A 115,343-nucleotide genomic window follows, 5' to 3' on the forward strand; every position below is an offset into this window, starting at 1 on the left:
CGCCGATGTCGATGCCATCGCTGTTGGAACCTTGGAATCGATAGATTTTGCAATCCTCGATCACGCCGTTGATCACTCCGTCGAAGTCAATGGCATCGGTATCCGGCGCGTTGTTTCCAAGCAGGGTGCAGCGCTGGATGAGGGCAGCTCCTTTCTTCACGTGGATGCCATCCCCTGTGTAGTCGGAGTGCAAAACGCTGTCGCGCAACGTGCATGAGCCGCCAAACATGTAGAAGGTGAGATCGCAATCGTCGATGTCGATGAAGTCCGCGACCACCGTGGCATTGTGGCCGGTGATGGCGTGGTCATAGAGCACGGGCTCGTAGCCTTTGGTCGCGCCACGGACGATGAGATGGGCGAGATTTGATGGGCCGCTGCCATCTTCGAAACTGATACCACCCCAGCGCCCGCCATTGCGGCCGGTGATGCTGACCGGTTGGCCGGCGGTGCCATTGATGTTCATCACGCCCTGCACTCGGATATTGCGCAGCGGGGGCATGTGAATCACGACACCTGCGGGAATAGTTAGGGTGATTCCGGCCGGGACGATCAGATCGCCGGAAAGGGTATAAACCGTGCCGGTGGTGAGAGTGGTATTGGATGCCAGTGTGCCGCCGATCACGGTTTCGCCGGATGCCGCGAAATTCGCGGTGACGGTCTGCGCTCCTGTGATGGTTAGGGAAATGCTTTCGCCGCCCGTGGCTCCGGTCCAACCGGTGAAAACATAACCCGGTGCAGGCACCGCCTGGAGAGTGAATGCGATGTTAGGAAACATCTTGAATGTGGATGGATCGACGGGCACGCCTTGGACAAACACCTGGCCTTGGGCGGCGTTGTTCACTCCGAGGGTGAAATTCACCGCTGTGCCGACACCGAGCTGGGTGGTGACTTCCGCGTTGAAATTCGCGCTGCGCTGGGTGGCGTAGTCCTTGATCTGTTGGATGTTGGTCGCACGGATGGCGACCGTGGTTCCATTGGGCGACCAGCGGGTGACGTGGCGCGGGACCTCGGCGGTGACCTCGGTGTCCATCTGGGTGATGACGGACTGCACTCGGGATGTCGTGAAGGTTCCGGCCATGTGGGCGGCGTAGCGCTGGGCGAGGCGCTGTTTGAAACCGTTGTTGAGTTTCAACCGTTTCAGAACGTCCTCATTCGTGAGCATGTCCGACAGCGTTCCGGTGAGCGTGGAAGTGGAAAACGTGCGGTCCATGTCGGTGAGGAACCATTTCCATTTCGCGCCCGCCTTCTTCTCCTTCCAGAACTCGCGGTTGTGCAGCCAGCTCGTATTGTTGCCGTAGGACTCGGAAATCACGAAGTCCATGAAGCTGTCGATGTCGATTTTCGATTCAGCATATGCCCAATTGGTCGGGTTCGTTAGATCGGCGGTGTTGAGGAACGCCATCAACTCCAGCCAATCGGCGGAGCTGCCTTTTTCCACACCGAGCGAGACGGACGCGGAATCCACGTGGCCGTATAACAGGTGATCGATCTTGTCCGCGGCGATGTGGTATTTCTGACCGAACCATGTTTCATCCCAGCGCTGGCGGATGTCGTGAAGGCCGTAGTAAGCGCCGTTGATGAAGACCACGCTTGGCCGATAGTCCGCCGTGTCCACCGCCAGATGTCCGACGGCGAGTTTGGGGAACATGCAATCGCGGAGCATGTCCTTGTTCCAGTTGTCGCCGCCGTCGCGCAGGGTGAAGGCGTTGTGGATCGGAATCTGGCTGCCGGGGAAAATGTCGTATTTGATTTCATCGTCGCCATATTTTCCGCGGACGGAAATGTTCAGCGCCTTTTGCGGATGGACCCAGTTGTTTTCCCCGCCGATGCGGATGCCGCAGTTCGCGCGGAATCCGGCGGCTCCTCCCGATGGGAAGAACTCGACCTGGCCCGGAGCGTCCTTGCCTTTGTAAACATCATGCAGTCCGTAGTCCGTGGATGTTGGTTCGTGCAGGTTCGTGTAGATGCCAATCGTGTTGCCGAAGAGGGTTTCCGGATCGGCGACAACCGAGACGTAGGGGACGCTGCCCTGGGTTTCCCCGATGATGTAGGTGGCCGTCGCGATGGCACCCGGAGCCTTGCCCGTTTCGAAACAACGCGCCCGCAGCGCCGTGGTCGTGGCGATGCTGATAGGTCCGGTGTAGAGCGTGGAAGTGCTGCGCGGATTGCTGCCATCCAGCGTGTAGCGGATCGGTCCGGCGGGGCTGCTCAGGCTCACGTTTTGCGCGGACGGATAGAGTCCCGCGGGGAGGGAAAACGACACGGCATTTCCCGTCACCCGCACATCGTTGACGGCGGCGGTGGTGTTGGCCGCGCCCGGGGTGGCTTCGGCGAATTGTTTCCAGGTCGCCGGCGTGGTGTTGTCGCGGCCGTAGGAAACATCGTCCACCTGCTGGGTGTAGGTGATGCTGTCCACCGCCGTGGCACCGGTGTGGGAGGATCCGGTCAAGCCGAGATCGAAACTGACATCGGAGCTGTTAGCGGCGGATTGGTGGACTTCCACGGCGAGCACGTTGTTCCCGGTGACCAAACCGGAGGCGGGGATATGATAGGTGAAGAACGTGCTTTCGTCGGTGCCGCCCACGGCGAGGGTGGCGAGGGTTTTGTAATCGACGTCTCCATCAGGCATATTACGCCGGACGACTTCCGCGCCGTTCAGATAGATGACGCAGCCGTCGTCCACCAGCAGTTTCAGGGTAAGGCCATGATAGACTGCCGGGTTCGCGACATTGAAGGTGTGGCGGAAATAGGTGGTGATGTATTTGTTCGCCGCGTCGGCTCCGTAGGAAACGGTCGTCGCCGGAGCGTCGCCGTAGCCAAGCTCCGAGGGACCGGATGCCCAGCCGGCATCGTCGAAGATCCGTGCGCGCCACTGGGTGCTCTGGTCGCTGCCGTTGTCCTTGTATTTCCAAGTCGCCACGGTGGCCGGAGAAACCGGGGCAGGGGTCGAGGCGTTCACCAGATCCACGGTGGTGATGCCCGTCGCCTGGGTCAGCGTGAGTGTCTCGCCCAGCGAGGAGAGGTTGAAATTCGTGTGGTATTTTTCCGTGGTGAAATTTCTCCATGGCCAGTAGCCGCGCGGAAATGTCTGGCCCGGCGCGGCATCGTGCCCGTCCGCCATGAAAAGCTGGAACCCGCCGGCCGCGATCGATGCGGTGGACGGCACCGGCCATTTGAAAGGGTCGGCCGGATCGTCACTCAGGAAATAGCCATTCAAGCTGGCGGTGGAAACACCGGTATTTTTCAGTTCGATCCAGTCCGGGTAGTCTTCGAAATCCGTGATGTCCGGGTAGGCCCGGGTGTTCGAGGCCATGATTTCATGGATCTGAACTTGGGCTGGAGAAATGCCGGTCAATAGCCCGCAAAGGAACAGAACATGATGAATTTTCATGGGTTATGAACACGCCAACCCCACACGGCCCGCCTGTCAACCCTCAATGCGTAACCACGCCGTTACCTCCATTTCAGTGCACGGCTTTTTCCGTCATCCTTCGCCCCGTTTAACGCGCTGGACTGTCACTGAATCACTTTCCGATCAGGTGTGCTCCTAGGGATGGCCGGGAGGCGAAGATCTGCGGTTTGATGCCGGTGGCCTTCTCATATTCGCTCGCGAGGGTGTTCGCGATTTCCGAAGCCTTGCGGGATTCGCAGAGGGTGACGGTCGAACCGCCGAAACCACCGCCGGTCATGCGGGCTCCGATGACGCCGCCGTTGCGGCCGATCTTGCGGGCGATCTCGACCATGATGTCGAGCTCTTTGCAGGAGACTTCGAAATCGTCGCGCAATGAGTCGTGGCTGGCGGCCATCAGCGGACCGAGCGTTTCGAAATCATTTCTGGCGAGTGCGGAGGCGGCGGCGATGGTGCGGGAAATTTCCCCAACGACATGGCGCGAGCGGCGGTTGATAGGATCTCCCAGCTTCTCCCAGTGGGTCTGCACGTCGGAGGCGTTGACGTCGCGCCACGATGCTTTGCCGAGGATGGCAAGACCGTCTTCGGTGTGTTTGCGACGTGCGGCGTAGCCTCCGTCGGAAAGCTCGTGGTGAACCATCGTGTTCGAGATGAGAACAGTTAGATCGGGGTTTTCAAACGGCACGAGTTCGGGCTCGCCGGATTGGCAATCGATGAGCACGAGGCGGTTCGGTTTTCCAAACGCGGAAGCAAACTGGTCCATGATGCCGCACGGGACATGGGCGAAATCGTGTTCGGCTTTCTGGCAGAGCAGCGCTTTTTCCCGTGTGTCGAGCACGGTGTCTAACAATCCTTCGAGAAATGTAGCGGTCGCGCACTCGAGCGCGGCGGAGGAGGAAAGGCCGGCACCACCTGGGACGGAGGAGAGGATGTAAGCATCGAAGCCGGGGATGTGGTGGCCGCGGTCCTGGAACCCGCGGATGACGCCGCGGAGGTAGTTCGCCCATTTTGGCTCGCCGACTTCCTGGGTTTTCGTGAGGTCGAGAATGGCGATTTCCTCGCTGATGGCCGAGGTGATCCGGGCTTCGGTGGTGCCGTTGGCACAGCCGGCGATGACGATGTAGCGGTCAATCGCGAAGGGCATGACGAAGCCGTCGCAGTAGTCGATGTGTTCGCCGATGAGATTCACGCGGCCCGGAGCGGCGGCGGTGATGGTGGCCTTGGATTTGAGGCGGGTGGCGAGACCGACTGCCGCATCTGAGACAAGGTCGGTAAGGTCGGGATTGATCTGAAGCATGGGAGTGAAGCGGTTAGCTGGGTTCAACGCTAGGGGAGTGGTCAAGGCGGCGGCGATAACTTTCGACGGCCTGGGTCCAGACGTTGTGCATTCCTTCCGCCGGGCGCAGCCAGACGGCGCGGTGCATCATGAGCATCGCGGGCGCGAGGTAAAGAAGTTCGGAAAGTTCGTTTTTGGAAAGTGCGGCCGGGCCCTCGCTCAGGCAGCGCTCGGCGAGGATTTCCTCCGCGGCCGTCAGGTCGGAGTGTTCTAAAAGTGAAACGTGGACACCGTTGACGTAAGGATCGACCACTGCACCGACCATGCCCCGGCGGCCTGGTTGCGAGGCGTCGAGAGCGGGATCGACCGCCGCCCGTGCTTCGTCGGCGAGCTTGATGACGGCGGGTGGTTCGAGTTCTTCGGGAGTGGCCAGAATGTTGCGTTTCGCAAGGGCGCGCCCATAACGGGAGCGGCTGGTCCACACCGAGACCGGAGCCGCCAGCAGCAGCCCGAGAAGGATGGGAACCATCCACGCGGCGAAGGAGAAATTGATGGGAATGTGATGGTTCAGGTAATGGGGGCGGTAGCCGATCCATAGGGCGACTCCTGTCCAGACGATGCCAAGGACTGTTTGAAACGCATGAAAGCGGAACGCATCCCCCCACGAAGTGCCATCGGTTTCGCGGTTCTGATTTCCCCAGCCGACCGCACGGCCGAGGATGATGCTTAGGACCATCATCGTGTGAGCGGCCATGATGCAGGGAGCCAATAGCATGGAAACGATCGTTTCAAAGAGTGCGCCGATGAGGATCGGAATGCCACCGCCGAAGGATTTCCGGATGCTTGGGGTCAGGATACCGCCGATGACGGCGAGGATTTTCGGCAGGAACAACAGAGCGAAAATGGCCCCGGTGAGAATGATACTTTGTTCGACGCCATTGATGTGGAACCAGCGCGCGGCGTAGTTTTCAAACGGCAGCAGGCTCAGATCGCTGGCCGAGCGTTCGTAGGCCACCCAAGTGCCGAGGGCGAGAAACAGGAACCAGATCGGGCTGCCCAAGTAGGCCATGATCCCCATGAAAAGATGCATCCGGACGGAAAACGGCAGCTTGCGGGCGAAAATCAGCCACATGTGCTGGAGGTTCCCCTGGCACCAGCGGCGGTCGCGGATCAGGTGGTCCACCAAAGTCGGCGGGGCTTCCTCGTAGGTGCCCTCGATGTCCCAAGCGAGCCAGACTTCCCACCCTTGGCTGACCATTAGAGCGGCTTCGACGAAATCGTGACTCAGGATTCGTCCTCCGAACGGCTCGCGTCCAGGCAGCGCGGGCAGCTCGCAAAATTCCGAGAACGGCTTGATGCGGATCAGCGCGTTGTGGCCCCAGTAGCTGCCGCCCATGAGCTGCCAGTAGTTGAGTCCGCGGATGAAGAGCGGCCCGTAGAGCCGCATCGCGAACTGTTGGAGCCGGGTGAAAACGGAGACGCCACGGATCAGTTTCGGCGGTGTCTGGAGAATTCCCAACCGCGGGTAAGCTTCCATCACGCGGGTCATTTTCACGATGTCCGCGCCGTCCATCAGGCTGTCCGCGTCGAGCACCAGCATCGCTTCGTAATTGCCCCCCCAGGTGCGGACAAAGTCGCCGATGTTCCCGGCCTTGCGGTTCTCGTTGGTCTTGCGGCGGCGGTAGTAGATCCGGCCGAAACCGTCGAGACTGCGGCACAGATTCGTCCATGACGTTTCCTCCATCACCCACAGGTCGAGATCGCGGGTGTCGCTGAGAATGAAGAAATCGAACGAGTCGAGATTGCCGGTCGCTTCGATGGATCGATAGATCGCCTCGATCCGCGCGCAGGTTTTCACGCTGTCCTCATTGTAGACCGGCATGACCACCGCGTGGCGATGAGCCAGCGGACCGGTCTTGCCATCCGCGAGCTCGGTGATTCTAACCGAGCGTTTGCGGCCCAGCACCATATCGAAGGCGCCGAACACCGCATGGAACGAACCAAGGACCAGCAGGCCGTTCAGGATGGCGAAGATCGCGATCAGCGGGTAGTGGGCCTTTTGAAAGCCCATCAGCCAGAAAATATCCGTCAGCCACAGGATGGCCGCGATGTTCACAATCAGCACGCAGCCGAAAAACAAGGTGCGGCGCGCTACCGTGCGGAAGCGGCCGAAAAACGGCGGGACACTCTGGCGGGCGGTTAGGTCGGGATTTTCCATCAGTGCAAAAGGAAATACCATAGGGCGACGGCAATGAGACCGACCACCACGAAGATGAACATGAGCCGTGTGATTGGTTTGCGATCCATGGTTTCCCACCACTGCGCGGCACCGCTGCCGATGGCATTGAATTCAAGCGGCTTGGGAACCATCGTCAGTTCCGCGAACTGCGGACCGGCGGCGAGGTAGGATTTTTTCATGGCGTCCACGAATTCAGGAGGCCACGGTGCGGGTGTTAGGAAAGTGCCCTGCCATTTTCCCGGCATCCCGGCCAACAGTAGCGCGAGGCGGCCCCGTGCGGCGAGGCGGCGGTTTTCCAACGGTACGTCGAGGACGTCCTGCGTCCATTCGGCGACTTCCGACAGCGCTTCCTCCATCGCTAACAATCGAGCGGGTTTCTCCGGTTCGAGTTTCTGGCGGGCGGACGCACGCCACAGGATTCCGCGGACGAGTTCGGCGACAAGCAGGCGGTTCCTCAGGCGCAGGGCTTGAAGGTAGGCCTCTACGGCCGCATAAGCTTCCTCCCACTCATTGAGCTCGTCCTCGCTGAGCGGACGGAATGATTCTAGGGAGTGAGACGTTGGACCCATGTTTCTGTGAGGAAATTATCTCCGCGTTTGATGCAGCAACGGAGTTCGACGGGTCCCACATCGGACAGCTTGGCACCCTCGGCGGCGGGAGCGATTTGGAACGCGACACGCCAGCGGGCTTCCGGCATCGATTGCACGGTGATGCCTTGAATTTTGACTTTCTCCGATCCCGGACCAACTGCCTGCACTTGCGGTGTGAGGGGTAGATCGCTTTGTTGGTTGAGGGCGTTTCCAACAAACTCGATGGCGATGGTCCGTTGTTCGGTCTGCCAGTCGTGAATCCCGGTGCGGGTAGCCACGACATGCCCGTCAGCTTGTGAGGGATCTTCGTCCATCGTCCAATGCTGGCGATACTTGAACTCGATCCGATCCCCTGGTTGCGGCATGGCCGCAGGCTCCCACATGGCCACGACGTTGTCGGTCAGTTCGTTTGTGGACGGATTTTCCATCAGCATGACCCGGCCGGCCTTCCAGTCGGAAGTGGGTTCGATCCACAGCGACGGACGGAGGTGATAGGCGGCTTCTCCATCTTCATACGCTGCGAAACGGCGGTCGCGTTGGAGCAGGCCGAAGCCATCGCATTTTTCCATGTCGAAGAAACTGAATTCCTGCTTGCCGGAATCATTGGAAATCGGCCGCCACAAGCGTTCTCCGGTCGCCATCCGGATCGCGAGTCCATCGGAATCATGCACTTCCGGACGGAAGTCATCGAAGCGCCGCCGCGAGTTTTCGCCGAACCAGAACATGCTCGACATCGGAGCGATGCCGAGACGTTTCACCGCCCGGCGGGCGAACAACACGGCATCCACGTCGATGATCGTCATGTCGCCCGGCGTGATGGTGAATTCGAAAGCACCCGAGTAAGAAGGGCCATCAAGCAATGCATAGATCCGTGCCTGAGTGGCGTCGGGGTCCGGTTTGCGCAGCCAGAATTCGCGGAAATTGGGAAATTCCTCGGGGACTCCTTCCGCGCCGGTGTCCACCGCGATCCCGCGTGACGAAATGCCGTAGCGTTGGTTTTTTCCGAGCGCGCGCCAGTAGCTCGCGCCTTGGAAGACGGCGAGCTCGTCGAAATAATCCGGCTTGTTCAGAGGATAGTGGAGCCGGAATCCCGCGAAACCTCCGTCTGCCGGAAGCTCGCCGTGTTTTTTGATCAGCGGACCGTAGTTGAAAAATGCTTCTGCCAAGCGGATCTGCTGCTCGTGGGTTTTCGTGAACTCATTGAGAACCACCGGCTCGCGGAACAAATAACCGGGGTGGAAAAACATCGCGCGGAAGGGCAATTTGTCCGCCGCCCACAATGCCTGGCTAGGGTTGAAGCGGATGTCGCGGTACTGATCATAGGTCAGAGTGTTCATCCATTCCGGCAGCGCGTCCCGGTTGGGGGCGACGTAGGGTTTGTTCGCAAGATCCCTGGCCCGGCTTTGAATGCCCTCGAATCCGACTTCCTCCCGCTGCCAAACGACTTGGGCTAAAGCGGACGAAGTCAGAACTCCCAATGTGAACAGCAGTGTGAAATTCCTTGGCACAGCAAGCGTCATAGAGCCGATACTCCCCTCCAGTCAAGAATGGCGATCTGGAAATCTTTCATAAAAATAGACTTATGTGGCTGACCGGACAGCGAGATAGGTCAGAATTCCGTCAAAATCGACCCGGTCAGGATCGGAAACCACCCTCCGCGGGTCGAAATCCAGGAAAAACCGTTCCACCCGGAATCCACATTGCGCCAGCAGAGAAATCATCTCCTGATGCTCAATCCAGCGGATGCTCTGCTTCGACGTGTGGGTCTGCGGCGGATCGCCGGTGAGAGTGTATCGATGTTCACGCTCCACCACCTGCTTTTCCTGATCCAGTGTGTGGCGGGTTTCCAGTAAACCTTCGCGGCCATCCGGGAGAGTCACCCGGTGATCTTCATACCATTCGTTTTCCGGCAAATCGCCGAGCAATTCGGCATACGGCATGAAAACTGTGAGATAAAGCCCGCCGCTGTTTTCCAGCAACCCATGCCAATGCCGCAGCGTTTTTTCCGGATCGTCCGACAGTTGCAGCGTGAACGCCGGAGCCAGCAGTGAGTAAAATTTCCGCCCGTCGTCCCATGCCGACATGTCGCCTTCGTGCACCGTTGGCTCGATGCCCATCTGCCGCGCACTGACCTTTCCGAGTTCGATCATGTCGGCAGAGAGCTCCAATCCCTCCACGGCGAACCCCATCTCGATCAGCGGAAACATCAGACGCCCCGAGCCGGATCCGATTTCCAGCGCCGTTCCTGGAAACTTCTTCAGAAAATCCGCCATCAGACGAACTTCCGAGCCGTCGTCCTCCGCCTCCCAAAAGGCGTCATGCAGTTCCGCTTCGAGCGAGTGATAGGGTTGCGACATGCGGCGAGCATGGGGGATGCCCGTCGGATTGCAAACCGTTGAGCAGGTGTCCCCATGGACTGCGGTGGGAGCTCACTTCTCCCGCTTCAGCACTGTCTCATGTTCCGGCATTTCCTTGCCGTCCATGATCGCCTTGCAGCTGGTGGTGATGGTGTCCGGATCATCGAAGCGGACGGTCATCCCGTGCATGTGCGATTCCGTCTTCGGGTCGATCGTGCAGCACTCCGCGTCGAAATCGAACGTGATCGACTTTGCATCGGACGACTTCACGTTCATCGCTGGCCGGTTGCCCATCATGCAATAGTGCGTCAGTGCCAGTTTGCCATCCTTGTTGTCATAATACATCGTCACCATTTCGTTAGGCGTGCCTTCCATGCAGCGCTCTTCGATCACGCTTCCCGCAGCGATCAGGCGGTAGCGCATGGTCATCTCCACGGGGCCGTCCCCCATGTCGGTCTTGCCCTTCCAAGTGCCGACCAGCGCCTTCATCTTCTCGAATTCCGGCGACGCGGGCTTGGTGGTCTTAACGGGTTCGGCCGCATTCGCGAAAACGGAAGCGGCGAAAATCAAGGCAGCGGAAATCATGTGTGTTTTCATCATTGTGTGGGTTGAGGTTTGTCCGAATCACATCGGTTCACCCTTACAACGAACGGGGAGGCTCGTCTAGGACATGAATGGATGAAGGATCGACTTTTTTACGATGGCTCAATTCCCATCCTGCCGTTACCCGCGCGATCTGCCCGCGAACGGCAGCGTCAGCAGGGAATAGAATGTCGTCGCGAGTCCCAACATGGAAACAAGATACCATGGCCACGGCCCCAGATGGTCGATCAGGCTCGGGTTGGTTGGCGGGTGCGAGGCGAAGGCGAAATTGCTGCCGAGCAGTCGATTCGCTGTCATCGCGAAAATCAGATAGAGGATCGACCAGCCCATCACTTCCAGCGGGCTCTTCCACAACGGCAGCTTTGGCCGCCATCCGTCCACGATCGGCAGATACAACGCAGCAATCACCACCGCGAAATGGTGCACGAAGAACATCATAAAAGGCGCGGCAGGAAATCCGACCGTGATCGCGGGAGTGATAAGCCCCTGGATCGTTGCGGCCAGTCCCCAGTAGTAAGTCAGCGCGCACAGCAATGGGCGTTTCGTGATCAGCGCGAGGCCCGCGGTGATCGCCGCGACGTCGCACAGGTGGAAGGGCAACAGGTTGTCCCAGGCTTTTTCCACATCCATCGACAGCCAGGCTCCAAGGCTTAGCGGATAGACGCAAAGATTAATGAGCGCGAGCACCGCCGTCGCCCGCCTGCGGCTTCCACCGCCACGCTTGCCCGCGAACAAGAAGATAGCAGCCACCGCCGCTCCGACTCCGAGTGCGAGCAAATGCTCTTGAGTGAATGGATGAAAAGGTCGGGGCATAACAAATCGGTTCTTCCTTCGCGTCCCTCAGCGGCCTTTGCGACTTTGCGGTAAACTCTTCCCTTCGCCGATCTCCGCCATCGAGGGCTCTTTGCCGTCGAAAACCTCCCGCGCGATCGCCTGCACTTCCGCGTCGGTCACCGCCATCACGCTCGCCCGCCACTCGGCAGGCGAGGGGACACGGCCGAAGTCCAGCACGCCTTCTCCCGCCCACGCGGCATGCGAGCCGGTGGATTCGAAGGACAGCTTGCTCTGCGCGATGGTCAGCCGCTTCGCACGGTCCAACTCGCCGGGCTTCGGGCCGTTGGCCACCAAGTCGCCGATCTCCCGATAGATGCAGGCCAGCGCTTCGTCGCGCGATTCCGGATCCAGTCCGGCGCTGACTTCAAAGGCGCCGGTCTCGTCGAAGAATGTCACGTCGCTGCTGATCTGATAGCAGAGTCCGCGTTCCTCGCGCAGTTCGAGAAACAACCGTGAGCTCGCCGTCTCGCCTAACATCATGCTCAGCATCCGCAGCGCGTGACGTGATTCCGCATGCCGCCCGGGCGTGTGCCAGGCTAGAGCGAGCTGGAGTTGGTCGGTTTCGCGTTCGTCGATCACGATTCGCTGCGCCGCCGTAGTCCGGTCGAATTCCAATGCCCGCTCTCCCGCATGGAAATTTCCGGGCAAATGTGGTGAAATCATTTCCATGATCTGTTCCACCGTGAAAGGCCCCGCTGCCGCGATCACCACGTCACTGCGGAAATGATGGCGGTTTCTGAACTCCATCAGCGTCTCTCTGTCAATTTTCGCAATTGTTTCCAACGAGCCGGAAATCGAATTTCCAAGCGGATGCCCGTCCCAAAGCGCGGACGAAATCAGATCGCCGATGTGATCCGCCGGTGACTCCTTATACATCGTGATTTCCTCGCCGATGACCTCGCGCTCCAGACCGATCTCGCTCGCGGGAAATGTAGCATGCCACACCATGTCGGATAGAACGTCCGCCAGTACCGGCATCAGATCCGCCTCGCCGCGTCCTTCGTAAACTGTCTGGTCTTCCGAGGTGCAGGCATTGATTTGTCCGCCCGCGTTTTCGATTTCAAAACTCAGATCGCGCGCGCTCCTACGCTCCGTGCCCTTGAACACCATGTGCTCGACGAAGTGCGCCAGCCCGGCCGGCAAATTCAACTCATCGCGGCTGCCCGCCGGAATATAGATCGACAGCGCCGCGCACTCGGAATCCTCCAATGTGGCGACCGCCAACCGCGGGCCGTTAGGGATTTGCCGCCATTCATAAATTGCCTTGCTCATGATAAAATTGCCTCCGCCAGCGCCAGATCCGCCGGGGTCGTGATTTTTAAATTCGGTCGCGTGGATTCCACGAGTTTCACCCGCACCCCGGCCGCCTCCATCACCGATACCTCGTCGGTCACCGTCAGTCCTCTGGCGACGATGTCGTTGTAGGAATCCACCAACAGTGGAATTTCAAAAACCTGCGGCGTCTCCATGAACCAAAGCTGTTCCCGGGAAACTCCTTCGGTGCTGAAATCCAGTGAATCCGCACGCTTCAGGGTTTCCGTCACCCGCCGTGCCAGAGCTGCCGCGCGGTTTTGCTCCGCAGCCGCCACGCAGCGGTCGATATCCTCCGGCGATACCAACGGCCGCGCGCCGTCGTGAACCGCCACCAGGCTCGATCCCAGAGAAAGAGCCGCCAATCCCGCCATCACCGAATCCTGCCGGTTTGCGCCGCCGTCCACGCGTCTCACTGGCTTCGGGAAATTTCCACCCAGCAGCTCCCAACGTTCTTCCGGGCAAACGACCACCACTTCCGCGATCGATTTCGCTGCGAAAAATGCCTCCAACGTCCGGCGCAAAACCGGGATGCCCGCCAGCTCCGCGGCCAGTTTGTCGAACCCCATCCGCCGGCTGGACCCCGCCGCTACCAGGATCGCGGAGCAAGTTCGGGTCGGTCGTTCGGCGGGCATGTGTGGAGTATTAGCAGCGGCCTTCCCGCGGCGCAAAGAGACAAATTCACGACCGGGAAAGGCGATTTTCTTCAAAGCCGGAGGCTCACTGCCACCGGATGTCGGGGGCGGTTACTTCTTCGAGACGTCTTTCACGATTTCAGCACAGATTGCCTGAATTTGTTTTTCGGTCATTGCCGAGAAAATGCCCTGCCACGCGGTTGACGACGTGTTGTAGTTTTTGGTTCCCAGTCCCTTGCCGGTACCAAGATCCACGAAGCGCACGTCCGCATCCATGTAGGCGTTCCCGGTCATGATTCCCAGTCCGTAGCGCGCTCCGGGAGAAATGTAGCGGTAGTCCTTCACCTCGACGATGACGGCTGTTGCCTTCTCGGAACCTGACTTCGGTTCGGACTCCTGATAGGAGAATGACATGCCCGCCGCTTGGGTGGCGCTTGCCATGCTGGTCCGCCATTCCGCTCGCAGCAGTTCCCAGTCAGCCGATTTCGCGGCCACCTCGCTGCCCTTGACGGCCATGACGATTTTTTTGCCACCCGTTCCACCGGGCTGCATTTTCAGGTCTGCGGAAGATGGGGACCGGACGGTGGCTGCGCAGCTTGCCAGCACGGCGGTCGAGGCGATGGCGGCGAGACGGATTGAGCGGATGGGTGATGTCATGTTTTTACGGTTGATGGGGTGAAAACGCGGTGTGTGTTGTTGGAATCAGTTTCCTACAAGGTCCAGCGCTTCGTTGGCAATGTACCAATTCGGCATTTCTGATATGAATTGCTGCCCGGACTCTATCCTGCGGACAGGACGTCCGATTTGCCGCGCGAGAATTGTGGTAACGAATTCCCCGCATTGCTTCTGGCAATGGTATGGACACAATCCCCGGCAACGACCCGATGGAAAACCCGCCCCAGCCCCCGCTCGCCGGGCTCGATCCCGCGGACCTGCTCAAACAGGGCGCGGCCGAGGACACATTTGTCGATGGTGCCCCGTTTTCCTTCAACCCGCCGACCATCGAGGAACTCGCCAAACTCTTCCCGCAGTTTGAAATCCTCGAACTCATCGGCAAAGGCGGCATGGGCGCTGTTTACAAAGTCCGCCAGAAGGAACTCGACCGCATCGTCGCCCTGAAAATCCTGCCGCCCGCCATCGGCGAAACTCCCGGATTCGCCGCCCGCTTCGCCCGCGAGGCCAAGGCACTGGCGAAATTGAATCACCCGGGAATCGTCACCATCCACGAATTCGGTTCTTCCTCTCAACTCTCAACCCCCAACTCTCAACCCCTCTTCTACTTCCTGATGGAATACGTCGATGGTGTGAACCTCGCCCAGCTCATGCGCACCGGCCGGATCTCGCCGCGCGAGGCGCTGGCCATCGTTCCGCAGATTTGCGACGCGCTGCAGTTCGCCCACGACCAAGGCATCGTCCACCGCGACATCAAGCCGGAGAACATCCTGCTCGACCGGCTCGGCCGCGTGAAAGTCGCCGATTTCGGCATTGCGAAATTTGTAGCGGCGGTCTGTGACCGTCGGACGGATGATGAAGTGCGACCGTCCCAGACTGATGCCACATTGGCCGGAAAAATCATGGGCACGCCCCAATACATGGCCCCCGAACAGATCGACCATCCGTCGGACGTCGATCACCGTGCCGACATCTACGCCCTGGGTGTCGTTTTCTATCAAATGCTAACCGGCGAGCTGCCGGGCAAGGATCTCCAAGCACCGTCGAAGAAAGTCCACATCGATGTCCGCCTTGATGAGATGGTTCTTCGTGCCTTGGAGAAAGAGCCCGAGTTGCGCTATCAGACTGCGAAAGACATGAAGACGCGGGTGGAGGCGGTCACGCAAAACATCGTCGCGCCGGAATACACACCGTCACGTGCACGTTCCAATAAGATCAAATGGATGGTTGCGGCATGTTTCGTGACAGGAGTGTTGTGGTTGGCACTGCGACAGTCGGGACGCGTTTATCCAGCGTCCTCTCTGAATTCTGCCTACAAGGCCCCGGTCATGGGCCGTATCAAATTCAAATTCACTCATCCCGAATCACCAGGAGGCAAGGGAGTAAGTTACGACGTGAAGAAGTGGGGGGATACTCAATGGACCCCGAATTCCGGCACGGGGATCACGTTGACAGGAGGACAATCGCTGTGGTTCAAAACCCGGGTGGACGCCACGCGTTCGGATGCTCCGGTCGCAATGGTTACAACGTCTTCGGATCATTCCCGCTGGGAAACCAAGGAGTTGAAAATCGACGGAAAGGATCCGCTGTCTCAACTGTTCTTTTCCAACGGCCTTCGCGTCGAAATCCAGTGGTCTCCTGCCGTCTCTCCCGTTGGCCCTCCGGAATCGCCCGATCCGATTCAACAGCAGGTCATGCAACGAGCATCGAGGTTGGCGGATGAAATGCATCCGGTCAGCCACCCCGAGAATGATGCCAAAACATTGGCAGAGCCGCCGAAGCTTCAATTCATCGGATGGCAGTCTCCGCGGAAGGAGGTTTGGCATCCTGACGGTTCGCCGGTGACGGATCCGGAGGAACTGGCGTGGCTGAGGGAGATCGGGCCTAACTATGCTTATGATCGAAGCAAGGGCGAGGCAATCAGGGGGATGACATTTTGGTTTTCACATCCGCTGTTGGAAAAGTCGAACACCACCGAGCTTCAATTTCTCGATGAACAAGGACGTGTAATCCCGGAAATAGACGGCATGGACGGGAAACGCAGTGAAACCCGTGGGAAAGGCGGTCAGCTCGGATGGTCCGTCATGACCCTGGCTGTGGATACGACCAGGCCACTCATTATTCGGCTCAATTACACCCTCGGCCCTTTGGAGAAAATCAAGGAGCAAATCGTGGAGCCGAATAACCGGGGTTCGAGCTTTGGGTATGGAAACACCAGCATCACTGCGATGGGACAAAATGCGGGTGGGCAGTCGTTTTTAATGCTGGCGGTGGAAGAGGCTGAACAAAGCGTCCGTCGGTTCGGGGTGATCGCAGTCACTAAGAATGGCCGGGAGATCGTGGGAGACTGGTTTCGCACAGGCGGATCCGGAAGTCCCATGGTGGAAACATTTGATTTTAATGTGCCGATCGCTGACGTGGCGAAATTCCGCATCGGCACGCGCCCGCTGAGGACGGTGGATTGGAAGGATTTGCCGGTGGGGCCTCCTGGACCTCAAAAGGCAGTGATCGGGATCTTCTCGGATGGCGAGATCAGTTTGGATGGTAAAGCGGTTTCACTGGCAGCTCTCAATGAGGAACTCAACCGGGTGCACCGCGGACACCCCGACCTGTCGGTGGTGATCCGGAGTTCCCCGCTGGTGACTTACACGAAGGTCGTGGAAGTGATGGAGGCTTGTCGCAAAGCGGGCATTGCCAAAATGGATTTCGCCGATGGTGAGAAGAACAGCCCGGACAAAATGAAGATCGATTTTGATCGTGCGGGAGACACCATGCAGAAAATCGTCATTCGCTTCCGCAGCGACTATGGCGTGCGGCTTTGTTTTGAGAACCTGGACATCGGATTGAAGCGGGATGGAAAGCCGGCAGACAGCCCGCTTGACTCCGAAGAAACAGAGCGGCTTAGGGATGCCTATAATTTTAGCTACGATCGTAAACTGGGAGGGTTCCCCATCCTTGATTTGGGAGCGCGCTACGAGGGGAGGATCGTGGCGGATTCGGTGGAAGATTTTCTCAATCAGGTCACTCGGGATACTCCATTCTGCTGGCACCCCACGGAACGCGGAAAAACCTGGGTGATCATGCCACGGGAAGGTTCACAATTGGAATTCCCGGTGACCTTGCAAATCGAAAATCTGGCCGTGGACGAGGCGGTGATGAGGGTCACCGGCCAGCGCCCTTCCGGATCGATCACTTACATTCAATCAGCCGGCTGGTCCGTGGCGAAAGGCACCACCGATGCCGTTCCATGGTTGAGTGTGAAGTGCAAGCCGCAGAAGTTCGATCAGGTTCCGGCTTGGCAGGTGTTGTGCGACATTACGGAGGGAGCGCGGCCCGATTCGGTGTGGGCGCTCTATGGTTACAAGGAGCAGCGGACGCTCGTTGTTCCGCCCGGACCGTCGATGGACTACGCGGTGGTGTCCCAAGCCCAGATATGGATGTGCGCGGTGGATTCCGGCAGCTTGCTGAAGTCTTGGGAGCAGGCGGCCGAGTTTTTCAAGAAAAGTGTCACCCCGGATCAATGGCGGCAGTCGATGGAATCGTTCCGCAAGCCTCTTGGCGAGCCGAAGTTCCGTAAACTCAAGAATGTGACCGAAGCGACATCGTTGGCGGGCGCTCCGGATGGACGCTATCTGGTGATGCAATTTGAAACCGTATTTGCTTCGGAACGACGTTTGTCCGAACTCGTCACGTTCCAACAGGGAAAGGACGGCATCTGGCGTGCAGCAGCTTACTCGATCCAATAGATTGATGTCCCAACCGGCCCCTAACGATTTCTTCGCCACCACCCGTTGGACCATCGTCCTCGCGGCGGGAAACTCCGGCACGCCGCAATCGGCGGATGCGCTGGAAGCGTTGTGCCGATCGTATTGGTTTCCGCTGTATGCCTATGTCCGGCGGCGCGGTCATACCAAGGAAGATGCCGAGGATCTGACACAAGCGTTCTTCGCCGATCTGCTGGGCCGGCGGGATTTTGCGAAAACGGATAGCGAACGCGGAAGGTTCCGCGCCTTTCTGCTAGCCTCGCTGAAGAACTTCCTGGCAAACGAGTGGGACAAATCCCAGCGCCTGAAACGCGGCGGCTCGATCACCCATTTCCCGCTCGATTGGCAGAGCGCGGACACGCAGTTCCAAATCGCCGATGCCGCCATGCGCAGCCCGGACGAGATCTTCGATCGGGAGTGGGCGGTGGCGCTGTTGGAACGCGTGATCGTGCGCCTGCGGGACGAGTGGACGGCGGACGGAAAAGCGGATCGCTTCGAGCGGATGAAATGCTTCCTCACCGTGGGAAAAGGCGAGATTCCCTTCGCCCAAGCCGCGGAAGAGCAGGGGATCGACGAAGGAACGCTGCGGGTGGCGGTCCATCGTTTACGGAAACGCTACCGCGAAATGCTCAGAAACGAGGTCGCCGACACCCTGGCGGATCCGGCGATGGTCGAGGAGGAGCTGGCGGTGCTGCTAGGAGCGTTCCGGTAGCTGCGCCAATGCATCTTTCGATCAAAAATCAACAATCGGAATTCATCAATCATCAATCCAATCTCCGGCAGGGATTGGCCAGCGGGAATCGATTGATGATTGCGGATTGGTGATTTTTTGATGGGCGATTTGGAAAGCCTCGCCGGGATGTTCGCGGAGCCCGGAAGATTTTCGAACAGATTGCTAGATTTTTTCAAAAACCCAGTCATGGTCTGCCTGATTTATCAGAAACTAACATAACTACCATCATGCAATCCCTGTTCACCACCCTGCTAACCACCGAGGAACTCACCACCGCCGCCGCCCGTCTCGCACCGTTGTGGAATCCCTTGTTCGCCACCCAGCCGCTGCTAGGAATCATCTCCACCGCTGCGGAGGCGGACCGCGCCGCCATCATCCAGGCCGCTTCCCGCCAGGCCGCCAGCGATTTCACCGGCCCCTTGAAAGCCGCCGATGACACCCGCGATGCCGCCTTCACCACCCTCCGGGATTTCTCCGCCACCTGGGCGAAAAATCCCACCGCCACGGCGGAACAACGCGCCGCCGGAGACCGGCTCCAGGCCATCTTCGCCCTCCATGGGAATACCCTCCATCGCCTCGGTTATAACCGCCAGTCCGGCCTGATGGACGCCCTCGTCGCCGATCTCAAAAAGCCCCAATCCACCGCGGATCTCACCGCACTGAACCTAGCCGCGCTCTTCGGCCAAATGGAGCAGGCCCAGACCGCCTTCGAAGACCTCGCCGCGGACAAATCCGCCACTGAAGGCGGCGAAACCCTCCCCACCATCGCCCAGCACCGCCCGCTGCTCACCCTCCGGCTCAATCTCCTGTTGGACAACATCGCCCAATGGGAAACCCTCGCACCCACCCCCGAGCTCGCTGGGGCGATTGCCAAGATGGACGAAGTCATCACCACCCTCATGGCCCCCGCGCTGGCCCGCCGCACCAAAGCACAGGCCGCCCCCGACCCGGTCCCCGCCCCGCAATAATCCCGTAACTCCCCAAACCCGCCGGTTTTGCGCCCCTCACACCCCGTCAGGATGCCAAAACCGGCGGTTTTGCGTCCGCGCACTCCGTCATGGCCGCAAATCAACCTTGTTTGTGCTCCCGCACGCCGTCACGACGCCAATCAGGATCGTTTGTGTCCCTCACACACTGCGAGGGCTCCAAATCAACTTCGTTCGCGTTTCCGCAGACCGTTATGGGTCCAAATCAAGTTCGTTTCCGCTCTCGCACACCGTAAGGACCCCAAATCAACTTCGCTTGCACTCCCGCACACCAACCGGCCTCCCAATTTCCCATCTCCCGGGAAATTCACTCGCCCGCCGTCCGCCGTGGTCGCTAGCTTTCCGGCAATCAAGGCTCTCCAAGAGCAGAATCCAAAACTCTGCATCATTCGCCGATGAAAACGATAACATCCCTCCTCGCAATTCTCGTCTCCTTGCTCATTCTTCCCATCACGTTGGCTCTAGCGGATAGCGCGCCGCCCCCTCCACCGCCGAAGGAGGAACCACCGCCCGCCAACAATGCGCATGCGGTAAGGCAACCTGCTCTTCCGGCACCTGCATGGCTGTTATCACGGAAACCTGCATTGAGCGGAATGGCTGAAATCCGCGATCGCGCACTTTTTGAGGCTTTCGATTTCGATTCTCTGCCACCCGATGAGTATCCGCTCTGGCGGGAACGCTGGAAATCGAAGTGCTATGCGGAGAACGAATGGCAGTTTTCGTGGTCGCGGGATCAACTGGTGATGCTGGTCCGTCTTAAAGATGAGGACACGATCAACTTTCTGCTTTCCCAGCTTGAGCAGGGCCAGGGACGAAGCCAAGGGGCTGCGGAAATTCTAGGGGAGTCGGGGCAGGAATGGCTCATCCCGCGATTGGAAAAGACACTTTTCCTGAAGCCTGAAAACGAACCAAAAGATGACAATCCTGGAGATGTCGTATTCGGCACCATCTCGGAATATTCCCGCAGTTCTTTCATGACGATCATCGAGAAGTCGCGCGTTCTTACCCCGAGGTTGAAGTCGTGGTTCAACCTAGTTGGCGGGACATTGCGGCATTCTGAATATTCGTCTGAGACGGATGCCCTCATCCGGAAATGGTGGGATCTGAACCGCGAGCGTATCGTTGCGGGAGAATACCGGAAACTGGCTATCCCTTCGCTCTGGCCGGATGACAAGGCCGGTGAAGACGGAATGGATGTCCCATTTGGCTTTGCGGATTACATGGCAGCGACGCGGTCGAACTATGTCTCGATCCAGCTTGCGGCGATGCAGGTGATCCAGGATCGCAAAATGGGTGGAAACTGGATGGAACAGCGGGAGGCGGCGGAGATCGGAGAATATTTGAAGTCCAAAAACAGTGACCTCCGTTCGGCAGCATATCGGCTGTTGGAATCTGCGGGGGAGAGGGGCGTTGAGGTGTTCTCTGCGGTGTTTTCAAAGAATCCCGAGCTGCTGCCGAGTTCCAATGTGGTGAAACTCCTGAATGCTCATCCCACGTCAGCAGCGGAGCGCGCCAGATACATTGCCAGCATCGTAGCCAATGACGGCACTAGCTATATGGCCAATCACAAGAGTAGGAAAGTGGAGGCGTTCCCCCTTCTCAAACAGCGGGTCCTGGATTCGAGTCTCTCGAAGGATGATCGCACCTCGGCATTTTCGTATCTGGGGATTTTCGGATCTTCTGCCGATATTCCGTTTTTCGAGGAGATGCTCAAGTCATCCCAGCCCGTTTATATCCGTGAATCCGCAGTGTATAACATCTTTCAGGTCTCATCTCACGGAGACTTGCCCGCCTCTCTGCTGGCACTTGAAAATGATCCCGACCTCGGCGTTACGATCAGGAAATGTTTGGACCAACGTGCCGCCCCTGCCATTCAGGATGCCGACGAACCGTTATCTGTAGGAACAGTTCAGGACGGTGAATTGACCGGCAAATTTTCCGAGCTGTTCAAATATGATGTGAACATTGGGCAGCGGGATTATGTCGCCTATTCGTTGGCACGGTCTGGAGAACAAGGAATCGCTCTGTTGAAGCTGGCGCTGACAATGTCGGATGATGCGGCGCGTGGCTGTGCTGCCCATGCCCTGTTGGAAAAGGGAGTGGGAAGCCCGGAGGAGCAGGACAAATTCCTAGCGGCCCTCATTATCGGTCTGGGTGACGATGATAGCGAGGTTTCTGATTTTCTGAACACCAAGGAAGATCTGCATGCGAAGGCATTGCCACTTCTGAAACAACGGGTGCTCGACGAGCACGTCCAACGTCCCGTCCGCGCCTTCGCGGCGCTGCTTGCGGCTGCATTTGCCTCGAAAGAGGATGTGCCGTTTTTCGAGTCTCTGCTTGCCACGAATTTCCCCGGTCCAGTGCGCTCCGCAGCACTGCATGCGATCTATCGACTGCTAACTCCTGCCGAAGTGCCTGGCGGGGTGAAGGCTCTGATCAATGACAAGGACCTTGGAGAGGTGATGAGAATTTACCGCTACGCTGATCAATAATGACGGATCGATAACCTGCCGACGGTCGCAGACCGCCGCTACATTTGGCTCACATGCCGCAGCATCCACTCGGCGATGTCGGCGTAGATCGGATAGGCGGTGATGAGGACGTTGTCGTGACCGGCACCGGGGATTTCGATCCAGCGTTTCGGCGTGGCGGTGGGGAGGGAATCGAACAGGCATTTGCCGCAGGTGATGGAAGACACATGGTCCGCCGTGCCGTGGGCGATGAGGGTAGGAATCCGGAGGTTGGCGGCGTGGTGGTGCGGCTGGATGTCAGCGAGATGGATGCCGGATTTCCAATGATAGACGAGGTCCGTGCCCTTGGCCCAAAACGGTCCGAGCGTGGAGCCGATGTAGTAGGACGCCTGGCCTTCGATGACTTTCGGGAAGGAATCGAAACTGCAAATCACCGCCAGCGCCTTCCACGGCGCAGCCGGCTGGTCTGCCGCGTGGACGGAAACCGAGCCGCCCGTCGACATGCCTAGCAGCCCGGCGGGTTGGAGATCGAATGAGAATTGTTTCGCCGCTTCGGTGAGGACCCGTGCGGGCAATGTGGCCTCGCGGACGCCGTAGGTGGCGATGGTCGCGGGATGATCGCCATGGGCGGGAAGATCCGGAATCACACAGCGGAAACCCGCGGCGCAAAGCCGTTCGGCGATGGGCAGGTAGTCTTCCTTCCGGCCTTTGCGGCCATGGACGAGCACCAGCGTTCCGACGATTTGGCCAGAGGGTTTCAGAGTGAGGCCGCGCGCGGTGAGTTGCTGGCGGATCTTGTTTCCGCGATCACCGAGATTTCCGGATGGATCAGGCGTGACGACGAGGCAGGGCGTGCCATCGCTGGCGGTGAAACTTTTGATGACGAGGCCGTGTGCCGTTGAATTTGATAGAAATTCGTGGTGATAGTCCATCAACGGACGCTGCGTGGGACTGGCGATTTCAGATCCGGCCCAGAAGATGAGTCCGGATGCGGTGACGATGACGAGGAGGACGATGGCAATGAGGATGCCACGCCAGCGCTTGCGGAGGAATTTCATGATGCCGTTTGGAAAAACAATCCAGCTTCTAGCGGTCAATTGCGCGGGGAGACAATCTGGAATGCGAACTTCACGGGAATTTCACGGAAGCGAAAGAAGCGGAACCTGCTTCGCGCACGCTCCGCTCGGGATCATTCGGGCGGAATGAATTCCGCGCTCCAGTTGGCGGGATGAATCACTCCGGTTTTTCCAAGGTGTTTGCCTTTTCGGTAAGGTAGGCGAGGGCGAGATTCCTATGAGGATGATCCATCAGTTCGGCTCGCAGAGAAGTGAGTCGTTCCAACAGATCGGCTCCCAGTGAGGTATTCAACGTGTCCTCGTAGGTAGCCTGCGCCTTTTCGTTTCTCACCTGCTTCTGCCAGGGGGAGGTGAAAACCAAATGGATCTCGTCATGGAAATTCCGTTGTCGCAGGGCTTCCCACTCGCCGCCATCGAACCAGACGCCGCCGGTGACGGAACGGTCGATCGAAAACGGAAATCCATGGCCTACCTTGAACCGGCTCATGAAGGTCCCCGTTTCAGGGCAGATGAGAACGCCCGCGGAATCGGCGGAAAGGGATGCCGGCTCGGCGGGTTCCGGCAGATGGGGCAGGCGTGCGGGCTGTTGTTGGAGCCATTGCAGGTAGGCGTGTGACTGGATCCGCCGGTTTCCGAACAGCGCCACGCTTCCAATCCACTTTCGAGGAAGACTTGTTCCATGGGCTTGCTGGAGACGGGACTTTTCAAAGGTTGCATGGATGTGGAACTAGCAGCGGTAGGGCGAGATGGATAGTGGGAAATTCCGAGATGGGGCCGATGAGGGGTGAACAAAAAAAGCGGAGCCTGCTGGTGCGGGCTCCGCTTGGGATGATTCGGGCGAAATAAATTTGCCTTGGGGCCAGCCGGTCAGGCTTCGCATTTTTTGGCAATGTCTGCTAACGCAGACTCTGGATTCGCGGTCCCGGTGGCGGAATGAATTCCGCGCTCCGGTTAGTCCAGGATCTGGGCGAGGACGTAGGGGAGGATGCCGCCGGCGCGATAGTAGTCTTTTTCCACCGGGGTATCGATACGGACGATGACGGGGACGTCGAAGCTTTCGCCACCGGCAGGATGGACCTTGAGGTTGGCGATCTGCATGGGCTTGAGGTCGTTGTCGAGGCCGGTGAGGTCGAAGGTGGCATCGGCGAGGCCCTTGATCTTGTCGTAGTCTTCCTTGTTGACGAAGTTGCAAGGCAGTACGCCCATGCCGACTAGGTTCGAGCGGTGAATGCGCTCGAAGGATTTGGTGATGACGGCCTTGACGCCTAGCAGGTTGGTGCCCTTGGCGGCCCAGTCGCGGCTGGAGCCCATGCCATAGTCCTCGCCGCCGATGATGATGGTGGGGATGCATTCCTCCTGATAGACGGCGGCGGCATCGTAAATGGCGAGTGTTGGGACTTCTCCGTTGGTGACGGATTGGCCGGAAACGCTACCGTTTTTGAGTTCATGGCTTTCGGCCATGAGGTGGTCTTTTTGCGGAGCGGCGGACGGGTAGTATTTGGTGACGCCGCCTTCGATGCCGGGAACCATCAGGTTCTTGATGCGGACGTTGGCGAAGGTGCCGCGGGTCATGATGCGGTCATTGCCGCGGCGTGAGCCGTAGGAGTTGAAATCGGCGAAACCGACGCCTTTCTCGACAAGGAAACGGCCGGCAGGGCTGTCCATCTTAATGGCTCCGGCAGGGGAGATGTGGTCGGTGGTGACGGAGTCTCCGAAGATGCCGAGCGGGCGTGCGCCGTGGATCTCCACGATGTCGCGCGGGGCAGGGGTGAAACCGTCGAAGAATGGCGGCTCCTGGATGTAGGTGGATTTGCGGTCCCATTCGTAAACATTGCCGGTGGAGGATTTGATCTCGTTCCACTTGGGGTTCTGGTCGGAGAAGCCGGTGTAGAGGCGGCGGAAAACGTCGGGCTTGAGCGATAGGTTCATCGCGTCGGTGATCTCCTCGCTGGTCGGCCAGATGTCCTTCAAATAGACCGGCTCGCCTTTCGGCGTTTTTCCAAGTGGCTCGGTGGTGAGATCGATATCGACGGTGCCGGCGAGGGCGAAGGCGACGACCAGCGGAGGCGACATGAGGAAGTTCGCCTTGATCGACTGATGGACGCGGGCTTCGAAGTTTCTGTTGCCCGATAGAACGGAGGCGGCGACGATGTCTTCGGCTTTCACTACGTCCTCGATGCCGAGATCGAGCGGACCGGAGTTGCCGATGCAGGTGGTGCAGCCGTAGCCGACGGTTTGAAAACCGAGAGTGTCGAGCTCGGCCTGGAGGCCGGTTTTGTTAAGGTAATCGGTGACGACGCGGGAGCCGGGTCCGAGCGAGGTTTTCACGGACGGGTTGATCTTGAGGCCGAGGGCGTTGGCCTTTTTCGCGAGCAGGCCGGCGGCGAGCATGACGCTCGGGTTGGAGGTATTCGTGCAGCTCGTGATGGCGGCGATGAGGACGGAACCGTGGCGGATGGTGTCCTTGACGCCGTCCTTGCTGTTGACCGTGACGATCGCGGTTTTGGATTCGGTTTTGGCGAAGCCTCCGTCGGCGATCGGTGCTGCGAGAAGCTGACCCCACTTGATTTTGAGGTTGTCGAGGTCGATGCGGTCCTGCGGGCGTTTTGGTCCAGCGACACCGGGTTTCACTGTGGAGAGATCGAGATCGACGACCTCGGAGAATTCGAGCGCGTCGCGGTCGGTCGGGATGCCCCAGAGTCCCTGGGCCTTGTAGTAGTTTTCGACGGTGGCGCAAAGCTCCGGCGAACGGCCGGTGCCGGCGAGGTAGCCGGTGGTGATCTCGTCGATGCCGAAGAAACCCATTGTCGCGCCGTATTCGGGGGCCATGTTGGCGATGGTGGCGCGGTCGGGGAGGCTGAGGGCTTTCGCGCCGGGGCCGTAGAACTCGACGAATTTCCCGACGACTTTCGTTTTGCGGAGCACTTCGGTGACTAACAAAACGAGGTCCGTGGCTGTGACGCCGGTGTTGAGGGCGCCGGTAAGATAGACGCCGACGACTTCGGGGACGAGGAAAGTAACAGGCTGTCCTAACATGCCGGCTTCCGCCTCAATGCCGCCCACGCCCCAGCCGACGACACCGAGGCCGTTGATCATGGTGGTGTGGGAATCGGTGCCGACGAGCGTGTCCGGATAGAAAACGCCGTTTTTCTCAAGCACGCACTTGGCGAGGTATTCGAGATTCACCTGATGGACGATGCCGATGCCGGGAGGAACGACCTTGAAGGTATCAAAGGCTTGTTCTCCCCATTTCAGGAACTCGTAACGCTCGCGGTTGCGATGGAATTCGAGGTCTAGGTTTTTTTCTAACGACGCGGCGGTTCCCGCGTAGTCCACCTGCACCGAGTGGTCCACGACCAGATCGACGGGCACTAACGGCTCGATCATTTTCGCATCGAGGCCCATGCCATCGACGGCGGAGCGCATGGCGGCGAGATCGACGAGGAGCGGGACGCCGGTGAAATCCTGGAGGACGATGCGGGCGACAACGAAGGGGATTTCATAATCGCCGGGTGCCTTGGCGTTGTAGTTGGCGAGGTTGGTTATGTCCTTTTCGGAGACTTTCAAGCCGTCGTTGTTTCGGAGAAGTGATTCGAGAACGATCCGGATGGAAACCGGCAATTTGGAGAGATTCGGGAAACCTTGTTCGGCGAGGGCGGGCAGCGAGTGGAATTTTCCTTCGGCCCCGGAGCCGGTGGTGAAGGTTCGGAGAGTGTCCATAGGAGGCTATTCATACAGCAGTAGTCATGAATCTTCCAGAAGCATGTTCCTCGATTTGCAGGTGGCGAACTGTTGGGCCACCCGGATCTGAGAGTGGAGGTGGTGGGGCCGGGCTGACCGTCAGCAGCGGTTCCTCACCCAATCACCGCTCTTCCATTTCCTTGAAAAATGGCCTCGCGGCCGGGGAAAATCTAAAGCCTCCTGATAGGCATTCCTTAAGTGGCAATCTGATTATCCACGACACTGCTTTGGACCGCTTAATCATACTTCTCAGTGGCAAATAGAGGCTAATTGAAATTAAATTCGCTTAAAGCGAAGAAAGATCTTGATTCCCGGTGTCGGCATGGCATTGTTCCGCCGTGTTCGTAACTTCCCATGTGGCTGAAACTACGAGAGCAGGTCTTCCTGCTCGGGATGTTCGCATCCAACAAACTAAATGGGTCGCCATGTCGGAATCCGTCACTCCCTGCCGGACCCGCCACGCGACGCCTGCAAGCCGCACCAGCCGGTTGCGGCGATTAGATAAGGCTGGGGCAGTAATGCTCCAGACCCGCGCTTGCTCATGGATTCTTGCTTACCAGCCGAAGGCCCTCAGTGGGGCCTCAAGCAAGAAATATGAAAACAAAATACGAAGAAGATGGCTCCGGTCGAAATCCGGGGAGATCCAGCGAACACGGATCAAAGCGCGGGGACCGGTCAGGGCAATTCATAGCGGGGCTAAAAAAGTGCCTCCGGTGGATTGCAATTCGCAAATCGACGTTTGGTGCCGCAATTGCCTTATTAAAGGCACTGTGGTGGCTGATCGACTTTATTTGCGGGTTCTTTGAAAAAGACTGACCGCGCCTTAGACTAATATCTAAGAACTAAAAAACTAATATACAATGATCAACAAAGCTCTACGCCTTTTGAGAAGCTTTCATGGTCTCAAGCAAAAGGATGCTGCCCAAATGTTGGGCATTAGTGCGTCTCACCTTTCCGAAATTGAGAAGGGCACGAAGTCGGTAAGTTTCGATCTGCTTCAACGCTACTCAGACGTTTTCGAGATCCCTGTTTCATCAATTACGATGTTTGCAGAAATTTCGGAGGCCTCTGGCGAAAATAAGTCCGCTAAACTGAAGGCTTTGATCAGTGACAAGGCCCTTCGACTTCTTGATTGGCTCGATACTGTCTCTTCTGTCCATGAAAAAGCTCATTCTTCCAAGCCCTGACCCACGATTGATAGAAAACTCTCCTTTTTGGAGGCTTCACAGTCGGAGAAAACTGGCAAAACTTTTAAAACTTGAAAGCGAGTCCATACTGAGTGGCCTTGCTGAGGGAGGAGCTGCGAATTACAAGTGCTATTGGGACAAAAAGATTGGTCGATATATTGAAACTCCGAAGCCGCTTCTCAAACAGATTCAACGTCGAATCCATTCGTTGCTTTGTAGAACCACCCCGCCAGATTTCCTGCATTCCCGGGGAGGAGCGCTATCACCAACGCGAAGGTGCATCGTTGCGATAGCCAGTTGATCAAACTCGACATCCGTCGATTCTATCCCACTTCCGATGGACGGCGAGTATATGATTTTTTTCGCGAACGACTTCAATGCTCACAGGACATTGCAACAATCTTTAGTAAATTCTGCACCATTGGGGATCATCAGGCCGATAAACTCTGGCGCACCCATTTACCAACGGGAGCAGTCACCAGCCCAATACTCGCTTATTATGCTTACATGGAAATGTTCGCTGAATTGGCCGCATTAGCATCAGTAAACGGTTTGACCTTCTCGGTGTTAGCCGACGACATCACGTTCTCAGGACCTAACGCAAGCAGATCAGTAAGGATAAACGCTGAGAAAATTATCAAGAATTATGGACTTCAGCCCAATATAAGGAAGGGGCGAGTGGTGAAGGCGGATGATCCGCATAAAATTATTACTGGTGTACATCTCACATCTGGGGGGTATCGTGTGCCGTGGAAGCAATTGGTGAAAGAAGGGGGGCTCAGAGCTGCGATCGTCTCTGAGAATCAACCTTTAAAAAGAGCCAAACTTTATCAAACTCAAACAGGGGTTCTATTTGCTGCTGGTCAGATCCAGAATGGTTGGCTTTCCAATGCGAGAGCCGCATTAGCAAAGTGGAAAAATGATAAGCCCGCGTGGGATAGCCATAAATCCGCGAGCGGGCGCCGAAAAAAAGGCCCTCGCAAGATAACAATCCTTCGAAAAGCGAGCGCTATCGTTCAAAAAATCAGGAACTCCGCTGCCTAGCGCGGACAGTCAGTCATCCCAGCCGTTGTCGCGCCTCCTGTGAGCTGGGATCGACCCCTACGGTGCGGAGGCGGGCATCGTGGGTGGATCGGCGATTGTCCTGCTGCCTTTTTCAGTTAGTGACGGTCGCAAATCGACTACATGGCGTCAAGCAATGGCTCTGACTTCCGCTTGGAGATCTTTGTTTTTGGCGTTGTAGGCTTTTTGGAACTGAGCTTGGAGGCGGATGAGACTAGGAATCCACGCGTCGGATTTCATCGAGATCGGCGAGATCCTGGGGGCGATTCGCAATTTTCTTGGCGGTGATCAATTCGGTTTTCCCGAGGAAGTGGAGAGTGATACCGCCGCTTGTCCTGCTTTCGCGGTTCTGCCATGCGTCCTCGAAGTTGAAGGGGCAGGGGAGGGATGTGAGGAAGTCGATCTGCGAGGGTGGCATTCCGATGAGGTATTGGAGACCTTCTTTCTCAAAGTCCGCCTGAATTACTCCCACCATGGGTACTCCGAAAATGAGAAATGCTTTCGCGATCCGCTTGGCGTTTTCGGGCGATGGTTTTAACCAAATATCGAGATCCTTGGTGTAGCGGGGCTGCGTGTAGTGCATGACCGCATAAGCTCCAACGATGAGATACTCAACGCCCTCGGCTTCGAATATGCGTAACAGATCTTTGAAGTCGGAGTTCATCGGGGTGCATTCCTTTCATTCCCACCCAATATTCTTCGACGAGTTCCCAAGCACCTTGCATGCGGGCTTCACAGCCGGCTTCCTGCCATTGGCGGATGCGATAGGCGCGGGATTCATCGAAGCTGGTGAATTTGGCAACGGGCCAATGGGAGCGATCCTTAACGGGTGTGATGGTTTCGGCTTCCATGGGTGGAGATTAGAGGATTTTTGGGACGATGGCAATAGAGAGAAAGCCGCACTCCAAGGTTGGAGGGCGGCTTTGGCTTTGTCGAGGTTTGGTGAACGACAGGTGTTGCGTTGGTCCTGCTGCCGTTTTCGGTTAGCGAAGGTCGCAGACCGACGCTACATGGTGGGGATTGATTCGAGCGGAATGAATTGCCTAAGGGCCAGCCGGTCAGGGCTTCGCCATGATTTGGATTGCCTGCTAGCGCAGGCTCTGGATTCCGCGTTTCCGGTGGCGAGATGAATCTCGCGGTCCGTTTCGTTAAAAGGCTGCCACCATTTCCTTCACCGGTGGGGCGAAGGTGGTGAGGTCGATGCCTTCGACGGCGGTCTTGTATTCTTTCAGGCTCGGAGTGCGACCGAGGATGGCGGAGAGGACGACGACGGGGGCGGAGGAAAGGAGGGACTCGCCTTTTTTGCGGTCGGAGTCTTCGACAACGCGGCCTTGGAAGAGGCGGGTGGAGGTGGCCATGACTGTGTCGCCTTTTGCTGCCTTCTCCTGATTGCCCATGCAGAGGTTGCAGCCGGGGCGCTCGAGATACATCATGTTTTGATACTCTGTGCGGGCGGTGCCTTTGGGGGCGTTGTCGTCGAACTCGAAACCGGAATACTTTTGCAGGATGTCCCAGTCGCCTTCGGCCTTGAGTTCGTCGATGATGTTATAGGTTGGCGCTGCGACTACCAGTGGAGCTTGGAACTCGACTTTGCCTTGGGAAAGTTCGAGGTTCCTGAGCATTTTGGCGACGATTTTCAGGTCACCCTTGTGAACCATGCAGGAGCCGACGAAGCCGAGATCGACGGATTTACTGCCTTCGTAGTAGGAGAGTTCGCGAATGACGTCGTGGGTGTAGCGCTTGGAGACGTCCACGTTGTTGACGTCGGGGTCGGCAATCATCGGTTCGTCGATGATGTCGAGATCGACAACCATTTCGGCGCGATACTTGGCAGTGGCATCGGGGGCGAGGGGTGGCTTTTCACCGGACCGGATTCCGATGATGCGATTGTTTGCCTTGTCGATGAGGCCCTGGAGGACATGGGTTTCGTTGTCCATGCCCTTGTCGATCATGATCTGGATGCGGCTCTTGGCGGTTTCCAGGGATTCGATGAGGGTTTCCGGCTGTGAAATACAGATGGACGCCTTGGCTTTCATCTCGGCGGTCCAGTCGGTGAAGGTGAACGCCTGATCGGCGGGGAGGGTGCCGATGTGAACCTCGATGACGCGGCCTTGGAAGACGTTGTCGCCGAATTTTTTCAACATCTGCGACTGGGTGGCGTGGACGACGTCGCGGAAATCCATGTAGGGCTTGAGAGTGCCCTTGAAGGTGACTTTGACGGACTCGGGGATGGGCATGGTCGCTTCGCCGGTGGCGAGGGCGAGGGCGACGGTGCCGGAGTCCGCGCCGAAGGCGATACCCTTGGACATGCGGGTGTGAGAGTCGCCGCCGATGGTGATGTCCCAGTCGTCCACGGTGAGGTCGTTGAGGACCTTATGGATGACGTCGGTCATGGCGTGATAGCCGTCCTTCGGGTCGCGAGCGGTGATGAGCCCGAAGCCCTGCATGAAGGACATCAGCTTGGGAATGTTGGCCTGGGCCTTTTTATCCCAAACGGAAGCGGTGTGGCAGCCGGATTGGTAGGCGGCATCGACCGTGGGCGAGATGACGGTTGCAGCCATGGCCTCCAGCTCCTGCGAGGTCATCAGGCCGGTGGTGTCTTGCGAGCCGACGATGTTGACCTCGACGCGGACGTCGGAACCGGCGTGCAAGGTCAGGCCGGGAGTGGAACCGACGGCGTTGCGGTTGAAGATTTTTTCGACGGCGGTGAGGCCCTGTCCCGGGTGGGAAATTTCCTTGGCGGGAGCAAAGACGGCGGGTGTTTCAATTCCCAGAGTTTCGGCGGCGAAGGTCTGGAGCTTTTTGCCGAAGACGATGGCGTAGGAGCCGGCTGCCTTGATGAACTCAAGTTTCTGCGGGGTGAAAGCGGAGGAAACATCGGCCAGCACTTTGCCATTGCCGTAGAGTTTTTTCTCCTTGGTGTTGATGGTGAGGAGGGTTCCGGTTTCGACCGAGTAAACTTGCTCCAGGACGGGATCTCCGGCCTCGTTCAGGACGGTTTTGCCTTCGGCGTCGGTCTTCTTGACCCAGTTTTTGAGGTCGAGGCCGATGCCACCGGTGACGCTGACGGTGGTGAGGAAAATGGGGGAAATGCCGTTGGTGCCTGCGACGATGGGGAAGAGATTGACGAAAGGCACATAAGGGCTGGCCTGTTTGCCGGTCCAGAGAGCGACGTTGTTGACGCCGGACATGCGGGAGGAACCCACGCCCATGGTGCCTTTTTCCGCGATGAGCATGACGCTCTTGTCGGGGTGGAGCTTTTGCAGGGCATTGATTTTCGCCTGGGCTTCTGCGTTGATCATGCACTTGCCGTGCAGCTCGCGGTCGGAGCGGGAGTGGGCTTGATTGCCGGGAGATAGGAGGTCGGTCGAGATGTCACCCTCGGCGGCGATGTAGGTGACGACCTGGACTTCCTCCGGAACGTCCGGGAGCTTGGTGAAGAACTCGGCGGCGGCATAGCTTTCGAGAATGTCTTTGGCGATCGGGTTGCCAGCCTTGTAGGCTTTTTCGAGGCGCGCGGCATCGGCATCGTAGAGGAAGACCTGTGTTTTGAGAACCGCGGCGGCTTGTGTGGCGATGTAAGCATCTTCACCGAGCGCGAGGTTGAGAAGGGTGTTGATGGATGCTCCGCCCTTCATGTGGGAGAGCAACTCGAAGGCAAAGGGGGTGGAGATTTCTTCGACGGCGGATTTGCCAAGAATGATTTCCTCGAGAAAGCGGGCTTTCTCACCTGCTGCGCTGGTGGTGCCGGGAAGGGTATTGTAGATCAGGAAATTGAGGGACTCCTTCCGATGCTCGTTGGAGGGGTCTTTGATTTGAGCGATGATCTCGGCCGTTAGTTCGCCGCTATCGATGGGTTTGGGGTGCAGACCGACGGTTTTGCGTTCCTCAATTTCTTCCAAGTAGTCCAAGTATAGGTTCATGTTCTTAAATCGATCGATGGGAATTCACGGAGAGATTACGCGGCGCCGAGTGACAGGCGGGAGCTCACCGGATGGTGTCTTCTACGTGAAAATTCTTGTGGCCGGAGAGTTAGTGATTGCGGGGGGATTTGTCAAAATCGATCACCCGGCGGGTGAAGTTGATTTCGAGGGTTGAGTGCGGGCATGGCTGTGCCTAGCGTTGGAGCATGCGAATCGGTTGGGTTGAAACGATGACGGTGCTGGGCGTTTGCTGGATGGTTTCGTGCGGCGGAGGGGCCCCCCCTCCGGAGTTGGGCGACATCCCAGCAGGAGGCGAGCCAGCGGAAGGAGGAATTGTGGAGGTGCCAAATCCGAGCGCGGCAATGGCGAAAAAGAGCGGGAAAACCCTCTCGCAGATCCAACGCGGCCACGAGGTTTACATGCTGAAATGCGGTGAGTGCCACAACTACAAGCTGCCGGAAAAACTCGATGTGGACGAGTGGCAGGAGGCGGTTCCGAAAATGATCGCGCACGCCGGATTGGAAAAAGCGGACGAAAAAGCGGTGTTGGATTACGTGATCGCCGTGAAGACGCAGCAGGGCGGATGACCGGAGCCGTTGATCTTCTTGCGTTTGCCGGGGTGATGGCGCTGGGGCAGTTCAGCCCGGGGCCGGACATGATATTGCTGACGCGGACGGCCCTGAAAAGCGGCGCGCGGGCGGGAGCTGAAATGGCGCTCGGGATCGCGACGGGGCTGGTGTTTCATTCGGCAGTGGCTTTCGCGGGACTGGCGCTGGCATTTCAGCGGAATCCGTTGTTAGCCGAGATCCTGCGTTGGGGGGCGGCAGCCTATTTGCTTTGGATTTCCTATCGAATGGTCAGAGAGCATTGGTTTGGGAGCTCGACGGCGGTGAACGAGGAAATGGAGGTGACGCCGTCCACCGGCAGACCATTCATGCGCGGGCTCGCCTGCAATCTGCTGAATCCCAAAGCCGCGCTGTTTCTAGCAGCGGTGAGTGCCCCGTTTCTGCGAGGGAGTCATCCGGGATGGTGGCCGTTCGCGTTGGGGGGAATCGTTGTGGTGCAGGGGGGCGCTCTATGGGCCTTGTGGGCGAGGCTGTTGCAGTGGAAACCGCTGAGCGTCCGCTATCGGAAACTGGAGCGTTGGATCGATGGTATTTTCGCGATGGTATTGGTCACCTTGGCCCTCGTGTTGATCTTTGGCTGAACGAAAAAAGCCCTGCGGTGAGGCAGGGCTTTTAGAAGCAGTGAATCTCGCGGAATGCAGGGAATCAGTTGTATTTCGGGCTCTTGTGCTGGCTGAAATAACCATCTGTAACGTACATCTGGCCATTGTAGTCGGGGAGCGGGCCGGAATCCGGAGGCAGCGGGATATTTCCGACGGTGGCATCCTCAGGCTGGGAATAGGCGATGCTGACCGGGGTGCCGATCTTGACGAGGTTGAAGAATTTAGGCGAAAGGTTTTCATGCATCCGAATGCATCCGTGGGTGCAGGGAGTGTGCTTGAGCCAGCCGGTGTGGAAACCGTAGTTCGCCTTGAACTCGCACCAGTAGGGCATCGGAGTTCCTTTGAACGACCAACCGGCCGGTTTCTTGGCGAGAAAGGTTTGTTTCACCTGACTGCCGCTGTAGGCGTAGCCGTGGGTATTGGCGCGGTGTTTTGCTTCCTTGTTATAAATCGTGAAGCTGCCCGTGGGAGTCGGCGTGCCGGGGCCACCGACGGAAACCGGCATGGCCATCAGGACTTCCGAACCTTCCATCACGTAGGTGCGTTGCTTGCTGAGCGACACTTTCACGCGCACGTTGTTAGGATTTTTCGGAAGCTTGGTCGGAACGTCGTAAGCCTGATAGGCCGAGAGTCCGCCGCCTCCGGATGACATGTTCGAGCACGAGGTGAAAAGCGCGCCTGTGGAAACGGCGAGCGCGATGGTGAGGAGGGATCTGAAATTCATAGTGCCAAGAGATGCGGTAAGAATTGCGATTGGGTCGGAGAATGCAAGTCCACGGATGACAAATCGGTTACCGCGCCTGCTCCCACGAATCGACGCGATGGTCGATGAACCAGACCGACGCCACCCGATACGGAACATACGCGACCTCGGGCCCCAGACCGAAGCCATATCCCGAATAATAACCACCCCGGCCATACGGACCGTAACCGTTGTAGCCGAATCCGGAAATACCGGCGCCTCCGCTCAAGTAGACCGGGCGCGTCCCCGCATAATCCCAGCGTTCGGTGGACTTGGATTTTTTCGATCCCTCGAACCGCTGGGCGGGGATTCCCCAAGCGAGTTCGACGGCATCCGGTGCCATGCCGCGGGTGATCAGGCCTTGTTGCACGAGGTCCTGGTTCTTCTTGCTGAGAGTGGCGAATTTTTCCGGGCTTTTCGCAATCCGCGCCTGCGGCGTCATGGGAGCGCAGGAGGAGAAAACGATGGCCACCATCAGGACTGTCGCGATTTTTTTCATGATTGAAACGCTAGGTGAATCGGGGCGCGGATGCAACGTGCGGCGCGGGGAATTTCAAGAACCTCGGAAACGGGCTTGCCAACCGTGAATCCGACGCCGCAATCTTTCGGCGAACGTTTCCCCGATTTAAAACATGTCCGAACTTCTTGAAGATGATGATCTCACCGCCGCATTGAAAAAATGCCCCGAGTGGGACTATGAGAAAAAAGCGATCACCCGGACCATTGAGTTCGAGGAATTCATGGACGCGATCGATTTCGTCAACGATCTGGCGGAGATCGCGGAAGAGGCGCAGCATCATCCCGACATCACCATCAAGCACACGAAGGTGACGTTGAAACTCACGACCCACGATGCCGGCGGTGTGACCGAACTCGACGTCGAGCTCGCGCAGCGCGTGGACAATCTGGTGGATTGATCCGACCGAAGTTTTCACGAAGCAGAATTTCCTCACGGGAATTCTGCTTTTTTGCGTTCAGCGCGGGAGCATCAGCTCGTCGTCCTTGAATCCTGTTAGCGTCTCCAGCCCTTTGAGCAGCTTGCGCAGGGTGAAAAACAGGAAGACGACCATCGGGACGCCGATGACAAGAAGTCCCCAGCCGGTGACGCTGGCGATGATCGAGTTGTATTTCTCCAGCGCGTCGACAGCGGTGGCGTTGAAGCCGCGGAAAAACCATTGGGCAAGGCCGAGGTTCATCAGCGAGCTGAGGAAGAACGAAGTGGCGAACAGTTGGGTGGCACCTAGCAGAAGCCTGTCATATTCACTCTGCCCGGAAACCTCAGCCACGCGGTTTTCAATCTTCGGGATGTCGAAGATGTTATCGTTGTAGAGGAAAACGCGGATCAGCGGCGAGGCCGTGCGGTGCGAGGTGAGGATCGCCACCCCCAACACCAGCGGGATCAGCGCTTCCTTGATGCCGAAGAAGAGTCCGGCGTTCGGTTTGACCGTGCCGTCCTTGTTCCAGAGATAGACGGTTAGTCCGCCGGAAAGCAGCACGGAGATCAAGCCGAGCGCGGAGAAGAAGTTGCCCTTGCGGGTTTTGACGTAATGCCAGATTCCGTAGCCGAGCGGCATGGCGAGCGCGAGGAACATCGCCTTGAGCGGGCCGATGTGCCACGGCCTGGCGACCTTTCCGAGCTTTTCCTGAAGCGCCGGATCCTTGCTGAGATAGCTGAGGATCAATACCGGGATGATCACGTTGATCAGGATGTTGGCGAGCGGGTGTTCCTTGTCGGTCTTCGATTCAGCCATGGCGGTTTGCCTGAGAACCAAGCGGGTTGTCCGGCAAATAGAAGTACAAAAGGCAGGGCATCTGCAATTTTCCGGGAGTGAAATGCGCCTTTACAGAAATTCGGCCTGCCATTTTGCTCCGATCCAGAATGCGCTTCGTATCGGCATGGATGGTGGGTGTCTTTTTGGCGGCGGGAATTTCCCTGCCGGGCGCGGTGTCTGCGGCTCCGGCTCTCGACGCCAATTACGGTGTCGGTTCCTGGATATGGGATCACCAGACCTATGATCGCCAAGAGTGCCGGTTTTGGAAATCGTTTGAAATTCCGCGGGGTGTTTCTGTCAAGTCCGCCACGCTCCGGATCACGGCGGACAATTTCTATTTCGTGTTCCTCGACGGCCAACCGGTCGGCCAGGGAGCCGACTGGCGGGTTCTTATCGAATATGACCTCAGCCAGCTTCTCGAATCCGGAACCCATGTCCTCGCCGTGGATGTCTCCAACGATTTCGATGTTGCCGGGCTTTTGGTCGGTCTGCACATCAACCTGGCCGACGGATCCGTGATCGAGATTGCTTCGGATGATACTTGGAAAATCGCGCCCAGGAATGTCACCGATTGGAAACAACGGACCCGCGCTCCCGCCGAATGGCCGTCTGCCAAGGTGCTTTATCCCTTCCGGCCGGAAGACAACAAGCAGATCTATCAGGCACCGGTTTCGCAACCCGTGGTGATTTCATTTTGGCAAAGGCGCTGGTTCCAGATTTCCACGATCATTTTATGCGTCCTGGCGGCGGCGTGCAGTTTGTTTCTCTTCAGCAGGCTGATTCTCAAATCCCGGATGGAGCGCATGGTCCGCCGCGAGCGGGCGAGGATCGCCGCGGACCTGCATGACAGTCTCGGTGGCGGCCTGACGCAGTTGGTCATCCTCGGTGACGCCTCGAAGCGGGTGATTTCTAACGGATCGGTCGCAGTGGACACGCTGGACCGTCTTTGCGACCAGACCCGTAATCTGGTACGCGGCATGAACGAGGCGGTGTGGCTCATCAACTCGCAGCGCGACAACCTGCGGGATTTCGCATCCTATCTGGGCAAGCACGCCGAGTTGTTCTTCCACGACACGCCGGTCCGCTGCCGCTTCGAGATTGAAAAAAATCTGCCCGCGCTTCCATGCGACATCAGCGTGCGCCGGAATCTTTTCCTCGCCGTCAAGGAAGCGTTCACCAACGTCCTCCGCCACTCTGGCGCGACGGAGGTGCGGTTAGGCGTGCGCCAGGAACGCAATGGCATCCGGATCATCATCTCCGACAATGGCCGGGGCTTCGATCCATCCGCAGTTGACGGGGAGGGGAACGGGCTGGCAAACATGAAACATCGCGCCGCCGAGGTCGCCGGAACTTTCGGAATCCAGCGCGGCGAGGAGGGCGGATGCACCGTCACACTCGGCGCGCCGCTCCAGTTCAAAGGGAGCAGAAAATCCCTCAGAAAAACATCCCGCACCAACCCATGAGCGCAATTTCACGGAACGAAGCAAACCCGTCCCGCCATCCGGTGGCGCTGGTAGAGGACCATCAGGACATCCGCGAACAGTGGGCCGCGATTGTCGATTCGTCGGACGAATTCACCTGTGTTTGCGCGTGCGCCTCCGCGGAAGAAGCGCTTCGTAAAATTCCCGCCGCACGTCCCGAGGTGATTCTAATGGATGTTTTCCTGCCGAAGATGTCCGGCATCGAATGCACGGCCAGGCTCAAGGAAATCATGCCGGATGCGAAAATTCTGATCGTCACCGCATCGGACGACGAGGAACTGGTTTTCCACGCCTTGGAAGCTGGGGCCGACGGCTATCTGCTGAAACACGCGTCTCCGGCCGATGTGATCCAGGCCCTGGAGGACGTGCTTCACGGCGGCATGCCGATGACCAGTGGCGTGGCCCGCAAGGTGGCCGAGTTTTTCCACAAAAAGGGTCAGGAGAGGCGGCAACTGGTCCGACTGAGCCAGCGCGAAACCGAGGTCCTCGAACTAATCGCGGCCGGCTACGTGAACAAGGAAATCGCGGACAAGCTCTCGCTAACGGTCCAGACGGTCCGCAGCTATTTGAAGACGATTTACGAAAAGCTCCACGTCCACTCGCGGGCCGAAGCGGTCTTGAAATACATGAAACAGCCGGGGAAATAAACACGGCAGGCGAGGGGGGAGGGGAAATCACCCGTACCTGCGGGTATTGAGGAAAAGCGGCGGGATTGCTAACGATGGCATCGGTGCGGCCGGACGGTTCCGGCACACCGTCAATCCATCGTTATTTCATTCCTGTTTCGTGAGATTCCCTTTGTCCAAGCTTTTGCTGTTAGCAGCTTCCCTCGCCGGAGCCCTTCATGCCGAGAACACGCCCGCCTTCTGGTCATGGGCGGAAAAGCCCGTGATGGGCTGGAACAGTTGGGACTTCTACGGCACCTCGATCAACGAGGCGAAGTCCAAGGCGCAGGCGGATTACATGGCGGCCAACCTGCTGTCGCACGGCTGGAATCTCATCACCGTGGACATCCAATGGTATGAGCCGAACGCAACCGGTTTCAACTACAACGCCAACGCCACGCTCACCATGGATCAGTTGGGCCGGCTGACCCCCGCGACGAACCGCTTTCCTTCCGCCGCCGGTGGCGCGGGTTTCAAGCCGCTGGCCGACTACATCCACTCGAAGGGCCTCAAATTCGGCATCCACATGATGCGCGGCATCCCCCGCCAGGCATGGCAGCAGGATCTGCCGGTGAAAGGCACCACCTACACCGCGAAGGACATCGCCGATCCCAACAGCACGTGCCCGTGGAATCCGGACATGTATGGCGTGGACATGAACAAGCCGGGCGCGCAGGCCTACTACGATTCCATCATGGAAATGGTCGCCTCGTGGGAGGTGGATTTCGTGAAAATCGACGACCTCAGCCGGCCCTATCACCTCAAGGAGATCGAGGGCATCCGCAAGGCGATCGACAAGACCGGTCGCGCCATTGTTTTCAGCACCTCGCCCGGAGAGACCCCGGTCGGAAACGGCGAACACGTTATGGCCCACGCCAACCAATGGCGGATCAGCGATGATTTCTGGGACAGTTGGACCCCGCTCTACGAGCAGTTCAAACGCCTTCACGATTGGACTCCCTACCGCGGCCCCGGCCATTTTCCGGATGCCGACATGCTGCCGTTAGGAAAGCTCCAGGGCGGCAACAACACCGCCACCGGACGCGTCACGAACTTCACCGCGAACGAACAAACGACGATGATGAGCTTGTGGGCCATCGCCCGCTCGCCGCTCATCCACGGCGGCGACATGACGCAGATGGACGCTTCCACACTCGCGCTTCTAACCAACGACGAGGTCATCGCGCTGAACCAGCACAGCACCCACAACCGCCAGCTTTTCCGCAGTGGCGATCTCATCGCCTGGGTGGCTGACGCGGAAAATTCCCCGGACAAATATCTGGCTGTTTTCAATACCGGCTCCGCCACCGCGAATGTTCCGGTGGCCCTCTCCACCCTTGGTTTCAGCGGCCCGGTGCAGGTCCGCTCGCTTTGGGATCAGAGTAATCTCGGCGGATTCAGCGGCAGTTTTTCTCCCTCCATCGCCTCGCACGGAGCGGCACTCTATCGGCTCGTCGGCACTGCGCTGCCCACGCCGTGGATCATCGGTGCCGCCGCGACCGAGGGGCAGGTGGCATTGACATGGGAAACACTGGCCCCCGCCACTTCCTACCGGCTCAAGCGGGGGATTTCTGAAAGCGGCCCATTTACTGTGATCGCGGACTCCTTGACAGATACCGCGTTCATCGACACCACGGTGCAGAATGGCACCACCTATTTCTACGTGGTTTCTGCCATCGTTTCCGGTCAGGAAACACCTGACTCGGGAGCGCGCTCCGCCACTCCGGCGGGGGCTCCGCAAACGGTTAGCTGGAACTATGATCGCTTCGGCACGGTTTCCGGCACCGCCGTGGCAGGCGTTGTCCCGGTCGCGAACTGGAACAATTCCTATCCGAACAATCCGGTCATCGATCTGATCGACAGCAGCGGCATCGCGACCACGCTCGATATCAGCTACAGTTCCTACAACAACTGGAGCATTCAAGGTAGCACGCCCGCTCTTGATGGAAACGGCGCATCGAACAAGCGCCTGCTCAACGGCTACCTCAATGCCGGACCCGCCGCTTGGAATCCGTCCACCATCCAGACCTCTGTCGGCCTCTCGCAGATTCCTCACGGCTACTACGATCTCATCGTTTATTTTTCCTCGGACCAAGCCGGCCGCGAGGGACAAGTGACCGACGGCACCACCATCTATCAATTCAGCTCCCTCGGTCCGGCCAGCGTCACCGGATCGAACGCGTCCCTGGTTCAGACCACTCAAACAGCCACCTGGCCGGGTGCCAATTACGCGGTCTTCAGCGGACTTCGTGGCGACTCACAAACTGTCACAGTAAAGATGCGCGACAATGACGAATGGGGCGGCATCGCTGCCGTGCAGGTCGTCCCGCAGACCGATCCGCTGCCGACGACGCGCCTTCGTATCGATCTGCAATCCGTCGGCACCGCAATGCTTTCGTGGCCCGCAATCCCCGGCGCTGTCCTGCTGCAGGAGAGCGACGACCTCGTCGATTGGCTACCCGCCGACCCACAACCGGTCACGAACTCTATTGTGGTGGCGGTCGATTCCGACCGGCGCTTCTACCGGCTTGCCCGGCCTTGAATCATTCTCCGGAAAACAAATCCAACCCCACAAGAAAACCAAACTATGAAACGAACCCTACTCATTGCCCTCGCGGCACTCGGTTCCGCACACGCCTCCGTAGTGAGCTGGAACCTCGATTACAACGGCACCCTGTCCTCCAGCTCGGTGGCTGGCGTCGTTCCCGCCGCCAACTGGTCCAATTCCTGGCCTTCCAATCCGACCGTCAACCTCGTCGATGACAGCGGAGCCGCCACCACGCTCGACCTCTCCTACACCTCGTTTAACAACTGGCGCATCCAGGATTCCGACCCCGGCCAGGACGGAGACGGCAGCAATAACAAGCGCCTCCTCAACGGTTATCTCAGCGCCGGACCCGCCGGTTGGGGACCGACGCCGACCTTCTCCAATGTCGTCCTCTCGCAGATTCCTTACGCGAACTATCAGATCATCGTCTATTTCTCCTCGGACGGAGCGAATCGCGAGGGCCAGGTCACCGACGGAACTTCAAACTACTACTTCCAAACGCTGGGAGCATCCAGCATCGCCGGGTCCAACGCCACACTCGCGCAGACCACCTCCACCTCCAACAGCAACTACGCCTCGGCGAACTACGCCATCTTCGACGGCTTGAGCGGAACGTCCCAAACGATCACCGTGCAAATGCGCGACAACGACGAGTGGGGCGGCATTGCCGGATTCCAAGTCGTCGCCGTACCGGAGCCGTCCGCAGCGCTGCTCGGCGGGTTGGGTGCGATCGGATTATTGCGCCGCCGCCGTGCCTGAAGCCGTTCTTCCATCGGTGCCGCGAATCCATCTGCGGCACCGCCAATTCCAACTAACAAAGCCCATGAAAAAACAGATTGCCCTCGGCCTCGCCGCCGCCCTATCAGCCCACGCCTCGGTCGTGAGCTGGAATTACGACCGCAACGGGACGGTTTCCGCCAGCGATATCGCCGGTATTTCTCCGGTCGCAAATTGGAACAACTCTTGGCCCACGAATCCGACGACCAACCTCATCGACAAGAACGGTCAGGCGACGACGCTCGACCTTGCCTACACCTCCTTCAACAACTGGAACATCCAGGGAACCGGGCCGGCGCTCGACGGCGACGGCAAGGCGAACAAACGCCTGCTCAACGGCTACCTGAACGCGGGGCCGGCCGGATGGAGTCCGCCTGTGACCTCGTCCTCGGTGACCCTTTCCCAGATCCCGTATGCGAAATACGACGTCATTGTTTATTTTTCCTCCGACGGCGCGGATCGCGAGGGCACGGTGGGTGACGGAACCACCACCTACTACTTCAAGACTTTGGGAGCCGCCAGTATCAGCGGCAGCAACGCGACCTTTGCCAAAGCCATCGACACCACCACCGGCGGCTATACCGTCGGCGCAAACTACGCCGTTTTCAATGGTCTAACCGGAAACTCCCGGACCATCACCGTGCAGATGCGGGACAACGACGAGTGGGGCGGCATCGCCGGTTTCCAGGTCGTCGCCGATCTCGGCAGCATTCCGGAGTTTGGCTTACAGCCGGAAAGCCAGACTGCTGCCGTGTACTCTGAGGTGACCTTCACCGCATCGGCTTCAGCGGATCCCGCGCCAACCTATCAGTGGCAATACTCGGCCAACGGCACCACCGGATGGGCGGATGTCAGCGGCCAGACGACTGCGTCGCTCGTGCTCACCGGCATCACCTTCGCCGAGGAAGGTTACTACCGCGTCATCGCCACCAACACGAACAGCTCGGTCGCCAGCGCCAGCGCGTTTCTCGATGTCTTCTATGCAACACCGAAAATCTACGCCCAGCCGGCAGGCGTCAACGCCGTCGAGGGCTCGACCGTGCAGCTCTCGGTCGTTGCCGGAGGCTACGAGACGCTGACCTATCAGTGGTATAAGGACACCCTTCCGCTGGGCGGCGAGACGAATGACACGCTGGTCCTCTCCAACGTCAATTCCGGCGCCGCGGGCGTCTATTTCGTGAAAATCACCGACAGCGTGCAAGCTGGCCTGATCACCAATTCCAATAACGCAACCGTCGCCACCTTCCCGGCGTGGAACGGATTGGTTAGCCATGACTCTTTCACGGGTTACACGATCGGCGAGCTGCCGTTGCAGAATCCAAGTGTCACCGGCTACACGGACGCCTGGACCGACGTGGATTTCGGCGATGCCGAACCTGCGGTGATGACGGGCTCGCTGACCTATGCGGACCCGCTTTACCTAGGCTCCTCGGGCGATCAGGTCGGGAAAACCGCCGACACGGTGGGCATCGGAGGGGCTAACAGCGGCCGCGCGTTCCGCAAGCTCGCTCCGCCGCTCGTCGTTGCGAAAAACACCACCGGCACCCGCTACCTGAGCTGGCTCTATCGAAACGGCAACGAGAATGCCGCGGCGCAGCCCACCATCCATTCGGTGCTCTCGCTCTATCAAAACACCGGCGGCGCTTCTCCGGCGGGTGATGCCGCGCGGCGCGTCTTCGAGGCGGGTATTTCCGATGCGGACTTCGCGACCTCCAATTTCGGTTTCCGCTACAACGACTTCCAGGTCGGGGATCTCGCGAAGCCGGTCGATTCCGGAGTCCACCTGTTTGTGGTGAAATTCGAACTGAGCGATGCGGACGCCAGCGACAACCTAACTGTCTGGATCGATCCCGCGCTCGGCTCGGGCGAGCCGAGCGGTGGGATCGCGCTTACCGGTCTGGACGTGGCCTTCGATTCACTCGCGTTTTCCGACTATGCCAGCAACTCGGTGGCGTGGGACGAAGTCCGCTGGGGAAGTTCCTACAACAGCGTCACGCTGAACACGACTCCTGCTAACACCTTTGCCTCGTGGATCTCCGGTTTCCCGGTCGGATCGCTCAACGGCTTCAACGATGACGCGGACGGCGACGGAATTTCCAACGGAGTGGAAAACTACTTCGGAACCAATCCGAGCATCCCGAATTCCGGAATCACGCAGGTCGCCAAGAGCGGCAGCACGGTGACCTTCCAGCACCCACAGAACGCCACGGCGGCCAGCGACCTTGCGCCGGCCTATCGTTGGAGCACCGACCTAGTGAGTTGGAACGCCGACCTGGCAACCAGCGGCGGGACGACGGTGGGCTTCACCGCCAGTCCTAACACGCCGATGCCGGGAATCACCACCGTGACCGCCACTCTCACAGGAACGGTGCCTGCGAAATTCTTCACCGGCTTGCAGGTCACAAAAACGCCGTAGTTTTCGATCGTCCGTAGTTTCTCACAAAAAAACGGCCTTTCCGTGAGGAAAGGCCGTTTTGATTGAAGCGAAAACCGATGGATCAGACCGTTCCGAAGATCGTCTTGCCGGTGGACTTGAGGTCGTCACAGGCTTCCTTCATGCGATCGCAGAGGCTTTGTTCGCCTTTTTTCAGATAGGAACGCGGGTCGTAATGCTTCTTGTCGCCGACTTCGCCGTCGATCTTGAGCACGCCTTCGATGTTGGCGCACATGTGGGTGACGATCGGGCGGGTGAACGCGTATTGTGTATCCGTGTCGATGTTCATTTTCACGACGCCGTAGTCGAGCGTTTCGCGGAGGTCGCTCTCGGAGGTGCCGGATCCGCCGTGGAAGACGAGGTCCATTTCAGCAGTCGCGCCGTGCTTGTCCATGACGGCTTTTTGTCCGTCGCGGAGGATGGTGGGCTTGAGTTTCACCGCGCCGGGCTTGTAGGCACCGTGGACGTTGCCGAAGGTGGCGGCGAAAAGGAAACGGCCGATCGGTTGGAGCGCTTCGTAGACTTCCACCATGTCTTCGGGAGTGGTGTAGAGTTTTTCGATCGGCAGGCCCGAGGTGTCGTGTCCGTCTTCCTCACCACCGACGCAGCCGGCTTCGACTTCGAGGATGATTCCGAGTTCGGCGCATTCCTTGAGGAGGGCTTTGGAGATTTCGAGGTTTTCCTTCAGGTCGACGACCGAGCCGTCGAACATGTGGGATTGGAAAAGAGGTCCCTTGCCTTCTGCGATGCGCTTGCGGGAAGCTTCGAGGAGTGGCTTGAGGAAGCTGTCGACCTTGGCCGGATGGCAGTGGTCGGTGTGGAGGGCGATGAGCACGTTGTGCTTTTCCGCGAGGAGATGGCAGGCCTCCGCGAGCACGATGGCTCCGAAGGCGGCATCCTTGACGGAAGTGCCGGAGGCGAACTCGCCGCCACCGGTGGAAACTTGGATGATCCCGTCGGATTTCGCTTCGGAAAACGCCTTGAGCGCACCGTTGATGGTTGGCAGCGAGGTGACGTTGATGGCGGGGTAGGCGTAGCCACCTTTTTGGGCGGCGTCCAACATGGCGCGATATTGCGCGGGAGTTGCGATTGGCATGGCGGGAGTTCCGTAACCAGTCCGCGTGCCATCGACAAGCCAGAATAAAGGGAAATCCCTCCGGAGCCCCGGCTTGCGGCTTGCCAATCCGCGTTAGCCGGGATTGTTTCTCGTTCAGCCCGATGACTTCACCCGAAACAATTGTTTGCAAGCCAACGCCTTGGTTTCTCCTTCGAGCAGTCGTGATGCTGTTGATGTTTGGAGTCTTCGCGGTGCTTTTTTACAAAGACGGTTCGACGGGATACCGGAAAAAAAACGAGAGCTTCTATCTCCAGAAGACCTTCCAAATCGCAAACGAGCAGTTTGCGAAAATGAATGCCGGCAATTCACTCTCGCCGGAAGATTGGAAACGCCATGCGGAGAAGCAGTTCGCCACATTTCCCGAAGATCATTCGGTCCTTCCCGCGGATCTCCAACTGCCGATGCCCTGGCCTGCGATTCTTCATGACTACAACCGCATGAAGCCCTTGCAGTGGAACTTTCTCTGGCAGGAATACTCCCGCGAAAAGATGCTGGATGCCAATGTCGAACATTCCTACGACGCCGGGCAAATCCACGAGCAGTGGATCGTTTTTGGCGTTTGTTCGGTGCTTGCGGCGATCGCTGCTTTCTTCCTCCTGCGCACGGTCAACCGTTCGATTTCCGCTGATGGCGAGGCTGTCACCACCCAACAAGGAAAGCGCGTTCCATTCACGGATCTGAAGACGCTTGATCTCCGCAAATGGGACACCAAGGGGCTCGCATTCATCGACTACGACGGTAATTCCGGAAAGGGCCGGATCCGCATCGATGGACTGACTTACGGTGGTTTTAAGAAGGAAAACGACGAGCCTGCCGAACGACTGATGAGGCAAATCAGAGCACACTTTTCCGGCGAAATCATCGAATACGCCGCCATCTCCAAGTCGGAACCCCAAGACCAAGCTTCCGGGCCTGCCTGAGAGATTTTCACCGATCCCGTCCTTTTCCACCCTTGATTCGTTTTCGAGGTTGCCAAGTCGGGTCAGCAAGCGATAACCAAGCCCAACGCCAACCCTCAACAACAGCAATCTATGTCAGACAAAAGTATCGAAGCCCGTGTAAAGGACATCATCGTGGACCAACTTGGCGTCAACGCTGATCAAGTGACCACCGAAGCCAAATTCGTCGAAGATCTCGGAGCCGACTCGCTCGACACCGTGGAACTCGTCATGGCCTTCGAGGAAGAATTCGACATCGAAGTGCCGGATGAAGAGGCGGAAAAGCTTCAGGCCGTCGGTGACGTGATCACCTACATCACCAGCCAACAAGCCTGATCCCGGTAGGCGAACGCTTTGTCAAAAGGGCGGGCTCCTCATGAGGTGTCCGCCCTTTTCTTTGCATTGCCGCGGATCCGGGCGACTATCAACTGCCCATGCACTCACCGGACGACATTCACTACGCGCTTGAAACGACGAAGGTTCTCCGCGAGCCGGATCGCCGGATAGATACCTTCGGCGAAACCCGCTTCGAATTCCAGCTCATCAGCGAGCTGATGGATCGCACCGGCGAGGTCAGGATCCGCACCGGGGAAGTCGAGGCGATGCGCCCTCGGATTCTCCGGCCGTCGGCCTACAACGATGTGCAGTTGGAAGGATTCGATCCATCCGCCAGAGCCCGGTTCGACAAGCTCGTAGACAAGCTCCGCTCCGAGGGCAAGGACCTTGCCTTCCTGCAATACGGCTTCCAATTCAAGCGTGGCCAGGTGCACGAGGAAATCATCCATGACAGCATTGACGCCGTTCGCGAACGGGTGCTTGAAGATATTCGGAAATCCGGTAACCCTGCCCGTGCCATCATCGAAGGGGTGGATGACGCATGGGAAATCTCCATCCTCAAATTTTCATTCGAAATGATACTTCGCTCGCATGAGATCAACGCATTCGATTTCAAGCGCCGCGGACTTATCTGAGACTTTTCTTTCGCCCATGAGCCTTTGGACGGTTTTAAAGCTCTTCGCCGCCGTGTGTGTGCTGGCGGTCATGGCCTTCACTGGCATGTTGGCCTATCACATTCTTGTCAGGCCCTTGGGGGGTGTTTTCGAGAAAATCATTCCCAATCCGACGGAGGTTGTCGGCAGGCCGCCCGAAGGCGATTTCGCCAAGATGTTGGATTCGGCGGAGCTTCCCGACATCGATCCCGGTGAGAAGGCATTTCAAAAAGCCCATGAGTTGTTAGCCCTCGGCAAGCTCGACGAGGCGCGCGAGAAACTGACGACGATCATCAATGTTTTTCCCTCGTCATCATCCGCTCCCACGGCCCGGCGGATCGTCGGTGAAATGAATTTGGATGAGATCCTTTCCACCACTCACATGGAGGGCAAACAGGTCCACGTCGTGAAGCGCGGAAACTCGTTCCTCGGCATCGCCGGAGAGCACGACACCTCGCTCGACATCATCATGCACCTCAACAACATGATGGAGCTGAAAAACATCCAGCCAGGCGAGGAACTCGTCGTCATGCCGCTCAATTTCCGCATCCTCATCGAGCCGCAGCGCAAGACGTTGTCGTTCTGGGATGGCGACCGTTTCATCCGCGAATATCCGATCATTCATCTGGGCGTGCCCGGCGTGCTGCCTGCTGGAAAAACCAAGATTAGTTCAAAAATCGCGGAGGTTCAAGGCAAGCGGGTGGCTCCCCAATCGAAGGACTATCGATCTTCGGAAAAACTCGTCCAGATCGCCAAGCCATCGCTCCTGATCCGCGGGGCTCCGGAAAAATCCGAGGAATTCCCCCACGGAATCATCGTGCGACCACAGGACATGGAGGAAATCAGCCTCCTCACCCGGGTTGGCAACGAGGTCGAGATCCGCTGATCCGGGCCATCTCCGGTCTTGCATCTTCCATCGCGAATCCCGAACCTCGCACCCCTCCACCATGCAGCTCCTCGAATTCGAAAAACCCGCCGCCGAACTCGAACGTGAACTTGAGAAACTCCGCACCAAGTCGGCTTCTCAAAACATCGACATGTCCGCCGAGATTTCCATCATGGAGACCAAGCTCGCCGAGACCCGGGCTGCGATTTATAGAAACCTAACCCCGTGGCAGCGCGTCCAGATCGCCCGTCATACGAACCGTCCGTTCATGCTCGACTACGTCTCCCTGGCTTTTACGGATTTCTGCGAGCTCCACGGCGACCGGCACATCGGCGATGATGCCTCGATGCCCGGCGGCTTCGCCCGCATCGGTGGCCAGCGGGTCATCGTCATCGGCCATCAGAAGGGCCGCGATACCAAGGAAAACCTCAAGCGCAACTTCGGCAGCGCCCATCCCGAGGGCTACCGCAAGGCGCTCCGATTGATGAAAATCGCCGAGAAGTTCGGTCTTCCGGTCATCACCATGATCGACACTCCCGGCGCGTTCCCCGGTATCGGTGCCGAAGAGCGAAATATCGCCGAAGCCATCGCTTTCAACCTCCGCGAAATGATGCTGCTCAAGGTGCCCATCATCGCCATCGTCCTGGGCGAAGGCGGCTCCGGCGGAGCTCTCGGCATCGGCATCGCCGACCGGGTCATCATGATGGAAAACGCCTATTATTCCGTCATCAGTCCGGAAGGCTGCGCCGCCATTCTCTGGAAGCACCGCAAGCACGCTCCCGAAGCGGCGGAAGCGATGAAACTGGTCGCACCCGATCTCAAGAATCTCGGACTCATCGACGACGTCATCGACGAACCCACCGGCGGAGCCCATCACGACCATCAGGCATCCGCCGATGCATTCCGTGAGAAAGTCCTCTCCCATATCGCCGAGCTAACAAAACTCTCGACCGCGAAACTCCTCGACGAACGCTACGCGAAATTCCGCGCCTTCGGCGAGTGGCAGGGGAAAGAATGACCCCGAGCGATCCGTAACCCGCGCGGCGTTAGAAATGCCGCGCATTTTTCATTTCAAACTAAAAACCAAATCATGTCGATCAAAGTAGGAGTCATCGGAGCAGGCGGAATGTTGCAATACCACGCCGCGGGTTTCCGCCAGGCAGGAGCTGAAATCGTCGCCGTCGCCGATCCCGCGCCCGGCGCCGCCGCCCGCGCCACCGAGAAATGGGGGATCGCACAAGCTTACGAATCCGTCGATGCCATGCTCGCGGAATGCAAGGAACTCGACGCTGTCAGTATCATCGTTCCTAACAAATTTCACGCGCCACTCGCTCTTCAGTGCCTTAAGGCCGGTAAACACGTTTTCTGCGAGAAGCCACCCGCGCTCAAGGCTTCCGAGGTCGAGGAAATGATCGCTGCCGCTAATGCCGCGGGCAAGAAGCTGATGTTCAATTTCAACAACCGCGCCCGGCCCGAGTCGCAGGCGATGAAGTCCTATTGCGACGACGGCACTGTCGGCACCATCAATTCCGCCCAGGCGAAATGGATCCGCCGCACCGGCATTCCCGGCTTCGGCGGCTGGTTCACCACCAAGGAACTATCAGGTGGCGGACCGGTCATCGATCTGCTCCACATGATCGACCTTGCCCTTTATTTCATGGGTTATCCCGAGCCGGCCCACGTGCTCGCCAACACCTTCGACACCTTTATCACCGACAAGGGATTCAAAGGCCCGTGGGGCATTCCCGACCGCGCTGACGGCACCAACAACGTCGAAGCTGCGGCCCACGGCTTCGTTACCTTCAAGACCGGCCAGGTTCTAACACTCCAGGTTTCCTGGGCGGAAATGGTCAAACGCGAGGAAGTCTCCGTTGTCTTTCAAGGCACCAAGGCCGGTGGCAAGGTCGAGCGCCTCTTCGGTCGCGACGGACTGGATGAAACCGCCATCGACACCTGCGAACTCTACGTCCAGGAAAACGGCAACAGCGTGAACCGCACCATCGTCACACCTGCTTGCGAGGACATGGGCCGCAGCAATTCCGCCCGCAACTTCATCGAGGCGATCGAAGGAAAAGCCGAGCCGCTCAACACTCCCGACCAGGCGCTCAACCTGATGAAAATCATCGACGCGCTCTATCAGTCCGCTGCCACCGGCAAACCCGTTTCCATCTGATCTCTCAACTCTCAACCATCTACTCTCAACTTCTTCAATGAATCGCAAACTCCGCATGGGCATGGTCGGCGGCGGGCGCGGTGCCTTCATCGGCGCCGTCCATCGCATGGCCGCGAATCTCGATGGCAAAATCGAACTGGTCGCAGGCTGCTTCTCCTCGGACCCCGAGAAATCGAAACTCTCGGGTGAGGATTTCTTCCTCGATCCGTCACGCGTCTATTCGTCCTACGCCGGGATGGCGAAGGCGGAAGCTGCCTTGCCCGTTGGCGAGCGTATCGACTTCGTGACCATCGTCGCCCGCAACGATCTTCATTTTCCGGTAGCGAAGGCGTTCCTTGAAGCCGGCATTCACATCGTTTGTGAAAAACCGATGGCATTTTCTCTGGCAGAAGCGAAGGAGCTCAAAAAGATTGTCGATGCATCCGGTCTCGTTTTTGCCCTGACCCACAATTACACCGGCTATCCGATGGTGAAGGAGGCCCGCGCCATGGTAAAGTCCGGCAAACTCGGTCGCATCCTCAAGATCGTCGCCGAATACCCGCAAGGCTACGCCATCGGGGCGATCAAGGAACAGGCCGACGGCGCGATTTCCAACTGGCGCATGGATCCCAGCATCGCCGGGATTTCCAACTGCATGGGCGACATCGGTTCCCATGCGGAAAACCTCGCCCGCTACATCACCGGCCTCGAACTCGAACAGGTCGCCGCCGATCTCAATACTTTCATTCCGGGCCGCCCGTTGGACGATGACGGCAGCATGCTCGTCCGATACGAAGGTGGTGCCCGCGGCGTGCTCTTCGCCTCGCAGATTTCCACTGGCGACGAAAACAACCTGAACATCCGTGTTTACGGCACCGATGCTTCCATCGAGTGGCATCAGGAGCATCCGAACGAACTCATCGTGAAATTCGCCGACGCCCCGCGCCAGGTTTGGCGCCGCGGCAACAGCTACAACGGCCCTGAAGCTTCGAAAAACACGCGCCTGCCATTCGGCCATCCGGAAGCGTTCATTGAAGCTTTTGCCAACGTCTATCTCGCCGCCGGCGAAGCGATTTCCGACTACCTCGCAGGAACCTATCCGCGCGCCGAGGGTTACGATTTCCCGACGGTCGATGACGGCGTCGAAGGCATGGCCTTCATCGAAGCCGCCGTAGCCTCCTCCAAGGCAAACGCAGCTTGGAATCCTGTCCACGGTTCTTGAATTGGAGCGCGAAATTTATTTCGCGCGGATGATAGGGAGGGTGTGGCTTCGGCCTACCAACAGTGCAACCCTCCTCAGGGCTGGGCCCCCAGCCCCTTCACGATGGCCTCCACATTGTGGCGGTACATCGCGACGTAGCCAATGCCGCCGGTCCCATCCGCGATCAAGGGATCTCCAAGACGGATACCTGTGTCGTTCGTTAGAGTGCCGAGAATTTTCGGATTCGATTCTTTCTCCGGAAATATCGCGGCGACGTGGTTGGCTTTAAGGTCGGCAATCAACGCTGCTAGCTCCGCCGGATCGGGCATTTGCTCACGGTTCAATCCTTGCACAGGGTGGGGGACGAATCCGAAATCCTTGCAGAAGTAATTGAACGCGGCATGAGCCGTCGCGAGGTGGCGTTTGTCCCGTGGGATTTTCGAAATCTCCCGCCGGGTCCAACGTTCCAACTCGTCCAGTTGGTTCCTGTAGGTCGCCGCATTCTGCCGGAAGAGTGCGGCGTTTTCGGGCGATTCCACGATCATCGCTTCGGTGACGATTCCAGTCGCCCGCCGGAACAAATCAATCGAGTGCCACCAATGCGGATCGATTTCATGTCCGTGGCCGTCGTCATCATGAGAACCTTCGAGGACCGGCAATGTCGCTCCGACTTCGACCAGGCGGGCCTTGCCGGAAATGATCGCCTTCAGCTTGGGCATATAGCCTTCCAGCCCCATTCCCGTGACCAGATAGATCGACGCGCCTTCCGCTTTCCTGAGATCTTCCGGCTTCGCCTCGAAATGGTGGGGATCGCCGTTAGGTCCTATCAGATCGACCACCTCCACCTTGTCGCCTCCCACCTGCCGCGCGAGATCCCCAAGCAAGGGGTGGAGCACGGCGATTTTCAGGTCCGCTGCGGTAAGCGGGAGCAGTCCCAGCAGGGCGATTGCGAAAATCAAACGAAGCATGGCGGCAACGTGTCCGGAATCGACGGATATGCAAGTGGATTGCGTTTAGCGGAAAATCGCCATTACCGGACGATGGTCAGACGCCGCATTCCACTCGTCATCATCGATGATTTTCGCTTCGGGGAAATTCACCTCCTTGCGCAGGGCCTTGGCGACCATGATGAAATCGATCCGCGAATAGATGTCGTTAAGCGCCCAGTAGTGGGTCCATGCTTCCTGATGCGCATCCTTCGCCGGAATCGCGGTCAGGTAAGTCAGATCGTTGTATTTTCCGGTGATCAACTTGAGCGGGTTGGTCGCGCGGGTGTCGTTGAAATCTCCGTACACGATCAGTCGCGCCTCGGCATCTGCCTTGAAAATGGAATCCACGTGGCGGCGCAGCAAGCGGGCCTCGCTCATGCGGATGGCTTCCTCATCGCCTTGCTCGCTGTCGCGCTTCGATTTCAAATGCACTCCGACGAAGCGGTAGGATTTTCCACGTGCTTCGATGGTGGCGTCCAGAATTCCCCGGTTGATGCCATAAGTTTGTCCGGCAAGCTGATATTCGGTTTCCGCCGGTTTGGCCGTCGAAGTGATTGGAAACCGCGACAGAAATCCGAGGTGACGGGTGGGATCCGAGCCACCCGTGTAATGGGAGTTCGGCAAATCGAGACCGGCAGTCTTGAGATTTTCTTGGATTTCAGCCAAATCGGCCGCTGTGCCGATTTCGCAAATTCCAATCACGTCTGGATGCTGTCTGACAAGGATACGGATGACCGCCTGCTTTTCGCTGTCCGGCTTGGGAGCGCCTTTCACCGTCTTTTTCTTCACATAGCGATCCATGGTCAGCCAGTTCTCGACGTTGTAGGAAATGAATCGCAGGCCGGATTCCGTCGGGCTCGCCGCCGGAGATTGCGAGGGCTCAGTGGCGGCCTTGGTTTCGGCGGGAACCGATGGCTTGGGCGGCTCGACTTCCTTTGGTAAGGGAGCGGGAGTCGAAACGGTCGTCGCTGGCGTCGCACCTCCCGGCGTATCCCAATCTGGGGTGCCCTTCTTGTTGCAGGCAGAACTGGCGAGTATGGCAAATCCACAAAAAACAGCCCCAAGAAATCTTGGGGCTGGATTGATCAAAGCTACGAATTTCCCGCGGAAACTCATGGAGATTACGACTCGCGCGGCTCTTTGCCCGGGACTTCCTTCACGCGGGTTTCAGTTTCGGCACGGGTGATTTCGCTTTCGAATTCTTCGCGTGCTTTTTTGAATTCTCCCATGCTTTTCCCGAGGCCACGGGCGAGTTCAGGCAGTTTCTTCGCTCCGAAGAGCAACAGGATCACGATGAAAATCATGACCATTTCCGGCATTCCAATAGGTCCCATAGTGGTTGTGGTTGTTGTTGTCGAAAGGGTAGCGCCGCAAAACCCGCTTGCAATTCATTTACCGCATTCCGGACGACGATTATTTTAATACGGCTATGGAATCCCGCTCATTTACAGACCGGGCAGGAGTTCAGCGAGGTGAAGAAATCATTGCCCTTGTTGTCCACGAGAATGAACGCGGGGAAATTTTCCACGGTGATTTTCCATACCGCTTCCATGCCGAGTTCTGGGAAATCGACGACTTCCTGCGACCGGATGTGGTCTTGGGCGAGTAGCGCCGCTGGTCCGCCGGCCGAGCCGAGGTAGAATCCACCGTGCTTTTGGCAGGCGTCGGTGACTTGCTTCGAGCGGTTGCCCTTGGCCAGCATGACCATTGACCCGCCGTTTGACTGGAAGAGATCGACGTAGCCGTCCATGCGCCCGGCGGTGGTCGGGCCGAATGAACCGGACGGCAGACCCGCAGGCGTCTTGGCCGGGCCAGCGTAGTAAACGGGATATTTTCTGAAGTATTCTGGTAGTTCGCCGGTGTCGTCGAGGATCTCCTTGAGCTTCGCATGGGCGATGTCCCGGGCGACGATGATGGTTCCTGTTAGGGCGAGAGCGGTGGTGACCGGATATTTGGAAAGGGTTTTCAGCGTTTCCTCCATGCCAAGATCGAGATCGATCGGCACGCCTTTGAATTTCCAATCGCGGAATTTTTCAGGGATGAAACGGCCGGGATTTTTTTCTAACTTTTCGAGGAAGATACCATCCTTGGTGATCTTTGCTTTTGCCTGCCGATCCGCCGAACAGGAAACGCCGATGCCAACCGGACAGGAAGCACCGTGACGGGGCAACCGGATGACGCGGACATCCAGTGCGAAATATTTGCCACCAAACTGCGCGCCGATGCCGATTTCACGGGCAATCGCGAGTAACTCCTTCTCCAGCTCGACGTCACGGAACGCCTGACCGTGCTCGTTTCCTGAAGTGGGAAGATCGTCGTAATAACGGGTGGATGCCATTTTCACCGTCTTGAGGCAGGTCTCCGCCGAGGTCCCGCCGATGACGAACGCGAGGTGATAGGGAGGGCATGCCGCCGTGCCGAGCGATGCCATTTTCTCCTGACAGAATTCCTTGAGACGCTTGGGATTGAGCAGGGCCTTGGTTTCCTGATAGAGAAATGTCTTGTTTGCCGAACCGCCGCCCTTGCTGACGAAGAGGAATTTGTAGGCGTCGCCTTCGGTGGCGTAGAGGTCGATCTGCGCGGGAAGGTTGGTCTTGGTGTTGACCTCGTCATACATCGTCAGCGGCGCGGTCTGCGAGTAGCGGAGGTTTTCCTTCGTGTATGTCTGATAGATCCCCTTCGAAAGAAATTCGGCGTCGTCGCAACCGGTCCAGACTTGTTGGCCTTTTTTTCCGATGACCGTCGCGGTGCCGGTATCCTGGCAAAACGGAAGGATGCCATGCGAGGCGATTTCCGCATTTTTCAAAAGCATCAACGCGACCATGCGGTCGTTTTCCGAAGCTTCGGGATCGTCAAGAATCGCTGCGACCTGCGCGAGGTGCGAGGCGCGGAGGGTGAAATTGATACCCTTGATCGCCTCCGCCGCCAACAAAGTGAGGGCTTCAGGAGCGATTTTCAAAACCGGTTTCCCCTCGAATTCCGAGACCGAGACATGCTCGGAGCTGATCTGCTCATACTCCGTCGTGTCGGGGCCGAGCGGAAACGGATCTTGGTAGAAAAATGGTTTGTCGGACATGGCTTGCGGCTTTTTCTAGGCGCATTGCCATGTCCGTGCAAATGCTTTCCCGCTAAGTGAGATAGGCGACTCCGAGCTCTTTCGCGATCTCGTTGAGCCGGATGTCGAAGGTCCACAGCGGAACCTGTCCAAGGATCGCGGAAGCGAGAATCCGCGCGTCGTTCCACTGGATGCCACGCCCCCAAAGGCGGCGGGATTCCACCATTTGCCGGGTTTCGGCAAAGGTGGCGATCGGCGGGCGGTTCAATTTCGCGAGATCGAAAAGCGTCTGTTGGCGGTCCTTCAACATTCCCATCGAAAGTTCACCGACAACTATCGGGTGACACCACACTTCTCCATCCACCAGCATGTCCACAAGCAGGGGATTCCGCTGGCGGAAATGTCTCACCCACACGCAACTATCAACGAGCACCGGATTCATTTGGAGTCCTCTGCGACCTTGTATCCGGGAGTGGGCGAATCCGAAAAATAGCTGACCCGCGCGTCTCTGGGCGAGAGATCAAGATCCGGCATGGTGCCACCCAGCGCGGCCAATCTGCGGGCAGCCATTCTCTTGACATAGGCGTCCAAAACGAAATTCAGCAGCTTGGACTTTTCGTCGATCCCGCTGAAGTCCGCGGCAGAGGCGAGTAAATCGTCATCTAAAGTCACCGTGGTTCTCATGCATCAAATGATGCATATTTTGATGCATATTTCAAGAATTTTTCCGAAATCACAATGATTTTGCCCTCTGCAAAGCTTGCCCGATATCGCAGGGAAGAGTAAACCCGCGCCGTCATGGCCAAGAAACCTGTAGTGCTCATCATTCGCGACGGCTGGGGTGTGAATCCCGGCGGAGAAAAAACCGCAGTTAAGGACGGAAACGCGACCTTGCTGGCGAAAACTCCCTTTCACCAGGTGATGTTTGAGAAATACCCGAAAGGCCACCTCAGCGCCTCCGGGCTCGATGTCGGTCTTCCTCCCGGGCAGATGGGAAATTCCGAAGTCGGCCACCTCAATCTGGGGGCGGGCCGCATCGTTTACCAGGACCTCACCCGCATCAACAAGGCGATCGAAGAAGGAACACTGGAAGGAAATCCGGTATTCGCGGAAGCAATGACGAAGGCGAAATCCAGCCGCCTGCATTTCATCGGCCTCGTTTCCGACGGCGGCGTCCATAGCCATCAGGACCAGCTCATTGCCATGGTGCAACTCGCCAAAAAAGCAGGCGTGACCGACATTTTCATCCACGCCATCACCGACGGCCGTGACACATCTCCGACCGGTGGCCAAGGCTATCTCGCGAAGGTGGAGGACGAGGCCGCCAAGTGCGGCGCTCACGTCGCCACCGTCATCGGCCGCTATTTCGCGATGGACCGCGACAAGCGCTGGGACCGTGTGAAGCTGGCATGGGATGCCATCGTGTTAGGAAAAGGCGAGAAGCGCGATGTGCTGGCGAGCGAGGCCGTCGCCGACTACTATCGGTTGGACAAGACCGACGAGTTCATGCCGCCGATGATCTTCACCGCAGCCGACACCCAGCGCGTCCGCGACGGAGATGTCGTCCTGTTTTTCAATTTCCGCTCCGACCGCGCCCGCGAACTTTCCGAAGCGTTTCTCTATCCGGACTTCGACGGCTTCGACCGCGAGGTCACTCCGAAGATCCATTTCGTCACGCTCACGCAGTACGACGAGAAATACGGCTGCCCTGAAATTTTCTCCGCCCAGACGCTCGACAAGGTGCTCGGCCAAGTCGTTTCCGACGCCGGCATGACCCAGATGCGCATCGCGGAAACCGAGAAATATCCGCACGTCACCTACTTCTTCAACGGCGGCGAGGAAGTCGCCTATCAAGGCGAGGACCGTTTCATCATCCCATCGCCCAAGGATGTACCGACCTATGATTTCAAGCCGGAAATGAGCGCCGGACAAGTGACCTCCACCGTTCTCGCCAAGCTCAAGGACTACGACATGGTCATCCTCAACTTCGCCAATCCCGACATGGTCGGCCACACCGGCGTTGTCGAAGCCGCGGTGAAAGCCTGTGAGGTCATCGATGCCGACGTGAAGGCCATCGCCGAGGAAACCCTGCGTCTCGGCGGCAAGCTCCTCATCACCGCCGATCACGGAAATTGTGAATTCATGCGCAATGCCGACGGCTCGCCTAACACCGCGCACACCACCAATCTCGTCCACATCTTTTACGTCGCCAAGGATGCCGCGGACTACACCGTCCGTGACGGCATCCTCGCCGATGTCGCGCCGACGCTGTTGGAAATGCTCGGAGTGGCTCAGCCCAAGCAAATGACTGGCAAAAGCCTGCTCGTCGCGAAGGCGAAAAAGACCGCCAAGCCTGCGGCGAAGGCGGCTAAGAAAACCGCTGCCAAGCCCGCACCGAAAGCCGTCGTTAAATCGGAAATCGCTCCTATAGCGAAGAAGAAATCGAGGGTGAAGAAGAGCAAGGGCAGCGCCAAAAAGTGGTCTCGCTGAGAACGGGGTAGGGAGCCACGACACTTCTGTCGTGGCGGCGAATGGGTTTCCTTGTGTAGCGCGAAGCTCTTCACAAGGTCTTTCCATTCTGAGTCATGTTTGAGCTATCAAGATTTTTTAAACTTGGCCGGGCTATACATGCAACCCTCCACTTTGACGTAATAACAGCAACCGCAGGCCGTTCAAGCAAACTAGCACCGTGCTGCCTTCATGGCCGACGACGCCTAACGGCAGGGGGAGTGAGAAACCGAGCGCGGAGATGATCAGCACGAGGATGACGGCGCTGGCGAAGATGAGGTTCTGAAGCAGCACCCGCTTTGCCCGGCGCGCGTGGTTGAGGAGAAGCGGAATATTTTCCAATCGGTCGCCCATGAGCACGATGTCGGCGGTTTCCATCGCAACGTCGGTGCCAGCCGCGCCCATGGCCACGCCGATGTCCGAGATGGCGAGGGCGGGGGCGTCGTTCACGCCGTCGCCGATCATCATGACGGTGCCTTCCTTTTTCAACTCGCGGATGACGTTGAGTTTGTCCTCGGGAAGGAGTTCGGCGTGAACTTCATCGACCTTGGCTTCTTTCGCGATGGCTTCGGCGACGAATCGCTGGTCGCCGGTGAGCATGACGACTTTTCTAACACCGAGGCGGTGCAGCTCTTCGGCGAGTTGTCGCGCGGCGGGGCGGATGGTGTCGGCCATGACGAGCAAAGCCTGAGCCGTGACGTTGTCGCCCTCGCGGATGCCGAGCCAGACGCAGGTTTTTCCCATCGCCTGCAAGGGTTGGGAAATTTCAGCGAGCGAAGTGGCTCCCGAGGCATTCAGTTCACGGAAGAGGCGCTCGCTGCCGACGAGATAGCGGATGGATTCGATGGTGGCCTCCGCGCCTTTGCCGGTGGTGGATTGGAAATCGGTGGCTTCGGGCAGGGTGATGTTGAGATCGGCCGCGCTTTTGACGATGGCGTGGGCCAGAGGATGCTCGGACTTTGCTTCGAGCGCGGCGGCGGCACGGAGCAGGCTGATCGCGGATGCGGGGAGGGGGCTTCCGATTTCGTGGATTCCGCCCGCGGTGACGATTTCCGTTAGTGAAGGCTTGCCGACGGTGAGCGTGCCGGTCTTGTCGATGGCGACGATGTCAATCTTCGCCGCGCGTTCGAGGTGCGAGCCGCCTTTGATCAGGATTCCGCGGCGAGCGGCGCCGCCGATGGCGGAGAGGACGGTGGCGGGAGTGCTGATGACCAGCGCGCACGGCGAGGCAACCACCATGATGGTCATGGCGCGGTAGAACGAGTGGGCAAACGAATCACCTGATAGAAATGGAATGAGAAATACGAGAAACGTGAACCCTATGACGCCCATTGCGTAGTATTGCTCGGCCTTTTCGAGAAAGCGCTGGGTGTTGGATTTCTCCGCCTGTGCCTCTGCGACGAGCTTGACCATCCGCGACAGGGCGGAGTCTTCGGTGCGCTTGGTCACGGTGAGCTCGATGCCGCCGCTTTGGTTGAGCGTGCCGGCGAAGAGCGTGCTGCCGAGGGCTTTCGAAACGGGCATCGACTCGCCTGTTAGCGACGACTCGTCCACATTGGTGCTGCCTTCTGAAATCACGCCGTCCACCGGAATCTGCTCGCCGGGACGGACAATGACGATGTCGCCGATTTCCAAACTCTCGACCGGCACTTTTTCCGTCCCGCCATCCCGTTTCACCAGCGCTTCGCTGGGCCGCAGTGTGAGCAGCGATTCGATGGCCTTCTGCGTGCGTTCCATCGCATGCCGTTGAAGCACATTGGAGAAACTGAAGAGGAAAAGCAGCAGTGCTCCTTCAAACGGTGCTCCGATGATCGCGGCTCCGAGTGCTGCGAGAACCATCAGCACGTCCACGTCGAGCACCCGTTCGCGGAGAGAGGCGATGGCGGATCGCACACCTTGTTGTCCGGCGAAAACATAAGCGCCCACATAGAGCGCGTGGGTGGCAATGCCGATACCTGCTGTTTTTTCGACGACCAGCGCGACTATCAGAAAAATCAATCCGAGCCCGCAGGAAATCTCCTCGTTGAGTTCTCCCGCTCCGATTTTTTGTCCAAACGTAAGACGACTGGCTTGTTGTTTGGTTTCGAGCGGCCGGATATCCGCTCCACTAGTCCGCAGTTGATCGAAGACGGCGGATTCCTGGGAAACACCGGAATCGAAGGTCACGGAAAGAACTTTGCCCAAATAGGTGGCGGATGCGCGGCGGACGCCCGGGATCTTTTCCACCTTCTTCTCCAGCTTCAACGCGCAGGCCTCGCACGCACTGCCTTCCAGTCGGAAAATGGATTTTTGCAAAACCGCGGCGACCTGGTCAGTGTGCTCCTTCACCAACTCGCGGACGTCGCTCTCGGTCAGGCGGTTTGGATCGAAATCGATTTCCAAGCTGGCGTGCACCAAATCCGGCCTGACCCTGACAATGCCCGTGTGGTCGGTGAGTTCGTGGCCGATTCCATCGGGTGCTCCGTTTTTCATCATGATTCGCCCGACGATACACAGTGTGGAAGCCGGTCCGCAACGTTTAGTATGAATTCCTACCGTCCGGTTACCGATCCGCGCTTGCACTACAAGGGGAAGATCACGTGTATTCGGTCACCATGGATATATTACTGGTGGAAGACGAGCCCCAACTCGCGGAGCAGGTGAACCGGGCGCTCGTGCGGGCGGGGCATGTTGTTAGCAGGGCGGCGGACGGACCATCGGCTGTGAATGAGGTGGTCAACTCCAGGTTCGATCTGGTTTTGCTGGATGTGAATCTCCCCGGTTTCGACGGCTTCGAAGTCCTGGCGCGCATTCGTGCCGCTCGGCTGCCGGTTCGGATCATGATGCTGACCGCGCGTTCGGAGGTGGGGGACCGGGTCGCCGGTTTGAAAGGAGGGGCGGACGATTATCTGACGAAGCCGTTCGCGATGGAAGAGCTGCTGGCGCGGATCGATGTGTTAGGCAGAAGGAGTGCGGCCCCTGAATCCGACACGGTTTTTCAAGTCGGTGACGTGTGCATGGACATGGGCAAGCGCAAGGTCAGCCGGGGTGGTGAGAAAATCGAACTCTCGCCGCGTGAGTTCGAGGTGCTGCACGTTTTCATGAAGGAGCCGGGGCGGGCGTTTTCCCGCGATGAGATCTGCGAACGGATCTGGGAGCGCGAGCACGAGTATGACACCCGGACGGTGGAGATCTTCATCATGCGGCTCCGAAAGAAACTCGATCGCGCCGGACTGGAGTCCGTGATCCGGACGATTCGCAGTGTGGGATACATGATGAAACCCGCGCCATGAGACGCTGGTCGCTCAAGGTGAAGGTTGGCGTGTATGCGGCGCTGCTGACGATGGCGGCATTGATCGCCGGGGCCGCGGTGATGATGTTGACGCTCTATTTCTATCAACTTTCAGAGCTCGACGAGGAGCTGCACGGAGACGCCAGCGAACTGGTGTGGGATTTGAAAAATTTTCGCGACGGGCCGAATGATCCGCGGGAACTGTTGAGCGTAAAATTCATCCCGGTGGACATGCGCGAGGACTATCTGGTGATCGAGGGGCCCGAGGGACAGATTCTCTATCAGTCATCGAATCTCAAGGGCGCGTTGCTGGGCGGCGCACTGGGCCGGACACAAACGATCAAGGTTGCGGGCCACTCGGCACGCGTCGGCGCTTGGCGTGTGGATCCTTATGTCGTGCGGATCGGTGCCCGGCTGAATGTGATCCAGCGATTTCTGAAGGATCTGGGAATCGGTTTCGCTACGGCGCTTCCGGCGGTGGGTCTGGTGGTGTTTTTCGGAGGTCTGTGGCTCGGCAGACGCGCGGTTTCACCGGTGGCGAAACTCAGCGCCGCCGCCGAGAGGATCAGTGCGAACAATCCGATGGAACGCCTGCCGCAACCGGCGGCGAGGGATGAAATCGCCAAACTGACCGAAGTGTTGAACCGAAGTTTCGACCGGCTTCAGGACTCCTATGAAATCGCAACGCGCTTCTCGGCGGACGCGTCGCACCAATTGAAAACCCCGGTGGCGATCCTCCGCGCCGGACTGGATCATCTCTCCCGCGCAACGGATTTGAGCGAAGCCCAGTCCGCTGAGGTTTCGATGCTGAGGCAGCAGACGCGGCGCCTGACATCTCTCATCGAAGACCTGCTGCTGTTAGCCCAGGCCGATGCGGGGCGGATGTTTCTGGAAAAGGAGGACCTGGATTTGAAGATCCTGATCCAGGCCGCCAGTGATGATCTCCAGGCTCTGGTGGAAGGTAAGGAAATCACGGTGGAGGAAGATCTGCCGGATTCGCTGCCGGTGAATGTGGACCGCCGGTTGGTGTCGATGGTTCTACAGAATCTGGTGGAAAACGCGGCGAAATACACGTCTCCTGGCGGCATTGTCCGCATCGCGGGATTTCAGGAGCCGGAGTGGCTGGTCGTCAGGATTTCCAACACGGGCAAGGATATCCCGGAGGAAGACCGCGAGCATATCTTCGAGCGTTTCCGGCGGGGATCTTCGGTCGGCGGGGACGTCCGGGGCTATGGCCTGGGACTGAACATCGCGAAGGAATTGCTCCGCGCCCACGGCGGCGAGCTGCGGTTGAATGATTCCGAAGCCGGATGGATTGAATTCGAGTTCCGCCTGCCTGTCGGTTAGGACACGGGGACTTTGGCGCGGATCTTCGCCGCGAGATCGTGGAATGCAGCGGAGACCTTGCTTTGGGCCGGAGAGACGAGGGCGACCGGAGCCCCGCTGTCGCCGCGTTCGCGGGTTTCGATGTTGATGGGGATTTGCCCTAACAACGGGACGTTCATGTACTCCGCCTCACGGACGCCGCCTTCTTTGCCGAAGATGAAATATTTTTTCCCGTCGTCACCTTCGAACCACGCCATGTTCTCGATCAGGCCGAGGATGGGGACGTTGACTTTGGCAAACATGGAAACCGCCTTGCGTGCGTCGATGAGCGCGACTTCCTGCGGTGTGGTGACGATGATGGTGCCATCGACAGTGACAGTCTGGACGATGGTGAGTTGGATGTCGCCGGTGCCGGGCGGCAGGTCTAACACAAGGTAGTCGAGATCTCCCCAAGCGACCTGCCGGAGAAATTGCTGGGTGTAGCGCGTAGCCATCGGACCACGAACGATGACGGGCGAGCGGTCGTCCAGCAGGAAGCCCATCGACATGAGCTTCAGCCCGTGGGCTTCGAGCGGGATGATTTCATCGTGCTCGTTGGCCATCGGTTTTTCATCGATACCGAACATCTGGGCGACGGAAGGTCCATAGAGATCGCAATCGCAGAGGCCGACCTTCGCTCCGGTGGCGGCGAGGGCGACGGCGAGATTCGAGGCGACCGTGGATTTTCCGACGCCGCCTTTTCCGGAAGCCACCGCGATGATGCGCTTCACGCCGGGAATGGAGGATTTTCCAACAGATCCGCCGACGCCCGCCGCAGCTGGTGCGTCCTTGATTTCAATCTCCACTTTCACAGTGCCGATGTCCGGCAGGGGATCGAGGATCGCGTGGCAGTCCTGGAAAATTTTCTCGGGAATTTTCGGATCGCGGGTAGCGACTTCGATATGGACGGTGACAAGACCGGGCTCGCATTTGACGTCCTTGACGAGGCCGAAGGAAATGATGTCCCGGGAGAAACCGGGGTAACGGACTTGGCGGAGGGCTTCGCGGATGAAATCTGGACTCATGGGCGGCGGGATTCTCTTCCGATCCGTGGACGGTGCAACGCGTTTGTGCGGATTGGCATCAACTTGGTAACGATTCAATGGGAAACCCATGGCCGGGATTGACTCCCCCGAGAATCCACCGGAATACTCCCGCCTCCCGAACGCTTATCGAATCATGGAAAACGTCATCATCATCGGCACCGGCTGCGCAGGATACACCGCGGCCATCTACACTGCCCGCGCCAATCTCACGCCGCTTCTCCTGTCCGGCACCCAGCCTGGGGGCCAGCTCACCACCACCACCGAAGTGGAAAATTTCCCTGGCCATCCCGATGGAATAATGGGTCCCGAATTGATGATGAAAATGCAGGCGCAGGCCGAGAAATTTGGTGCGCGCATCGCTTGGGCGAGCGTCGAATCGGTTGAGCGCCGCGAGGATGGAACCTTTTTGCTGAAAGCCGGATCGGAATCCTTCGAAGCGAAAACGGTGATCATCGCGACTGGTGCCGCGCCACGGCATCTTGGCATCGACAAGGAAAAGGAACTCATCGGCCATGGCCTGACTTCCTGTGCGACCTGCGATGGAGCATTCTATCGCGATGTTCCTGTCTGCGTGATCGGCGGCGGTGACAGTGCGGCGGAAGAAGCCGGCTTTCTCACTCGTTTCGCCAGCAAGGTCTATCTAATTCACCGCCGCCACGAATTGCGCGCTTCGAAAATCATGGCTGACCGCGCCCTCGGCAATCCGAAGATCGAGCCGATCTGGAATTCCACCGTCTGCGAATACATTACCGACGAAAAAGGAGAAATGCGCGCTGTCATGCTCGAAAACCTCGTCACCGGCGAGAAAAACGAACTTGCGGTCGCCTGTGTGTTCGTCGCCATCGGCCACGTTCCAAACAGCGCCTTTCTCGGGGATTTGGTAGATATGGACGAAAACGGCTACATCCTCCAAAATCCGGGCCGCACGGCCACCAAGACCCCGGGACTCTTCGCCGCCGGCGATGTCGCGGACCACTACTATCGCCAAGCCATCACGGCCGCCGGCCAGGGCTGTGCGGCGGCACTCGAAGCCGAGCGCTATCTGAGCGACAGCGAGCACGCGTCGAACCATCCTGCCGTTTGATGAGCCGGACGGAATGATGACTCACTTGCCCGGCTTTTCTAATTGTCATTAAATTTTACTGACAGTTAAGAAAAGTGAATCTATCGTTCGCTTTTCGGTGAATGGCGCAACGCTATTCGATATTCCAAAGTGAGCACTCATGTTCGGTTTGAAAAAAAATTCACAGTCCGACCCGATCCGACCTTGGTTCGAAGCGTTGGAGTCTGCGGGGGAATTCGTTGGGATCCGGTTCGGGCGTATTGCTCCTTCCCGTGCCGAACCTGAGTGGATGTATCTCTCCCACAAGGATTACGACGGAATAGGAGGATTAGCTCATTTATTGAGGGAGCGGGGTGCCATCGTCGAAGATCTTCCCAAAATCACGCATCCCGGAACCCTCTCATGGTGGCCCTTCATCCTGTTCCTGCCAACCCTGTTGGCCCCACGGAGGTTTTTGAAATGGCGAAAGCTCAGGCAGGGGGAAAAGCATGAAAACGCTTCCCTGCCCCCGCCGGCCGTCGCTTTTCAAGTTTTCGACGAGGCAAAAACCGCGATGATCCGCCGGGCAAGCCGAGGGGCTGGCGTCACGGTGAACTCTTTTTTGATGAAATACTTGGATCGGTCGATCCGACCCTCACTTTCCGACCCTGCTTGTGCGACTCCTTGGATGGTTCCGGTAAACTTGAGAGGAAAGGTGGCTCAACCGTCGGACACGGGCAACCATTCGAGCTATGTGGGAATCCAGATCTATGCCTCGGAAGATGCGCGGGAAATCCAGAAACGAATTTATACCGCTCTCAGGAAGGGCCAGCACCTTGCTGCCTGGAAGGGATTTGCAGCGACTCAGAACACCAGCCCTGACACAAAGAAGCGCCTCATCGAAAACTCTCGCGCGACCTCCCAATGGAGCGTCGGCGGGTTCTCCAATTTGGGAGAGTGGGATCGTGGAAATGACATCGATGCGAAAGATTGCCAGGGAGACTGGTTGTTCGCTCCACCAGTTCTTCGATTTCAAATGGTCGGTGCCGGATGCGTCACATTCAAAGGCAGGCTGACGCTCACATTACAAATTCATCCGGAACTGACGACCTCTCCCGAAGTGGCCTCCGAATGGATGCGCTCCTGGGTGCGTGAAATCGAACTGGGCCTGCCGGGCCGGGCACTCCAATAGCCACAGAGGCTGAAGTTAACATATAGAATCGAATCAATAGCCATGACAATCATCAAGACAAATCTAGCAGCGGTCGGGATTTTGCTGGGCGGGTTGAGCGGTAACGTCCTGGCGGTTGGCTTCAGACTTCCGAACCAGGATCCGGAGGGGATAGCGCGAGGGAACGCATTCGCGGCCACTGCGGACAATCCCGCGGCGATTTACTACAACCCGGCGGGGATTTGTCAGCTCGAGGGACAGCAGCTTAGCGTTGGGAGCTATTTCATCTCCACGAATATAGACTATAAATCCCCAACGGGTGAAACCTCCTCCACCGTAACTGATTTTCAAGCGGTGCCTCAGATCTATTATGTCTATTCGCCGGAAGAGTCGAAATTTTCGATGGGCCTGGGACTGTATGCGCCGTATGGCTTGGGAATCGAGTATGAAGCCAATTCGGCCTTTCCGACGATCGCAGACGAGGCAAAACTACTCTATGCCTGTTTCAATCCTGTAGTCGCTTACGAAATATGCCCCGGCTTGTCCGTCGCCGCGGGAATCACCCTCAATTATTCGGATGTGACTTTGGAAAGGGATATCGGACTTTCGGCAGGTGACCGGTTTAAATTTGACGGAGACGGTTATGCCACCGGCTTCAACCTGGGCCTGCTGTGGCAACCGAGGCCCATGTGGTCGTTTGGATTGAACTATCGCTCGGCTACCAACGTGGAGTTCAAGGGGGAATCGATCGCCTCGCCGTATAGCAAGTACCAATCCACCGAAGCTTCCCTCGAATTCCCGGATTATATTGTCGGTGGAATTTCGTTCCGGCCGGATGAGAATTGGAACTTTGAGTTCGATCTCGATTGGACCGATTGGGACAGCGTGAACGATGCGAAATTTAAAGGCACATTTGGCGGCGATCAGACGTTTCCATTTCGCTATACATCCGGCTTCATGTATGAATTTGGCGTAACCCGCCAGCTTGGAGACGGATATTTTGCGAGTGCGGGATATATCTACAGCGAAAACAACTCGCCGGATGCCACATTCAGTCCATTGAATCCCGACTCAGACCTGAATCTCGGAAGCATTGGATTCGGCCATCGGGGTGATTCATTCAGTTGGGCGGTGGGCTACCATTTTGCTTACAATTCCGGCCGCGAGGTATCGGGAAATCAAGCAGTTTCGCCTTTGGGAGAAACGGTAGATGGAGAATACCACACCTTCAATCATGCGGTGAACGTTTCCGTTCGCTACCGCTTCTAGTTTTGCAAAACACCCCTCCTTTCTGAGTTCGGCTAGGACGAGGCATTCAAACTGTATCCGAATTCCTTGCGTTGAAAATCGGTAGGTTTTACGCCGTGAAACAGTTGGAAATCCCGGGAAAACATCTTCGCTGTGGTGAAGCCCAGGTCAATGGCTACTTCCTTGATCGGCGAACCTTCGCGAAGCAGTGCTCTCGCGGCCACCATGCGTTCCTGACGAAGCCAGTCTTTCGGGGAGATCCCGATTCCTTCTTCAAACACCCTCCGCAGATGGCGTTCGGAGACGCCAATGCGATCACTGAGACTCGCCATCTTGTACTCGCCATCTCTGGCCATCTTCGTGAGCGATAGGGGGAGAGGTTCGCGGGCCATTAGCACGAGAAATCTCCCATCTCGCTGTATGATTTCGACGTCGCGACGTTTCATTGGGACTTGGGGACAAACAAATAGAACTTCAAATAGGACCGATTGTCAAATCTTTTAAAATATCAGCAGGAGTTGATTCTGAATTTTTGAAATTGCACGCAGAATCTCAATATGATCGATTGAATCAAAAGATTCAATCAGTTGTTTGGTTTCGCTATTCTGGCGAATGAGTCGATTTCTTGGACAATCCCAAGAATGTCCGGTTCAAATTTCTTTAAATAATTTCAATAAATTCGATCGAACACAGCACGGACACAACGGCTCGATAATCAATCAAGCGTGAGTGCTTCAGCACAAGAATGCGCTGATTTTGGATCCCTGCAAGGGGTGAATCAGAGCTGGCTAATCCCACGGGACTTGTCAGATCGACCCGCACTACCTCGGGAGGATGAGTCAGTCCCGTGCCGAGAGCTTTGAGCACGGCCTCTTTTGCGGTCCATATTTCCAAGAGTCGCATCATCCGTTCCTCGTCTCCTTGGGGGAGCATGGCGATTTCCTCTGGATGGCAAAACGACGCTTCGCATCCCGGGAGGTCTTGGGCGCGGTCGAGCGATTCGAGATCCACGCCGACCGGTCCATCCGGGGAAAGCGCGACAACCGCCAGATCCGCGCAATGGGAGAGATTGAAATGAATTTCGTCGTAGGGCGGAGCCAGCAGTGGCTTCCCCTGTTCGGAGAGAATCAGAGGGACATCCAACGGTGATAAGCTGAGAGCCTTGCCAAGAATCACGCGCAATTGCGCGCGAAAAGACGTCCAGCGCGATGCATCTTCTGCGAAATGGAAGCGATCCGCTCTGACTCGCTCTTCAGGGGTGATTCTTTCCCGTGCGAATTCCGGTGAAATCGCATCCGGTCGCAACAGGTGGATGACGACGTGCCCGGATTTCATGAAACGGGATTTTCCTCATCAGGAGGAGTTTTGTCGATGATCGATGCCAGCGCCTCCAAGGTCGAATGATCGAGAATGGTTGAGAGAGGAAGCGTTCGTTTGAAATCCCCGCGAATCCTCGAAAACAACCGGAGCGCGAGAAGCGAGTGGCCGCCGATATGGAACCAGTCGTCGGTCTGCTGAATCTCCGGTCGCCCCAGCAGCTCGCTCCAGATGGTGGCGAGTTTGCGTTCCGACTGGGTCAACGGGCGAGTGCTTTGAGGCTGGGGTGCCGGGTTGGTGAGTTTCGAAAGGTCGACTTTGCCACTCGAGCCCAGCGGAAAAACGTCAATCACTCCGATGTCTGTCGGCAACATGTAAAACGGAAGCAGTCCGCTGAGATAGGTCCGCAGTTCCGAGGCGGGCGGAGGATCTGAATTCTTCTTGGGAATGACCCAGGCCACCAGCTTGCGTGAATACGGGTCCGCCCCACGAAAGGCAACCCGCGCTTGGCTGACTTTCGGGTGGTCAGCCAACACGTTTTCGATTTCTCCCAATTCGACCCGGAAACCACGGATTTTCACCTGTCCGTCGGAACGGCCCAGACATTCGAGGGTGCCGTCCCGGTGCCGGCGTCCCAAGTCACCCGTGTGGTAGCGTCGCTCCGGAACCATCGCGAAATTCGCATCGTTGAGATCAATGCGGTTCCAATAGCCATCAGCGAGTCCTGATCCGGAAATCCACAGTTCGCCGGTCACGCCGGGCGCGAGCGGCGTCCCGTCGGGAGCGAGGATGTCGATGCCGGTATTCGCGATCGGATGCCCGATCCGGATGAATTCCGGCTCCTCGGGAACCTCCCAGACAGCCGACCAGACCGTTGTTTCTGTAGGGCCGTAAAGATTCCATAACCGGTCACCCATCGGGCGGAGCTGCGATGCCAAAGGGAGGTCGAGCGTTTCGCCTCCGCAAAGAATGGTGAGTCCGGGAGAGCCTTGCCAACCGGAATCAATGAGGAGTCTCCAAGTGGCCGGCGTAGCCTGCATCACGGTAGGCTTGGTGGCTATCAGGTGATCGAGCAGCGCCGCTCCATCGCGGGCCGTCGAGGTGGAAATCAGATCGACACATCCACCGCAAATGAGCGGAAGGAAAATCTCCAGTGCGGAAATATCAAAGGAAATCGTCGTCACCGCCAGCAGTCGGTCGGTTTCGGCAAAGCCGGGCTCCTCCGCCATGGATTGCAGGAAATTCGCGAGCGCTCCGTGGGAAATAACGACGCCCTTCGGTTTGCCCGTCGATCCCGACGTGTAGATGATGTAGGCGGTATCGGCTGGTAAATTCTGATAGGGATGAAACGCCGGATTCTTTGCCGGAATGTGATCGTCCATCAGGATAATCGAAGCATCCGCAGGCAGGCAGGTGACGAGTCCGGGAGACGCCAGGACGCGGATTGGCTGCTGGTCGTCGAGGATGAGTTTGAGCCGTTCGGGTGGGTTCGCCCGGTCCAAGGGAACGTAGGCCGCACCGACCTTCCATGCTGCAAGCAAGGCGACCGGAAGATGGACGTCGCGCTCCAGCAGAATCGCCAGCCGGTCACCCGGCCGGATTCCCTGCGTGTGCAGTGCGGATGCGAGAGCGTCGGACTTGGATTCGAGCGCCGCGTAGTCGAGCAAATCATCGTTAGAAGTTACGGCGAGTCGATGCGGATGAAGAGTCGCGCGCTTCGAAATCAAATCCGGTGTGACCGTGGTAATGAAATCCGGCCTGAAAGCACCTTGCGTGGATTTCTCCAAGGTCGAACGGTCCGACTCGCAAAGCCCGGTGATTTCCGACAACTTCCGGGACGGCTCTCGGCACCCCGTTTCGAGGATTTCTAGATAACGCGACATCATCAATCCCGCCGTTTCCGGAAGAAAAAGATCGGTGCGGTATTCGATGGCGAGCTGTTGGCGATCGCTCAAAACCGTGAGCAGCAAACTGAGATCGAATTGGACCGCCCCGCGATGGGCGTTGAAGGGGCGGCATTCCAGATTTCCCGTCCAGGTTTCCGAAATCGGGATTTCCTGATAGTCGAACATCACCTGGGCCAGCGGCGAGTGATCCCGCGAGCGGTCCGGCTTGACGGCATCGATGATTTTTTCGAACGGCGCTTCCTGGGCGGCTTGCATTTCAAATGTAGCCGTCCGCACCTGTTCGATGAACATTGAAAATGTTAGGTCGGGTTCCAGTGGCAGACGGAACGGCAGAGTGTTGACCAAGGTGCCGATGAGGTCCCCGGCCGCGGCGTGGTTCCGGTTGGCGACCGGAATCGCGACAACCGGATCATCTCCCGCACCGTGGCGTCGGAGTAATAACAGAAATGCCGCGAGATGAACCATGAACGGCGTTCCCCGGTGGAGTTTGGCCAGCGCTGAGACCCGGTTGCAAAGATCGGCGGAAATGATTTGTTCGATCGAGCCTCCATCGGACGACGTCTCCGGTGGCCGGGCGAAGTCGGTCGCGAGTTGCAGCACACCCGAGTGTCCTGCGAGTTTTGATTTCCAATAGTCGATCTGTGCATCAACTGCACCGGAGTCGATCCACTTGCGATGGCTGACGGCGTAGTCGAGATAGTTTGTCCGTGAAGAGGTCGGGGGAATCACGTTGCCCGATCGAAGGGCCGCATAGGCGTTCGCGATCTCACGGGCGAGAATCTTGATCGACCAGCCGTCCGCAGCGATATGATGGACGCAGACAGCGAGAATGTGCCTATTTTCCCCACGCGAAACGATGCATGCCCGCATGGGCGTGTCCTTGGCGAGATCGAACGGCTTCCTAGCGAAACATGTGATAAACTCATGGACACCCGTCTCGTTCTCCGCGATCCGATGCTCCACTGGAGGCGGGACGTTTTTCTCAATCCATACCCGCGGTCGGCCGTCCTCGGATCCATGGCGGCTGCACAGGATATCGTGGCGGGAAACCACCGCGACGATGGCGCGTTCCAAGGCACCGGCATCGAGAGGTCCAGTCAATTCCAGCGAGCCGAAAATATGATAAGCCGCGCTTTCCGGGTTCAACTGGTGCAGGAACCACATGCGTTCCTGCGAGTGAGTTAGAATATCGGCGTTTGTTCCCGAGCCTGCGAGAACCTCGGGAAATCCAATGCCAGCACCGGATCCGGGAGAGAGAAGAGCGGCGATCTGATGGAACGAACGTGCGGAGAACAACTCGCCGATTGAAATCGAAACTCCGGTGCGGGCTTCCAACAGAGCTGCGAGACGGGTGGTTTCCATCGAAGTCATTCCGAACCCCACGACATCGTCGTCCGGTCCGGCACCGTCACGCCCGGTGACTTCGGCTACGATTTCCATCAGGATGGATTGCGAGATCGCCGAACTCTTCGAAACCGCGATGGTAGATCCATCATCGAAGAGCAATTTGAGCGAACCTTGAAGAACTGCTTCCTTGCAGGTGGCGCGGCGGATCTTGCCGCTGGTGGTGCGCGGGAGGAGGCCGCTGCGGACGAGGATCACCCGTCCGATCGGGACTTCCAACAGCTCGCCGACGGAATGGCGGATCTTCCGGCAAATCGCGGAATATCTGTCTTCGGTTAGTCCTTTCGCTTCGAGAGCGATCACGATGGATTCCCTTCCTTCGCCCTCCGTAGAGAATGCGGCGGCGGCAGTGATCTCCGGGACTGCGGAAAATGCAGCGGACTCGATGTCTTCCGGAGAATGATTCGTCCCGTCGATAATGATCAGGTCCTTGATTCTCCCTGTGACATACAGCTCGCCGTCCTCGATGTAACCGAGATCGCCCGTGCGCAATTCTTTATCGAAAAATGTTCCGTGCGTCGCGTCCGGACGGTTCCAATAGCCCGCCGAGACGATACCGCCCTCAACCCGGATCTCGCCGATCTCGCGTTCACCGAGTGTTTGTCCATCGATAGGATCGGCGATCCTCAGTCCCACGCCGGTTAGAGGTTTGCCCGACGAAACGAGCCGCCCCGCATGGTGATGTTCCGAAATGCGGTAAGATTGGCTCGATGCGGTCACCGTGAGGGTGGATTCCGCAAGACCGTAGCCGGGCAGGAATGCCTCCGCACGAAATCCCACCTTTGAAAATCGTTTTGCGAAGCGTTCCAAGGTTTCAGGCCGGACTCGTTCCGCACCGCAGGGCGCCGCCTTCCAGCAGGACAGATCCAGGCCTTCAAGCTCTTCGTCGCGGATCGAGCGGATGCACATTTCGAAGGCGAAATTGGGAGCACCGCTGAATTCGCCGCGGTAACGGCTGATTGTGCGAAGCCAGCGGACGGGGCGTTGCACGAAATGATCCGGCGAGAAGAATGTCAGGGGAATCCCTGCCTCAAAAGCGGAGAGGATTTTCAGAATCAGCCCCATGTCATGATAGGGTGGTAGCCAACTGACGGCGGAACGCAGATCGAGATCGGCAAAACATCGCAGCGAGGCAAAATGACTGCGGATATTCTGATGGGAAATCATCACCCCTTTGGGCTCGGAGGTGGAACCGGATGTATACTGGAGGAGGCCCGGTGAATCCGGAAGAATCAGGGGTTTCTCCAGCGGCGTTTCCGTTGCGACGAGGGCTTCGCTTTGCAGAATGACAACGCCGGGGATCGGGAGCTGGCTGGCGGGTGCCAGTGCGATTAGCGCCCCACAATCTGATAGAATCGAGTTCAGTCGCCGCCGGTGCCGGCCACCGCGCGGAGGATAGGCTGGCACCGCGATGGCTCCCGCATACCAACAGGCGAAAAGGCTTTCAATGAATTCCAGCCCGGGAGGTTGGATGAGTAGCACGGGTTGGCCGGTTGCGCCATGTCGGACAAGTCCGGAAGCGATGGATCTCGCCCGTGAGGCGAGCCCGCCATAAGTGAGAAGTCTTTCTGCTAGGTCACCGTCTTCAAGAAAGCGGAATCCCAGCGTTTGCGGAAATGCAGCCGCCCGCTCGTCCAACAACTCGTGCAACAGGCCGGTTGTCTTTATCTCAGGTTGATTGGATACTGGAAATGGCATGCCGGATTGAAACCGTTAGCTCCGGGATTGGGCCAGTGCGGACACGAGGGCTTCTCCAAGACTGCTGATGTTCTCGGGCTCGAACAATGTAAGATGCTCGCCGGATACGGACGCGATATCAAGACCGCCCGTTGCCAATGGACCCCAACCGTAGTCCGCGGGACGTTCCACTTTGTCACTGATCGTGGATGTCTTGAAAAGCGTGATGCGACCTTTGAATGCACCCGGCCGATAGGCCTGCATCGCACGCCAGTTTTCCTCCCGGACCTGTACCCGGCGAAGATCGCTGTAGGGCTCGGCGGGGCCGGACGACCTCGCTGCCTTGAGTTCCGTCTTGATCCGGCGGTTGGTCCTGACTCCTTCGCCGAACCGCTGGCGAACCCGTTTGATCCTGCTCCAGAAAGGGATTTCGGAGTTCTGTTGCCAGAAAACACGGAGCCGCTCCGGCATGCTGTAGCTGCGTGCCGATGCAGTAGGATTGTGGGTGTCGAACAGTCCCAGAAACTCAACCTTATGTCCGAGTCTTTCTAACTGGCATGCCATTTCATGCGCGACGACACCGCCAAACGAGTATCCGGCAAGCCGGAACGGACCTTGGGACTGGCTCTCCAGAAGGATGTGGAGATAGGCCGTGGCGGTTTCTTCGATACTGGAGGATTCGATTTTTCCGCTGCTTCCGAGTTCCAAGGACTCGATCGCGTGAAACGGCAGATCCGCCGGCATCAACGCGGCGAGACTGCGGTAAAACAAGACTCCGCCGTCGCCGCCATGAATGCAGAACAAAGGCGTGGCGTTCGTGCCTCTGGAAAGGGTGACAAAATGGCCTTTCGTCGGGGAAGCAGGTTTCGGAGCAATCTCGGGTTCCTCCGCCGGGCCGACCAATGTGGCTAGTTCGCGAAGGGTCGGATGGCTGAGAAGCGCGGCGAGCGGAAGTGTCAAGTTGAACTCCCGGTTGATTCTGGAGAACAATCTCAACGCCATCAGCGAATGCCCGCCGAGCGCGAAGAAATCGTCGTCGCGATGAACTTGCGGAACTTCCAACAGATCACTCCACATCACGGCGAGGCGCTGCTCGGTCTTGCCGACAGGCGCTTCACCGCCGGTCTTTTGCCGGGATTCCGAAGGACGCGAAGGATCCGGCAAACCGGAGACATCGACCTTGCCATTGGCCGAAAGCGGGAGGACATCGATGATCGCAATGCCATCCGGGCGCATGTAGCCGGGCAAAAATTGGGTGAGATAATCTGATAGTTCTGCCGGATCGGGAGAGGTACCTTCGGCAGGGACGACCCACGCCTCGATACGTTTGGACTCGGCGGAATTGCCGCGGACGGCAACTTTCGCCTGCTTGACTCCCGGGTGGCTGGCAAGCCGGGCTTCAATTTCGCCGGGCTCGATGCGGAACCCGCGGATTTTCACCTGCGTGTCGCTGCGGCCGAGGAATTCAATCGAGCCGTCGGGCAACCAGCGGCAGAGGTCTCCGGTTCGATAGAGCCGGCCGAGCTCGGGATGAATGGGAAATTTTGAGGCAGTTAGCTCGTCATTTCCGAGATAGCCGAGCGCGAGACCGTCGCCTCCGGTGAACAGTTCTCCAGGGATTCCGATAGGCACTGGACGCATGCGGGCGTCGAGAACGTGGACCGTCGTGTTTCCAACAGGTCGGCCGATAGGGATGGAGGAACGGTCGAGATCGGAGCGGGTAATCGTGTGGCAACAGGTGAAAGTGGTGTTTTCGGTGGGGCCGTAGCCGTTGATGAGCGTGGTATTCGAAAGCGCTTCGAAGGCGCGGCGGACATGATCCGGTGAAAGGACGTCGCCGCCGGCAAGCAGGTAGCGGAGGCCTTTGAGATCGGTGAGGTGCTCGTCCACCATCGTTTGAAAAAGCCCGGCTGTTAGCCAGAGACATGTCACGCCCTGTTCCCGGATCGCACGGGCGATGGCGGGAAGAGATGGTCCGCTTTCGCCGGTGAGGACGATGCGTCCGCCGTGCAGAAGTGGCATCCAGATTTCCAAAGTCGCGGCGTCGAACGAGATGGGGGCCGTCTGGAGAAACGAGTCCTCCTGTTTGAAGTCCATGAACCCGCCGCCGAGCACGAGGCGGGAAATTCCTCGGTGGCCCACCATCACGCCTTTGGGAGTGCCGGTGGATCCGCTGGTGTAGAAAACGTGGGAAACCGAATCCGCGGGGACATTGACCTCCGCCAACGCAGGCGTGACCAGGGATTCCGCCAGAGGTGTTAGCAGAATTTTTCCGATACTGTCCGGCAGTTTCTGCGAAAGAGCTGAGGTGGTGAGAATGACCGTGGAAGCCGAATCCTCCAGCATGAACTTAAGGCGATCTGCCGGATAGTCGGGATCAAGCGGCACGCACGAAGCGCCTGCCAGCAGGATGGCGATCTGCGCGGAAATCATTTCGGGAACCGAAGGAGCGCACAACGCCACGCGGCTGCCGGGCTTCACGCCTGACTGAATCAATCGGCTGCGCAAACCGAGAGCCGAGGCGGCGAGAAGCTGATAGGAAATATCGCGCTTGGCGTGGGTCAGGGCGATCCGCGCCGGCTGGCGGGCAGCTTGGTCGAGGAACAACTCGCCAAGCGAGCGGTCGGATGGATAGAGGATCTTCGCGCCCGACCACTTCGTTAGTTCGATCTTCTCCGCGCTGGTAAGGATCGGCAGTTGGGAGAGCGGGACATCGGGCTCTCCTGCGGCGGCATCGAGGAATGTTTCGAAATGCCGCAGCAGTCGCTCTGCCGTCGAACGATCAAAAAGATCGCGGGCGAAATCGCAGGAGGCACGCCAGCCGTCGGCCCGTTCGACCATGAAAAAGTGCAGGTCGAAGATGGCTCCGGGTGAACGCGACGGAATCGCCGTCAAGTGCGCGCCGCCGAACGACACAGGCTTCACGAAATCCCGCTGGTGGGTGAAATTGATTTGGAAAAGCGGATTGCGGCCCGGATCCCGGCGGGGTTGCAGCGCTTTGACAAGCTGCTCGAAAGGAAGATCCTGATGGGCGATGGCATCCGTCACGTTGTCGCGCACACGCCCCACCAATTCGCCGAACGAAGGGTCGCCTGATAGATCCGTGCGCAGGATGACACTGTTGATGAAAGTGCCGATGATCGGCTCCAGCTCGGCACGGGTCCGGCCGGCCACCGGAGATCCGACGGCGATGTCCTCGAGTCCGGTGTAGCGGCTTGCGACGGCTTTGAACGCGGCGAGGAAAACGTGGAACATCGTCGCGCCCTTGTCTCGTGAAATGCGGGCGACTTTTTCGCTGATAGAAGGACGCAGAATGAGCGAAACGATATCGCCATCCCACGATTTCAACGGCGGGCGCGGGCGATCCGTCGGAAGTTCCAGCTCGGTGTATCCCTGCAGCTTCTTCTTCCAATGTTCGAGATGTTGGTTGAGCTCGGGGCTCTCGAGAAACTCCCGCTGCCAGATGGTGAAGTCGGCATACTGGATTGCCAACGGTTCGACCCGGGGTTCCCGGTTTTCCAAAGAGGCGTTGTAAAATTCCGCCAGCTCGTCGGTCATGATCCCGATCGACCAGCCGTCGGCGACGGAATGGTGGATGGTGATCTGGAGGATATGGCGGTCAGGTGCTGTTAGGATAAGGCTCGCCCGGAACAACGGATCCTTCGACATGTCGAAAGCTGTCCGCGCCTCTTCCGAGCCAAGCCGGTTGAGCTCCGCTTCCAACTCGGATCCCGCGAGATGGGAAATGTCCGTGCAGGGCAGTGGGAAGGTGGTTTCCGAAGCGATGACCTGGAGCAGCTTCCCGTCCTCTTCCACGAAACGGGTGCGCAATCCTTCGTGCCGCTCCGCCAAGGCATCGAACGCGGATTTCAGCAGTCCGCGGTCCAGCACGCCCTTCAATTCGAAGCGCACGGGCACGTTGAACGCCGGATGGCTGGGGAAAAGTTTCTCCAGATAGAAAAACGCTTCCTGAGCCGGTGACGCGGGAAACGCCAGGATGTTCACGTCGCCATCGCCAGCCGGGTGAGGGGCAGGGGAATCGGACGGGGCGTGTGGTTCGCTCATCGGATTAGAGTTTACGGCGATAGGCATCCCGGTTGACAGGTTGAATTGCGGCTTCCATCGGTTTTTCCGGCGCTGCGGAGGAAGCGGCGGCGATTGCAGTCACGGTGCGGAGCCGGAACACCTGCGCCGGTGTCACGGTGAGTCCGGCACGGGTGGAGCGGGTGGTGATTTGAAAAATCAGGATCGAGTCTCCACCGAGTTCGAAAATATCGTCTTCGATACCGATGTCGTCTTTGCCGAGCACCTGCTTCCAAATCTCAAGCAGTTTCACTTCAGTCTCGTTCGTCGCTTTAACGATGAGGCGCGGTGCGGACTGTATTTCCACCTCGGAGGGTGATGGCAGCGACTTGCGATCCACCTTGCCATTGGGTGTCAGCGGGAAATTATCCAGCATGACGAATGCCGACGGAATCATGTAATCCGGCAAATGGGCGGCAAGGTGTCGGCGCAACGCGGGTGTGATGTCACCGGTTGACGGAGCCGCGGCGTGTGGACTGTTGGCAAATGACGATTGCGGATGGAGCGTGGTTTTGAATTTCCAATCGGGCAGGGCGTCGTGGTTTGCGAAGACGAAGACGGCGTCTAGCAGACCATCCGTGCCATCACCCTGCCAGCGGACGTGGGCTTTGAGTCCCGCCTGGTCGGCCAGTTGGAACAAGGTTTCGGCAGAAACCGAATTGGTCGGGGCCATAGGCACGCCGGGCATCGGCGCGTCGGCGGGTGCCGCCTGAAGAGCCCGGTGAAATGCAATCGCCGGGATCAGACGTGCGTCCGGGATTCCGGTTAGGTGAATGGTCGCATTGGCACCGTGAAGGATCGCCTCGAGTTGTTCGAAGTTGAGATTCCGCCATTCCATCGGCTCCGGAACTGCGAAAGTCCCGGGGGCGGGCTGCTTGTGAAGCACCACATCATAGTGAAAACGGGTGGTCTCGTTAGATATCTTGCCACGGCGAAGAAGTGTCTCGATGTGGGTGAGTGCCGGGATTTGATCCGGAACGAAATTGAACCACACTGGGTCGATCGAAAGCTCGGTTTCACGGGCCACGCGGCTGGCGACGCTCTCACGGAGCTGGCCTGCGGTGGTGCCCGCGGGAGCGCGTTCGTGAAGCGCTTCCGCATGGTGGATTGGAAGCAGGGCGTTGCCTTGAAGGTCGCCGAGGAAAATGCGGCCGCCGGGCTTCAGTATCCGGGCCGCGCCTTCGAGGACACGGCTTAGATAACCGGCATCCGGGAAATACTGGGCCACCGAATTGATGATGACGGTGTCGAAGTGAGCATCGGGAATACCGCTGAAATCGTCGGCAGGCCGATGGAAAAGTTTCACCTGCTGAAGCGGATGATTCTTCTCAAGGGCTTCGATAGCGACCTTGGAAATATCCGCCGCCCAATAACATTCCGAGGTGGCGGCAAGGCGGGCGAGGATTTGTCCGGTGCCGCAACCGATTTCAAAAATACGGCGCGCGTCGTATTTCCGGATCCGGTCGATGGTGGTGTCGATCCACTCGGACACCTGATCCTCGATGTTGTCCGCACCCGCCCATCCGGCGATGACGGAATCGAGGCGATCCAGTTTTTCGCTTCCGGTCTGGTCGATAGCGGACTGATAGAGAAGGTCCCATTGATCCTGCCAGATGCCGGTGCCGTCGCTGGAGCCGGCGGATGCGTTGCGAAGGTAGGCGATGAGGCGGCCATCGCGGACGCTTGCCACCGCTTGTTCGACGGCGGGGTGCTTTTCCAACAGAGTTTCGATTTCACCCAGCTCGATGCGGAAGCCTCGGACCTTGACCTGATGGTCCATCCGGCCGAGGCATTCCAGCGAGCCGTCCGGTGTCCAGCGTGCGAGGTCGCCGGTGCGATAGAGTTTCGTGCCTGCTCGGAAAGGGGAGTCGATGAAGCGATCCGCGGTGAGTTCCGGGAGTTCATGATAGCCGGTTGCAAGGCCGTCACCGCCGATCAGCAGCTCCCCGGCGATGCCGACGGGCTGCGGTTGCAATGCCGAGTTGACGACATAAACTTGTGTATTGTTGATCGGGTGGCCGATGAGCACCGGTCCCTCGCCTGCCGATAGACGTGAAACGGTTGACCAGATGGTGGTTTCCGTCGGGCCGTAAACGTTCCAAATTTCCTTACAGAGCGGTGCAAGACGGTTGACCAGATCGCGTGGCACCGCCTCTCCGCCGACGAGGATTTTTAAATCGGATTTTCCTGACCAACCGGCTTCCAACAGAAGTCTCCAGGTGGCGGGCGTTGCCTGCAACACGGTGACGCCCTGGCGCGAGATGGTGGAGGCGAGGAGTTGGCCGTCGAGGGTCATGTCCCGAGTCGCGATCACGGTTTCCGCGCCCGTCGTCAGCGGGAGGAAAATTTCCAAACCGGAGATATCGAACGACAGCGTGGTGACCGAAAGCAGGACGTCGGAAGGTGTTAGTCCGGGCTCGCGGCGCATTGACTCGAGGAAATTAACTACCGCGCGGTGGGGAATCCTAACTCCTTTGGGACGACCGGTGGAGCCGGAGGTGAAAATGACGTAGGCGGTATCCTCGGGATGCGACTGGATCGGCGAGAACGTCCTGAGCGCGTTCGATACCTCATCGACGAGCACGACGGTGGCGTTTGACGACGGCAACTCCCGGTGGATCGACGTCTGCGAGAGGATGACCGTCATGTGAGCGTCCTCAACCATGAAACCGAGGCGCTCGGCGGGGAACGCGGGGTCCATCGGAACATAGGCCGCGCCGCATTTCAGAATGGCCAGCAGGCCGGTGACCATGGAGCACGAGCGCTCCAGATGGATGCCGACGAGATCGCCGCGCTTGGCCCCGGCCGCCTGAAGCCGGGCGGCGAGGGCGGTGGAACGTGAGTCGAGATCGGCGTAGGTGAGAACCTCGTTGCCGGAGCGAACGGCGTTCTTGCTAGAGAAACCTGCGGCGGTGGAGGAAACCAGGCTGTGGAGCGTCGCGTCGCGAGGGTAGTTGTGCGATGTGGCGTTCCATGAGTCGAGAACGTGCGACTTTTCCTCCGCTCCTAGTATTGGCAATGCATCGAGTGTGGTTTCACCGTCGGCGATGGCACTCTCGATTACTTGCTCGAAGGTATTGAGCCATCGATGGATCGTCGCCTTGTCGTGGAGGTCGGTGTTGTATTCGCATTCGACGATCAGACGCTCGTCGGTCTGAACAAGATTGAAGAAGAGGTCGAAATTGACGAACTGTTTCGGATTGGTTTCCGCGTCCATTTTCAGCCCGTCGAGATGGATCTGGTCGATGCCGGACTTGTCGATGTTGAACATGACGGAAACCAGCGGCAGGCGGCTCGTGTCGCGCGGCAGCGTGAGTTTTTGCAACAACGAACCGAAGGTATAATTCTGATAGTCGTAAGCTTCAAGCACCTGCTCCTTGACCCCGGCGGCGAACTCACGGAACGGACGATCGCCGTCCGCTTGCAATCGCAGTGGAAGGAAATTGAGGCAATGGCCGATCAGTTCATCACACCCGATGCGGGTCTGGCCGGCGGCAGGGACACCTATGACGAGATCATCCTGGCCGGTGAGGCGGTGAAGCAGCGTAGCGAACGAGGAAAGCAACGTGGCAAACAAGGTGCCGCCGAGTTTCGGCGAAGCCTTCTTCAAGCGATCGTAACGTTCGGAATTAATGATGATGGCTTCCATCCCTCCAGCATAAGTCTTGAGCTGCGGGCGCGGACGGTCGGTGGGAAGTTCCAATACGGGTGCCTCGTTGGAGAATTTGGTCACCCAGAAATTTTCGGATTCGACGGCTTCCGGATCGAGCTTGTTGGCTTCCTCCATCCGGGCGTACTCCGCGTAGGACATCGCGGGTGGAAGTTTTGGCAAACGCCCCGCCTTACGAGCGTTGTAGGCGGTGGCGAACTCGGAGAGGATCATGCCGAACGACCAGCCGTCGCAGACGATGTGATGCGCGGTGAAGACCAGTTCATGCCGTTCCGCTGATAGACGAACGAGATGCAGGCGGACAAGCGGGCCGGTGGTCAGATTGAATGGAACCGAGCTTTCCGAGGATTTGATCAGGGAAAGCGGCAGCAGCGCCGATGGAGAGTTGAGCGCGATGCTGGAAAAATCATACTCCATCAGCTCGATGGTGCGGGCGGACGGGTGGAAATACTGGGTGTTTCCGTCCTCGGAGAAGGTGCTGCGCAAGGCGGGATGGCGGACGATAAGGTCGTTGAGCGCAGTCCTGAGCGCCTGGGTGTCCAGCGTTCCAGTTAGGTGGATGATGTTGGATTCATTGAACGAGCAGTTCGCCTCGTCGCCCATCTGGACGGCGTGGAAAATCTCGCGCTGGGCTTCGGTGGTGGGCGCGCTGTCGAAACGCGGGAAACTGATAGGCGCTTCGTGGTCCGACGATGAAGCGGGAAGGAAACCGGCAGCCTGCATTTCGCTGACGGATTCGGTGAACGCCTTGACGACCTTGTCGAGATCCTCGTCGGTGTGGGCGGTGGTGAAATACAGCGGGCGGCCTTCCCAGATATGCACGCCTTTTTCCCGCAGGAAATACCACAGCAGGCTCGCGTATTTGAGATCCGGCGCATGTTCGATGACGGCGTAAGCGCTGAAATGCGGAAGGCGGATCGGCACGCCGATTTTCTCGAAATGTTCGTTGAGCGTGCGGCAAAGCCGTCCCACGCGCTCTTCCATGTCGATTTGAAGACGAGGGCCTTCACCCATCAAATGCTCCACCACCCGCCATGCGGCGGCGAGTGCGAGCGGGTGTCTAACGAAAGTTCCGGCGAAGAAAGTAACGCCCACTTCCGGGAAGCTGTCGTCGCCATAGCTCCACGCACCGCCGTCGAGCGCGTCCATGTATTCCTTCTTGCCTGCGAGAACGCCGATGGGCATGCCGCCGCCGATGACCTTGCCGTAGGTGGCCATGTCTGCTTCGATGCCGAAATAGGCTTGGGCACCGCCCGGGGCGCAGCGGAAGCCGGTGACGACTTCGTCGAAAATAAGCGCGGTGCCTGCATCCTTGGTGATCGCGCGGACCTCGTGCATGAACTCGCGCGGCTGCAGACCGGGAGCGCGGCTTTGTACCGGCTCGATCATCACGGCGGCGAGTTCGTGGGCGTGGGTTCTGAGAATTTCCAGAGAGGCGGGGTCGGCGTAGTCGAGGACAAGCATGTTTTCGACCAATGACTGCGGGATGCCCGGTGCGATTGGCTGGGCCTTGTAAACTCCATCCACCCACGCGCCGCGGACGAGGACTTCCTCGAACATGCCGTGGTAGTCGCCGGTGAAATAGGCGATGCGGTTGCGGCCGGTGATGGTGCGGGCGAGGCGCATGGCGGCCATCACGGCTTCGGAGCCGGTGTTGCAGAACGTGGCCCGCTCCATGCCTGTTAGCTCGCAAATCGACTTTGCCAGTTTTCCTGCGATCGGTGATTGCGGTCCGATTTCCATGCCGGTGTGAAGCTGCTTCTGAAGCGCCTCGACCAGCCAGTCCGGCGAGTGGCCGAAGAAGTAGGTGCCGAAGCCCATCGTGATATCGACATACTCATTATTGTCGATGTCCCAGAGCGTCGCGTTCTTCGTCCGCTGCGAAACGATCGGATAGACCATTTCCTTCCACAGCGATTTGAATCCGGAAACCGCGCGCGGGTCGGCGTAGTGAGGGCGGTGCTCGGCGGTATAGGCCTTGGATGATGGGGTCTTCGCGATGTAGCGCGAAATCAGTTGATCCAACGATTTCTGCTGGATGTCGGTGAGTCCGCCTTTCTCGCCCTTGTCGATCGGTTTGTAAGGACCGAAGCGCGTGTTGGTATTCGCATTGCGGGTGAGGTTGGCCGGCCATGTGACCGGTGTCAGTCCGTTGGCAGGAGCCGCAACCGGAGCGGGTTGCTGGCCGGTGAGCATGGCCTGCATCAACTGCAGATTGTTCGCCATCAGTTGCTCGAGGGAATTTCCGGCGGCAGGAACCACAGATGCTGAAGCTGCGGCGACAGGGGCGGAGACCTGCGCGCTGACGGGCATTTCCTGATCGAGGTGCTTCGCGAGCGCCGCGACGGAAGAGAGATCGCCGAGCATCTGGCGGAACGTGATTTTGACGCCGAAGCGTGATTGGACCGCCTGGCTGGCCTGCGTGAGGAAAAGTGAATCGAAACCGAGCTCGGTGAAGCTGGCGCTGTCGTCGGTCACGGCGATGCCTGATAGATCCAGGACGAGAGCGCGGAGTTTCGAAAGGATGTCGGGAAGACGGTCGATGATCATGGGGGAGGAGGGGACCTGTGGCGTCGGTGGGTGACCGTCGGTGATTGATTCGGTAACTGTCGGTTCTGGAGCTGAAATGCGACGGTCGCAGACCGCCGCTACAGTGTCGGCGGAGTTGTCGATCCAGTAGCTCTGGCGTTCGAACGGATAGGTGGGAAGACGAAGACGGGCGCGGTCCTGATTTTCAAAAACGGCGCTCCAGTCCAACGGCACGCCGTTTTTCCAAAGCTCGCCAAGAGCGGCGAGTAGGTCTGCTAGATCGGCGGATGAGGAAGGAAGCGTGGAGATCACGGGAGTGGTTCCGCGATCCGCGTGCTGAAGCGCGAAAGGGGCCAAAGCCCTGCCGGGACCGACTTCGAGCATGACGAGATCCTTTTCAGCGAATGCGGTGGTGAGGGCTCCGTGGAAATTGACCGTCTGGCGGAGTTGCCGCGCCCAGTAGGCGGGATCGGCGAGCGTGTCGGCATCAACGGCCGTGGCGGTGCAAGTGGAGATCCACGGGATTTTCGGTGGATTTGCGGGAGTCATCGCAGCGTCGTCAGTGAAACGCCCGACGATCGGTTCCATCATGGCTGAGTGGAATGCATGCGATGTTTTCAAAACACGGCAGCCGATTTCCTTCGCCTCCAGCGCCTTCTGATAGGCGTAAATGGCATCGTGTGATCCGGATACCGTGCAAAGCTGCGGGTTGTTGATTGCCGCGAGATCGATACCCGGAGGAAGCGTCAGTTGATCGGCGCCGGTGCGGATGGCGAGCATGCCACCGGCGGGAAGATCCTGCATCAAGCGTGCGCGGTTAGAAAGTAGATGGAGCGCGTTCTCCAACTTGAACGTTCCGGCGATCACGGCGGCGACGTATTCACCGATGCTGTGACCGATGAGCAACGATGGCTGGACGCCCCAGGACATCCAGAGTTTGGCGAGCGCGTATTCGATGGTGAAGATGCACGGCTGGGTGAAAACGGTGCGGTTGATGTCGCGTTCGGCGGCGTCCGTTTCGTTGTCGGACGGATAGAGAGTCGAACGGATGTCGTGACCAAGCAGCGGGCGGAGCAAGGTGGCGCATTCATCGACAGCCGCGCGGAAGACTGGCTCGGAGTCGTAGATTTCACGACCCATGTTGACGTATTGCGCGCCTTGGCCGGGGAAAATGAAAGCGACGCGCGGCGCGGTGGTCGGAGCGGTCGCGAGTTTCATCGGTTCGCGGAGTTTGGCAACCGCCTCGGTGATATCGGCCGCGACGATGCTCGTGCGATGCGGAAAGGCGCGGCGGCCGGTGGCGAGCGTGTAAGAGACGTCTGCTAGATCAGGATTTTCACTTTCGAGATGATCGGCAAGTCGTTGGGCCATCGCTTCGACGGCCGTGGCGGATTTCGCGGATAGTGTTAGAATTTGTTGCTTGCGTCCTGGTGTCGTGGAAAGCGGTTGCGGTGCTTCCTCCATGACGACGTGAGAGTTGGTGCCACCGACGCCGAATGCGCTGACTCCCGCGAGGCGTGGAGTTTCACCGCGCAGCCAATCGCGGTCTTCGCTGACCGGTGAAAACGGGCTGTTTTCGAAATCGATGCGCGGGTTGGGCGATTTGAAATGAAGCAGCGCCGGGATTTTTCCGTGCCGGAATTGTTGGATCGTTTTGATGACCCCGGTCACGCCGGCCGCGCAATCGAGGTGGCCGATGTGGGTCTTGCCGGTTCCGATGGAACAGAAGGCATTTCCTTCGGCCCCGCCTTCGCGGAAGGCCTTGGTCAGTGCGGCGATTTCGATGGGATCACCGAGCGGGGTGCCGGTACCGTGGGCCTCAATGTATGAAATTTCCGAAGGGCTGACTCCGGCGGATGCCTGGGCGAGGGTGATGACATCGGCCTGCGCATTGAGTCCTGGAGCGGCGAAGCCGATTTTATCCGATCCGTCGTTGTTCACCGCCCAACCTTTGATGACTCCAAGGATCGGATCGCGGTCGGCGATGGCCTCGCTGAGACGCTTGAGAAGAATCACCCCGCAGCCGTGGCCGAAGACGGTGCCGGCGGCCTCGGAATCGAAGGCACGGCAGGTGCCGTCCGGAGAGACCATGCCTTCTTCCTGGAAGAGGTAGTCGCGCTGCTGGGGAAAGCTGATGGATACGCCGCCGGTCAGCGCCATGTCGCACTGATAGGTGAGAAGCGCGGTGGCCGCCTGGCAAATGGCGACGAGTGAGGTGGAGCATGCCGACTGGATGGTCATGCTCGGGCCGCGGAGGTTCAGCTTGTAGGAAACACGGACAGGGAGGAAATCCTTGTCGTTGCCAAGCATCGTCTGGTATTCGGCGACCTGATAGTTTTTCGCTAGTTCTCCGCCCTTGCCGAGATTGTGAAGCAGATAGGTGTTGAGGCTCAGGCCGGCATAGACGCCGATCATGCCGGGGAATTGTGCCGGATCGTAGCCGGCGTCCTCAAGCGCTTCCCACGAGCATTCGAGGAACACGCGGTGCTGCGGGTCCATCAGCTCGGCCTCTTTCGGATAGATGCCGAAGAACGAAGCGTCGAACTTGTCGGGGTTGTCAAACATGCTGCGCGCGCCGACGTATTTGCTGCCATCGGCCTCGGTGCGGCCCGGGAAACGGGTGATGCCGTCTTTCCCCGCAATGAGATTCTGCCAGAATTCATCGGGGTTCTGGGCACCGGGAAAACGACCTGCCATGCCGATGACGGCAATGGCTTCGGGGGCTTGGGGATCTTCGTTCATCGGGAGGTAGGGCGGCGGAATCTGGAAAAACCGGCCTGTGCCTGACGGGCGCGGTCTTGGGCACTAGCGGTAGCAGTGTTTGCGCCTTTTGGAGAGAGAAAATCCGCAATGGATCGCGCGCTGGGGAGGGCAAATAGCTCGGTGATGGGGAATTTCCGGCCGATCATTTCCATCAAGCGAATGTGGATGATGGCCAGGTGGATGGAGTTTCCGCCGAGGTCGAAGAAATTCGCGGTGGCGTCATCGACCGGGCGATCGAGAATTTCCGACCACAGCGCGAGGACTTTGGATTCTGTGGATGCGCCGGATTCGATGCCCGTGGTGCCTGTTTTCAGAGTGGCGGCGAGGGCGAGGCGGTCCACCTTGCCATTAGGAGTAAGTGGGAAATTTTCGAGGAAATAGATTTCACCTGGAATCATGTAGCTCGGGAGGCGGGCGATGAGAAACCGGTGGAGATCGGCGGTTTCCGCGGTTCCGTGGACGTAGGCGATCAGCCGGTTGTTGCTTGCGATCACCACGGCTTCGCGGACTTCCTGATGATGGTTCAAGGCGATTTCAATTTCACCGAGCTCGATGCGGAAACCGTTCACTTTGACCTGGTGGTCGGCGCGGCCACGAAATTCCAAGATACCCGATGGCAGTCGCTTCGCGAGGTCGCCGGTGCGGTAGATGGAACCGGTGAATGCCTCGGCGGTGCGCGCGGCGTCATTCAAATAACCTCCGCCGATGCCAGCTCCGGAAATGCAGAGCTCGCCGATTTCGCCGTCGGGCAATGGAACCATCGCCTCATCGACGATGCTGACCTGGACATTCGGAATTTCACGACCGAGCGGGACGAAAGGATGATCGTCGAGATTGCCGCGATGAAGACGGTGGAATGCGCAGATATCGGTGCACTCGGTGGGACCGTAGGAATTCATCACTTCCGCACGGCAGTTCGGATGCTCAAGCCAAGGTCTCAGGCGGCTGATGGAAATCGGCTCTCCGCCGAGGACGGCGAAGCGGAGCGATGCAAGTGCGATGTAGTCTTCGTTCGCGGCGGCATCAACTAGCGGATAGAACGCGCTAGGCGTGCAGTTGATCAATGTCACACCCAGCTCGCGAATCAGCGCGGAAATCCGCGAGATGTCGTAGGTCTGGCAGTCGTCGAGGATCAGGGTGCCGCCGGTGATCAGAGGCGCGAAGAAATTCTTCTGGGTGAGATCGAAGCTGGGTGAACTGATGATCAGCGTGCGATCGCTGGGTCCCATGTCGAGCTCGATGGAATACCAGCGCAGGAGGTTTTCAAAACCGCGGTGATAGACCGATGCGGCTTTGGGTTGGCCGGTGGAACCGGAAGTGAAGATCGCATAAATCAAATCGTCTTTTTCCATTCCCTGATCCAGTCCGTCAGTCGATGCGGAGGAGACGGCTTCGTCATCCATGCAGATCGTCCTGACGTTGGGAAATTGAGTGGCAAGATCGCTGTTAGTGACGACGTATTTCAAATCCGCCGAGGAGATCATTTGTTCGATCCGTGCTGCCGGATAACCGGGATCGAGCGGTACATAGGCAGCGCCGGATTTCAAGATGCCGAGCAGTGCTGCGGGAAGCTCAAGCGAGCGGTGGAGTCCTAGGCCGACGAAATTTCCGCGTCCGATTCCCTGGGAACGAAGGAGATTGGCGATTTGGTTGGAGCGTGAGCTCAACTCGGCGTAAGTCACCGATTCGTTTCCGCTGATCACCGCGGTTCTCGAAGGGCTGAGTTTCGCCTGCCGCTCGAATTTATCCGTCCAGCGGCATAGCGGAGCCGGCGGGCACGAAGAGTCTGGAGTTGATAGCTGTTCCATGGGGGGGGACATCGCAAGGGGGATGGGGGTAGGTTTGTGGAATTGGCTGAACTTGGAAATAGGGAAATGACGGTGAGGTTTTTAATTAACTTATATTAAATATTCACCTCCGGGATGTCGTGACCCTCAATTGCTAACATAGAACACGTGTCTTTGTATTACGTGATCACGTATAGATCGGATATGTGAAAAGCCTTGTCAGCGCACGCCGGACAAGCGAAGAGTTGCGCGTTGCTCCCCCCGCAATGATAGCCAACACTTCATGTCCACCTTCGATGGTTCGTTTGACAATCGCCTGCCTGTCGGCCTGCTTTGTCAGTTCTGTTCGAGGCCAGAACTACTCTCCGATCGTCGATGATCGTGTGGAGACGGACGTGGTGGACGTTCCTGTTATTTCTCAAGAAGTGGAACATAGGGGAGGTTTGGAATTGGGCGCGGTGATTTCCACGGCCTACGACAGTAACATTTTTCTGAGTAAGAAGGATCCGACTCCGGACAGCGTGACACGCATCGGCCCAGCTGTTTCCTACACGCAGGGCGATGCCAAAGAAGGCGAAGGCGGTTTCATCAAGTTTGCCTATCAGCCGACAGGAGTGATCTACGCGGAGCACGGTTCTGATAACAGGATCGATCAACAGGCCGCCCTCACAGCCGGTTGGCGCGGAAAAACATCGAGCGTCACCTATGTCGGTGCCGCGCGGAAGCTGGGTGACGCCACGGCGGATACCGGACAGCAAACCGATCGCATCGAATTTGAAAACGAGGTCATCGCCGCGTGGATGCCGCGCGAGAAGATCACGGTCGAACTGGCGGCTGGTAACAGCAAATCGGACTATGCCGATCCAACGCTGTATGATTCACACGAGGCTTACGGCAGACTCGGAGTGCGCTACGCTTATTCACCGAAGACGGAGGTGGGCATGGCCTATCAGGTCGGCCGCTTGGTTGTCGATGGAGGCAGCGATCAAACCCTCCAGCAGGTCACCGTAAATTTCGCCTGGCAGCCTCGCGAGAAGATCAAGATCGCGCTGCAAGCCGGAGCGGAACATCGCGACGCGAAGGACGGCTCCGAGGTGAACCCCGTGTTGGAAAGCCGGATCGATTGGACTCCGCGGCAGGGAACGAATCTATTTCTCGCGGGATATCAACGTCAGGAGGCATCGGCCTTCTACGCCGGGCAGGACTACAGCGTGCTGGGCGCGACCGCCGGAATTTCCCAACGCCTGGGTGGAAACTGGACCGCTCGTCTTGAAGCCGGACGCGAGAAAGTGGCATACAGCCGGGTTTCCGGTTCCGGAGCGAGCGGCCGTAAGGATGCGATCTGGTTCGTGCGGCCTGCGTTGGAATACAAGCTCACCGACGCGGTGGATGTTTCGTTTTTTTACCGGATTTCAAATGACAGTTCGACAGCCAGGGAGTTTGGTTACCGTCAACAATTGGCCGGAATCGAGCTTACCTATAAATTTTAAACTCCTCTCAGAATCATGAATTTTAAATTACTGGCAATAATGATGGCCTTCCTTGGAAGCCTGCTGCCCGGCTTGACGATTGCCCAAGGCGAGCGCTCGTCCGGTGTGATCGGCCGCATGGACAACGTGGAAATCCGTGTTTTCCGTGAGGATGATCTTACGACGCGCGGCCAGCTTTCGGCGGACGGCACGATTTCCATGCCGTTGATCGGCTCCGTCCGCATCGAGGGTCTCACGACGGACCAAGCCGCGGCCTCGATCACCCGCAAGCTGGCGGATGGCTATCTGGTGAAACCGGAAGTCAGCGTTTCCATCGAGGCGCGAATCCGTAAAACGGTGACCGTGCTCGGACAAGCCCAACGTCCCGGCGTTTTCGAACTCCCCGCACACCGGCAGTTGACCTTGGTCGAAGCCATCGGAATGGCCGGCGGTGTCACCCGCATCGCCAACGGCAAGAAAATCACTCTCAAGCATTCAGGCGGCAACGTTCAGATCATCAACCTTTCGGACATCACCAAAGGCAATGGGGCGGATGTTCCGCTGCGCGATGGCGACGTGATCACCATCCCGGAAAGCCTGTTCTAACTTTCAATCGTTTCACTTATTCCGATGTCTCTCTCCAACCCGAAAGATCACTCGCTCGCCTCGCGCTCCTCGCAGTTGGCCGCTCCGACCGATGCGGATCCTACGTATTTCCTGCCAAAGGTCGAGCCAAGCCGTTTGTTAGGCGTGCTGCTCCGCCGCGGCTGGATTGTGATCGTGTTGGCGTTACTGGGAGCGATCGCGCTGTATGCCGTCGCCAACAAGCTTCCGAAAACCTATCGTGCCACTGGTTCCGTTTACGTCAGCACGCAGGCTCCTGTCGTCCTCGACATCCGCGCGGTGGCTCCCGAGGAAACCCGCGATCTCGATCAAATGCGTTCCGTCGAGCAAGGCTTGAGCGCGACCACGCTGCTCATGCGGGTGATCAAGGCCAACAATCTCGCCGAAGACCCGGCCTTTGCGCCCAAGGGTGCCAGTGAGGAGACTCTTCTTCAAACGTTCGAGAAGCGGGTGAAAGTCGAACTCAGCCGCGGCACCCGGATCATCGTGGTGCAGGTGGATGACACCGATCCCGCGCGGGCCAAGCGCCTTGTCGAATCGCTTGTTAGCGAATATGAAAAATGGATCGGCGAGCGTCAGCAGGCGATTAATCTTCAAGCGAGCCAAGGTCTGGCCCGTGAGGAAGAACGTCTCCGCGAACGCATGGAAAATTCGGCCCGCAGCCTGCAGGAATTCCGTAAGGCCCATCCGGTGCCGGGCTTGGAAGGCACGGAAAGCGGCAGCCCCGTCCGCGATTCGCTCACGACGCTGAACGCGCAACTTACCGAGGCCACCGCCGCCCGTCTCAAACTCGAATCGGAATTCGAAGCCTACGCGAAGTTTGATCCCTCGAAACCCGAGGCCCTCGCCGGATTGGAAAGCTCCGAGCGTGGCACCGAAGTGCTCGCCCAAGTGCGCGCGATCCAACAGAAAGAGGCGGACTTCGCGCGCATCAAGGAGCGCTACATGTTCAAGCATCCCGTGTATAAGGAAATCGCCAACGAGATCACGCTCATGAAAGCGAACCTCGCGGATACCGTTAGGACGACGGGCCAGGCGCTCGAACAGCATTACCGCGTGGCGAAGGACAACGAACTCAAGCTCTCCAGCGAAGTCGCTTCGGCCCGTGACAATGCCGTCGATGTCGAAGGCATCCGCGAGCAATTCCGCGGCATGACCCGCGATGCCGAGGCCGAGCGCACGCTCCATGATTCGGTGTCGCTCCGGCTTCGCGAAACCAACATGATGGCTTCCGTCCCCGCCTCGGTCCTGCAATGGCAGGGAACTCCGCTGACTCCGGAAAGAGCCCACAGCCCGCAGAAAATCGTCTTCGCCGCCGTCGGTGCGTTCGCTGGATTTCTCGGTGGCATGATGCTTCTCGTCGGCCTCGAATTGGGTGACCGCAAGGTGCGCGATGCCGGGGCCGCCGCCCGTGCCACCGGTGCTCCGCTGTTGGCAACGCTGCCGCAAGTCGAACATTCCGGTGACGGCATGGTCCTTCTATCCGATCCGTCGTCCGCCGGAGCCGAGGCATTCCGCCGCCTGCGGGCCATTCTTGCTCCGCCACCGGGCAGCACCACCGCCCGCACCGTCCTTTTCGCCAGCGCCAGGGCGGGGGAGGGGAAATCGTTTTGCGCCCTCAACTACGCCACCTCGCTTGCGATGCAAGGTCACCGGACGCTTTTGCTGGATGCTGACCTGCGGCGTGCGGGTCTCAGCCGCGAACACCTCGCCGGAGCTTCCGATGATTCAGGCCTGGGCGGATATCTTGCCGGGAAAATCGATCCGGCGGACGCTTGTTTTACCACGGCCCTGCCGAATCTCTACATGATGTCGTCCGGTCCGATCCGCAAGGACGCTTCCGAATTGCTCGCCGGCACCCGGTTTCCGTCCTTGCTTGAAGACGCCTACCGCTGGTTCGACCGCGTGGTGATCGATTCCTCGCCAGTCCTCACGGTGAGCGACATGCTGGCGATCGCCCGCTACGCCGACCGAACCTGTTTGGTCGTCCGCGACCGGGGAAGCGATCGCCGCGAACTCAAGCGCGCGGCGGAACTCGTTCGCTCGGCCGGCGGCAATCTGGTCGGATTCATCTGGAACGAAGCTTCCGATCCATCAGTCGGCTCATCCTCACCCGGCCCCGGTGTGGCGGTGAATCGTCCCGGGCTCTCAAGTCCCAACTCAGTTGGCGTGTCCTCTGCTTCCCCGAACGATGGTTTTGAGATCATTCCATCTTTTGCCTAGCGCATTCGCATAGGCCATACTAATCTCCGTCACTTTTTCGCAGAAATAGAAATAGTCCCATCCCCCCGATGGTTAAGTTGGTTCCCCCCACCCCCCCGAAACATGAACGCGACATCCCGCTTGGTAGCGGGCGAGTCTTCCCCTGCTCGTCCCTCCGTAGCTCCTTCTGATCCCCCCGAGTCCTACACTCTCAGACACCGGCACCGCCCATGGGTCGCTCACCAGAAACTGGTGGTCGCCAGCTTCGTGGGTGACTCCGCGGTGGTCTTGTTGGCTCTGATGCTGGGCTACGTCATCCGGTTCCAAACCGGGCTGCGCGAAATCGGCGTGGTCGATTCCGGCATCAGCGTGTCAGGCTACTGCGGCCACGTTTTGTTAGGCGGTGGACTGCTGATTTTCCTGTTGGCGAACTATCGCCTGCACGACCCGCGGAACTACCTCGCCATTCGCAAGACGTTCTCCACCATCGTGAAATCGTGCGTGATCTGGGGTTTCAGCTTCCTGGCCATCGCCTTGGTTTTCAAAATCGAGCCTGCCATCAGCCGGGTGTACTGCGCGGTCGGCGCGATGACTTCGATGATCGCTCTATTGAGCTGGCGCTGGATGCTTTATTGCATCCTGCGTCGTGATACTTTCGCCAACGCTCTCCGCCAGAAGGCCGTGATCGTCGGTTGGAACGGCGAGTGCGACCGGGCGTTGAAACGTTTCGGAAATGGCCGTGCCAACCAGATTTCGGTCATCGGTGCGGTTGCTCCGCCGCGCTTTGCCTTCGAGGTTCTGCCTCCTGAAGAAGTGCCGGTCATGGGTTCCTATGAAGGTTTGCGCTCGATCCTCCGCTCGTCGGGCGCGGATTTGGTGATGGTCGTGGATGGCACCTTGGACCGTCATCAAATGCTCGAACTCGCCGAAACCTGCGGCCGTGAATTCATCGATTTCAAACTCATCCCAAGCTGTTTCCAAATCCTTGTTTCCGGACTCCAGTTGGAAAGCTTGCACGGAATGCCGGTGCTCGGCATCGGTAAAATGCCGCTGCACCACGCGTTTAACAACGCGTTGAAGCGCACCGTTGACATCGTCGGCAGCATCTTGGGAATGATCCTTTTCACTCCGATCATGGTGGCCTTCGCCGCTCTCGTTTACGTGGAGTCGCCCGGCCGTGTCATCTATCGCCAGCGCCGTATCGGTCTGAACGGCCGCCCGTTTTTCATCTACAAAATTCGCAGCATGAAGCTCGACGCCGAAGTCGCCGGCACTCCCGGCTGGACGGTGAAGGACGACCCGCGCCGTTTGAAAATCGGCGAACTCATGCGGGCATGGAACATCGACGAACTCCCGCAGTTCTGGAACGTGCTGATGGGCGACATGAGCCTGGTCGGCCCGCGCCCTGAACGCCCCGAACTCATCGAAGGCTTCAAGGAGGAAATCCCGCACTACAACGTCCGCCACAACATCAAACCCGGCGTCACTGGCTGGGCCCAGGTCAACGGCCTGCGCGGCGATACCTGCTTGCGCGAGCGCGTGAAATTCGACCTCGATTACATCGAAAACTGGAACTTCGCCCTCGATTTCCAAATCATGCTCATGACTCTCTACAAACGCGGTGGCGCATGTTAAGCGTGTCGTCAACCGAAGGCATGCCAGAGAGTTTCACCGAAGAATCGAGCCAGCGCAGGAACCGATCCATCCGCCTCGCGGTGATCACTTCCTTCGTCTCGAAGTTCAGCACGATCCTCCTTCAGTTGCTCTCGATCCCGATCGCCATCCGGGTCCTTGGGCGCGCCGAGTTCGGGATTTTCACAACGGTCAATCTCACGCTTAGCACCATGATCCTGTTGGAGGTCGGCATCGGTCCGGCCCTGACCCATGGCATGTCGCAGGCGATTTCCAACGGCGATGAAACGAGGCAGCGCGAACTCGGCTCCACTGCGTTTTTCCTGGTGGCCGGCATTTCCGCGCTCGCGGGGCTGATCCTCGGCACGGTATTGTTGACCGTCCCGCTGCCGACCCTGTTTGGTTCCGAATTCATCGGCAGGGAAGCCGCCCTGCGTCCAGCGCTTTGGACGGGGCTCGGTATTTTCGTGATGCTTTTCCTCGTCAATCTCACCGAGCGCATGCGCGAGGGGCATCTCGAAGTCGCCTCCAACAACCTCTGGGGAGCTGTTGGAAATCTCATGGCCGCCATCACCGTCGGCGTCGGCATCCGGTTTGTTCCGCAAGTCTGGTTTCTCGTCGTGGCCTTTAATGGCGCGATGCTTCTCGCGAAAGTCTGCAACACGGTCGCTCTGTGGCGGAAGCACCCGCTGGTCATTCCGTCGTTGAAATACGTCCGGCCCGCGATGGCCAAACACCTGTTCTCCGACGGCATCGCGTTTTCCACCTGCTGCGTTGTCACCGGTGTCGTGGAATATAACTTCTGTGGCTGGATGGTCGGCCGGACCGGCGGACCGGCGGAAGTCGGTCTCTTCGGGATTTTCATCACCCTCACGGTCATGCAGCTCGGATTCGTGGTCATGCTCAGCACTCCGACGTGGCCTGCCGTCGCCGAAGCTCTCTCCCGCGGCGATCACGCATGGGCGCGCCAGGCGGCGAAGCGGCTCTATCTCTTCGGCGGCGGTTTCGCGGTTTGCTCCGCGATCGGTTTGACCCTTGTCGGCCCGTGGGTGCTGCCGTTTTGGCTGGGCAAGGATTTCTCCAGCATCGACCGGCTTTTGTTAGCCTGCTACTGCCTCTATTTCATCGCCCACGTCTGGCGTCATTTGAATCACGCCATGATGATCGGCACCGGCCAGGTCGGGAAATTGCTACGCATCCAGCTCATCGAGTCCGCCAGTGTCGCCATCCTCGGGGCCCTGGCCCTTCACTACAGCGGGATCCCGGCGTTGTTCGCCACGATGGGCGTTGTGATCCTGTCTCTAACAGGAACCTTTCTTCCGAAACGGGTCGCGGGCGCGTTGAAGAAGCGCAACGATGCTTTACCGGCGATAGGATCTTGATCCCGGCGAGTGCCAGCTGTTGGATCGGATGAAATTCACTTCGCTTCGTGCCTTACCTTGATGGTTCTGTAAGAATGAAAAAGATCGTCATCCTCGTGTTCTTTTTGATTGCTGTTGGCACAGTCTGGCTGCTGTTCAGCGCTCGAATTCGGATCGATATGGCGGCGATGAGGTATGATCCCAGCGCTCTGAAGCTTCGGCTCACCTATCCGAACTTGATCCGCTCGACATTAATTCCCGATCACATCCAAACCGGGCTGGTCATGCTGCCTGATGGGGAAAACGTGAAGTTTTGGTTCATTTCCCACCATATCACAGGTCCCGGGTGTGTCAGATTTGATTTTAGCGATGGAACTCGGAAATACATCTACGGAAGCTATTTCTGCTGCGAGGTCCAGATTCCTGAAGGCCAAGTCAAAAACAAGCGTGATTTGGTCGACTTCATTGAGAGACACAACGAATCATAATTCGAACCGAACAAGAAGACCGGAGAACTCTCATGTCTCGTTGTGTAGATATGGCGGAGACGATCCGTTGCGCAGAGGCTTCGAGCATTTCTGCTGTTCCATAAGATCAAACGGCTGAAGCGATGGCTGGCAGTGGAGGGGACCAGCCTCCCGGTTTGGAAATCACCCACTCTCAACCTCAAGGCCGGATGCGGATGTGGCGCTTGTTCTCCTCGGTGACCGGTGTGTTGTCGCGAACAGTTAGCGTCGTCGCGGTATCGCGTAAGACGGTCGTGTGGTTGGAGCCGCTGGACCAATCGACGAGATTCGAGGAAACCTCGATTTCGCTCGATAGAACGGTGGTTCCGGGAGTTTTGGTGATGGTCAGGGTGCGGTATTTCACGCCGTCGATGAGCACGAATCCTTTGACCGTCTGTGCGGCGGCGTTGTCCGCAACTTCGAGTGGGGAGAGGGCATTGCCTGAATGGCTCTTCTTTCTCGCTTTCTTGGTGGGGCTCGGCTTGTTGGTGCCTTTTCCGGTGATCACGATGTCGAAGGATTTCTCGTTCGCGTCGTTGCTGAGGATGTGAATGGCCCCCCAGCGGATCCCGATATCGGAGGGCTTGAAGATAACGCTGAAGGTGGTGCTCGTACCGGTCCCAAGGGTGTCGGTCCTCAATGCGGTGACGGTGAAGTCGGTGGGGTTGAGGCCGTTCTTCAGAATGGAAATTCTTTCAAGTGCCGCGGATCCGATGTTGGCGATGGTGAAGGTCTTGCTGTCGCCACGGCTTCCGCTTTGCGCTCCACCGAAGTTGATGAACGCGTCACCGGACTTGAGAAGTTTGTCGCCCTGTAGAACGTCGATTTCAGGTGCGGCCAATCCTTTTCCGGAGAGCGCGAGAATGATGGGTTTGTCGCCAGCATTGCTTCTAACAACCAGCGATGCGCTGCGGGCTCCGGTTGTGCTGGGTTTGAATGCGACGGTGACGGTGGTAGCGGCTCCGGGCGCGACGGTGGCAGCTCCGGCGCTCACGATGGAGAAGTCGGCCGCATGTGGTCCGTCCTTGCCGATGTTGATGTCTGTTAGGGGAGCCGAGCCGGTGTTCCTGATAGTGAATGTCTTGAGCCGCGGAGCGCCGATGATGTCGAGGCTGCCGAAGTTTCCGGAAGCAAGGCCGCTGGACAGGCTGGCTCCTTCGGAATCGAAAAGGTCAATGCCGGGAATCGTGATCCCATCGCCGGTGAGGGCGACTTCAAAAGCGGATTCGGGAGCGAAGGCATTGGAAATCCGCAAGGCAGCGGTTTTGGTTCCACCGCTCGCGGGTTTGAAGGAGACGGTGAAGGTGGCGCTTGCTCCGGGTTCGATAGATACTGCGTCCGGCACGCTTGCGACGAAAGCGGAGGTGGTGCTGGCGATCTTCAGCCCCGTAAGCGCGGCCGTGCCGATGTTGCGGACGGTGAACACCCGTGGCGTGCCGATGGAGCCGACGGTAACATTGTCGAACTTCTGTGCGGGAGCGCCCGTTTCCAACCGCGAACCATCGGCGGTTTCCACGACCATGATGGGGATGGCGACGCCGGTTCCGGTTAGAGTGAGGTTGAAGGAACCTGTTTCGGAATCGTTGCTGGTGAGGTGAAGCACCGCCGACCTCGCTCCGGCGGCAAAAGGCTTGAAGGAAACCCTGAACGACGTGCCGGAGCCGGGAGTAAGGGTGGCGGCTTCAAGGCCGCTGATGATGAAGTCCGGGCCGAAAATCCCGTCAATGGTTGCGGCGAGGTTGGTCAGGTTGGCGGTTCCGAGGTTTCTAACCGTGAATGTCTCGGAGGTCGAAACGGATCCGAGGTTGACGCTGCCGAGTAAGATCGAATCGGTGTTATTGACGAACGGAGTGCCGTTGGGCCGGAAAACAGCCATCCGCGGAACGGCGACACCCAAGCCTGATAGCTCGATGTTGTAGGGATTGGTGTCAGGATCATTGCTAGCGATGTGCAGTGTGGCGCTGCGCGTGGCGGGCCCGCTGGGTTTGAAAACGATCTTGAATGTGGTGATCGCCGCGGGAGCGAGGGTGGAAGCGGAAGTGGGTTCCAGAATGAAGTCGGCAGCCTGCGGTCCGCCGATCGTCAGTTTGATCGAAGTGAGGGCGGCAGTTCCTGTATTACTGATGGAGAAAACTCTCGCGGCACCGCTCTGACCGACCTTCACGCTTTCGAAGCCCACCGATGCGGGGCTGCCTGCGAAGGGAACACCATTGGCAAGGGCGACGGAAATGTCGGGAAGCGGGATTCCATTTCCGGCGAGGGTGATATCGAACGGATTTTCGTCAGCGTCGTTGCTGGTGATGTGAATGGCGGCGCTGCGGGTGCCGGGAACGGTGGGCTTGAAGAAAACCCTGACGATGGCGCTTGAGCCCGGTGCGAGAGAATCGATTCCGGGGCCGTCGATGATGAAATCGGAGGAGTGCTCGCCATCGAGAGTGATGGCGATGCCGGTAAGATTGGCGGTGCCGGGGTTGCGGATGGTTAGGGTTTCGGCGGCGGAGGTGGATCCGAGATTGATCGCGCTGAAGCTAACTGTGGAAGCGCCATCGGCTAGGTTCGTTTCGTTGGAACGCTCGACCGCAATTTCGGGAACCGCGATGCCGATTCCGGCAAGGGCGATATCAAACGGTGCTTCGTCCGCGTCATTGCTGGCGATGTGGAGGGCCGCACTGCGATTTCCCGGAGCAGTGGGCTTGAAGGTGATCTTGAAGGTGGCGCTGGAGCCTGGTGTGAGGACGCTGATCCCAGGACCGTCGATGATGAAATTGGCGGCATGTTCGCCGTCGAGGGTGATGGCGACGCCCGTTAGGTTGGCGGTGCCGGTGTTGCGGATGGTGAGGATTTCCGCAGCGGAGCTGGATCCGGTGTTGACGCCGCCGAAGCCGATCGAGGTCGCGCCGTCGGCGAGGTCGGTGCCGTTAGAGCGTTCGACCGCGATCTCGGGAAGGGCGATTCCGTTTCCGGTTAGGGAGATGTCGAATGGGTTTTCGTCCGCGTCGTTGCTCGATACATGAACAGTTGCATTGCGATAACCCGCAGCCGTGGGTTTGAAGGAAACCCTGAAGGTCGTGCTTGAACCCGGGGTGAGGGAATTGACTCCGGGGTTGGAGATGATGAAATTGGAGGCGTGTTCGCCATCGATGGAAATGGTGATGCCCGTCAGATTTGCGGTGCCGAGGTTGTTGATCGTGAAGGTTTCGGCGGCGGAGGTGGATCCAAGATTGGTGGCGTCGAAGCTGACATTTGATGCACCGTCGGCGAGGTTTGTTCCGTCGGCGGAGCGCTCGATCGCAATCTCGGGAACCGCGATGCCGTTGCCTGATAGGGAGATGTCGAACGGATTCTCATCAGCGTCATTGCTGGCGATGTGGATGGCCGCATTGAGGTTTCCTGAAGCGGTGGGCTTGAGGACGAGCTTGAAGGTGGTGCTTGCACCCGGGGCCAGGGAATTGGTGGCCGGGCCGTCGATGATGAAATTGGAGGACTGTTCGCCGTCGAGAGAGATGGCGATGCCTGTCAGATTGGCGGTGCCGGTGTTGTGGATCGTGAGGATTTCCGCAGCGGAAGTGGATCCGATGTTGATCCCTCCGAAGCTGATCGAAGCCACGCCGTCGGCGAGGTCATTGCCGTTAGAACGCTCGACCGCGATTTCAGGAAGGGCGATTCCATTTCCAACCAAAGCGATGTTGAAGGGGCTTTCGTCGGGGTCGTTGCTGCTGACGTGGATGGTCGCATTGCGATTTCCCGAAGCAGTGGGCTTGAAGATGATTTTAACGGCGGCACTGGAGCCCGGGGCTAGGGAATCGACCGCTGGGCCGTCGATGATGAAATTCGAGGCCTGCTCGCCGTCTATGGTGACGGCGATGTTGGTCAGATTGGCAGTTCCGGTGTTGCGGAGAATGAGCGTTTCCGCCGCGGAGCTGGTGCCGAGGACGATGTTGCCGAAATTCACGGAGCCGGCATTGTTAGCGACGTTCTCGCCGCTGGCGCGCTGGAACGCGATCTTGGGAAGGGAAATTCCGTATCCTGTTAGTGCGATGTCGAATGGGCTTTCGTTCGCATCGTTGCTGACGACGTGAAGCGTCGCCGCCCGGTTTCCGGAAGTGGTGGGCTTGAAGACGAGATTGAAAGTAGCGCTCTCGCCCGGGGCAAGGATATTGACTCCGGGGCCGTCGAGGATGAAATCGGCCGCATGGTCGCCGTTGACGGCGAGAGAGATGTTCGTCAGGTCGGCGGTACCGCGGTTGCGGATGGTTAGGGTTTCAGCGGCGGAGCTGGATCCGAGGTTGGTGCCACTGAATCCGACATGGGCGGCGGCACCTGCGAGGCTCGTGCCGTTGGAGCGCTCGATGGAGATCTCGGGCAAGGCGATTCCATTTCCGACCAAGACGATGTCGAATGGATTCTCGTCAGCATCGTTGCTGGTGATGTGGACGGCCGCGTTACGGGTACCGGAGGACTCCGGTTCGAAAGTGATTTGAAAAGTCGTGCTGGCACCGGGAGCCAGAGTGGTGGCAGCAGGAGTTCCGACGATGAACTCGGAAGCGTAGGGTCCGTCGATGGAGACGAGGATGCCGGTGAGGTCGGCGTTGCCGGTGTTGTGAATGGTGAATGTTTCCGGGGATCCGGCGGTTCCGATACCCGAGTTGTCGAAACTCACCATCGAATCCGCATCGGCTAGGTCGCCGGCCCGGGTGTGTTCCACGCTGATTTCCGGCAAGGCAAGACCGTTGCCGGTGAGGGCGATATCGAATGGGTTTTCGTCACCATCGTTGCTGAAGATGTGGAGTCCGGCGGTTTTCGTACCATTGGATGTCGGCCGGAAATAGACCCTGATGGTGGTGACGTCGCCGGGGGCCAGGATACTCGTTTCTAACGAATCGACCACAAACTCGCCGATATCCGCTCCGTCGATGGCAAGATCCAGTCCGGTGAGACTGTTGCTGCCGACATTTTGAATGATCAGGGTTTCGGCCGTGCTGATGGATCCCAGGCTCGGGTTGGTGAAACCGATGGAGGCCGCATTGTCGGTTAGGTCCGTGCCAGTGGCCCGGCGGATCGCAATTTCTGGTTGGCCGGCACCGCTTCCGGTGATCGCGAGATCGAACGGGTTTTCGTCCGCATCATTGCTGGAAATGTGAATGGAGGCGTTCTTTGTTCCGATCGACGAGGGACTGAAAGCGACGGTGAACGAACTGCTAGCGCCAGGCTCGAGACTGGTGATGGCATTGTTGCCGGTAGCCGGAGGTGTCACGCGCACGTGGTCAAGGCGAAGGTCGATGGCGGCGGTGGTGGTCGAGACATCAGAGAATTTCAACGTGGTGGTGGTGCTGTTCGCCACGAACGTGAAACTTTGCGCGGTCCAGCGGGTGCTGCCGTCGCCCGGGCCTGTCACGGTCACGGTCTTGGAAAGGAGGCTGCTGGACCCGATGACGGATGCCAGGAGAGATTGCTGATTGGTGTTGTAAGCCAGAACGCCGATGTCGAACGCCAGCGTGTAGGTGGTTCCCGGCGTGGTGGTGAAGCTTTGGGAGATCATTCCGTTGGGCTCGGTGTTCGAATAGTTGAACTCAGCGATATTGCTGCCTTCCGTTGCGGCCGTGTTGGTGACAGCCCTGACATTTCCCGACGACGTCCATGAAGTGAATGCGGATTCGAAGCCGCCGTTGGTCGAAACGACGGAGGAGAACGGAAGGTTCGTGACGACGGAAAAACTGGATAGATCCGTTCCGTCGATGCCCATCGCCAGGCCGGTGAGAGCCGCCGTGCCGAGATTCCTGATGATGAATGTTTGCGGAGCGCCCGTAGACCCTGGATTCACATTTCCCACCGAAACGCCGCTCTGACCGTCGGCCAATACGATGGAAGGGGAACGTTCGATGGATATTTCCGGTGCGGTGGGGACGGCGATGAACTCGGAGACTTGATCGGACAACGCGCCGTCCTGCCCGTAGATGTTGTAGGCCTGCACCGCGAAGTAGTAGGTCTTGCCCGTTTCGAGGCTGGAAACGGTGGTGGACGATGTGGTCCAATCAAAGGTCGTGCTTTGGGTGAGCGCATCGCTGGCAGTACCGTATTTGACCCGGTAGCCGGCGATGTTGGTTTCCGGATTGCTGTTCCAGGAGAGTTTGACACTGCCGCTGAGATCGGCTGCGGAGCCTATGCCGACGACCATGTACACTGCGAGCAGCAGTCTTAACGCGAAATGCGGTGGTTTGAGATTACGAAGATACAGGCACATCAGGGAATGCACAAAAAGAAGGCGGTAGGTTTTTGTCGTCTGGCGGTTCCGCAAAAATCGAGCCAAGGGAGCTGAAAATTTTTGAAAGAAAACGCGAGGCTTGGAGTGGCCCGCGAAAGATTCCCGTTGGATCGCCTTTTGCAATGAAAATTTTCACCCTCGAAAAATCCCGTAAGTCATTGATAATGCGTGAATCCTAACGGTTCGAAGAGATTCAAATCCGGTAAACCCTTGCAATTCAAAGCGGATGGCTCTGCAGAACGTGGATTTTTACGGATGTTCCATAACCAGCTCCAATTTCGTTTTATTCATTGCGGTTGCGACCGCGCGGAGACTGTTCATGTTTTCCGCGATGGGAATGCCAATGGATCTACTGGGGCGCGGGCTGCGCGATTTGCGGATTTCGGTGACGGATCGTTGTAATTTCCGCTGCCGCTACTGCATGCCGGTGGAGGTTTTCGGACCCGGGTATGCATTCATGCCGCGCGAGGAATTGCTGACATTCGAGGAAATCGTCGGGCTGACCCGCATCATGGTGCCCCTCGGGATTGAGAAAATCCGGCTGACGGGAGGCGAACCTCTGCTGCGTCGCGGGTTGGAGGATTTGGTTGCGATGCTGGCTGCGGTGGACGGGGTGAAGGACATCGCCATCACGACGAACGGTGTTTTGTTAGCGCACCATGCGGAAGCGCTTGCGCTCGCGGGCTTGAGCCGGGTGACGGTGAGTCTCGATGCTTTGGACGCCGGAATTTTTTCAAAAATGAACGGCGTCGGCGCGAAAGTGGAGCGGGTGCTCGCAGGCATCAGTTCGGCTCAGGCGTTCGGGCTGCCGGTGAAGGTGAACGCCGTCATTCAGCGCGGTGTAAACGAAGGTGAAATCCTACCGCTCGCCCGCTGGGCGAAATCGACCGGGGTGGACCTGCGATACATCGAATACATGGACGTTGGCGAGACCAACGGCTGGAAGCTTGATGAAGTGGTATCCGGTGATGAAATCCTGGCGGCTCTAGCAGAGGAATTCGAACTGGTCCCGCGCGCTGCCGCCTATCGCGGAGAAGTCGCGGCGCATTGGACTCACGCGGACGGCCCAGCGGAAGTCGGCGTGATCCGATCGGTGACGAAGCCGTTTTGCCGCGATTGCCAGCGGTTGAGACTTTCAGCCGACGGGAAAATTTTCACCTGTTTGTTTGCGGCGGAAGGTCACGACCTCCGCGGCATCCTGCGCAGCGGAGCCAATCCCGAAATTCTAACGGAAGTCGTCCGCTCCATCTGGACGGTCCGAACGGACCGCTACTCGGAAGAGCGCGGACAAGTGGACCGACCACGTGCGGAGATGAGCTATCTGGGAGGTTAGAGAATCTCTGGCTGGATCAATCCGAGCCCTGCCGCAGACGGTATTCCCTTGGCGAAAACCCTGTCACCTTGCGGAACTGACGGGTGAAATAGTTGCTGTCATTGAAGCCGACATCGAAGGCGATTTCCGTCACCCGCCGGTCGGTGTTGCGGAGCAGGAGGCAGGCGCGGTTGATCCGCTGGCCGATAACCCACGCCAGCGGCGAGGTTCCGGTCGCTGATAGAAACACGCGCAGAAAGCTGCGCTGCGACATGTGGGCGATGCTGGCCAATTCCTCCAGATTCACCTCGCGGTGGATGTTGCGCTCCAAATGCGAAAGCGCCTCGCCGATCCGCAGCAGCGCTTTGCCGTCTGGGGAAGGACTGCTGCCGTAGCTCCGCGACAACTGCCCGATGATTTGCATGAAAGTCGCCGTCGCCATGAACCCGAAACCCGGTTCGCGGGCTTTCAATTCGAGCTCCAATCGATCCACGAGCTCGGTGATCTGGGCCATTTCCTTTCCAGTTAGATGCAGCCTTCCTTTCGTTGGCTGACGGTTTCTCCGTGACGGTTCCAGCGTGAAAAGCGCGTGATAACCCGCCACGGAAGGAAGATCCAGCAAGCCCATCTGGAGCTGGCTCGGCTGATAGAGGATGTTCACCAGCCGCAGATCTTCCAGATCGCGGTATTCGTGTTCCCGCGGACCGGCGATGACGAAGACGTCGCCCGCCGTCATTTCCCATGATTCCTGGCCGCTCACGTGCAGGCAGCGGCCGCCGGTCACGATGACGAGCTCCGCAAATTCATGAGCGTGCGATTCAAACAGCTCCTGAGGTTCCCGCCGCTCCACGCTGATGGGGAAGCCGTCAGGATGAAACCAGTCGTCGATCTTGAGGATGCGTTTCACTGGCGGGATCGTGCTTGTTTTTGGCAAAACAGTGGAGGTTTTTATGCGAAATTCCACGCAGACTGCCCTGCCTGAATTGAAAACCCACTGAATATGGCCACTTCTTCCGAATCCGTCTCCCAGACTTACACGCTCGCCAAAGCCCGCTACGCCGACCTCGGCGTGGACACCGATGCCGCGATGGCCAAGCTCGCCGGGATTCCGATCTCGCTGCATTGCTGGCAAGGCGACGACGTCGGTGGATTTGAAAACACCGGCGAAGGCCTCAGTGGCGGCATTGCTGTTACCGGAAACTATCCCGGAAAAGCCCGCACGCCGGATGAACTCCGCGCGGACCTCGACAAGGCGCTTTCCTTGATTCCTGGAAAACACCGGCTCAATCTCCACGCGTTCTACGGCGAGTTCGGCGGGAAAAAAGTCGATCGCAATGAGATCCAACCCGAGCATTTCCAAAACTGGATCGACTGGGCGAAATCCAACGGCATGGGCATGGATTTCAACCCCACCTGCTTTGCCCATCCAATGGCGGCAGATGGCTTCACGTTGTCTCATCCGAAAAAAGCGGTCCGCGATTTCTGGGTGGAACACTGCATCGCCTCCCGCGAAATCGGCGCCGTCATGGGCAAGGAACTCGGTTCGCCGACGGTTACGAATTTCTGGATCCCCGATGGCTACAAGGACACGCCGGTGGATCGACTCGCCCCGCGCCAGCGTCTATCAGAATCGCTCGATCGCGTGTTCACGAAAGCGATCGATCCCAAGCTTCACCTCGATGCGGTGGAGTGCAAGCTCTTCGGCATCGGCAGCGAGAGTTATGTCGTCGGTTCGCATGAGTTCTACATGGGCTACGCAATCAAGAATCAGAAACTCCTTTGCCTCGATGCCGGCCATTTCCATCCAACCGAAGGCATCGCCGACAAACTCAGTTCCGTTCTGATGTATGTGCCGGAAGTCCTCCTGCATGTTAGCCGCGGCGTCCGCTGGGACAGCGATCATGTCGTCACCCTCGACGACGCGCTTCAATCCATCGCCGCCGAACTGGTTCGCAACAACCTGCTCGCCCGCACCCACATCGGGCTGGATTTCTTCGATGCCAGCATCAACCGCGTCGCGGCATGGGCCATCGGCACCCGCAACACGCTCAAGGCTCTGCTCATGGCATTGCTGGAACCGCCCGCCCTCCGCGATTCGGAAAAATCCGGCGACTACACCTCGCGCCTCGCCCTGATGGAGGAAACCAAGAGCCTGCCGTGGGGCGCTGTTTGGGACGCTTATTGTGAAAAGCAGAACGTCCCCGTCGGCACCGCATGGCTGGATGAGGTGAAGGGCTACGAAAATGCTGTGTTGAGCAAGCGAGCCTGATAAAAACGTCTCCAACCCGCGAGTCCACCGGTTTGAAACCCATTCTTAAACTCACAGAGATCAGGAAATCCTTCGGTGCCGTCCGTGCGCTGAAGGGCGTCTCTTTCGAGCTTTTTCCCGGAGAAGTCCACGCCTTGTTAGGTGAGAACGGTGCCGGGAAATCCACGCTCATCAAGGTCATCACCGGCGCCCATCAACCCGACGGCGGCACCCTCGCGGTCGCCGGGACGGAGGTCTCGCACTTGAGTCCATCGAAGGCCCGCGAACTGGGGATCGCCTGTATCTATCAGCAGCCCGCGCTTTTCCCCGATCTCACGGTGGCCGAGAACATCGGACTCCGTTTGAAGAAGACCAGCATGCTTCATCGCGTCCGTTGGGCGGACCAGCGCACGCAGGCGGTTGAGTTGCTTCACCGCATCGGCGCGGAAATTTCACCCGACGCCGAGGTCCGTTCGCTTTCGATGCCGGAACAGCAGCTTGTCGAAATCGCCTGCGCGCTCGGTTCCGGCGCGGACATCGTCATCATGGACGAGCCGACCGCTTCGCTGACGCAGAAGGAGCAGCATCTCCTTTTCAAGATCGTCCGCGACTTGCGCACCAGCGGCGTAGGAGTCGTTTACATTTCCCACCGGCTTGAGGAAATTTTCGCCCTTGCGGACCGCGTGACGGTTTTGCGGGATGGCGAGAGTGTCGCCACCAACCAGGTGGATACTCTAACCGAGGCGCAGATGATCAAGCTGATGGTCGGTCGCGAGGTCTCATCGATCTATCCTCCTTCGGAAGGCGAGCCCGGCGAGGTTGTGTTGTCATTGAAGAATCTCGGCTGCTCCGCCAGCGGAGTGAGCGGGGTGACGCTGGACGTCAGGGCAGGGGAGATCGTCGGCATGGCCGGACTGGTCGGTGCGGGTCGCACGGAGTTGGCGCGGATTCTTTTCGGCATCACTCCGGCGGATTCCGGCGAGATCGCTTTGAATGGTGAAAAAATTTCCATCAGCAATCCGCGTGAGGCGATCGCCCGCGGCATCGCTTATGTCCCGGAAGACCGCCGCCGCCACGGGGTGATCCTGGAGATGCCGATCGCCCACAACATGACGATGGCGATTCATCCGAAATTCTTCCCCGGCTCGGTTCTGCGGTTCAATGCGGAGAGTCTGTTAGCTCAGGATTTCATCCGCGATCTCGGCATCAAGGCATACGGGCCGGATGCTCCCGGCGGAAGTTTGAGCGGCGGCAACCAGCAGAAGGTCAGCGTCGCCCGTTGGCTGGCCACGAAGCCGAAACTGCTGATCCTCGACGAACCGACCCAAGGCGTCGATGTCGGCGCGAAGAGCGAAATCCACAAGATCATCCGCGGTCTCGCCAAGGAAGGGCTCGCGGTGCTGATGATTTCCAGCGACCTTCCCGAAGTGCTCGGCATGAGCGATCGTGTTGCCGTGATGCGCGGAGGAAAACTGGTGGAGCTGATCGAAAAGGAAAACGCGGACGCCCACACGGTGATGGCCGCCGCGCTTGGAACCAACGGAAAGGACGCCGCCTGATGAACAAGTATTTCCGTGAACTCACCGTCGCCGCGGCGCTTGGCCTGCTGATGTTAGGTCTGGCCGTTTTCGCCCCGCACTTCTTCCAGTTCCAGCCGTTTATTTCGCGCCTCACCTCGCAGATGCCCGCGCTGGTGGCAGCTATCGGAATTGCACTGGTGATCATTTCCCGGCAGATCGATATTTCCATCGGTTCGCAATTCTCGATGTGCGCGATCATCGCGGGAGTCACCGCCGCATCGGGCCTGCCTCTAGGCGTGGCGATTCTTGCCGCACTCGGAGCAGGTGCCATGATGGGGGCGCTCAACGGAGTGTTGATCGCCTATCTCGGACTGCCGAGTATCGTGGTCACCCTCGCGACGTTGGTCACTTGGCAGGAAGCGCTTCGTCTCTGGCAGCAGGGGCGTTTGCTTAATCTTCCGGCCGGTATCCAGTGGTTCGGCCTCAGCCAGCCGGCGGGCCAAACCGTCGTCATCTCGCTTTCCTTCATCCTTCTGATCGGCGCGGCATGGGCGATGAAAAATCTATCCGGCGGCCGCTTCATCCACGCCACTGGCACCGATGCCGAGGCGGCGCGTCTCGCCGGGATCGATCCCAAACGCACGACCTTCGGTGTCTTCGTCCTGATGGGGATTCTCGCCGGACTTGCCGCTGTTTTGAATCTCGTCCAATCCCCGCAAGTCCAGCCGAACTGCGGTGACGGCCTCGAACTCAAGACCATCGCCGCCGCGGTCGTCGGCGGCGTAGCCATCAGCGGCGGTCGCGGAACTCTTTGGGGAGTTCTGCTGGGAATGCTGTTGCTTGCCAACGTCAATCCCGCCCTGACCCATTTCCACCAACCTCCGTATTGGGAAAAAGCCATCCAGGGCCTCGTCATCCTGCTGGCCGTCGTCGCCGATGGTCTCCGCAGCCGGAAATCTAAAATCTAACTGACCGAACGCATGTCCAGTCCAAGGTCATTTTCCATCAAGTCATTGCTCGCCCGTCATGAAACGGTGCTGGTGCTAGTGATCCTCTTCGAAGTGGTCCTGTTCCAAGTGCTCGGGCGCAACTTCCTCAAAGCGGGCAATGTCTCCAACATCTTCCGCCACTCGGTGGAAATCGGCCTGCTTGCCGTTGCTATGACGCCGGTGATCCTGACCGGCGGCATCGATCTATCCGTCGGTTCGATGATGGGACTTTGCGCGGTTCTTTTCGGTATGATGGTGAACGTTCTCGGCATGAACCCATGGCTCGCCGGTCTGGCCGCCATCGCCTGCGGAGCAATGGGCGGCGGTGTCAATGCGGTGCTCATTACGCGATTGAACCTGCCACCGTTGATCGTCACGCTCGGCACCTTTTCACTGTTTCGCGGTCTGGCCGAAGCGCTCACCAAGGGCGCGGAATCTTTCTCGGGATTTCCACCATCGTTTCTCGCCCTCGGAAATTCCAACATCGCCGGTCTTCCCGCGCAGATCTGGGTGTTTTTCGTGGTCGCCGCGGCGATCTGGTTTCTTGTTCATCGGACCACGTTCGGCCGCTCGTTCCGTGCGATCGGTTATGCTTCCGAAGGCGCACGATATGCGGGCATCCCCGTCGCCCGCAACACCAGTCTTGCTTACATCATCGCCGGTGCCGTTGCAGGACTTGCCTCCGTGATCCTGGTCGCCCGTTTGGGCGAAGCCCGTGCCAATGCGGGAATCGGTTATGAACTTCTCGCCATCACCGCGGTCGTGCTCGGAGGCGTCAGTATTTTCGGTGGATCCGGAACCCTGTGTGGAACGATTCTGGGATGGATCGCTCTCGCGATTCTCAACAACGGCCTGACCCGGATCTCGGACTACAAAATCATGGACCAGACGGTGGCCAGCGTCGCCCGCGAGCTTTCCGGGCTTTTGACCGGGCTTCTGCTTCTCGCCGCCCTCGCCATCGGCGCCTCGACAAAAACGCTCGCCGTCCGTCGTGCCCGCAAGCAGTCTCTTAAGAAATCCAACTCAAACCCAGCAACCTCATGAAACGCAAAACCTTCATCGCCTCTCTGGCTCTTTTCGCCGCGCTCCCGTTTGTTTCCTGCAGCAAATCGGATTCGAAAGGCAAACTCACCATCGCCCTGTTGCCCAAGAGCAAGGGCAACCAATATTTCGTCACCTGTGAGAAGGGAGCACGCACCGCCGCTGCCGAGCTCGGTGCGGAGTTGAAATTCGACGGACCTATCAACTCCGATCCTGCGAAGCAGAATGAGATCGTCGAGAATTGGATCACCGATGGTGTCGATGTCATCGCCGCCGCGTGTGAAAACAAGGACTCCATTTCCACCGCGCTCAAGAAGGCGCAGGCAGCGGGAATCAAGGTCGTCACCTATGACGCCGATGCGCAGCCCGACGCCCGTTCGTTCTTCGTCAACCAGGCCACCGCGCAGGGAATCGGCGAGCAACTGATGGACTCCGCCGCTGCCCTTACCGGCGGCGAGGGAGAGTTCGCCATCATCACCGGAACTCTAACGGCTTCCAACCTCAACGAGTGGATCAAATACATCAAGGCCCGCCAGGCCGAGAAGTATCCTAACATGAAGCTCGTGGATACCAAGCCTTGCGACGATCAGAAGGACAAGGCCCAGCAGGAAGCCACCAACCTCCTCAGCGCCTATCCGAACCTCAAGGCCATTGTCGGCGTGTGTTCGCCTTCCGTTCCCGGTGCCGCCGAAGCCATCAAGCAGGCGGGCAAGGCCGGCGCGGTGAAATTGGTCGGCCTCGGCCTGCCCAGCGAGAACAGGGCTTACGTCAAGGAAGGTGTCACCCAGGCGGTCATCCTCTGGAATGTCGAGGAACTCGGATACCTGTCCATCATGGCGGGGGCCGCCGTCGCGAAAGGCGAGCTTGTTCCCGGCGCGACCGAATTCAACGCCGGCAAGCTCGGCAAGATGGAGGTCAAAGGCGATAACATCATCCTCGGAAAACCCTTCGTGTTCACCAAGGAGAACATCGACCAGTTCGATTTCTAACTGCCGAGGCAGCCGATCATGAATGGCTTTTCCGGAATTCTTGCCGTGACGGTTTTCGCCACGGCGCTCCCATGCGGTGCGCTTCCTCCGACCCTCGCCGGTGTGGCTGAGAAGAGCCCGCTGACATCGTTTGTCATCCAGCCGAAACGCATCGTCTGGAAGTCGGACCAAGGAGTTGCGAATTCCGAAAACCTCCTCAAGCCTCACAGTGGGCAGGCAGTGCTCAGCGAACCCATGCCGCCGCTGGTCATCAAGCCGGGCAGCGGCATCGTCATTGATTTCGGTGTGGAAATCGTCGGCTCCGTCGATTTGTTCACCCCCATGACTCCAGGCAAGGACATGCCGTCCGTGCATGTCCGCTTCGGCGAGTCCGTCGCCGAGACCATGGTGGAAATCGGCGAGCGTGGAGCGGAGAACGACCATGCCCTGCGTGACATGACCGTGAAAGTCCCGTGGCTCGGGAAAACCACCGTTGGCCCGAGCGGCTTCCGCTTTATCAGGATCGACAACGCCGATCCAGAGACCGATCTGGAACTCAGCCAGGTCCGCGCGGTTCTAACGATCCGTGACATTCCCTACGTCGGCTCGTTCAAATGCTCCGACGAGCGCCTCAACAAAATCTGGCAAACCGGGGCCTACACCGTCCACCTCAACATGCAGGACTACCTTTGGGACGGCATCAAGCGCGATCGCCTCGTCTGGCTCGGGGACATGCACCCCGAGGTGAGTGTCATCGACAGCGTTTTCGGCTACAACGAGGTCGTTCCGAAGAGCCTCGACATGACCCGCGACGTCACGCCTGTCACCGATTGGATGAACGGCATCAGTTCCTATTCGATGTGGTGGATCCTCATCCACGAAGAGTGGTATCTCCACCACGGAAATCTCGAGTATCTCAAACAACAGCAGCCGTATCTAACTGCATTACTCATGCGCCTCACCGCCTACGTCGAGGCGGATGGCAGGGAGAAACTCGATGGCACGCGTTTCCTCGACTGGCCCACCGCCGACAACAAGGTGGCCGTCCACGAAGGGCTCCAGGCAATGATGACCCTCACCATGGAAAGCGGCGCGAGGCTAACTGAAATTCTCGGTGACAAGGTAACTGCCAAATTCTGCACCGATACGGCCGCTCTCCTTCGCAAGCATGTTCCCGAGTCGAGTGGCCGCAAGTCGCCCGCCGCATTGCTCTCCATCGCCGGTTTCCGTGATCCTGCCGATGTCTCCAACAACGTGCTCAAAAAGAACGGCCCCACCGATCTCAGCACGTTCTACGGTTTCTACGTCCTCAATGCCCTGGCGAAATCCAACGACATCGATACCGGCCTCGACTTCATCAGCCAATACTGGGGCGGAATGCTGGACCAGGGCGCCACCACTTTCTGGGAGGACTTCGATCTCGCATGGACCAAGAATGCCGGGCCGATCGATCAACTTGTAGCCCCCGGCAAAAAGGATCTCCACGGTGACTTCGGCGCTTATTGTTATGTCGGATTCCGTCACAGCTTCTGCCACGGTTGGGCCGGAGGACCGACGGCTTGGCTCAGCAAAAACATCCTTGGCGTTACTCCGGTCGCACCCGGTTGTATGAAGGTGAAAATCACTCCCCATCTCGGTCGCCTCACCTGGGCCGAAGGAACCTACCCAACCCCGAAAGGTCCGATCCACGTCCGCCATGACAAACAGGCTGACGGCTCGGTGAAATCCACAGTCAATCTTCCCGCTGGCATCGAGCAGGTGGATTGATCGGGTTGATTGTTATGAATGCGTAGTCCGCAGGCCCTGAGTTCTCGCGAATTTTCATTTCCCGGTGGAAAACCGCGGCTATCGTCGGCCATGGCCCGCCCGAAGCCCGCGATCATTTTCATCTTCATCACGCTGTTTCTGGATATCTTCGGCATCGGTGTCATCGTCCCGGTACTGCCGAAGTTGGTGGAGCAGCTTCAGGGTGGAAATGTCCAGGCCGCGGCACATTCAGTGGGTTGGCTTGGCGCTTTGTATGCGCTGATGCAGTTCATTTTCTCACCGGTCCTTGGCAGTTTGTCGGATCGCTTCGGCCGACGGCCCGTGATCCTCGCCCCTCTCTTCGGTTCGGGCATTGACTACCTCGTATTGGCGTGGGCACCGACCATCGGCTGGCTCTATCTGGCGCGCATCGTTTCCGGTGTGACGGCGGCGAATTTCTCCGCCGCCAGCGCCTATATCGCCGATGTGACGCCGCCGGAAAAGCGTGCGGCGGGCTTTGGAATGATCGGTGCGGCTTTCGGACTCGGCTTCATCGCAGGTCCGGCGATCGGTGGATTGCTAGGCGCGCACGGTCTTCGCACGCCGTTTTTGGTGGCGGCGGGCATTACCCTGCTGAACTGGCTTTATGGAGCGTTCGTTCTACCGGAATCCCTCGCTCCCGAAAACCGCCGCCCGTTCAAATGGGCGAGCGCCCATCCGCTCAAGGCTATTGGCGCGTTGAGCCGCTGGCCGCTGGTGTTGGGCCTGACCGGCTCCCATTTCCTCAGCATGCTCTCGGGAAATATCTATCCGTGCCTGTGGGTGCTCTACACCGGCAATCGCTATGGCTGGAACAGCAAACAGGTCGGACTGTCCCTGGCGCTTGTCGGCATCATGGCCGCCATCGTCCAGGCGGGACTTGCGGGACGGATCTTGAAAATTATCGGCGAGCGCCGAGGTGTGTATGTGGGCTTGTTGGCAATGGCCGTGGCGATGACCTGTTACGGCGCGGCCACGCAGGGCTGGATGGTCTATTTCATCATTCTGATAGGCTCGATGGCGGGCATTGGTTCGCCCGCCACCCAATCGATCATCTCTCAAGCCGTCCCTGCCGACGAGCAGGGTGCGGTGCAGGGAGCATTGAACAGCATCACCAGCGTCGCCGGCATCATTGCTCCGCTGTTATGGACCTCGCTTTTTTCGTGGGCCATCGCTCCGGATCGAAAACTCCTGTTGCCGGGGCTGCCATTCTACGGTGCCGGCCTCGTCGCACTTGTAGCCGCCGGCCTCGCTTGGCGGGCGTTTCAAAAGCAGCCGGCGTGAGAAGCTAAGGAGGCCGATGAAATGTGATTTGCCGCACTTCATCGACCGCCGCTTGCAGGTTAGCGCGCTTCTTTGTTCTGCGATTGGTTTTGAAGTTGTGCGAGAAATGCCCCGAGTCCCGCGGCCGAACGGAAGAGGTGATGCAGGGCATCCCGTCGGATGGTATCCATCAACGTGACGAAGAGTCCGTAGGCTTCGTTTTTGTATTCCACCAGCGGATCCTTCTGACCCTGCGCGCGCAGATAGACTCCTTCGCGCAATTCATCCATTTCACCCAGATGCTCCTGCCACTCGTTGTCGATGGCGGCAAGCACCATGCGGCGCTCCTCTTGTTCCAACACTTCCGCGGGCAGACCATTCACGCGTAGTTCGTAGGCGTCACGCACTGCTTTCACCATCATCGCGGAAATTTTTTCCGCATTAATAGCAGTTAGATATTCTGCGGCGATACTGATCGGGAACGTGGATTGCGCCCAGCGCAGCAGCGGGCCGTAGTCGGGATCGTAGGGATCGCAGTCGGCGAGATGCTCGCGCACTCCCTCTGGGACGCTTTCCGCGATGATCTCATGCACCAGCTTTCGCGTGTCTTCAGTCGTTAGGACTTCATTGCGATAGCCGTAAACGATTTCGCGCTGCAGATTCATCACATCGTCGAAATCGAGCACCCGTTTGCGCGTCTTGTAGTCGCGCTGCTCCACTTGCTTCTGTGCTGTTTCCACCAACGTGCCGAGCGAGGCGCTTTTGAGCGTTGTTCCATCGGACTTTTCGATTAACGAAGCCATGCGGTCTGGAGCGGCATGGTGACGCATCAGATCGTCCTCCAGGGAAATGAAGAACCGGGACAGCCCGGGATCTCCCTGACGCGAGCAACGCCCGCGCAACTGCCGGTCGACCCGCCGCGACGGATGGCGTTCCGTGCCGATAACGAACAATCCGCCGAGCTCGGCCACGCCCTCGCCGAGTTTGATGTCGGTCCCGCGTCCCGCCATGTTGGTGGAAACGGTGACAGCTCCGCGTTGTCCGGCGAGGGCGACGATTTCCGCCTCCTGTTCGTGGAACTTCGCGTTCAGCACCGTGTGTGGGATCTTCGCCCGTTGCAGCAGACGGGACAACGTTTCCGACGATTCCACGGAAGCCGTGCCGACCAGCACCGGTTGTCCCGTCGCGTGCGCCGCGGCGATCCGTTCGACCACCGCGTTGTATTTTTCCCGCCGCGTTTTGAAAATCCGGTCGTTCTCATCGATGCGGATGTTCGGCGTGTTCGTCGGGATGGGGAGCACGTCGAGCTGATAGATGTCATGAAACTCGGCAGCCTCGGTTTCCGCCGTGCCCGTCATGCCCGCGAGCTTGTCGTAGAGGCGGAAGTAGTTCTGCAGCGTGATGGTCGCATAAGTCCGGCTTTCCTTCTCGATGGAGACGCGCTCCTTCGCCTCGACCGCTTGATGGAGACCGTCCGACCAGCGGCGGCCCGCCATCTCTCGGCCGGTGCTTTCGTCGATGATGGTGATC

79 protein-coding genes (2 of these 79 running past the window's edge) are annotated in these 115,343 nt (G+C 58.5%); 41 read left to right on the top strand and 38 right to left on the bottom strand.

Annotation, left to right across the window (positions count from 1 at the left end; all coding sequences use genetic code 11):
- The 11 genes from ABIQ96_RS13195 to ABIQ96_RS13245 all read right to left on the bottom strand — a co-directional run.
- On the bottom strand, positions 1-3,391 hold the 5' portion of the coding sequence (locus tag ABIQ96_RS13195; protein WP_348215068.1) for a lamin tail domain-containing protein. Its footprint begins 1,856 nt before the window's first position; the window shows 3,391 of its 5,247 coding nt (coding positions 1-3,391); its start codon is at positions 3,389-3,391; its stop codon lies beyond the left edge, outside the window.
- A gap of 133 nt (positions 3,392-3,524) precedes the next feature.
- Complete coding sequence (gene galK / locus ABIQ96_RS13200; protein ID WP_348215069.1) at positions 3,525-4,751, bottom strand: galactokinase; 1,227 nt, start codon at positions 4,749-4,751, stop codon at positions 3,525-3,527.
- The gene (gene mdoH, locus ABIQ96_RS13205) at positions 4,720-6,903 is read right to left on the bottom strand and encodes a glucans biosynthesis glucosyltransferase MdoH (protein ID WP_348215070.1); all 2,184 of its coding nucleotides are present in this window, start codon (positions 6,901-6,903) and stop codon (positions 4,720-4,722) included. The genes galK and mdoH overlap by 32 nt, the downstream gene beginning before the upstream one ends.
- Positions 6,903-7,493: a hypothetical protein gene (locus tag ABIQ96_RS13210; protein ID WP_348215071.1), complete on the bottom strand. Its 591-nt coding sequence runs from the start codon at positions 7,491-7,493 to the stop codon at positions 6,903-6,905. Before ABIQ96_RS13210 ends, mdoH begins: the two co-directional genes overlap by 1 nt.
- Positions 7,469-9,034 (bottom strand): glucan biosynthesis protein, encoded by a 1,566-nt coding sequence (locus ABIQ96_RS13215; protein ID WP_348215072.1) that lies wholly within the window; start codon positions 9,032-9,034, stop codon positions 7,469-7,471. The genes ABIQ96_RS13210 and ABIQ96_RS13215 overlap by 25 nt, the downstream gene beginning before the upstream one ends.
- Positions 9,035-9,094: 60 nt before the next feature.
- Positions 9,095-9,871, bottom strand: coding sequence for a class I SAM-dependent methyltransferase (locus tag ABIQ96_RS13220; RefSeq protein ID WP_348215073.1), 777 nt, complete (start codon positions 9,869-9,871; stop codon positions 9,095-9,097).
- Positions 9,872-9,943: 72 nt separating this feature from the next.
- Positions 9,944-10,471: a hypothetical protein gene (locus ABIQ96_RS13225; RefSeq protein WP_348215074.1), complete on the bottom strand. Its 528-nt coding sequence runs from the start codon at positions 10,469-10,471 to the stop codon at positions 9,944-9,946.
- Positions 10,472-10,594: 123 nt separating this feature from the next.
- Positions 10,595-11,287, bottom strand: coding sequence for a TIGR02206 family membrane protein (locus ABIQ96_RS13230; protein WP_348215075.1), 693 nt, complete (start codon positions 11,285-11,287; stop codon positions 10,595-10,597).
- A gap of 27 nt (positions 11,288-11,314) precedes the next feature.
- The gene (locus ABIQ96_RS13235) at positions 11,315-12,580 is read right to left on the bottom strand and encodes a pitrilysin family protein (protein ID WP_348215076.1); all 1,266 of its coding nucleotides are present in this window, start codon (positions 12,578-12,580) and stop codon (positions 11,315-11,317) included.
- Positions 12,577-13,254 (bottom strand): 2-C-methyl-D-erythritol 4-phosphate cytidylyltransferase, encoded by a 678-nt coding sequence (gene ispD, locus ABIQ96_RS13240; protein WP_348215077.1) that lies wholly within the window; start codon positions 13,252-13,254, stop codon positions 12,577-12,579. The genes ABIQ96_RS13235 and ispD overlap by 4 nt, the downstream gene beginning before the upstream one ends.
- Positions 13,255-13,365: 111 nt before the next feature.
- Positions 13,366-13,911: a hypothetical protein gene (locus ABIQ96_RS13245; protein WP_348215078.1), complete on the bottom strand. Its 546-nt coding sequence runs from the start codon at positions 13,909-13,911 to the stop codon at positions 13,366-13,368.
- Positions 13,912-14,111: 200 nt separating this feature from the next.
- Here ABIQ96_RS13245 and ABIQ96_RS13250 point away from each other — a divergent pair, with 200 nt between their 5' ends.
- The 4 genes from ABIQ96_RS13250 (at position 14,112) to ABIQ96_RS13265 (ending at position 21,901) form a co-directional block, all read left to right on the top strand.
- Positions 14,112-17,672, top strand: a complete 3,561-nt coding sequence (locus ABIQ96_RS13250; RefSeq protein WP_348215079.1) for a DUF4019 domain-containing protein — start codon at positions 14,112-14,114, stop codon at positions 17,670-17,672.
- Positions 17,673-17,676: 4 nt separating this feature from the next.
- Positions 17,677-18,402: a sigma-70 family RNA polymerase sigma factor gene (locus ABIQ96_RS13255; RefSeq protein WP_348215080.1), complete on the top strand. Its 726-nt coding sequence runs from the start codon at positions 17,677-17,679 to the stop codon at positions 18,400-18,402.
- 248 nt (positions 18,403-18,650) lie between these two features.
- Positions 18,651-19,391 carry a DUF6261 family protein gene (locus ABIQ96_RS13260; protein ID WP_348215081.1) on the top strand — a complete coding sequence of 247 codons (741 nt, stop codon included), beginning with the start codon at positions 18,651-18,653 and terminating at the stop codon, positions 19,389-19,391.
- A 413-nt stretch (positions 19,392-19,804) separates the two neighbouring features.
- Positions 19,805-21,901: a hypothetical protein gene (locus tag ABIQ96_RS13265; RefSeq protein WP_348215082.1), complete on the top strand. Its 2,097-nt coding sequence runs from the start codon at positions 19,805-19,807 to the stop codon at positions 21,899-21,901.
- Between the two features lie 38 nt (positions 21,902-21,939).
- Here the strand turns inward: ABIQ96_RS13265 and ABIQ96_RS13270 are convergent, their stop codons facing one another.
- The 3 genes from ABIQ96_RS13270 to acnA all read right to left on the bottom strand — a co-directional run bounded on the left by ABIQ96_RS13270 (position 21,940) and on the right by acnA (position 26,676).
- Positions 21,940-22,938 carry an alpha/beta fold hydrolase gene (locus ABIQ96_RS13270; RefSeq protein ID WP_348215083.1) on the bottom strand — a complete coding sequence of 333 codons (999 nt, stop codon included), beginning with the start codon at positions 22,936-22,938 and terminating at the stop codon, positions 21,940-21,942.
- A 175-nt stretch (positions 22,939-23,113) separates the two neighbouring features.
- Entirely contained in the window at positions 23,114-23,602 is a 489-nt protein-coding gene (locus ABIQ96_RS13275; RefSeq protein WP_348215084.1) for a hypothetical protein, read from the bottom strand.
- A gap of 305 nt (positions 23,603-23,907) precedes the next feature.
- The gene (gene acnA, locus ABIQ96_RS13280; protein WP_348215085.1) at positions 23,908-26,676 is read right to left on the bottom strand and encodes an aconitate hydratase AcnA; all 2,769 of its coding nucleotides are present in this window, start codon (positions 26,674-26,676) and stop codon (positions 23,908-23,910) included.
- 881 nt (positions 26,677-27,557) lie between these two features.
- On the opposite strand from acnA, the gene ABIQ96_RS13285 reads away from it, so the two are divergent.
- Positions 27,558-27,884 carry a helix-turn-helix transcriptional regulator gene (locus ABIQ96_RS13285; RefSeq protein WP_348215086.1) on the top strand — a complete coding sequence of 109 codons (327 nt, stop codon included), beginning with the start codon at positions 27,558-27,560 and terminating at the stop codon, positions 27,882-27,884.
- Between the two features lie 297 nt (positions 27,885-28,181).
- Positions 28,182-28,928, top strand: a complete 747-nt coding sequence (locus ABIQ96_RS13290; RefSeq protein WP_348215087.1) for a hypothetical protein — start codon at positions 28,182-28,184, stop codon at positions 28,926-28,928.
- A 232-nt stretch (positions 28,929-29,160) separates the two neighbouring features.
- Here the strand turns inward: ABIQ96_RS13290 and ABIQ96_RS13295 are convergent, their stop codons facing one another.
- The 3 genes from ABIQ96_RS13295 to ABIQ96_RS13305 all read right to left on the bottom strand — a co-directional run bounded on the left by ABIQ96_RS13295 (position 29,161) and on the right by ABIQ96_RS13305 (position 32,869).
- Positions 29,161-29,610: a hypothetical protein gene (locus tag ABIQ96_RS13295; protein ID WP_348215088.1), complete on the bottom strand. Its 450-nt coding sequence runs from the start codon at positions 29,608-29,610 to the stop codon at positions 29,161-29,163.
- Complete coding sequence (locus tag ABIQ96_RS13300; RefSeq protein WP_348215089.1) at positions 29,558-29,797, bottom strand: hypothetical protein; 240 nt, start codon at positions 29,795-29,797, stop codon at positions 29,558-29,560. Before ABIQ96_RS13300 ends, ABIQ96_RS13295 begins: the two co-directional genes overlap by 53 nt.
- Before the next feature lie 297 nt (positions 29,798-30,094).
- Positions 30,095-32,869, bottom strand: a complete 2,775-nt coding sequence (locus ABIQ96_RS13305) for a bifunctional aconitate hydratase 2/2-methylisocitrate dehydratase (RefSeq protein WP_348215090.1) — start codon at positions 32,867-32,869, stop codon at positions 30,095-30,097.
- 206 nt (positions 32,870-33,075) lie between these two features.
- Between ABIQ96_RS13305 and ABIQ96_RS13310 the strand changes: the two genes are divergently transcribed.
- Together ABIQ96_RS13310 and ABIQ96_RS13315 are read left to right on the top strand one after the other, a co-directional pair.
- On the top strand, positions 33,076-33,456 hold the full coding sequence (locus ABIQ96_RS13310; protein WP_348215091.1) for a hypothetical protein: 381 nt from the start codon (positions 33,076-33,078) through the stop codon (positions 33,454-33,456).
- Entirely contained in the window at positions 33,453-34,076 is a 624-nt protein-coding gene (locus ABIQ96_RS13315) for a LysE family translocator (RefSeq protein ID WP_348215092.1), read from the top strand. Before ABIQ96_RS13310 ends, ABIQ96_RS13315 begins: the two co-directional genes overlap by 4 nt.
- A 64-nt stretch (positions 34,077-34,140) precedes the next feature.
- On the opposite strand, the gene ABIQ96_RS13320 is transcribed toward ABIQ96_RS13315, so the two are convergent.
- Complete coding sequence (locus ABIQ96_RS13320) at positions 34,141-34,821, bottom strand: L,D-transpeptidase (protein WP_348215093.1); 681 nt, start codon at positions 34,819-34,821, stop codon at positions 34,141-34,143.
- 67 nt (positions 34,822-34,888) lie between these two features.
- Positions 34,889-35,338 carry a hypothetical protein gene (locus tag ABIQ96_RS13325; protein WP_348215094.1) on the bottom strand — a complete coding sequence of 150 codons (450 nt, stop codon included), beginning with the start codon at positions 35,336-35,338 and terminating at the stop codon, positions 34,889-34,891.
- Between the two features lie 133 nt (positions 35,339-35,471).
- On the opposite strand from ABIQ96_RS13325, the gene ABIQ96_RS13330 reads away from it, so the two are divergent.
- The gene (locus ABIQ96_RS13330) at positions 35,472-35,756 is read left to right on the top strand and encodes a 4a-hydroxytetrahydrobiopterin dehydratase (protein ID WP_348215095.1); all 285 of its coding nucleotides are present in this window, start codon (positions 35,472-35,474) and stop codon (positions 35,754-35,756) included.
- A 57-nt stretch (positions 35,757-35,813) separates the two neighbouring features.
- On the opposite strand, the gene ABIQ96_RS13335 is transcribed toward ABIQ96_RS13330, so the two are convergent.
- Complete coding sequence (locus tag ABIQ96_RS13335; protein WP_348215096.1) at positions 35,814-36,590, bottom strand: VC0807 family protein; 777 nt, start codon at positions 36,588-36,590, stop codon at positions 35,814-35,816.
- Positions 36,591-36,718: 128 nt separating this feature from the next.
- Between ABIQ96_RS13335 and ABIQ96_RS13340 the strand changes: the two genes are divergently transcribed.
- The 5 genes from ABIQ96_RS13340 (at position 36,719) to ABIQ96_RS13360 (ending at position 44,498) form a co-directional block, all read left to right on the top strand.
- Positions 36,719-38,074, top strand: a complete 1,356-nt coding sequence (locus tag ABIQ96_RS13340) for an ATP-binding protein (RefSeq protein ID WP_348215097.1) — start codon at positions 36,719-36,721, stop codon at positions 38,072-38,074.
- The gene (locus tag ABIQ96_RS13345) at positions 38,071-38,739 is read left to right on the top strand and encodes a response regulator transcription factor (protein ID WP_348215098.1); all 669 of its coding nucleotides are present in this window, start codon (positions 38,071-38,073) and stop codon (positions 38,737-38,739) included. Before ABIQ96_RS13340 ends, ABIQ96_RS13345 begins: the two co-directional genes overlap by 4 nt.
- Before the next feature lie 139 nt (positions 38,740-38,878).
- Entirely contained in the window at positions 38,879-41,299 is a 2,421-nt protein-coding gene (locus ABIQ96_RS13350) for a glycoside hydrolase family 27 protein (RefSeq protein ID WP_348215099.1), read from the top strand.
- 45 nt (positions 41,300-41,344) lie between these two features.
- Positions 41,345-42,064, top strand: coding sequence for a PEP-CTERM sorting domain-containing protein (locus ABIQ96_RS13355; RefSeq protein WP_348215100.1), 720 nt, complete (start codon positions 41,345-41,347; stop codon positions 42,062-42,064).
- Positions 42,065-42,128: 64 nt separating this feature from the next.
- On the top strand, positions 42,129-44,498 hold the full coding sequence (locus ABIQ96_RS13360) for an immunoglobulin domain-containing protein (RefSeq protein WP_348215101.1): 2,370 nt from the start codon (positions 42,129-42,131) through the stop codon (positions 44,496-44,498).
- Positions 44,499-44,580: 82 nt separating this feature from the next.
- On the opposite strand, the gene fbaA is transcribed toward ABIQ96_RS13360, so the two are convergent.
- Complete coding sequence (gene fbaA / locus ABIQ96_RS13365) at positions 44,581-45,612, bottom strand: class II fructose-bisphosphate aldolase (RefSeq protein WP_348215102.1); 1,032 nt, start codon at positions 45,610-45,612, stop codon at positions 44,581-44,583.
- 185 nt (positions 45,613-45,797) lie between these two features.
- On the opposite strand from fbaA, the gene ABIQ96_RS13370 reads away from it, so the two are divergent.
- From ABIQ96_RS13370 to ABIQ96_RS13400, 7 genes are all read left to right on the top strand, one after another.
- Positions 45,798-46,553, top strand: a complete 756-nt coding sequence (locus tag ABIQ96_RS13370; protein ID WP_348215103.1) for a hypothetical protein — start codon at positions 45,798-45,800, stop codon at positions 46,551-46,553.
- Positions 46,554-46,664: 111 nt separating this feature from the next.
- Positions 46,665-46,907 carry an acyl carrier protein gene (acpP, locus tag ABIQ96_RS13375; protein WP_348215104.1) on the top strand — a complete coding sequence of 81 codons (243 nt, stop codon included), beginning with the start codon at positions 46,665-46,667 and terminating at the stop codon, positions 46,905-46,907.
- 98 nt (positions 46,908-47,005) lie between these two features.
- Complete coding sequence (locus ABIQ96_RS13380) at positions 47,006-47,542, top strand: hypothetical protein (RefSeq protein ID WP_348215105.1); 537 nt, start codon at positions 47,006-47,008, stop codon at positions 47,540-47,542.
- 16 nt (positions 47,543-47,558) lie between these two features.
- Positions 47,559-48,446: a LysM domain-containing protein gene (locus tag ABIQ96_RS13385; protein ID WP_348215106.1), complete on the top strand. Its 888-nt coding sequence runs from the start codon at positions 47,559-47,561 to the stop codon at positions 48,444-48,446.
- 61 nt (positions 48,447-48,507) lie between these two features.
- A complete protein-coding gene (locus ABIQ96_RS13390; protein ID WP_348215107.1) occupies positions 48,508-49,464 on the top strand; it encodes an acetyl-CoA carboxylase carboxyltransferase subunit alpha in 957 nt (318 codons plus the stop codon).
- A gap of 72 nt (positions 49,465-49,536) precedes the next feature.
- On the top strand, positions 49,537-50,619 hold the full coding sequence (locus ABIQ96_RS13395) for a Gfo/Idh/MocA family oxidoreductase (protein ID WP_348215108.1): 1,083 nt from the start codon (positions 49,537-49,539) through the stop codon (positions 50,617-50,619).
- A gap of 37 nt (positions 50,620-50,656) precedes the next feature.
- A complete protein-coding gene (locus ABIQ96_RS13400; protein ID WP_348215109.1) occupies positions 50,657-51,820 on the top strand; it encodes a Gfo/Idh/MocA family oxidoreductase in 1,164 nt (387 codons plus the stop codon).
- A 74-nt stretch (positions 51,821-51,894) separates the two neighbouring features.
- Here ABIQ96_RS13400 and ABIQ96_RS13405 read toward each other — a convergent pair whose 3' ends face one another.
- From ABIQ96_RS13405 to ABIQ96_RS13430, 6 genes are all read right to left on the bottom strand, one after another.
- Positions 51,895-52,767, bottom strand: a complete 873-nt coding sequence (locus ABIQ96_RS13405) for a metal ABC transporter substrate-binding protein (protein WP_348215110.1) — start codon at positions 52,765-52,767, stop codon at positions 51,895-51,897.
- A gap of 45 nt (positions 52,768-52,812) precedes the next feature.
- Positions 52,813-53,904, bottom strand: coding sequence for an endonuclease/exonuclease/phosphatase family protein (locus tag ABIQ96_RS13410; RefSeq protein ID WP_348215111.1), 1,092 nt, complete (start codon positions 53,902-53,904; stop codon positions 52,813-52,815).
- A gap of 5 nt (positions 53,905-53,909) precedes the next feature.
- On the bottom strand, positions 53,910-54,122 hold the full coding sequence (locus ABIQ96_RS13415) for a twin-arginine translocase TatA/TatE family subunit (protein ID WP_348215112.1): 213 nt from the start codon (positions 54,120-54,122) through the stop codon (positions 53,910-53,912).
- Positions 54,123-54,229: 107 nt separating this feature from the next.
- Complete coding sequence (locus tag ABIQ96_RS13420) at positions 54,230-55,864, bottom strand: fumarate hydratase (protein ID WP_348215113.1); 1,635 nt, start codon at positions 55,862-55,864, stop codon at positions 54,230-54,232.
- 52 nt (positions 55,865-55,916) lie between these two features.
- Positions 55,917-56,285 (bottom strand): PIN domain-containing protein, encoded by a 369-nt coding sequence (locus tag ABIQ96_RS13425; RefSeq protein ID WP_348215114.1) that lies wholly within the window; start codon positions 56,283-56,285, stop codon positions 55,917-55,919.
- Positions 56,282-56,527: a type II toxin-antitoxin system VapB family antitoxin gene (locus tag ABIQ96_RS13430; RefSeq protein WP_348215115.1), complete on the bottom strand. Its 246-nt coding sequence runs from the start codon at positions 56,525-56,527 to the stop codon at positions 56,282-56,284. Before ABIQ96_RS13430 ends, ABIQ96_RS13425 begins: the two co-directional genes overlap by 4 nt.
- A gap of 114 nt (positions 56,528-56,641) precedes the next feature.
- Between ABIQ96_RS13430 and gpmI the strand changes: the two genes are divergently transcribed.
- Positions 56,642-58,333 carry a 2,3-bisphosphoglycerate-independent phosphoglycerate mutase gene (gpmI, locus tag ABIQ96_RS13435; RefSeq protein ID WP_348215116.1) on the top strand — a complete coding sequence of 564 codons (1,692 nt, stop codon included), beginning with the start codon at positions 56,642-56,644 and terminating at the stop codon, positions 58,331-58,333.
- Between the two features lie 132 nt (positions 58,334-58,465).
- Here gpmI and ABIQ96_RS13440 read toward each other — a convergent pair whose 3' ends face one another.
- On the bottom strand, positions 58,466-60,826 hold the full coding sequence (locus tag ABIQ96_RS13440) for a heavy metal translocating P-type ATPase (protein ID WP_348215117.1): 2,361 nt from the start codon (positions 60,824-60,826) through the stop codon (positions 58,466-58,468).
- 119 nt (positions 60,827-60,945) lie between these two features.
- Here ABIQ96_RS13440 and ABIQ96_RS13445 point away from each other — a divergent pair, with 119 nt between their 5' ends.
- The gene (locus tag ABIQ96_RS13445; protein WP_348215118.1) at positions 60,946-61,623 is read left to right on the top strand and encodes a response regulator transcription factor; all 678 of its coding nucleotides are present in this window, start codon (positions 60,946-60,948) and stop codon (positions 61,621-61,623) included.
- On the top strand, positions 61,620-62,969 hold the full coding sequence (locus ABIQ96_RS13450) for a HAMP domain-containing sensor histidine kinase (protein ID WP_348215119.1): 1,350 nt from the start codon (positions 61,620-61,622) through the stop codon (positions 62,967-62,969). The genes ABIQ96_RS13445 and ABIQ96_RS13450 overlap by 4 nt, the downstream gene beginning before the upstream one ends.
- Here the strand turns inward: ABIQ96_RS13450 and ABIQ96_RS13455 are convergent.
- Positions 62,966-64,012, bottom strand: coding sequence for an Mrp/NBP35 family ATP-binding protein (locus ABIQ96_RS13455; protein ID WP_348215120.1), 1,047 nt, complete (start codon positions 64,010-64,012; stop codon positions 62,966-62,968). The two genes, ABIQ96_RS13450 and ABIQ96_RS13455, sit on opposite strands and share 4 nt — an antisense overlap.
- A 154-nt stretch (positions 64,013-64,166) precedes the next feature.
- Here ABIQ96_RS13455 and trxB point away from each other — a divergent pair, with 154 nt between their 5' ends.
- From trxB to ABIQ96_RS13470, 3 genes are all read left to right on the top strand, one after another.
- Positions 64,167-65,117: a thioredoxin-disulfide reductase gene (gene trxB, locus ABIQ96_RS13460; RefSeq protein WP_348215230.1), complete on the top strand. Its 951-nt coding sequence runs from the start codon at positions 64,167-64,169 to the stop codon at positions 65,115-65,117.
- A 673-nt stretch (positions 65,118-65,790) separates the two neighbouring features.
- Positions 65,791-66,267: a hypothetical protein gene (locus ABIQ96_RS13465; protein WP_348215121.1), complete on the top strand. Its 477-nt coding sequence runs from the start codon at positions 65,791-65,793 to the stop codon at positions 66,265-66,267.
- A gap of 42 nt (positions 66,268-66,309) precedes the next feature.
- Complete coding sequence (locus ABIQ96_RS13470; protein ID WP_348215122.1) at positions 66,310-67,515, top strand: outer membrane protein transport protein; 1,206 nt, start codon at positions 66,310-66,312, stop codon at positions 67,513-67,515.
- A gap of 32 nt (positions 67,516-67,547) precedes the next feature.
- Here the strand turns inward: ABIQ96_RS13470 and ABIQ96_RS13475 are convergent, their stop codons facing one another.
- From ABIQ96_RS13475 to ABIQ96_RS13500, 6 genes are all read right to left on the bottom strand, one after another.
- Positions 67,548-67,940 carry a helix-turn-helix domain-containing protein gene (locus ABIQ96_RS13475; protein WP_348215123.1) on the bottom strand — a complete coding sequence of 131 codons (393 nt, stop codon included), beginning with the start codon at positions 67,938-67,940 and terminating at the stop codon, positions 67,548-67,550.
- Between the two features lie 214 nt (positions 67,941-68,154).
- A complete protein-coding gene (locus tag ABIQ96_RS13480; RefSeq protein ID WP_348215124.1) occupies positions 68,155-68,829 on the bottom strand; it encodes a 4'-phosphopantetheinyl transferase superfamily protein in 675 nt (224 codons plus the stop codon).
- The gene (locus ABIQ96_RS13485) at positions 68,826-73,820 is read right to left on the bottom strand and encodes an amino acid adenylation domain-containing protein (RefSeq protein ID WP_348215125.1); all 4,995 of its coding nucleotides are present in this window, start codon (positions 73,818-73,820) and stop codon (positions 68,826-68,828) included. The genes ABIQ96_RS13480 and ABIQ96_RS13485 overlap by 4 nt, the downstream gene beginning before the upstream one ends.
- 15 nt (positions 73,821-73,835) lie before the next feature.
- Positions 73,836-77,864: an amino acid adenylation domain-containing protein gene (locus tag ABIQ96_RS13490; RefSeq protein WP_348215126.1), complete on the bottom strand. Its 4,029-nt coding sequence runs from the start codon at positions 77,862-77,864 to the stop codon at positions 73,836-73,838.
- A gap of 4 nt (positions 77,865-77,868) precedes the next feature.
- The gene (locus ABIQ96_RS13495; RefSeq protein WP_348215127.1) at positions 77,869-86,823 is read right to left on the bottom strand and encodes an amino acid adenylation domain-containing protein; all 8,955 of its coding nucleotides are present in this window, start codon (positions 86,821-86,823) and stop codon (positions 77,869-77,871) included.
- Positions 86,820-88,652, bottom strand: coding sequence for a non-ribosomal peptide synthetase (locus tag ABIQ96_RS13500; RefSeq protein WP_348215128.1), 1,833 nt, complete (start codon positions 88,650-88,652; stop codon positions 86,820-86,822). Before ABIQ96_RS13500 ends, ABIQ96_RS13495 begins: the two co-directional genes overlap by 4 nt.
- Positions 88,653-88,927: 275 nt before the next feature.
- On the opposite strand from ABIQ96_RS13500, the gene ABIQ96_RS13505 reads away from it, so the two are divergent.
- The 6 genes from ABIQ96_RS13505 (at position 88,928) to ABIQ96_RS13530 (ending at position 96,407) form a co-directional block, all read left to right on the top strand.
- Positions 88,928-90,121, top strand: a complete 1,194-nt coding sequence (locus ABIQ96_RS13505) for a hypothetical protein (RefSeq protein WP_348215129.1) — start codon at positions 88,928-88,930, stop codon at positions 90,119-90,121.
- Positions 90,122-90,136: 15 nt separating this feature from the next.
- A complete protein-coding gene (locus ABIQ96_RS13510; protein ID WP_348215130.1) occupies positions 90,137-90,706 on the top strand; it encodes a polysaccharide biosynthesis/export family protein in 570 nt (189 codons plus the stop codon).
- A 24-nt stretch (positions 90,707-90,730) separates the two neighbouring features.
- On the top strand, positions 90,731-92,947 hold the full coding sequence (locus ABIQ96_RS13515) for a polysaccharide biosynthesis tyrosine autokinase (protein ID WP_348215131.1): 2,217 nt from the start codon (positions 90,731-90,733) through the stop codon (positions 92,945-92,947).
- Positions 92,948-93,049: 102 nt separating this feature from the next.
- Complete coding sequence (locus ABIQ96_RS13520; protein WP_348215132.1) at positions 93,050-94,561, top strand: sugar transferase; 1,512 nt, start codon at positions 93,050-93,052, stop codon at positions 94,559-94,561.
- A 20-nt stretch (positions 94,562-94,581) separates the two neighbouring features.
- A complete protein-coding gene (locus tag ABIQ96_RS13525) occupies positions 94,582-95,940 on the top strand; it encodes a lipopolysaccharide biosynthesis protein (RefSeq protein WP_348215133.1) in 1,359 nt (452 codons plus the stop codon).
- Positions 95,941-95,987: 47 nt separating this feature from the next.
- Entirely contained in the window at positions 95,988-96,407 is a 420-nt protein-coding gene (locus ABIQ96_RS13530; protein WP_348215134.1) for a hypothetical protein, read from the top strand.
- A 178-nt stretch (positions 96,408-96,585) separates the two neighbouring features.
- Here ABIQ96_RS13530 and ABIQ96_RS13535 read toward each other — a convergent pair whose 3' ends face one another.
- Positions 96,586-102,666 (bottom strand): choice-of-anchor D domain-containing protein, encoded by a 6,081-nt coding sequence (locus ABIQ96_RS13535; RefSeq protein WP_348215135.1) that lies wholly within the window; start codon positions 102,664-102,666, stop codon positions 96,586-96,588.
- A gap of 358 nt (positions 102,667-103,024) precedes the next feature.
- Here ABIQ96_RS13535 and moaA point away from each other — a divergent pair, with 358 nt between their 5' ends.
- The gene (gene moaA / locus ABIQ96_RS13540) at positions 103,025-104,020 is read left to right on the top strand and encodes a GTP 3',8-cyclase MoaA (RefSeq protein ID WP_348215136.1); all 996 of its coding nucleotides are present in this window, start codon (positions 103,025-103,027) and stop codon (positions 104,018-104,020) included.
- Between the two features lie 16 nt (positions 104,021-104,036).
- On the opposite strand, the gene ABIQ96_RS13545 is transcribed toward moaA, so the two are convergent.
- On the bottom strand, positions 104,037-104,906 hold the full coding sequence (locus tag ABIQ96_RS13545; protein ID WP_348215137.1) for a helix-turn-helix domain-containing protein: 870 nt from the start codon (positions 104,904-104,906) through the stop codon (positions 104,037-104,039).
- Positions 104,907-104,999: 93 nt separating this feature from the next.
- Between ABIQ96_RS13545 and ABIQ96_RS13550 the strand changes: the two genes are divergently transcribed.
- The 7 genes from ABIQ96_RS13550 to ABIQ96_RS13580 all read left to right on the top strand — a co-directional run bounded on the left by ABIQ96_RS13550 (position 105,000) and on the right by ABIQ96_RS13580 (position 113,834).
- Positions 105,000-106,268 carry an L-rhamnose isomerase gene (locus ABIQ96_RS13550; RefSeq protein ID WP_348215138.1) on the top strand — a complete coding sequence of 423 codons (1,269 nt, stop codon included), beginning with the start codon at positions 105,000-105,002 and terminating at the stop codon, positions 106,266-106,268.
- A gap of 32 nt (positions 106,269-106,300) precedes the next feature.
- Positions 106,301-107,806 (top strand): sugar ABC transporter ATP-binding protein, encoded by a 1,506-nt coding sequence (locus ABIQ96_RS13555; RefSeq protein WP_348215139.1) that lies wholly within the window; start codon positions 106,301-106,303, stop codon positions 107,804-107,806.
- Positions 107,806-108,735, top strand: a complete 930-nt coding sequence (locus ABIQ96_RS13560; protein ID WP_348215140.1) for an ABC transporter permease — start codon at positions 107,806-107,808, stop codon at positions 108,733-108,735. The genes ABIQ96_RS13555 and ABIQ96_RS13560 overlap by 1 nt, the downstream gene beginning before the upstream one ends.
- Before the next feature lie 12 nt (positions 108,736-108,747).
- Positions 108,748-109,800, top strand: coding sequence for an ABC transporter permease (locus ABIQ96_RS13565; protein ID WP_348215141.1), 1,053 nt, complete (start codon positions 108,748-108,750; stop codon positions 109,798-109,800).
- Positions 109,797-110,786 carry a substrate-binding domain-containing protein gene (locus ABIQ96_RS13570; RefSeq protein WP_348215142.1) on the top strand — a complete coding sequence of 330 codons (990 nt, stop codon included), beginning with the start codon at positions 109,797-109,799 and terminating at the stop codon, positions 110,784-110,786. Before ABIQ96_RS13565 ends, ABIQ96_RS13570 begins: the two co-directional genes overlap by 4 nt.
- An 18-nt stretch (positions 110,787-110,804) precedes the next feature.
- Positions 110,805-112,532, top strand: coding sequence for an alpha-L-rhamnosidase C-terminal domain-containing protein (locus ABIQ96_RS13575; protein WP_348215143.1), 1,728 nt, complete (start codon positions 110,805-110,807; stop codon positions 112,530-112,532).
- A 90-nt stretch (positions 112,533-112,622) separates the two neighbouring features.
- Positions 112,623-113,834 (top strand): TCR/Tet family MFS transporter, encoded by a 1,212-nt coding sequence (locus ABIQ96_RS13580; RefSeq protein WP_348215144.1) that lies wholly within the window; start codon positions 112,623-112,625, stop codon positions 113,832-113,834.
- A 59-nt stretch (positions 113,835-113,893) separates the two neighbouring features.
- Here the strand turns inward: ABIQ96_RS13580 and secA are convergent, their stop codons facing one another.
- On the bottom strand, positions 113,894-115,343 hold the final stretch of the coding sequence (secA, locus tag ABIQ96_RS13585) for a preprotein translocase subunit SecA (protein ID WP_348215145.1). Its footprint extends 1,514 nt past the window's final position; only the last 1,450 of its 2,964 coding nucleotides appear in the window; the start codon falls outside the window, past its right edge — the gene reads right to left on this strand; the stop codon is at positions 113,894-113,896.

It is taken from the genome of Luteolibacter sp. (assembly GCF_039920825.1).
GTDB lineage: Bacteria > Verrucomicrobiota > Verrucomicrobiia > Verrucomicrobiales > Akkermansiaceae > Luteolibacter.

Coding starts and splice junctions, on each gene's coding strand:
- mdoH (WP_348215070.1), bottom strand. CDS start 6,903: ATGGAAAATCCCGACCTAACCGCCCGCCAGAGTGTCCCGCCGTTTTTC.
- ABIQ96_RS13210 (WP_348215071.1), bottom strand. CDS start 7,493: ATGGGTCCAACGTCTCACTCCCTAGAATCATTCCGTCCGCTCAGCGAG.
- ABIQ96_RS13215 (WP_348215072.1), bottom strand. CDS start 9,034: ATGACGCTTGCTGTGCCAAGGAATTTCACACTGCTGTTCACATTGGGA.
- ABIQ96_RS13220 (WP_348215073.1), bottom strand. CDS start 9,871: ATGTCGCAACCCTATCACTCGCTCGAAGCGGAACTGCATGACGCCTTT.
- ABIQ96_RS13225 (WP_348215074.1), bottom strand. CDS start 10,471: ATGATGAAAACACACATGATTTCCGCTGCCTTGATTTTCGCCGCTTCC.
- ABIQ96_RS13230 (WP_348215075.1), bottom strand. CDS start 11,287: ATGCCCCGACCTTTTCATCCATTCACTCAAGAGCATTTGCTCGCACTC.
- ABIQ96_RS13235 (WP_348215076.1), bottom strand. CDS start 12,580: ATGAGCAAGGCAATTTATGAATGGCGGCAAATCCCTAACGGCCCGCGG.
- ispD (WP_348215077.1), bottom strand. CDS start 13,254: ATGCCCGCCGAACGACCGACCCGAACTTGCTCCGCGATCCTGGTAGCG.
- ABIQ96_RS13245 (WP_348215078.1), bottom strand. CDS start 13,911: ATGACATCACCCATCCGCTCAATCCGTCTCGCCGCCATCGCCTCGACC.
- ABIQ96_RS13250 (WP_348215079.1), top strand. CDS start 14,112: ATGGACACAATCCCCGGCAACGACCCGATGGAAAACCCGCCCCAGCCC.
- ABIQ96_RS13255 (WP_348215080.1), top strand. CDS start 17,677: ATGTCCCAACCGGCCCCTAACGATTTCTTCGCCACCACCCGTTGGACC.
- ABIQ96_RS13260 (WP_348215081.1), top strand. CDS start 18,651: ATGCAATCCCTGTTCACCACCCTGCTAACCACCGAGGAACTCACCACC.
- ABIQ96_RS13265 (WP_348215082.1), top strand. CDS start 19,805: ATGAAAACGATAACATCCCTCCTCGCAATTCTCGTCTCCTTGCTCATT.
- ABIQ96_RS13270 (WP_348215083.1), bottom strand. CDS start 22,938: ATGAAATTCCTCCGCAAGCGCTGGCGTGGCATCCTCATTGCCATCGTC.
- acnA (WP_348215085.1), bottom strand. CDS start 26,676: ATGGACACTCTCCGAACCTTCACCACCGGCTCCGGGGCCGAAGGAAAA.
- ABIQ96_RS13285 (WP_348215086.1), top strand. CDS start 27,558: ATGATCAACAAAGCTCTACGCCTTTTGAGAAGCTTTCATGGTCTCAAG.
- ABIQ96_RS13295 (WP_348215088.1), bottom strand. CDS start 29,610: ATGAACTCCGACTTCAAAGATCTGTTACGCATATTCGAAGCCGAGGGC.
- ABIQ96_RS13300 (WP_348215089.1), bottom strand. CDS start 29,797: ATGGAAGCCGAAACCATCACACCCGTTAAGGATCGCTCCCATTGGCCC.
- ABIQ96_RS13305 (WP_348215090.1), bottom strand. CDS start 32,869: ATGAACCTATACTTGGACTACTTGGAAGAAATTGAGGAACGCAAAACC.
- ABIQ96_RS13310 (WP_348215091.1), top strand. CDS start 33,076: ATGCGAATCGGTTGGGTTGAAACGATGACGGTGCTGGGCGTTTGCTGG.
- ABIQ96_RS13315 (WP_348215092.1), top strand. CDS start 33,453: ATGACCGGAGCCGTTGATCTTCTTGCGTTTGCCGGGGTGATGGCGCTG.
- ABIQ96_RS13320 (WP_348215093.1), bottom strand. CDS start 34,821: ATGAATTTCAGATCCCTCCTCACCATCGCGCTCGCCGTTTCCACAGGC.
- ABIQ96_RS13325 (WP_348215094.1), bottom strand. CDS start 35,338: ATGAAAAAAATCGCGACAGTCCTGATGGTGGCCATCGTTTTCTCCTCC.
- ABIQ96_RS13330 (WP_348215095.1), top strand. CDS start 35,472: ATGTCCGAACTTCTTGAAGATGATGATCTCACCGCCGCATTGAAAAAA.
- ABIQ96_RS13335 (WP_348215096.1), bottom strand. CDS start 36,590: ATGGCTGAATCGAAGACCGACAAGGAACACCCGCTCGCCAACATCCTG.
- ABIQ96_RS13340 (WP_348215097.1), top strand. CDS start 36,719: ATGCGCTTCGTATCGGCATGGATGGTGGGTGTCTTTTTGGCGGCGGGA.
- ABIQ96_RS13345 (WP_348215098.1), top strand. CDS start 38,071: ATGAGCGCAATTTCACGGAACGAAGCAAACCCGTCCCGCCATCCGGTG.
- ABIQ96_RS13355 (WP_348215100.1), top strand. CDS start 41,345: ATGAAACGAACCCTACTCATTGCCCTCGCGGCACTCGGTTCCGCACAC.
- ABIQ96_RS13360 (WP_348215101.1), top strand. CDS start 42,129: ATGAAAAAACAGATTGCCCTCGGCCTCGCCGCCGCCCTATCAGCCCAC.
- fbaA (WP_348215102.1), bottom strand. CDS start 45,612: ATGCCAATCGCAACTCCCGCGCAATATCGCGCCATGTTGGACGCCGCC.
- ABIQ96_RS13370 (WP_348215103.1), top strand. CDS start 45,798: ATGCTGTTGATGTTTGGAGTCTTCGCGGTGCTTTTTTACAAAGACGGT.
- acpP (WP_348215104.1), top strand. CDS start 46,665: ATGTCAGACAAAAGTATCGAAGCCCGTGTAAAGGACATCATCGTGGAC.
- ABIQ96_RS13380 (WP_348215105.1), top strand. CDS start 47,006: ATGCACTCACCGGACGACATTCACTACGCGCTTGAAACGACGAAGGTT.
- ABIQ96_RS13385 (WP_348215106.1), top strand. CDS start 47,559: ATGAGCCTTTGGACGGTTTTAAAGCTCTTCGCCGCCGTGTGTGTGCTG.
- ABIQ96_RS13390 (WP_348215107.1), top strand. CDS start 48,508: ATGCAGCTCCTCGAATTCGAAAAACCCGCCGCCGAACTCGAACGTGAA.
- ABIQ96_RS13395 (WP_348215108.1), top strand. CDS start 49,537: ATGTCGATCAAAGTAGGAGTCATCGGAGCAGGCGGAATGTTGCAATAC.
- ABIQ96_RS13400 (WP_348215109.1), top strand. CDS start 50,657: ATGAATCGCAAACTCCGCATGGGCATGGTCGGCGGCGGGCGCGGTGCC.
- ABIQ96_RS13405 (WP_348215110.1), bottom strand. CDS start 52,767: ATGCTTCGTTTGATTTTCGCAATCGCCCTGCTGGGACTGCTCCCGCTT.
- ABIQ96_RS13410 (WP_348215111.1), bottom strand. CDS start 53,904: ATGAGTTTCCGCGGGAAATTCGTAGCTTTGATCAATCCAGCCCCAAGA.
- ABIQ96_RS13415 (WP_348215112.1), bottom strand. CDS start 54,122: ATGGGACCTATTGGAATGCCGGAAATGGTCATGATTTTCATCGTGATC.
- ABIQ96_RS13420 (WP_348215113.1), bottom strand. CDS start 55,864: ATGTCCGACAAACCATTTTTCTACCAAGATCCGTTTCCGCTCGGCCCC.
- ABIQ96_RS13425 (WP_348215114.1), bottom strand. CDS start 56,285: ATGAATCCGGTGCTCGTTGATAGTTGCGTGTGGGTGAGACATTTCCGC.
- ABIQ96_RS13430 (WP_348215115.1), bottom strand. CDS start 56,527: ATGAGAACCACGGTGACTTTAGATGACGATTTACTCGCCTCTGCCGCG.
- gpmI (WP_348215116.1), top strand. CDS start 56,642: ATGGCCAAGAAACCTGTAGTGCTCATCATTCGCGACGGCTGGGGTGTG.
- ABIQ96_RS13440 (WP_348215117.1), bottom strand. CDS start 60,826: ATGATGAAAAACGGAGCACCCGATGGAATCGGCCACGAACTCACCGAC.
- ABIQ96_RS13445 (WP_348215118.1), top strand. CDS start 60,946: ATGGATATATTACTGGTGGAAGACGAGCCCCAACTCGCGGAGCAGGTG.
- ABIQ96_RS13450 (WP_348215119.1), top strand. CDS start 61,620: ATGAGACGCTGGTCGCTCAAGGTGAAGGTTGGCGTGTATGCGGCGCTG.
- ABIQ96_RS13455 (WP_348215120.1), bottom strand. CDS start 64,012: ATGAGTCCAGATTTCATCCGCGAAGCCCTCCGCCAAGTCCGTTACCCC.
- trxB (WP_348215230.1), top strand. CDS start 64,167: ATGGAAAACGTCATCATCATCGGCACCGGCTGCGCAGGATACACCGCG.
- ABIQ96_RS13470 (WP_348215122.1), top strand. CDS start 66,310: ATGACAATCATCAAGACAAATCTAGCAGCGGTCGGGATTTTGCTGGGC.
- ABIQ96_RS13475 (WP_348215123.1), bottom strand. CDS start 67,940: ATGAAACGTCGCGACGTCGAAATCATACAGCGAGATGGGAGATTTCTC.
- ABIQ96_RS13480 (WP_348215124.1), bottom strand. CDS start 68,829: ATGAAATCCGGGCACGTCGTCATCCACCTGTTGCGACCGGATGCGATT.
- ABIQ96_RS13485 (WP_348215125.1), bottom strand. CDS start 73,820: ATGCCATTTCCAGTATCCAATCAACCTGAGATAAAGACAACCGGCCTG.
- ABIQ96_RS13490 (WP_348215126.1), bottom strand. CDS start 77,864: ATGAGCGAACCACACGCCCCGTCCGATTCCCCTGCCCCTCACCCGGCT.
- ABIQ96_RS13495 (WP_348215127.1), bottom strand. CDS start 86,823: ATGAACGAAGATCCCCAAGCCCCCGAAGCCATTGCCGTCATCGGCATG.
- ABIQ96_RS13500 (WP_348215128.1), bottom strand. CDS start 88,652: ATGGAACAGCTATCAACTCCAGACTCTTCGTGCCCGCCGGCTCCGCTA.
- ABIQ96_RS13505 (WP_348215129.1), top strand. CDS start 88,928: ATGGTTCGTTTGACAATCGCCTGCCTGTCGGCCTGCTTTGTCAGTTCT.
- ABIQ96_RS13510 (WP_348215130.1), top strand. CDS start 90,137: ATGAATTTTAAATTACTGGCAATAATGATGGCCTTCCTTGGAAGCCTG.
- ABIQ96_RS13515 (WP_348215131.1), top strand. CDS start 90,731: ATGTCTCTCTCCAACCCGAAAGATCACTCGCTCGCCTCGCGCTCCTCG.
- ABIQ96_RS13520 (WP_348215132.1), top strand. CDS start 93,050: ATGAACGCGACATCCCGCTTGGTAGCGGGCGAGTCTTCCCCTGCTCGT.
- ABIQ96_RS13525 (WP_348215133.1), top strand. CDS start 94,582: ATGCCAGAGAGTTTCACCGAAGAATCGAGCCAGCGCAGGAACCGATCC.
- ABIQ96_RS13535 (WP_348215135.1), bottom strand. CDS start 102,666: ATGTGCCTGTATCTTCGTAATCTCAAACCACCGCATTTCGCGTTAAGA.
- moaA (WP_348215136.1), top strand. CDS start 103,025: ATGCCAATGGATCTACTGGGGCGCGGGCTGCGCGATTTGCGGATTTCG.
- ABIQ96_RS13550 (WP_348215138.1), top strand. CDS start 105,000: ATGGCCACTTCTTCCGAATCCGTCTCCCAGACTTACACGCTCGCCAAA.
- ABIQ96_RS13560 (WP_348215140.1), top strand. CDS start 107,806: ATGAACAAGTATTTCCGTGAACTCACCGTCGCCGCGGCGCTTGGCCTG.
- ABIQ96_RS13565 (WP_348215141.1), top strand. CDS start 108,748: ATGTCCAGTCCAAGGTCATTTTCCATCAAGTCATTGCTCGCCCGTCAT.
- ABIQ96_RS13570 (WP_348215142.1), top strand. CDS start 109,797: ATGAAACGCAAAACCTTCATCGCCTCTCTGGCTCTTTTCGCCGCGCTC.
- ABIQ96_RS13575 (WP_348215143.1), top strand. CDS start 110,805: ATGAATGGCTTTTCCGGAATTCTTGCCGTGACGGTTTTCGCCACGGCG.
- ABIQ96_RS13580 (WP_348215144.1), top strand. CDS start 112,623: ATGGCCCGCCCGAAGCCCGCGATCATTTTCATCTTCATCACGCTGTTT.